Raw genomic sequence first — 115,343 nt, 5'->3', positions numbered from 1 at the left:
TGAATCACTTCAGTGCTACCGGCGTTGGTGCCGGAAATAATCAGCGGTTTTTTCGCCCCGGCCAGCGCCTGAACGATCACGTCGATTTTGTTTTGCAAATCGCTGCTGATGCCGTCAACGGCTGGTGCCGTGTTGTCCAGCGCGTGGGCGATAGCGAAACCTAAGCGCGCCTGATCTTCAACCGGCGCACGGTAGGTCCAGGCCGCAATATCATCCAGACGCGTGTTGTCCACGTTGGTCACGAACAGCGGATGCTTCGCACGTTGGCCGATGTTGAGGATCGCCGCAATCTGCCAGTCAGCCACTTTCTGGGCTGCCGCCATTTCGCGTGCTTTGCCTTTTACCGCCTGACGCACGGCCAGCGCAACGCGAGCTCCGGTCTGAGTGATGTCTTCGCCCAGCACCAGCACCGCATCGTAAGATTCGATATCACGCAGCGCAGGAGTATGCACTCCGCCCTCACGCAGCACTTTCAGTGCCAGTTGCAGACGTTCCTGCTCGGAATGTGCAATCCCGGTGTAGAAGTTTTCCGCTCCAACCAGTTCACGCAGCGCGAAGTTGCTCTCGACGCTGGCGCGCGGAGAACCGATGCCAATCACTTTCTTCGACTGACGCAGAATGTCTGCCGCGCCCTGCATCGCCTGCTCGGCGTTGAGGGTGATCAGGTCATCGCCACGACGCTGTACCGGCTGACGCGGACGGTCTTTCAGGTTCACGTAACCATAGCCAAAACGACCGCGGTCGCAGAGGAAGTAATGGTTAACGGTCCCGTTGTAGCGGTTTTCGATACGACGCAGTTCGCCGTAGCGCTCGCCCGGGCTGGTGTTACAGCCGATGGAACACTGCTGGCAGATGCTCGGTGCAAACTGCATGTCCCATTTACGGTTATAACGCTCGGAGTGCGTTTTATCAGTGAAGACGCCGGTCGGGCAGATTTCTACCAGGTTGCCGGAGAACTCGCTTTCCAGCGTGCCATCTTCCGGGCGACCAAAGTAGACGTTATCGTGCGCGCCATACACGCCAAGATCGGTGCCGTCTGCATAATCTTTGTAGTAACGCACACAGCGATAGCAGGCGATACAGCGGTTCATTTCGTGAGAGATGAACGGTCCGAGGTCCTGATTGCGGTGAGTACGCTTGGTGAAACGATAACGACGGAAACTGTGGCCGGTCATCACGGTCATATCCTGAAGATGACAGTTACCGCCCTCTTCACAGACCGGACAATCGTGCGGGTGGTTGGTCATTAACCACTCCACCACGCTTTCGCGGAACTGTTTCGCTTCTTCGTCGTCAATCGAAATAAACGTGCCTTCGGTGGCCGGTGTCATACAAGACATCACCAGGCGACCACGCGTGTCTTCCGCGTTTTGGTATTGCTTCACCGCACACTGGCGGCAAGCACCAACGCTTCCCAGCGCCGGATGCCAGCAAAAGTACGGAATATCAAGGCCGAGAGACAGACAAGCTTCCAGCAGGTTGTCCGCTCCGTTGACCTCATATTCTTTGCCGTCTACATGAATCGTAGCCATAGTCAGCATGCTTCCAGTTGGCTCAGTCAGAGACTGAGCGTTAATCGAAATTCTTTTCCGCTTTATCCTTCAAGCTACCTTGGCGTTGGCTTCCTTCGTTCACCCCAGTCACTTACATCAGTAAGCTCAGGGGATTCTCTCAGTCGCCGCCTTGACGTAGCTTGAATGCTTTCGCGTAAAACGTTTACCAGCGCTCTTTCAGCAGGTTCGGCTGAATACCACCAATCGCATGGGTATTACTGAACGACTGCTTGATGCCAGCTTCGAATTCTTCGCGGAAATATTTAATGGCGCTCTGTAGCGGCTCAACCGCACCCGGTGCGTGTGCACAGAAGGTTTTACCCGGACCGAGGAAACGACACAGTTGCTCAAGCGTCTCAATATCCCCCGGTTGACCTTCACCACGCTCCAGCGCACGCAGAATTTTTACGCTCCACGGCAGGCCGTCACGACATGGCGTACACCAGCCGCATGATTCACGGGCGAAGAATTCTTCCAGGTTTCGCACCAGCCCCACCATGCCAATCTCGTGGTCAACCGCCATCGCCAGCGCCGTACCCAGACGGCTTCCGGCCTTACCAATGCTCTCAAATTCCATTGGCAAATCGAGGTGCGCTTCCGTCAGGAAATCAGTCCCCGCGCCGCCGGGCTGCCAGGCTTTGAACTTCAGTCCATCGCGCATGCCGCCCGCGTAATCTTCGAGGATCTCACGCGCTGTGGTGCCGAACGGCAGTTCCCACAGTCCCGGATTCTTCACGCGACCAGAGAAGCCCATCAGCTTGGTACCGGCATCTTTGCTCTTCGAAATGTTCTGATACCACTCCACGCCGTTATCGAGGATCGCCGGAACGTTACACAGCGTTTCCACGTTGTTGACGCAGGTCGGTTTACCCCATGCGCCGGAGGTTGCCGGGAACGGCGGCTTCGAGCGCGGGTTAGCGCGACGGCCTTCGAGGGAGTTGATAAGCGCGGTCTCTTCGCCGCAGATGTAACGCCCTGCCCCGGTATGGACAAACAGTTCGAAGTCAAAACCGGTGCCCATAATGTTTTTGCCAAGCAGACCGGCTTCGGTCGCTTCCGCAATCGCACGGCGCAGATTCACGGCGGCTTCAATGTATTCACCGCGCAGGAAGATGTAACCCCGGTACGCTTTCAGCGCAAACGCGGAGATCAACATGCCTTCTACCAACAGGTGCGGCAGTTGTTCCATCAGCAAACGGTCTTTATAGGTGCCCGGCTCCATTTCATCGGCGTTACACAGCAGGTAACGGATGTTCATGGATTCGTCTTTTGGCATCAGGCTCCACTTAAGCCCCGTGGAAAAGCCCGCGCCGCCGCGCCCTTTCAGGCCAGCGTCTTTTACCTGGTTGACAATCTCGTCCGGCGACAGACCAGTCAGCGCCTTACGCGCACCTTCGTAGCCGTTCTTGCTACGGTATTCGTCCAGCCAGACGGGCTGTTTGTCATCACGCAGCCGCCAGGTCAGCGGATGCGTTTCGGGAGTACGGATAATGTCTTTCATTTATACCGCTCCAGCAGTTCAGGAATGCCTTCCGGGGTCAGGTGAGCGTGAGTATCCTCATCGATCATCATGTTCGGCCCTTTATCGCAGTTCCCCAGGCAGCAGGTCGGCAGCAGCGTAAAGCGACCGTCGAAGGTCGTCTGCCCCGGCTTGATGTTGAGCTTTTTCTCCAGCGCAGCCTGAATCCCCTGGTAACCGTTGATATGGCATACCACGCTATCGCAATAGCGGATCACATGGCGCCCCACCGGCTGGCGGAAGATTTGGCTGTAGAACGTCGCAACACCTTCGACATCGCTGGCCGGGATCCCCAGCACATCGGCGATCGCGTGGATAGCACCGTCCGGCACCCAGCCGCGCTGCTTCTGAACGATCTTCAGCGCTTCAATGGACGCCGCACGCGGGTCTTCGTAGTGGTGCTTCTCGTGCTCAATGGCTTCACGCTCTGCCGCACTCAGCTCAAAAGCCTCGGTTTGTGGTTGTTGATTCTCGTGCATAATTAGCGGTCCACATCTGACATAACAAAATCGATACTACCCAGATGGACGATCAGGTCGGACACCAGGCTGCCACGTACTGCCACCGGGATCTGCTGCAGATGCGCATAGCTCGGGGTACGAATACGGGTACGATAACTCATGGTGCTGCCATCACTGGTCAGGTAGTAACTGTTGATACCCTTGGTCGCTTCCACCATCTGGAAGGACTCGTTCGCCGGCATGACCGGGCCCCACGACACTTGCAGGAAGTGGGTGATCAGGGTTTCGATATGTTGCAGCGTGCGCTCTTTCGGCGGCGGCGTCGTCAGCGGGTGATCCGCTTTGAACGGGCCTTCCGGCATGTTGTTGAGGCACTGCTCAAGGATGCGCAGACTCTGACGCAACTCTTCAACTTTCAGCATTACGCGGGTGTAGCAGTCGGAAACCCCGCCGCCAACCGGCACTTCAAAGTCAAAGTTTTCATAGCCAGAGTAAGGGCGCGCTTTACGCACGTCGAAATCAATACCGGTCGCACGCAGCGCCGCGCCGGTGCAGCCCCAGTCCAGCGCTTCTTTCTTACCGTAAGCGGCAACGCCCTGCGAACGCCCTTTCAGAATGGTGTTTTGCAGTGCGGCTTTCTCGTAAGAAGCCAGACGCTTCGGCATCCAGTCGAGGAACTCACGCAGCAGTTTGTCCCAACCGCGCGGCAGGTCATGCGCCACGCCGCCGATACGGAACCAGGCCGGGTGCATACGGTAGCCGGTGACCGCTTCCACGATGTCGTAGATTTTCTGGCGATCGGTAAAGGCAAAGAAGACCGGCGTCATGGCGCCGACGTCCTGAATAAACGTCGAGATATACAGCAGGTGACTGTTAATGCGGAACAGTTCGGAGAGCATCACCCGGATAACGTTAACGCGTTCCGGTACGGTAATGCCCGCCAGCTTTTCCACTGCCAGCACGTACGGCATCTCGTTAACGCAGCCGCCGAGGTATTCGATACGGTCGGTATACGGAATATAGCTGTGCCAGGACTGACGTTCACCCATCTTTTCAGCACCACGGTGGTGGTAGCCGATGTCAGGCACGCAGTCGACAATTTCTTCGCCATCAAGCTGAAGCACAATACGGAATGCACCGTGTGAGGACGGGTGGTTCGGGCCGAGGTTGAGGAACATGAAGTCCTCGTTTTCGGTTCCGCGCTGCATACCCCAGTCTTCCGGTTTGAAAGTCAGCGCTTCCATTTCCAGATCCTGTTTCGCTTTAGTCAGCTCAAACGGATCGAATTCGGTGGCACGCGCCGGGTAGTCTTTACGTAGCGGGTGGCCCTGCCAGGTATGTGGCATCAGCAGGCGCGTCAGGTGCGGGTGACCTTCAATATCAATGCCAAACATTTCCCAGGTTTCACGCTCATACCAGTTGGCGTTCGGGAACAGTTTGGTGAAGGTCGGCACGCGCAGATCGTTTTCTGACAATGCCACCTTGAGCATGATATCGCGATTGCGCTCAATGGAAATCAGGTGGTAGAAAACGGAAAAATCCGCGGCGGGTAACCCTTCGCGGTGTGTGCGCAGACGTTCGTCCATGCCGTGTAAGTCAAACAGCATGACGTAAGGTTTCGGCAATCTCTTTAAGAAATCGCCCACTTCCAGTAATTGTTCACGCTTGACCCAAACAACAGGTACCCCGGTGCGAGTCGCCTGAACGGTAAAGGCATCCGGCCCAAAACGGTTGCGCAGTTCGCCGATGACCGGGTCATCAAGGTGATCCCGGGTTTGCCATACGGCATCTTGCGCGGTTAAGTCGGTCATATTGTTCACCATTGCAAATGGTCCGTGGTGACTGTCGACAGAGCTTCGCTGAATTTATGTAGTGATGGGCGAAGAAAATGCTGCTGCCGACAGGCGCAAATTAAATCTCGTCTGGTGTACGCAGATTCGTTACTGCAATGCGTTCGCCGCGTTTACGCTCGCGCTCTGACTGCATGTTGGCGCGATAAACGCCCTGATCGCCAACCACCCAGGAGAGCGGACGACGTTCTTTGCCAATGGAATCCTGCAACAGCATTAACGCCTGCATGTACGCTTCCGGACGCGGCGGGCAACCCGGGATGTAAACATCCACAGGGATAAACTTATCAACGCCCTGCACTACCGAATAAATATCGTACATACCGCCGGAGTTGGCACACGCGCCCATGGAAATCACCCATTTCGGCTCCAGCATCTGGTCGTAGAGACGCTGAATGACCGGCGCCATTTTGGTAAAGCAGGTCCCCGCCACCACCATCAGGTCGGCCTGACGCGGTGAAGCACGCAGAACTTCCGCACCAAAGCGCGCCACGTCATGCACGGCGGTGAACGAGGTCACCATCTCAACGTAGCAGCAGGAAAGGCCGAAGTTATAAGGCCAGATTGAGTTTTTGCGACCCCAGTTAACCATGTCATGTAGTTTGCCCATGAACACGTTTTTGTTAACTTCCTGTTCCAGGGGGTCGGTTACGATCTCCTGCTTTTGCAGGGGGTAACGGTCGTTCTCACCGTTAGGATCTATGCGGGTGAGCGTATAATCCATCTTAATGCCTCGCGGTTAGCGTTGACGATTAGCGATACTGTTCGTTTCCGGGTTCATACGCTCGCGGCGTGAACGCGCGGGCGTCCAGTCCAGCGCGCCAATACGCACCAGATAAACCAGACCTGCCAGTAACACAAAAATAAAAATTGCAGCTTCCACAAAGCCAACCCAGCCGCTTTCACGGATAGAGGTCGACCATGCGAACAGATACAGCGCTTCAACGTCGAAGATAACGAAGAACATGGCTACCAGATAAAACTTGGCAGACAGGCGTAAGCGGGCGGTGCCGACCGAGTCGATACCTGATTCAAACGGGGTGTTTTTTGACCTCGCGCGTGCGCGACCGCCTAAAAACCAACCGCCGATAAGCATCAGGCAGCACAGGCCAATGGCAACAATAAGAAAGATAGCGAATGCCCAGTGATGAGCGATGACTTCAGTGGATGTTGACATACTCATTGCTTACTCATCAAAAGTAGCGCCAAATTCTCTGCTCTTTTCGGCAGATGAACGCCACATCGATTCATGGGGAGGAATAAAAAAAACCTTACAATCGCTGCAAAAAAAGTTTTAGACAGCCAATTGATGGGGTTTTTTACTCCTTTCTATAACCTTTTGTCAACTTTGACAAAAGTTTCCTCACATTAATTTACATGATAACAACACCCTTAACATTTAATGCGTTTTAGCACCGTGTTGATCGATTCACAGGCTAAAAAGGGATGTTGTTGAATCGTGTCCGTTGTGAAGTAAGTAGGAAAAATCGCGCCTATTTTGACAGGAATTGATCCAAAAGCCTTCCCCTAAAAAGGAGTATTTTCTTGATCTGTGACACGCTTTTGTTAATCCACCCCAAAAAACAGCAACAATTTCTCTCGTTTTTTAACATGAGAGCGTTGAGTTGCGAATTTTGCTTATTTTTTACGCGTTTTTTTATCGCAACGTCTACTCGCTGATTTATGAGGATTTTTACCTTTTCCCACCCGTCCGTTAAGGATATTAGTACAAAAAAAGAACCACTGGATGTTTTTTAATCACCAGTGGCTCTTTTTTACACTTACATTTTTTAATGACTTTTTTGTGATCCGTTACTCATAGTCTCCTTCGACCAGCACGGAATCATCTCCCCCTTCCGGGGTAATCGGACTGTACTGCCACGGATTCTGCCAGGTATCCATCGCCTGATAGATGACCTGCGCCAGATCGTTCTTCGACGCCGGGTCACGGCAGAGCAGGTATTCGGTGTCCGGCAACGGGGGTAATCCGTCAACTGCCCCCAGCACGCGCAGGTCCGGGCTCATCATTTCTACCGGGCGCGCCGTCACGCCGAGACCGGCCTTCACCGCCGCGCGTACCGCCGGCAGTGTCGACGCGACATAAGCCAGTCGCCAGGGGATATTCGCCGCATTCAGGGTGGCAAGGACCACATCACGGAACGGGCTGGGATCGTCCAATAACACCAGCGGAACCGGTTCGCCCTTTTGCAGCACATACTCTGCGGCACAGTACCAGTGCGTCGGCGAGGTACGCAGCGTCAGGCTTTCAAACGATCCTGGACGATTGGTGGTGACGATCAGATCCACCTCTTGCGATTTCAGCATGTCGAGCATGAAGGCATTTCGCTTCACCCTGACATCCAGCGCAAGTTTCGGATAAACCGAACTAATGCGATTCAGAAGAAAGGGCAGTATCGTATCGGCGGATTCATCAGAAGCCCCGATAGTTAATACTCCCTGAAGATTGCTGAACATCAATGATGAGCAAGCCTCATCATTGAAACGTAAAATTTTTCTGGCGTAACCCAGAAGCTGAATGCCGTGTTCAGTCAACAGTTTGTTACGACCGTGACGAGCGAAGAGTTCTTTTCCCACGAGCTGCTCGAGGCGCTGCATCTGTTGGCTCACCGCAGACTGAGTACGACACACCGCTGCAGCCGCTGCTGCAAATGTGTTCAGATCGGCAACAGCAACAAATGTTCTCAGCAGATCGAGGTCGAGGTTAATTATCGGACGATTTGCATTTATCATAATTTTTCACTTACTGGCGGCTCATACTGAGCTTGTTAATGCTGTGCATACAAAATCAAGCAATTCCCTTTGTAATGCGCTTCCTTAGCAGAGTCACCCGCTGACAGCAGGTGAAAGTAAATAGGTATATCATGAGACTGGCGAAATGCTACTCCCTTTCTTACGTAATAATACCTTACGCGATCACTCAGGTTATTTCGTTAAGAACGGGCTGACCTATTAAAGTGTATGCAGATTTCTGCCATTGTCTGGATGTAAAAGTGTAAATGTAAAGAATGGAACTGAGCATACATCAACGAGAAATAAGCATACATGGCAGTAAGTTAGCCGCAAAACCCCATTCGGGATATTAACAAATCACGCGACCACATGTCATTTCCTCATGCGTATCTTAACCTAAAACCTTTTTATTTATAAGCCTTAATACGAATAATCTGATGCAAAGTTTTGTTATGTTTCTCAAACCAGGCTGCTATTATTCCCGACTTACGTAAAGCCTTTTTAATTATTAAATAATAATTAATGAGTTCCAAGGTCATTCATAAATCCTGCTTAACATTAGATTTACACCATCAGGGTTCCCGTACATCCCGATAACACAGCCGACAGTTAATCTTTCAGTATTTACGAATTATTAAATGACGTAAGAGTCACCCCGAAATTTCACGAGCGCAGAACCTTTTCCCGGCAAGAGAATACGCCACCCATAAGCAAAAACTCTGAAATATCATGCTGAAAAATACAACAAAAACTATTTTTGACTCTGAAAAACCGCTGAAAACCAGTCGATAACAGCACAGTAGCGCTTAACCATTCAGCAAAATCTTCTTCTGCAAAGCCTTCAAAACGCCCCGCCGTGGGAGTACATTGTTTCAAACTGACTTCCACGGCAGGAAGTGGTGATAACAGCATAAAGGTCAAGATTCATGTCCCCCATTGAGAAATCCAGCAAATTAGATAACGTCTGTTATGACATCCGCGGTCCTGTTCTGAAGGAAGCGAAACGCCTTGAAGAAGAAGGCAATAAAGTCCTGAAACTGAACATTGGTAACCCCGCCCCCTTTGGCTTTGATGCCCCCGATGAGATTCTGGTGGACGTCATTCGTAATTTGCCTACCGCGCAGGGTTATTCCGATTCGAAAGGCCTCTATTCCGCACGTAAAGCCATCATGCAGCATTATCAGGCTCGTGGTATGCGTGACGTCACCGTCGAAGATATCTATATCGGCAATGGCGTTTCGGAACTGATTGTGCAGGCGATGCAGGCATTGCTGAACAGTGGGGACGAAATGCTGGTGCCCGCACCGGATTACCCGCTGTGGACGGCGGCCGTCGCGCTCTCTGGTGGGAATGCAGTGCATTATCTGTGTGATGAGTCGTCCGACTGGTTCCCGGACCTTGACGACATCCGCGCAAAAATCACGCCGCGTACCCGTGGGATAGTCATTATTAACCCAAACAACCCGACCGGTGCGGTCTATTCCAAAGAACTGTTGATGGAGATAGTCGAGATCGCGCGGCAGAATAACCTCATCATCTTTGCCGATGAGATCTACGATAAAATCCTGTATGACGACGCCGAGCACCATTCCATTGCCGCGATGGCGCCAGACCTGCTGACCATCACGTTTAACGGCCTGTCCAAAACCTATCGCGTGGCCGGATTCCGTCAGGGCTGGATGGTTCTCAACGGTCCGAAGAAGCATGCGAAAGGTTATATCGAAGGGCTGGAGATGCTGGCATCGATGCGTCTTTGTGCCAACGTGCCGGCGCAGCACGCGATTCAGACGGCGCTGGGCGGTTACCAAAGCATCAGTGAATTTATCATGCCCGGTGGACGTCTGTATGAGCAGCGCAACCGCGCCTGGGAATTGATCAACGATATTCCGGGCGTCTCCTGCGTGAAGCCGCGCGGTGCACTGTATATGTTCCCGAAAATTGACGCCAAACGTTTCAATATTCACGACGACCAGAAAATGGTGCTCGATTTCTTGTTACAGGAAAAAGTCCTGCTGGTTCAGGGCACGGCGTTTAACTGGCCGTGGCCAGACCATGTGCGTATCGTCACCCTGCCCCGCATTGACGATATCGAAATGTCGCTGAGCAAATTTAGTCGTTTCCTGTCGGGATATCGGCAGTTGTAATCTGAAACGGGCTGCCGGTATTTGCATCCGGCGGCCTTCTCTGCGCACAATGACCTCCAGGTTGTTATCATGAAAAGGTCACTATGAAGCAGAGTCATTTTTTTGCCCATCTCTCCCGCCTCAAACTCATTAACCGCTGGCCTTTAATGCGCAATGTGCGCACAGAAAACGTCTCTGAGCATAGCCTCCAGGTCGCAATGGTGGCCCATGCGCTGGCGGCAATCAAAAACCGGAAATTTGCCGGTCAGGTTAATGCCGAGCGCATTGCGTTACTGGCGATGTATCACGACGCGTCAGAAGTGCTGACTGGCGATCTGCCCACGCCGGTGAAATATTTCAATTCGCAAATCGCCCAGGAATATAAGGCTATTGAGAAAATCGCTCAGCAGAAACTGGTCGATATGGTGCCCGATGAATTGCGGGATATTTTTGCGCCGCTGATTGATGAGCATGCATATAGCGAAGAAGAAAAATCAATTGTGAAACAGGCCGACGCGCTGTGTGCGTATCTGAAGTGTCTGGAAGAGTTGTCGGCAGGAAATAATGAATTCCTGCTGGCGAAGACGCGGCTGGAAAAAACGCTGGAATCACGCCGGAGCCCGGAGATGGACTATTTCATGGAGGTCTTTGTCCCCAGCTTCCACCTTTCTCTTGATGAAATTAGCCAGGATTCTCCGCTGTAATCGTTTGCCGGATGTGCGTTTGCACCATCCGGCAATGCGGCACAATATTAAAACGGAAATAACATTGGGATCATCACCACGCATACCGCCATCACGATGAGGGTGAACGGAACGCCCAGCTTCAAAAAATCGCTAAAGCTGTAATTCCCCGGCCCTAACACCAGCGTGTTGACCGGTGATGAAACCGGCGTCATAAAGGCCGCTGACGCCGCCATCGCGATCACCATCGCAAATGGATAAGGGGAAACGCCCATCGATTTCGCCGCCGCCAGGGCAATCGGCGCCATTAATACCGCCGTCGCGGTATTTGAGATAAACAGGCCAATGGTCGCACACAGCACAAACAAACAACCCAACATCATGTACGGCCCATAGCCGCCGCCGACGTCCATCAACCCTTTCACCGCCAGATCCACACCGCCGGTCTTTTGCAACGCCAGCGCAAAAGGCATCATGCCGACGATCAAAATGATACTTGGCCAGTGAATCGCTTTGTACGCGCTTTCGGCGTCAATGCAGCGAAATTTCCCCATCAGCAGACAGGCAACAATTGCCGCAACGGTATTAGGAATTTCGTCGGTCAGCATCAGCGCGACCATCAGAACCAGACAGAAAATAGCGTGCGGGGCCTGGCTGTGCGCAGGTGAAGCCTCGCTCACCTCTTCCGGCAGGTTAAGCGCGACAAAATCTCGCCCCTGCTTCGCCAGCATACCGATCAGCTTCCAGTTACCGACGACCAGGATGATATCACCCATCAGCAGCGGCTCATCGGCAAGCGAGCCCTCGATCGCCACGCCGTCGCGTTTCAGACCGACCACGTTCAGCCCGTAACGGGTACGAAAACCAATTTCCCGCACCGACTTGCCAATCAGCTCCGATTCCGGGATCAACGAAATTTCCGCCATTCCCACATCCAGCGCCTGATCAGAGAAATATTCCCCGCGCAGCACCATCGGCTCCAGCAATTGCTCGCTACAGAATTCACGGAGATCGACATCGGCGGCAGACATATCAATCAACAATACGTCGCGGGCGCGAAACTCCGAAACCCCGTTCACATTCACAATCACCCGCCGAAAACGCCGCCAGCGTTCAACACCGATCACGTTGGCGCCATAGCGCTCGCGCAGTTTGAGATCGTCAAGGCGCTGACCGATCATCGGCGACCCCGGACGAATCGCCAGTCGACGCGCACGCCCGGTCAGGCGATATTCTTTGATCAAATCGCGGAAGGTACGACGCTTCCAGCCATCCCGTTGCTGTTGCGGATTGTCGCCTTTGAGCATAAAACGCATCAGCAGCATATAGATAATGCCCAGCACCAGCACGACCAGACCGATAGGTGTAACGCTGAAGAAACTGAAACCAGCATGGCCTTCACGCAGCAATTCACTGTTAACCACCAGGTTTGGCGGGGTGGCCACCAGCGTCATCATGCCGCTGATAAGCCCTGCGAAACTCAGTGGCATCATCAGGCGCGATGGCGAGGTTTGCATACGCATCGAGACGCTGAGTACCACGGGGATAAAGATAGCGACAACGCCAGTTGAACTCATAAACGCGCCCAGTCCGGCAACGGTCAGCATCAGCAGGACCAGCATCTTAACTTCGCTACTGCCCGCCATTTTCACCAGCCAGGTGCCCATGACGGTCGCCACGCCGGTACGCACCAGTCCGTCGCCGATGATAAACAGCGCGGCAATCAACACCACGTTAGGGTCGCTGAAGCCAGAGAAGGCTTCGGTAAGACTCAATGTTCCGCTCAGAACAAAGGCTACGATGACCAACAGAGCTACCGCGTCCATACGCACTCTGCCCGTCGCAAACAAAATAACGGCAATCGCCAACAGCGAGAGAACCCAGATCAATTCACCGTTCACAACCTATCCTTGTCAGATGAGAAGATGGAGTGATTCTGCCATAAAAAAGCCCCGACAAATCGGGGCTAAATCATGATCAGGTATTTCTTAATACGACCACATCACCGTTCGGTTGTTTGGTCACCGAAAGCTGCTCCAGACTGGTCAGCGCGAAATCGACCTCATCCAGACGCGGCGTGTCCGCCGGGGCATTTACCGCGATAACATGGCAACCTGCAGCCAATCCCGAGAGCACACCTGCAGGAGCATCTTCCACCACCACGCATTCGTGCGGCGCTAACCCCAGCAACTGCGCCCCCAACAGGTAGGCATCCGGTTCAGGCTTACCGCGTTTGACCCGCTCAGCGGTCACGAAAACCTCCGGTGCCGGCAGATTGGCCACCTGATGACGCGCACGAGCAACCGGCATTGACCCGGAGGTCACAATCGCCCACGGAATCCCGGCCTTGTTCAGATGGTTGAGCAGTGCAACCGCACCGGGCAGCGCAGTGATGCCCGCCGTTTCTGTCGCTTCAATTCGCTCCAGACGCGTAAATTCAGCGGCGATCTCCGCCTCAGGTTTGCCCGCCATAAAGTGACGCAAAGAGGTGATCGCCTGCTTGCCATGAACAAAACTCAATACGTCGTCATGCGTCAACCCAAAACGATCGGCCCAGTTACACCATGCGCGTTCCACTGCGGGTAAAGAGTCAACCAGAGTTCCATCCAGGTCAAACAGAAAGCCTTTGCACTGCACGTTCACCTCCTCAGGCATTGATGATTTGGTTGATTTCGTTGGCGCTCAAATGGTACTGACGCGGGCAGGCATGCCATGCGCTTAACATCCGCTGATATTTTTCCCACATAGGGGTCTGGGCGTTGAAACCGTGTGTGCCGGCATCAAAATGGGTGTAACGGCCTTCCACATTCACCATAAAGCGAACGTAGCCGAGGTAGCGCGCTTCCGTTGCGGCATCAAAACCCAGGAAAGTCACCCGACGCTCATCAATACTTTGCGCATCTTTCAGATTGGCCCATGAGACGTGCAGGGCATGATACATCTCCATGATGTCGATAACCGTACGACAGGTTTCCTCTTTCAGCTCGCCAAATTCCCGATCCAGTTCGCGCATTTGCAGACCGTAACCGCGTTCAATAATCGTCTGCAGACGACGATAGCGCTCGGCGTTAGTCGGATCGAGCATAGTCATCATTTTGTATTGATTAGACAAAATAAGACGTTGAGCGTTGGTCATTTCCATTTGGGACTCCTGTATCACTCTACTACGGTGAAAAAAGTGAAAAAAAAGAAGGCATCAATATGCCTTCTTTTATATGCGTAATCCGGGGTCAATTACAAATCATCAAGGAAAGTTTTGTCCAGTTGTTTGAAGGCACGCTTAAGCGTGTCAGCTAACGCCTGGTAATCCGGCTTTCCTTCAACCGGGGAGAGCGCTTGCCCTGCTTCCTGTAATTTGCCTCTGACTTCATAAAACCAGTTCAGAATAGAGGGCGGCAGTGGCGTGACGGAACGTTTTCCTAACCACCACAGCCCCTGCATCGGCAGGCTGAGCGCGAACAACGCGGTGGCGACGGCAGGCCCTAACTGGCCGCCCAGTGCTATCTGCCAGCACAGGGTAAAGATGGCGATCGGCGGCATAAAGCGGATCGCGTAACGCGTCATCCGTATCACGCGATTCTCAACAAAGACGGGTGCAAGGCGCTTTTCCATTGGCCACGTCTTTGAGTAATGTTGCCCCCGACGAAAAAGGCTAAAAAAATTTACGGAGCGATGATCCGGCGTCGACATGGCTTACCTCAACTTCACATATAAAAATTCAAATATTTGTGCAAAACAACAACTATGCGGGACAACGTTCAAAACATTTTGTCATTGATACCCACTATCGGGTATCCTGTAGCGGCCTGTAAATGGCCTGTAGTCCAAAATCATTGAGTCGTCAAATTTACATATAGTATGCCATTGGCTGAAAAATACGCAAAATGGCATAGACTCAAAGGTATTTCTTCCATCATGCCAAAAAAGACAACTGGCATGATGTTAATCATAAATGTCAGCGTCACACTGCGCTACGCTCTATGGCTCCCTGACGTTTTTTTAGCCACGTATCAATAATAGGTACTTCCATGTCGAGTAAGTTAGTACTGGTTCTGAACTGCGGTAGCTCCTCACTGAAATTTGCAATCATCGATGCAGTTAACGGTGAAGAGTACCTTTCTGGTTTAGCCGAATGTTTCCATCTCCCAGAAGCACGTATCAAATGGAAAATGGACGGCGGTAAACAAGAAGCGGCTTTAGGTGCAGGCGCCGCTCACAGTGAAGCGCTGAACTTTATCGTTAATACTATTCTGGCACAAAAACCAGAACTGTCTGCGCAGTTGACTGCAATCGGTCACCGTATCGTACACGGCGGCGAGAAGTATACCAGCTCCGTGGTTATCGATGACTCTGTTATTCAGGGCATCAAAGATTCTGCCTCTTTCGCACCGCTGCACAACCCGGCTCACCTGATCGGGATCGCAGAAGCGCTGAAATCCTTCCCGCAGTTAAAAGACAAAAACGTAGCTGTGTTTGACACCGCGTTCCATCAGACTATGCCGGAAGAGTCTTACCTCTATGCCCTGCCGTACAGCCTGTACAAAGAACACGGCGTTCGTCGTTATGGCGCGCACGGTACCAGCCACTTCTTCGTCACTCAGGAAGCGGCAAAAATGCTGAACAAACCGGTAGACGAACTGAACATCATCACTTGCCACCTGGGCAACGGTGGTTCTGTTTCGGCTATCCGCAACGGTAAATGTGTTGATACCTCTATGGGTCTGACCCCGCTGGAAGGTCTGGTGATGGGTACCCGTTCTGGTGATATCGACCCGGCAATCATTTTCCACCTGCACGACACGCTGGGCATGAGCGTTGATCAGATCAACAAAATGCTGACCAAAGAGTCTGGCCTGCTGGGTCTGACCGAAGTCACCAGCGACTGCCGTTACGTTGAAGACAACTACACCACCAAAGAAGACGCGAAACGTGCAATGGACGTTTACTGCCACCGTCTGGCGAAGTACATCGGTTCCTACACGGCGCTGATGGACGGTCGTCTGGACGCGGTTGTCTTCACCGGCGGTATTGGTGAGAACGCGGCCATGGTTCGCGAGCTGTCTCTGGGTAAACTGGGCGTGCTGGGCTTTGAAGTTGATCATGAACGTAACCTGGCTGCGCGTTTCGGCAAGTCTGGTTTCATCAACAAGGAAGGTACCCGTCCTGCAGTGGTGATCCCAACCAACGAAGAACTGGTTATCGCGCAAGACGCGTGCCGTCTGACTGCCTGATTTCACACCGCCAGCTAAGCTGGCGGTGCTGTTTTGTAACCCGCCCAACGGGCGGTAACGAAAGAGGATAAACCGTGTCCCGTATTATTATGCTGATCCCTACCGGAACCAGCGTCGGCCTGACCAGCGTCAGCCTCGGCGTCATCCGCGCTATGGAACGCAAAGGCGTTCGTCTGAGTGTCTTTAAGCCAATCGCCCAGCCACGCGCCGGTGGCGATGCGCCAGACCAGACCACCGCTATCGTTCGTGCAAACTCCTCTGTCACAGCGGCTGAACCGCTGAAGATGAGCCACGTTGAGTCTCTGCTGTCCAGCAATCAGAAAGATGTGCTGATGGAAGAGATCATCGCGAACTACCACGCGAACACCAAAGACGCAGAAGTGGTACTGGTTGAAGGCCTGGTCCCAACCCGTAAACACCAGTTTGCGCAGTCTCTGAACTACGAAATCGCTAAAACGCTGAATGCAGAAATCGTCTTCGTGATGTCTCAGGGCACCGATACGCCAGAACAGCTGAACGAGCGTATTGAACTGACTCGCAGCAGCTTCGGCGGCACAAAAAATACCAACATCACCGGCGTTATCGTTAACAAACTGAACGCCCCGGTTGATGAACAGGGTCGTACTCGCCCGGATCTGTCCGAGATTTTCGACGACTCTTCCAAAGCGCAGGTCGTGAAAGTTGATCCGGCGCAGCTCACCGCAAGCAGCCCGATGCCGGTTCTCGGCGCAGTGCCGTGGAGCTTTGATCTGATCGCTACCCGTGCTATCGACATGGCGCGTCACCTGAATGCCACCATCGTTAACGAAGGCGACATCAACACGCGTCGCGTGAAGTCTGTCACCTTCTGTGCGCGTAGCATTCCGCACATGCTGGAACACTTCCGTGCCGGTTCCCTGCTGGTCACCTCCGCTGACCGTCCGGACGTGCTGGTTGCCGCTTGCCTGGCCGCGATGAACGGCGTAGAAATCGGCGCCCTGCTGCTGACCGGTGGTTACGAAATGGACGCGCGCATCTCTAAACTGTGCGAACGCGCTTTCGCGACCGGCCTGCCGGTATTCATGGTGAACACCAATACCTGGCAGACCTCTCTGAGCCTGCAGAGCTTCAACCTGGAAGTGCCGGTTGACGATCACGCACGTATCGAGAAAGTTCAGGAGTACGTGGCGAACTACATCAACGCTGACTGGATCGAGTCTCTGACCGCGACCTCTGAGCGTAGCCGTCGTCTGTCTCCGCCAGCTTTCCGCTATCAGTTGACCGAACTGGCGCGTAAAGCCGGTAAACGTGTTGTGCTGCCGGAAGGCGACGAACCGCGTACCGTGAAAGCGGCAGCCATTTGTGCTGAACGTGGTATCGCAACCTGCGTGCTGCTGGGTAATCCGGAAGAGATCAACCGCGTTGCGGCGTCTCAGGGTGTTGAACTCGGCGCTGGCATCGAAATCGTTGACCCGGAAGTGGTCCGCGAAAGCTATGTCGCACGTCTGGTTGAACTGCGTAAGAGCAAAGGCATGACCGAAACCGTTGCCCGCGAACAGCTGGAAGACAACGTGGTTCTTGGTACGCTGATGCTGGAACAAGACGAAGTTGACGGTCTGGTGTCCGGTGCCGTTCACACCACGGCTAACACCATTCGTCCGCCGCTGCAGCTGATCAAAACGGCGCCGGGCAGTTCACTGGTTTCCTCCGTATTCTTCATGCTGCTGCCGGAACAGGTTTACGTTTACGGCGACTGCGCGATCAACCCGGATCCGACCGCTGAACAGCTGGCTGAGATCGCAATCCAGTCCGCCGATTCCGCAATTGCCTTTGGTATCGAACCGCGCGTCGCAATGCTCTCCTACTCCACCGGCACCTCTGGCGCGGGTAGCGACGTAGAAAAAGTGCGTGAAGCGACTCGTCTGGCGCAGGAAAAACGTCCTGACCTGATGATCGACGGTCCGCTGCAGTACGATGCCGCCGTGATGGCTGATGTCGCGAAATCCAAAGCGCCGAACTCTCCGGTTGCCGGTCGCGCTACCGTGTTCATCTTCCCGGATCTGAACACCGGTAACACCACCTACAAAGCGGTACAGCGTTCAGCCGACCTGATCTCCATCGGGCCGATGCTGCAAGGTATGCGCAAGCCGGTGAACGACCTGTCCCGTGGCGCGCTGGTTGACGATATCGTCTACACCATCGCTCTGACCGCGATTCAGTCTTCACAGCAGCAGTAAACTGCCTCCCCTGGGCTCTCACGAGCCCAGTCAACATCCGGAAATTTCAACGATTTCCGGATTTTTTATTTCCGTCCTTTCAGCGTTGCAAAATCTGATTTTTTTGGCTTAACTGCGCTGTATCAATGAATAACCATTCGCCTGTTTGCATACTTAGCCTCTTTGCTTTGCAACAGGGATAGTCTGTCATGTCTGCAGTAACCGAAACACAGCCAACCAGAAGAAAATGGGCCATGCCCGATACGTTGGTGATTATTTTCTTTGTCGCCATTTTAACCAGTCTTGCAACCTGGGTTGTCCCCGTCGGGATGTTTGACAGCCAGGAGGTGCAATACCAGGTCGATGGTCAGACAAAAACCCGTAAAGTGGTCGACCCGCACTCCTTTCGCATTCTGACCAACGAGGCAGGTGAAGCGCAGTATCACCCGGTGAAGTTCTTTACCACCGGTGACGAAAGTCCGGGCCTGATGAACTTCCCGTTTGAAGGGCTGACTTCTGGCTCTAAATTCGGCACCGCCGTTGGCATCATCATGTTTATGCTGGTGATTGGTGGCGCGTTTGGCATCGTCATGCGTACAGGAACGATTGATAATGGCATTCTGGCGCTGATCCGCCATACCAAAGGCAACGAGGTTCTGTTTATCCCGGTGCTGTTTATTCTCTTCTCGCTGGGCGGCGCGGTATTCGGTATGGGGGAAGAGGCGGTCGCCTTTGCGATCATCATCGCGCCGCTGATGGTGAGGCTGGGCTATGACAGTATCACCACCGTGCTGGTGACCTATATTGCAACACAAATTGGCTTTGCCAGTTCGTGGATGAATCCCTTCTGCGTGGTGGTTGCTCAGGGTATCGCCGGCGTTCCCGTCCTCTCCGGTTCCGGTCTGCGCATCGTGGTATGGGTCATTTCAACGCTGATTGGCCTGACGTTTACCCTGGCCTACGCCTCGCGGGTGAAAAAGAACCCGCTTCTGTCGCGCGTACATGAATCTGACCGTTTCTTCCGCGAGCAGCAGGATGATGTTGTCGAGCGACGCTTCACGATCGGCGACTGGCTGGTACTACTGGTTCTGACCGGCGTGATGGTATGGGTTGTCTGGGGCGTCATCGTCAACGCGTGGTTTATTCCTGAAATCGCCAGCCAGTTCTTCACCATGGGCCTGGTGATTGGCATTATCGCCGTTATTTTTCGCCTTAACGGCATGACGGTCAACATTATGGCGTCCTCTTTCACCGAAGGCGCGCGCATGATGATTGCCCCTGCCCTGCTGGTAGGCTTTGCCAAAGGCATATTGCTGCTGGTAGGCAACGGCGAAGCAGGTGACGCGAGCGTGCTGAATACGCTGTTGCACAGCATTGCCAACGGCATCAGCGGGCTGGATAACGCCGTTGCCGCGTGGTTTATGCTGCTCTTCCAGGCCGTGTTCAATTTCTTTGTTACCTCGGGATCCGGTCAGGCGGCGTTGACCATGCCGCTGTTAGCGCCGCTCGGCGATCTGGTAGGTGTTAACCGTCAGGTAACCGTGCTGGCGTTCCAGTTTGGCGATGGCTTTAGCCATATCATCTATCCGACCTCAGCGTCACTGATGGCGACGTTAGGCGTCTGTCGGGTGGATTTTCGTAACTGGCTGAAAGTGGGTGCGACGCTGTTGGGACTGCTGTTTATTATGTCCAGCGTGGTGGTGATTGGCGCACAGATTATGGGATACCATTGATCCAACATGCCGGATGGCGACGCTAACGCGTCTTATCCGGCCTACAATATTTCTTATCCTCGTAGGCCGGATAAGCGTTAGCGCTCATCCGGCTTCTCCTTTCTAAAGCAGTGATTTTGCCGCAGTCACAATCGCCGCCGCGGTGAGTCCATACTCTTCCTGCAAGAAGTCCTGGGTGCCGACCTGTCCATAGCGTTCCCTGACGCCAACCCGCCGCATCGGAACCGGGCAGGTTTCTACCAGCACTTCCGCTACCGCCGATCCCAGCCCGTTATGGATACTGTGATTTTCACAGGTCACAATCCGCCCCGTTTTTTCGGCATAGTTCTTCACCAGCATGCGATCGACAGGCTTGAGGGTGAACATGTCGATGACGGCCGTACTGACCCCCATCCGCTCCAGTTGTCGTGCCGCTTCCAGCGCTTCAGCCACCATAATCCCATTGGCAATCAGGGTGACATCATTGCCTTCCCGCAACACATTTCCTTTCCCCAGCGTAAAGGTCGATCCCGGGGCGTAAATACTCGGTGCCTGTTTACGGATGGTGCGCACCCAGTAGAACCCGTCGAGGTCAATCAGTTGGCGTAAGATATCGTCAAACATGACGGCATCAGTAACCTCCAGCACCACCGAATGCGCCAGCCCGCGAACGATGCCCATATCTTCGAAAGACATGTGCGTCCCGCCGTTATGACAGGCGGTCACACCGGCATCGGAGGCGATGACTTTGACGTTACTCCGCTGATAATCGAGCGACATAAACAGCTGATCGAAACAGCGGCGACTGGCGAACGCCGTAAAGGTATGCACAAACGGCTTGCGTCCGGTCAGTGCCAGCCCTGCCGCAGTACCAATAACGTTCGCCTCCATGATGCCGCAATTAATAACATTCTGCGGATACTCGCGCGCCACGCCGTCCATCGCCATGGAGCTCATCAAATCCGCTTCCAGCGCAATGATCGGGCTTCCCGCCGCCACTTCTTTCGCGACAAAAGTGGCATAAACCTTGCGCATCTCCACACTGTCTTTTTGTCCTGCGGGCGCGAGCTTAATCATGCGTAGCCTCCAGTTGGCGAAGATTATCGTTCAGCGCATGTCTGGTCTCATCCGTCAGGCGCAGGTGATGTGAGTGGGTTAATTGCTCCAGATACGGCACTCCCTGCCCTTTGACGCTGTCAAGAATCACAACGCGTGGACGTGCCTGGTTATCCAGAACCGGTTGGACCACCGCCAGCAGACCGGGGATATCATCCCCTTTCACCGTGAACGCCTCAAAACCAAACGCACGAAATTTATCTTCAAGACAAAACGGGTGGATGATGTCATCCAGTTCGCCATCCAGCTGCTGCTTATTCCAGTCAACGAAGACCGTCAGGTTGTTCAGCCGATGGTGGGCAATAAACTGGAACGCTTCCCAGCACTGCCCTTCATTGAGCTCGCCATCACCCACAATGCAGAATACCCGGTTAGTTCGCTGCGCCAGTTTGTGCGACAGCGCCATCCCCCCGGCGATAGAAATGCCCTGCCCCAGCGATCCTGTCGTCGCATCAACGCCACGCGTCTTAAGCCTGTCCGGGTGACTGGGCAGACGCGTGCCGTTCTGGTTCAGCGTGCTCAACTCTGCGACCGGGAAGTAGCCTTTCAGCGCCAGCGTGCTATACAGTGCCGGCCCGGCATGGCCTTTTGATAACACGAAATAGTCCCGCTCTGGCCAGTCCGGATCGGCAGGGTCAATGTTCATCACCTCGCCATACAAAACCGCCAGCGTTTCCACCACCGACATACAGCCGCCAAAATGGCCAAAGCCGAGATCAATAAGCGACTTCAGGGTGGCGATGCGAATCTCGCGCGCCAGTTGCGTTACCGCCTTCACACTCATGATTTGGCTCCATTATTTTCCTTAGTCTGACCCGTTACAGTCCGGTTTTTCGCGAACAGGTTCCAGACCACCAACAGCGCAAACAACGCCACAACCAGTCCCGTGATGGCAAAAGGCGACAGATAACGCGCCAGGTTGCCGAGCACAATGCCAACGACGCCAAAATCGGCATCCGAGAAAGTGGTATTGGCAAAACCAATCGCGCCCAGCACGGGCAGGAGGAGAACCGGCAGGAAGGTGATTAACAGGCCATTGGCAAACGCGCCAATCATGGCCCCGCGACGCCCACCGGTGGCGTTACCAAACACCCCGGCCGTTGCGCCAGTGAAAAAGTGTGGGACAACGCCAGGCAGGATCAGCACCAGTTTCATCTGTCCCAACAGAAACAGCCCCACCAGCCCGCCGAGAAAACTGAACAGAAAGCCAATCAGTACCGCATTCGGGGCATAGGGATAGACCACCGGGCAGTCCAGCGCCGGTCGCGCGTTAGGCACCAGTTTTTCAGAAAAACCGGTAAACGCCGGGACGATTTCCGCCAGAATCAAACGGACACCTTGCAGAATAATGAACACCCCGGCGGCAAAGGTGATCGCCATGATGATGGCGTAAACCAGATAGTTCTGCCCGCCGCTGAAGGTACTTTCGACATATTCCCGACCGGCGCTGATCGCCATAATCAGATAGATTATCATCATGGTCAGGGAGATAGAGATTGAACTGTCACGCAGGAAGCTCAGGTTCTTCGGTAAGTTCATCTCTTCGGTCGAACGGGAACCTTTGCCGCAGACGCTGCCGATCCAGCCTGACAGCACGTATCCCAGAGTGCCAAAGTGACCAAAGGCAATCTCATCATTTCCGGTGATCCGCCGCATATACCGCTGCGCCAGCGCGGGGAAAAAAGCCATCACCAGCCCCAGAATCAGCGAGCCCGTAAAGACGAGTCCGATCCCGTCGAATCCGGCGACGGTCAGAATAACGCCGATCATGCAGGCCATATAAAACGTATGATGCCCGGTCAGGAAGATATACTTCAGGCGCGTGAAGCGGGCGACAATAATATTCGCCACCATCCCGAACGCCATAATAAGCGCGGTTGAGGCGCCATATTTCTCGAGAGCAATAGAGACAATGGCTTCGTTATTAGGAATGATGCCCTGAATATTAAATGCGTGCTCAAACATCCCGCCTAGCGGATTTAACGATCCCACCAGCACCGTTGCGCCGCCGCCAAGAACAATAAAACCCAGAATCGTTTTAATTGTCCCTTTTATCACATCGGAAAAAGCTTTCTTTTGCGCGACCAGGCCAATTAATGCAATTAACCCCACCAGCACGGAAGGGACTTTAAGAATATCAACAACAAAATTCAGCGTTTCAAGGATAAACATATCCACCTCGCTTTATGCACATCAGTGCGCAACCGCCATCGGGCTGTTTGCATGATGGTGTGCATTTACAGTTATTGTTTGTCGAACCATTCGCGCAGTTGCGCTTCCAGTTCATTGATATCGATAATATTATTAATCACCACCAGTTGAGTTTCCGGTACGCTGGCACTGGCGGCAATATCTTTTGCCATCACAAACAGATCGGCAGCGCCAGGCGTGGCGGAGGAGAGATCGGAATGTTCAACATCTGCCTGAATATTAAGTTTCTTGAGCACTTTTTTAATATTCATTTCGACCATAAAACTGCTGCCCAGGCCAGAACCACAAATTGCCAGAATTTTCATTGTTATCCCCTTTTTTTAAGTAGAGTACGTCCGCATCACGCTTTCGCGTCATGTTTTAGAAGATGCCAATATGACTTACATCAGAAACGTGAAATGATTTTTTTAATATCCTCCAGGGTTGTTGCCTGATGTAATCGCACCAGATCCTCGTCGCTTGAAAATAATTCAGCCAGTGCGGATATCATGGCAATATGGCTATGTTTATCCGGCGCCGCGAGCATGATAATAATGTCGACAGGATCAAATTCGCCTGCGCCAAATGAAACACCGTGCTCCAGTTTTAACAATGAGAGCCCTAATGCTGTTGCGCCTTCTTCCGGTCTGGCATGCGGCATTGCCAGACCCGGCGCCAGGACGTAGTAAGGTCCCAGTTGATGATGCTGCGCGACGATGGCGGTAAGGTACTCCGGTGTAATAACCCCGGCAGCAAGCAAAGGTCTGGCACACCACGCAAGAGCCTGCTGCCAGTCCTCAACGCTCTCGCGCAGCATGATGGTTGACTCCGTTAACCATTTATTCAGCACGTCCTCTCCTCATTTCTTGCTCAATGTGAGCAAACTTTATTCAACCCATGAAACCTTATCTGCGATCATTCTCACAAAGATAGCGCTATCAGGGGATATCGTTCAGATATGTGATAGCGCTATCAAAATACAATTGCCGGGTAAAATCACAGCAATGAAAGTCATTAAAGGCGTATACTTGCCCTGCATACGAAGCAAAAAATGACGATAAAAAGCGGCTCAACCGGTTGTAATTGCGCAGGAATGTGTATGTCTCTGACCCGAAAACGACGTAGTACAGGCAAGGTGACCATTGCGGATGTCGCTCACCTTGCCGGTGTCGGCACCATGACCGTCTCTCGTGCACTGCGCACGCCTGAACAGGTTTCCGATAAACTCCGGGAAAAAATAGACGCTGCAGTGCATGAACTGGGCTACATGCCCAATCTGGCTGCAAGTGCGCTGGCGTCTGCGTCATCACGAACCATTGCGATGGTCGTACCGAATCTTTCAGAGGCTGGCTGCTCGGAAATGTTCGCTGGATTGCAGGAAGTCCTGCAGCCCGCCGGATACCAGATCATGCTGGCAGAGTCCCGTCATCGCCTGGAACAGGAAGAAACGCTGCTTGAGACGCTGCTGGCCTCCAATATTGCCGCCGCCATTTTGCTCAGCGTCGAGCACAGCGACACCGTGCGGAACTGGCTGAAAAACGCCAGGATCCCGGTCATGGAGATGGGCGCGATTCGTAGCGATCCCATTGATATGAACATTGGTATTGATAACGTCGCAGCAATGTTTGAACTCACCGAAATGTTGATTCAACGCGGCTATCAAAACATTGGACTGCTCTGCGCCAATCAGGAACAGTGGATTTTTCAGCAGCACTTGCAAGGCTGGTATAAGGCGATGCTGCGCCACCACATGTCGCCGAATCGAGTGATTAACGCGGCGCTCCCCCCCAACTTTTCCACCGGCGCGTCGCAGTTGCCCGAGTTTATTCTCGCCTGGCCCGAACTCGACGCGCTGGTTTGCGTGTCGGATGAACTGGCCTGTGGCGTGCTGTATGAGTGCCAGCGACGACGCATCAAAGTGCCTGACGATCTGGCGGTAGTCGGATTTGGCGATAGTGATGTGAGCAGGGTTTGCCAGCCGCCGTTAACCACGATGGCTGTGCCCCATCGCAAGATTGGTATTGAGGCTGGACGCGCGTTACTGGCACGGTTTGAGGATGGCAACTGGCGCGATCAAAAACCGATCGCCTCCAGTTTGTGCGTAAGGGACAGTTGCTGAGCGGTTACTCCGCCTCTTCCTGCTTCTCCTGTTGCGACTCTGACCTGGCCGCTTCGTTTTTGGCGTTACGGGTCATCCATAGCGCCAGCGCTTTCAGAGAGTCGGGCGTGAACTCATCGCAGCGAGCGGTAATTTCTTCTGGCGTCAGCCAGCACACTTCGCTGACCTCTTCTTCCTGTAAGGCGAACGGGCCGTGCGACACACAACTGAACAACGCCCCCCAGACGCGACAGTTCTTATCTTCAAAGTAGAACTGACCGTGTTCGGCAAATGGCACGCCGGCAATGCCTAACTCTTCTTCCGCTTCACGACGGGCAGAATCCAGCAGTTGTTCGTCGGCCTGCACAACACCACCGGCAGTGGCATCTAACATTCCAGGTAAAAAGTCTTTTGTCTCGGTACGACGCTGCACCAATATTTTGCCCATCCCGTCGTGTACGACAATATAGGTCGCACGATGACGCAGGCCCTGCGCTCGCATCTGTTCCCGGCTGGATTGTGCAATGACTTCGTTGTCTTCATTCACAATATCCACCCATTCCGTACTTGCCAAACGACGCTGTTCCACCATCAGGAAACCTTCTTTTTCTGGCGCTCTTACGGCGCATTTACATATGTGGGGGTAAATTACGAATTAATCGCAACCTGTGCAATGATACTTTGATCATTGAGTGCGATAACGCTTAAAACATTATCGTCCAGCAGGCCATAACTTGCCTGAAAGCCCCCCTTAGGAATGCTTACTGAACCCGGGTTGAAGTGATAAATATCGCCTTTTTTTTCTGCCACCGGCAGATGCGTATGCCCATATACCAGGACATCGCTGGCGCGTAAAGCGGGCAGGCTATCCGGCCCAAAGAGATGGCCGTGAGTCAGAAACAGCCGCTGATTATCCAACAGCACCTGCTGCCAGGGCGCGGTCATTGGAAACTTCAGCAGCATTTGATCCACTTCGCTATCACAGTTTCCCCGTACCGCAATAATCTGCGCCGCCTGTTCGTTCAGTCGCTCAGCCACCTGAGCGGGCGCGTAGCCTTCGGGTAAGGCATTTCGCGGCCCGTGGTTGAGTACATCTCCCAGTATCACCAGCCACTGTGCGCCACTCTGGGAAAACAACGTCAGCACGCGTTCTGTGGCAGGCAAGGACCCGTGAATGTCGGATGCAAACATCAGTTTCATCACATACTCCGTGTCATCAAAAACCACATTATGATACTGGATTGTAGACGCTTTATCAGCCTGAACGCTTCGCGGAAAGCGCAATATAACGCTGGACAGATGCGCGTTGCCACTGAAATGCTGCATATTCCGCCAGTCGTTCAGGGACCTCATCGCCATTGAGGACCAGACGGTTGAGCATCAGGGCTAAATCGGTATCGGCCAGACACCATTCTCCGAAAAGATTTGGCATGTCGTGTGCCAGCAGATTCCCCGCCGTGGCGAACAGTTTTTCCGCGCTGACTTTCCCCGCGTCGCTCAGCGGCCCTTTTTTTACCCCCCCGAAAACGACATCCGTCGGACGCTCTTCTCGAATGGACATTAAATCACTGCGCAACCATGCCTGAATCTGCCTCGCGCGCGCGCGCTTTTGCAGGTCGTGGGGATAGATCCGTTCCCAGGTGGGTGGCGCAAAACTGTCTTCCAGATATTCAGCTATCGCGGAGGACTCGCTCAGCTCAAAGCCATCGATTTCCAGCAACGGCACACGGCGAGTCAATGCAAAACCCTGCCAGCCAGGTTGTAGATGTTCGCCGCTGTTCAGGTCAATGGTTTTCAGGCTAAACGGCAGCCCCTTTTCCTGCAACGCAACATAGGCAGATAGCACGTAGGGAGAGAAAAAATTCGCGTCTGACCACAGCGTGATGTTGGGTTTACTCATAGCATCCTCGTCGTTATTAGGCTTTTCTCACAACATAGAGGGTCTTTCGCTTGCTGTCACCTGATGAAAACTCACACAGCGCAACAGGCTTTCTATACTTGTGGTTGTCTAATTCCACTCAATGCTTTCTGGAGCTGAAATGATCGACCTCTATTATGCCCCGACACCCAATGGGCACAAGATTACGATCTTCCTTGAAGAGGCTGCACTGGACTACCGACTCATTAAGGTGGATATCAGTAAGGGAAATCAGTTTCGCCCTGATTTCCTGGCCATTTCACCCAACAATAAAATCCCCGCCATCGTCGATCATGCCCCGATCGATGGCGGCACACCGCTCAGCCTGTTTGAGTCCGGCGCCATTTTAGTCTATCTGGCGGAAAAGAGCGGCCTGTTGCTTAGCGGCGAATTGCGCGAGCGCCATACCACGTTGCAATGGCTATTCTGGCAGGTGGGCGGACTGGGACCAATGCTCGGTCAGAATCACCATTTCAACCATTTCGCCCCGCAGGCCATCCCCTACGCCATCGAACGCTATCAGGTGGAAACACAGCGGCTGTATAACGTCCTCAATAAACGGCTGGAAACGTCGCCGTGGCTGGGCGGTGAACATTACAGCATCGCCGACATTGCCTGTTGGCCGTGGGTGAACGCCTGGCAGCGTCAGCGCGTCGACCTTGACATGTTTCCCGCCGTGAAGAATTGGTTTGACCGTATTCGCAGTCGACCCGCCACGGAACGCGCGATGATGCGGGCGCACCAGGATCCTGCGAGTGCAAAAGAATAACGTGGCCGGGTTCTCGTGTATCATGCGAGAGTTCATACATGGAGGAGACCTGCAATGTCACATCATGACGCTATTATTCGTATAAAAAACCTTCGTTTACGCACTTTCATCGGTATCAAAGAGGAAGAGATCAATAACCGACAGGACATTGTCATCAACGTTGCGATTCACTATCCGGCAGACAAAGCCCGCGTCAGCGAAGATATCAATGATGCGCTGAACTACCGCACGATCACCAAAAATATCATCCTGCACGTTGAGAACAACCGCTTCTCATTGTTAGAAAAATTAACCCAGGATGTGCTCGATATCGCACGCGAACACCACTGGGTCACTTATGCTGAAGTGGAAGTCGACAAACTACACGCGTTGCGTTATGCCGATTCTGTCTCCATGACGTTGAGCTGGCAGCGCTAACCGCTTTCACGGGAGGCTGCATGAAGATACTGGTAACTGGAGGGACTGGCCTTATCGGAGGACACCTGGTCCCGCGCCTGCAGGAACTGGGCCATCAGGTGACGGTACTGACCCGCCGCCCCGATGACGCCCGCAAAAAACTCAATGATCGGGTCACCCTGTGGAACTCGCTGGACGATAAGCACAACCTCGACGACATCGATGCGGTGATTAACCTGGCCGGTGAACCCATTGCTGACAAGCGCTGGACGACAGAGCAAAAAGATCGCCTGTGCCAGAGCCGCTGGCGCATCACCCAGAAACTGGCGGACCTCATTAACGCCAGTGAAACGCCGCCGTCGGTCCTGATTTCAGGTTCTGCCGCCGGTTATTACGGTGATCTGGGTGAAGTGGTTGTCACCGAGGAAGAGCCGCCGCATAACGAATTCACCCATAAGCTTTGCGCGCGCTGGGAGCAAATTGCCTGTGAGGCGCAAAGCGACAGAACGCGCGTGTGCCTGCTGCGTACCGGCGTGGTGCTGGCGCCAAAAGGCGGGATCCTCGCCAAAATGATACCGCCCTTTCGCCTGGGCCTCGGTGGCCCAATCGGCAGCGGTCGCCAGTATCTGGCCTGGATCCACATTGATGACATGGTCAATGCGATCCTCTGGCTGCTGGATAACGATCTGCGTGGACCGTTCAACATGGTCTCACCCTACCCGGTACGCAATGAACAGTTTGCTCATGCGCTAGGACATGCCCTGCAGCGGCCTGCGATTCTTCGCGTACCGGCCACGGTGATTCGCCTGCTGATGGGCGAGTCGTCCGTTCTGGTGCTGGGTGGGCAGCGCGCCCTGCCAAAACGACTGGAAGCCGCCGGATTTCCCTTCCGTTGGTACGATCTTGAAGAAGCGCTGGCGGATGTTGTTCGTTAACGTCTTCCCTGTTCACCCTCGCTATTCCGGTGGTAAGGTAGTCTCACTGGCTCCCGGAATGGCGATTTTATGGCACGACTCACCACTGAACGACTGACGCTTTCCCCGTTTCAACCCACAGACTGGCCCTTTTTCCTCGCGCTTCGTGAAAATCTGGACGTCATGCGTTTTATGGGCAACCTCTGCCCCGAACGCGAAACACGCTTATTGTTTGCACGTCGCCTTACCTCAAAACACACCTTTGTGATCCGCCAGCATCACGATGCCACACCGCTGGGCGACATTGGCTTACAGGTAAGCCATCATTTTCCGCAGGAAGCAGATATCGGTTATTGCGTCATCCCCGCAGCCCAGGGACGCGGTATCGCCAGCGAGGCCGTTCGCGCCGTCTGCAACTATGCCTTTTGCAATGCCGGTGTGAAAGCCATCAACGCCTGGGTGCTCGCCGAGAATCGGGGTTCAGTTCGTCTGCTGGAAAAGCTCGGATTTGTGCGTACGCAGGTACTGGAGAAAGCGTTTGAGGTCAACGGTATCCACTATGATGACTGGGGATACCGTCTGGAGGCAGAGGCGTTTGTTGATCTGTCGGCCGGATAAGGCGTTTACGCCCCCATCCGGCATTGAATGCTAGCCTGAGGCGCTGCGCTTATCAGGCCTACTCGCTGAAAACACCACGCCAACAGAGAAATGTTACTTCAGCGATCCTTTCAGGAACTGTTGCAGACGTGGACTTTGCGGATTGCCAAAGAGTTGCTCCGGATTGCCCTCTTCTTCGATTTTCCCCTGATGCAGGAAAATAACGTGGCTGGAGACATGGCGGGCAAAGCCCATTTCGTGCGTCACCACCACCATCGTTTTTCCCTCTTCTGCCAGTTGCTGCATGATACGCAGCACTTCGCCCACCAGTTCAGGATCCAGCGCCGAGGTCGGTTCATCAAAGAGCAGCACCTCCGGCTCCATCGCCAACGCGCGCGCAATCGACACACGCTGCTGCTGACCGCCGGAAAGATGCACCGGATATTTCCCCTGGGCGCGCTCATCAATACCAACTTTCGCCAGATATTTGATCGCCCGCTCGCGGGACTCCTGTTTGCTCAGGCCCAGTACCTGAATCGGCGCTTCCATGACGTTTTCCAGCACCGTCATGTGGCTCCACAGGTTAAAGTGCTGAAACACCATTGTCAGGCGCGTACGCAGTAAACGAAGCTGATTTTTATCCGCCACTTTTAGCTGACCGTCCTTGTCACGCACCAGGTTGATATTCTGGCCATTGACCACAATCGACCCTTCACTCGGTTTTTCGAGGAAGTTTATGCAGCGCAAAAACGTACTTTTTCCCGAGCCAGAAGAACCAATAATACTGATCACATCTCCAGCGTTGGCCTGCAGCGAAACCCCTTTCAGCACTTCGTGTTCGCCGTAGCGTTTGTGCAAATCGATAACGTTTAATTTATTCTCAGACATCGTGTTACTCGAATTATTTAGAGGAAACATGCTGCAACCAGCGCCTTTCCGCGCGGCGGAAGAGGCTTATCAGGACATACGATATGATTAAGTACAGCACGGCGGCAATACCGAAGGCGGTAAAGGGCTGATAGGTCGCCGAGTTTATATCACGGGCGATTTTCAGCAGATCCGGAACCGTCGCGGTGAAGGCCAGCGCCGTGGAGTGCAACATCAAAATGACCTCGTTGCTGTACGCGGGCAACGCGATACGCAGCGCCGAAGGCAGAATAATGCAGCGATACATTTTAAACGAGGAGAAGCCATACGCGCGCGCTGCTTCAATTTCACCGTGTGGAACCGAACGGATCGCCCCAGCGAAAATCTCCGTGGTATACGCGCAGGTGTTCAGCGTCAGCGCCAGAACGGTACAGTTCAGACCGCTGCGAAAGAAGGCGTTAAGAAAATCCGTGCCTTTGACAATCTCCAGCGTGTACATCCCTGAATAGAACACCAGTAGCTGAACGTACAGTGGCGTCCCGCGAAAAATATAGGTGAATAGCCAAATGGGAAACTGGATGAATTTGTTACTGGAAACGCGGCCAATCGCCAGGATTACCGCCAGAATGCCGCCCATCACCACGGAGGAGATCAGCAGCCACAGCGTTATCGCCACGCCCGTAAAGCGGTAGCCGTCCGTCCACAACAGGGATTTCCAGTACTCCTGAATAATCTCGATCACAGGTCAGCCCTCTTCACACCGACGGAGTAGCGGCGCTCAAGGAACAGCAGCACACCATTAGAAACCGTAGTAAATACCAGATAAATAAGTCCGCAGACGATGGCGAAATAGAAGGGCTCCCAGGTGCTCTTCCCGGCCAACTGCGTGGCTTTTACCACATCTTCCAGACCGAGCAGCGAAACCAGCGCCGTCGCTTTGAGGATCACCTGCCAGTTGTTACCAATCCCCGGCAGCGCATAACGCATCATCGCCGGGAACATAATGCGGCGAAAAATTTGGGAAGAGGTGAAACCGAAGGCCGTTGCCGCTTCAATATGCCCTTTGGGGACCGCCATAAAGGCGCCACGGAAGGTTTCCGTAAAATACGCACCGTAGATGAAGCCGAGCGTAATAATACCCGCGACCATCGGGTCGATATCAATCTGACCGATGCCTATCGCATCGGTTAACGCGTTGAGTGCTATCTGCAAGCCATAAAAAATCAGCAGCATCAGCACCAGATCCGGCACCCCGCGAATGAGGGTGGTATAACCTTCGAAAATAAGCCCCGTCACCCGGTTTTGCGAGAGTTTGGCCCCCGCCCCGACGAGGCCGATCAGAACGGCCAGCACCACGGAACTGAGAGCCAGTTCCAGCGTGACAATTGCGCCCTGTAAAATAACACCTGAAAACCCGTACAACATGCTGCCTGTCCTGTCGTGAGTGGCGAGTTAGAAGCCTCTTTTGACGTGATGACACACTTCATTGATGCCGGATGGCGCTACGCTTATCCGGCCTACAGGAACATCGTCGTAGGCCGGATAAGGCGAAGCCGTCATCTGGCATAAAGTCTGTCAAACATCTTCGGGCTTTATCTACACCTGCGGTGATTAACCGCCGTAAACATCAAAATCAAAGTACTTCTTCGCCAGCTTCTCGTAAGTTCCGTCAGCGCGCATTTCTGCAAACGCTTTGTTCAGGGCTTCACGCAATTCGTTATCCTCTTTGCGCAGACCCATACCGGTCCCTACACCAAACAGTTTCTCGTCTTTCACAGACGGGCCGCCGAATTTGTAATCTTTGCCAACGGGTTGTTTCAGGAAGCCTTCGCTCGCGGCGACTTCGTCCTGGAATGCGGCATCAATACGCCCGGCGGTCAGGTCGGAGTAAATATTGTCCTGGCCCTGATACGAAACGATCTCGATGCCTTTTGGCGCCCAGTGTTCGTTACCAAACGTCTCCTGAGTCGTGCCCTGCAGCACACCGACGCGCTTGCCTTTCAGCGACTCAACGGTAGGTTGAATGTCAGACGCATTAGCCACCACCAGACGAGAGTCGGCTGCATAAAGTTTGTCGGTGAAGGCGATTTCCTGCTGACGTTTTTCAGTAATCGAAAGCGAGGACATGATAGCGTCGATTTTCTTCGCTTTTAACGAAGGGATCAGCGCATCCAGCGGGTTCTCAACGAAGGTACATTGTGTATTAATACGTTTGCACAGCTCTTTCGCCAGATCGATATCAAAACCGACTAATTCACCCTTGGCATTCTTTGACTCAAACGGGGCATAGGTCGGATCGGTACCGATACGAACTTTTTGCGGAATAGCGGCAAATGCTGCGGTAGCACTGGAGAAAGCCAGGACCAGAGAAAGAGATAACACCAGTTTTTTCATAACTATCCTCAACAGACTGTCTTTTATAGGGGATGTTTACAGGACCAGGTGCAGTTATCGTGCCACTAATCGGGTCGACAAGGCAAAACATTCTACCCTGTCGCCCGGTTTATTTTGCATGAAAAGCGCTTAAATATGCACTTCCACCCTGTTCACCCGCACTAATTGCACCATAACGGTGCAATTCACCTGTCACGCACCGTAATGGTTAACCCGACCGGTGCAATCCGTTCCCCATATTGAGGTTTCAGTCACCGTAGACGTTAAAGTCAAAGTACTTTTTCGCCATCTTGTCGTAAGTGCCATCCTGACGCAGATCGGCAAGTGCCTTATCGAAGGCGGCCTTCAGTTCAGCATCATCTTTACGTAAACCGACGCCCGTACCGTCGCCGAAGTACTTTTTATCCTTCACGGAAGGACCAGCAAAAGCATAGTCTTTGCCCGCAGGCTGTTTGAGGAAACCTTCGCTGGCGGCAACTTCGTCCTGCAGTGCCGCATCAAGACGGCCCGCTGTCAGGTCGGAATAAATCAGATCCTGGTTTGCATAGGCCACCACATCCACGCCCTTGCTGCGCCAGATATCATTGGCATACGCTTCCTGAGTTGAGCCTTGTAACACGCCAACGTGCTTACCTTTCAGCGCGTCAAGCGTCGGCTGAATCGGTGAGCCTTTCGCCGCAATCAACCGCGAGTCCGCCGCGTACAGCTTGTCAGAGAACGCGATTTCCTGCTGACGCTTATCGGTAATCGAGAGCGAAGAGATAATGGCATCAATTTTCTTCGCTTTGAGTGATGGGATCAGCGCATCAAAATCACTGGCGACCCAGGTACATTTGACCTGCATACGCTTACACATCTCATTGCCCAGATCGATATCAAAGCCGATGAAGTCGCCTTTGGCATCTTTCGAAGAGAACGGGGCGTAGGTTGTGTCTGTGCCAATGCGCACCGTTTGCGGCAGCGCCGCATAGCTGGATGCAGTAGCAGAAAGACCAATCAGCAATGACAGAGCGAGAATTGACTTCTTCATACATAACCCTCAAGTGGAATGACTTTATTATGTTTTACGTTGTGTTGTGTGTTTGCAGGCTTTTTCATGCAGGTCTTATGCCATTTTCGCGCCGCCCGGGATATTCGACGTTAAATATGTTAATAAAACGTTGCAATATTGTCCTGATGTTGAAGATAGCAGGTCTGACGGATGAACCGCAGCGTTTCGAATGGATTTAGCGAATTAAATGTTGAGGATATGATCGCGGTTACAAAATTGCCCTGAAACAGGGCAACTGATGCAAAAAGGCACGCTGACAGCGCAATGTTATGCCCCCTGCCAGCGGGTAAAAAGGTCCTGCGGCAGGGCGATATCAAACTGATCGAGAACGCGATTAACCGTTTGATTTATCACATCATCCAGAGTCACAGGACGATGATAAAACGCCGGAACCGGCGGCATAATCACCGCACCAATTTCCGCCGCCTGAGTCATTAAGCGCAGATGCCCAAGATGGAGCGGCGTTTCCCGAACGCACAGCACCAGCGGACGGCGCTCTTTCAACACCACGTCTGCCGCACGGGTCAACAGGCCGTCGGTATAGCTGTGCACAATACCGGAAAGGGTTTTGATGGAGCATGGCAGAATCACCATGCCGGCAGTCGAAAATGAGCCTGAGGAAATGCTGGCGGCAATGTCGCGCGCATCGTGCGTCACGTTGGCAAGCGCCTGGACATCGCGCAGCGATAAATCAGTCTCCAGCGACAGCGTCTGGCGGGCGGCCTGGCTCATGATGAGATGCGTTTCAACGTCCGGTACATCGCGCAAAACCTGCAGCAGCCGCACGCCGTAAATGGCGCCGCTGGCACCGCTGATCCCTACTATGAGTCGTTTCATGATATATCGCCCTGTCTGACTTCTGGGCTGACTTTGCAGGATTTTATGGGGAGTTGCAAGTCAGGGGGCGGGATTCGCCCCCTGGCAGGTCAGGATTACCCTTCGTTGTGCATCTCGAGGTTTTCGACTTCGTTCTGCAACTGGACCGCTTTGGCATCGTCATTACGCAGGGAATCGAGGAAATCGAGATACTGCTGATCGACATCCTTCGTGACGTAGACGCCGTTAAACACGGAACATTCAAACTGCTGAATATCCGGGTTCTCGGCACGCACGGCGTCGATCAGATCGTCAAGATCCTGGAAGATAAGACCGTCTGCACCGATGATCTGGCGAATCTCATCTACTTCGCGACCATGTGCAATCAGCTCGTTTGCGGTAGGCATGTCGATACCGTACACGTTCGGGAAGCGAATCTCCGGTGCGGCAGAGGCCAGATAAACCTTTTTCGCCCCGGCTTCACGCGCCATCTCAATAATCTGTTCTGAGGTGGTGCCGCGCACAATGGAGTCATCCACCAGCAGGACATTTTTATCACGGAACTCAGCGCGGTTAGCGTTCAGTTTGCGACGTACGGACTTACGACGCAGCTGTTGTCCCGGCATGATAAAGGTACGGCCGACATAGCGGTTTTTCACAAACCCCTGGCGGTACGGCTTACCGAGAATACGCGCAATTTCCAGTGCAATGTCGCAGGAGGTTTCCGGAATCGGAATGACCACGTCGATATCCAGATCTTCCCATTCGCGGGCAATTTTTTCGCCAAGTTTGGTCCCCATATTCACACGGGCACTGTAGACGGAAATCTTGTCGATGAAGGAATCCGGACGCGCGAAGTAAACATACTCAAACAGGCACGGGTTGCTGACCGGGTTTTCAGCACACTGACGGGTGAACAACTGTCCTTTTTCAGTGATATAGACCGCTTCGCCCGACGCAACGTCACGCAGAAACTCAAAGCCCAGCGTATCCAGCGCGACGCTCTCAGACGCCACCATATACTCAGTGCGGCCGTCACCGATATCACGTTTACCCAACACCAGCGGACGAATACCGTTCGGGTCGCGGAAGGCGACCATACCGTGACCAATAATCATCGCCACGCAGGCATACGCGCCGCGGATCTGGCGGTTGGTCGCGGCAATTGCCGCAAAAATGTTGTCTGCTTCCAGCGGATAGTGGCGGAACTTATCCAGTTCGCTGGCGAAGATATTGAGCAGGATCTCAGAATCTGAGGTGGTATTGATATGGCGGCGCTTCTCTTCAAACAGCTTTTTACGCAGTTCGTGGGCATTAGTCAGGTTGCCATTGTGGGCAAGCGTGATGCCATACGGGGAGTTGACGTAGAAAGGTTGAGCTTCAGAGGCGCTGGAGCTACCAGCCGTTGGGTAACGCACATGACCGATGCCCATATTGCCCTGCATACGCTGCATGTGACGCGCTTCGAATACATCGCTCACCAGGCCGTTTGCCTTACGCAAACGGAAGCAGTTATTTGCATCGATGGTGATAATGCCAGCGGCATCCTGACCACGATGCTGGAGCACTGTTAAGGCGTCATAAATCGACTGGTTAACCGGCATAACACCGGCGATACCGACAATACCGCACATACGTCTTTTTCCTCGTTAAGCTACAACCCAACGCTTATGCTCTGGGCAAGAAACTTGACGAGCTTTGCAGATAGTCAAAGAACCATCTGATGATGAAACTGAACTCCGGGATCAGCTGTGACTTACTCCAGTCTTCACCTTTCGACAGGCCCGTAAAGGTGTCGAGAAAGAACAGAATGGCAGCAACAATCAACACACCACGCAGCGCGCCGAAACAGACCCCCAGAACCCGGTCGGTACCTGACAGACCGGTTTTCTCAACCAGTTGCCCTACCACGTAGTTCACAATGGCGCCGACGATAAGCGTCGCGATAAACAGCACCGCGATGGCAATCCCGTTTCGAACCAGTTCGTCTTCAAAGCCCGAAAACCAGACAGACAGGTAAGTGTAGTAATGGCTGGCAACAAAGAAAGCACAACCCCATGTCACCAACGATAACGCTTCACGAACAAAGCCACGGATCAGGCTAACCAGACAGGAAAAACCAATCACCGCAATAATGGCGTAATCAATCCAGACCATATGTGTCCCACGATTTTACGCCCTGTCGTCCTGTTCGGGGCGCATTCTAACAGAAAAAGAAAACGTTTGCGTAGGGATTTCCTTCCCGCGCGTAAATAAAAATGGCGCTGAAAAAATATTCAACGCCATACCGTTTTATGCCTCTTCGGGCACTGCCGGATGGCGATGTAAACACCTCATCCGGCCAACAAACCACACGGTGGTAAGCCTGATAAGACGCCGAGCGCCGCCATCAGGCAACCCTAACTTAGTTCGGGCTGTACCCCATCACCACTCCGCTTAATCCGGAGATTTGCTGTAACTCGCCGAGCGAACCTTTCAGCTTGTCGCGTGATGCATCCGGCCCCACGAGAATACGGGTTATTTTACCCTGTACTGGCGTTGACGGAGAAGTATATACCCGGAAACCTGCGCCACGAAGTTTACCCACGATCTCATTGACCTTATCGGCATTTTTCAGCGCACCCAACTGCACAACATAGGCTTTACCCGTCGGTGCCGGTTTCTCTTCCACCGCCGGTTTTGGCGCAGGAGTGGGAACCGGAGCGGGCGTTGCGTCCACAGTCGGCTGTGGCTTCGGTTGCGGCTTCGGTTTTTCAACCGGTTTTGGTTTGGGTTGTTCTACGGGCGCTGGCGTCGTATCAAGCTCAGGACTGTTCGCTGACGCATAGCGTGACGGATCCAGCGACGGAGCCGCCGCATCGCCTGCCCGCACCTCTTCTGCCGCCCCTTCCGGTGGTTGAGTCGGTAATGCCTGCGTTGCCGCAGGCATCATATCCGGCTCGTCGCGATCGCCGGGTTTCGGCACCAGCGGGATCGCCGCGAATTCATCCTGATAATGTTTTTTCTGCCCGTCGAGCAGCCCGGGCAGCACAATCACGCCCAGCGCGACCAGCACAATCGTGCCGACTAAACGATTCTGAAACTTACTCGCCACCGATTCTCCCCGCGTCCATCACTTCCATGACATGTGCAACCGTGTGGAATGAACCACACACCAGTACGGTATCTTCTGGTCTCGCGTCTGCCAGAGCGGCGTGCCATGCCAGCGCGACACTGTCATAGACACTGCCTTTACCGAGATGTTCCAGCAGTTGCTCTGCCGTCGCCCCCCGGGGGCCTTCCAGCGGAGCACAATACCAGTCGTCGACCACGCTTTTCAACCAGGCCAACGTTCCCGCAATATCCTTATCATGTAGCATACCGATAACGGCAAGAACGCGCCCCTTTTTCGGCAACATTTTCAGCCGTCCGGTCAGATATTCCGCCGCATGGGGATTATGCGCGACATCGAGGATGACGCGCGGCGACTCGCTCACAATCTGGAAACGTCCCGGTAGAATCGCCTGAGCAATCCCGTCGCGGATCGCCTGTTCACTGACGTTCAGGCCACTGGCGCGCAGTGCCGCCAGTGCGGTCGCCGCATTGGGTTGCGGTACCTGTGGCAGCGGTAAATCGGTCAATGTACCGTGGCAGTCGCTGAAGGACCACCCCGTCTCCGTTACCGTAAATTGCCAGTCTTCGCCACGGCGCTGTAGGCGTGCGCCTTTCTCCAGCGCCACATCGGCGATGGTATAGGGCATTTCGGGTTCGCCGACAATCGCTGGTTTATCCGCACGGAAAATGCCGGCCTTTTCGCGGCCAATACTTTCACGATCTGGCCCCAGCCAGTCGGTATGATCCAGCGCAATGCTGGTAACCACGGCGACATCGGCATCAACGATGTTTGTCGCGTCCAGTCGTCCGCCCAACCCGACCTCCAGAATCACCACATCCAGTCGCGCCTGCTTAAACAGCCACAACGCAGACAGCGTGCCGTATTCAAAATAGGTCAGCGAGATATCCCCACGCGCCGCTTCAATCTCCGCAAAGGATTCTGTGTGGGCCGATTCTGGCAGTTCATTGCCCTGCACACGCACACGTTCGGTATAGCGCACCAGATGCGGCGAACTGTATACCCCGACTTTGTATCCCGCTGTCGTCAATATGGACTCCAGCGTCCGGCAGGTGGTGCCCTTGCCATTGGTACCCGCCACGGTGAAGACAAACGGCGCAGGCTTCAGCACGCCCAGCCGCGCAGCCACCTGGCTTACGCGTTCAAGGCCCAGATCGATAGTCTTCGCGTGGAGGTTTTCCAGATAAGAAAGCCACGAGGCCAGGGGCGACGCGGCTTTAGGAATACGTTTGTTATTCATGATGCCCGTAAATTCGTTACGTTGAGAAAAGCAAAAGGGCAGCGCCTGTGGCCCTGCCCTTTTCAGTTATCAGGCCTCTGGTTCCTGATCCGGCACCGGTGGCACCACCACGCCTTCACGCGGGGTATCCGGATTTGGCGCCGGCAGATTCATCAGCTTCGCCAGAATGCTTGCCAGTTTCAGGCGCATCTCCGGACGGCGGACGATCATATCGATAGCGCCTTTTTCGATCAGAAACTCACTGCGCTGGAATCCCGGCGGCAGTTTCTCACGTACGGTTTGTTCGATAACGCGCGGACCCGCGAAGCCGATCAGCGCTTTCGGTTCAGCAATGTTGAGATCGCCCAGCATCGCGAAGCTTGCAGAGACACCGCCCATCGTTGGGTCAGTCAGCACGGAGATATACGGCAGACCGCGTTCCTGCATTTTTGCCAGCGCCGCAGAGGTTTTCGCCATCTGCATCAGCGACATCAGCGCTTCCTGCATACGCGCGCCGCCGGAGGCAGAGAAGCACACCAGCGGACAGTTATCTTCCAGCGCCTGTTCAACAGCACGCACAAAACGTGCGCCGACCACAGAACCCATCGAGCCGCCCATGAAAGCGAACTCAAATGCCGCCGCGACGACCGGCATGCCGTGAAGCGTGCCTTTCATCACCACCAGCGCATCTTTCTCGCCGGTTTCCTTTTGCGCGGAAGCCAGACGGTCTTTGTATTTCTTGGAGTCACGGAACTTCAGTACGTCTTTCGGCTCAAGTTCGCTACCCAGCTCCACCAGCGTTCCTTCATCTAACAGGCTATGCAGGCGATTACGCGCCGACATACGCATGTGATGGTCACACTTCGGGCAGACCTCGAGATTACGTTCCAGCTCAGCACGGTATAAAACCTGACCGCAGCTATCACACTTAGTCCACACCCCTTCAGGAATACTTGCCTTGCGGGTGGGCGTAATGTTGCTTTTAATTCGTTCAATCCAGCTCATTTATGACCTTTCTGCCTGAACCTGGTGTGTTCCAGTTTTGCCGTGGGGGCGCATAATGCCATTTTTGCCCCCAACAGACCATGAATGTTGCACATTAAAACATAACAGCCCGAAACTTTGGACAAAAAAGTGGTCGAACCGCCGAGTTAGTTTCTATTTTGTTACACGTGACGCCGCGCGTTTATGGCGAATAATTTCCACCACGCCCGGCAGGATAGACACCACAATAATCCCAACAATCAGCAACTTAAGGTTGTTCTGAATCATCGGAATGGTACCAAAGAAGTAACCTGCGTAGGTGAAGAGCAGAACCCACAGCAGCGCGCCTATCACGTTATAAGCCGCAAAATGACGATACGACATATGTCCCATTCCCGCCACAAACGGCGCAAATGTTCTGACGATCGGTACAAAACGGGCGAGAATGATGGTTTTTCCGCCATGTTTTTCGTAAAACTGATGCGTCTTGTCCAGATAGCTGCGGCGGAAAATCTTCGAGTTCGGGTTACTGAATAACTTCTCACCGAACAATCGGCCAATAGTGTAATTCACCGCATCGCCAACAATCGCGGCAATCAGCATCAACACCACCATCAGGTGCACGTTGAGATCGTTGGTGCCCAGCGACGCCAGCGCCCCCGCCACAAACAGCAGGGAATCGCCTGGCAGGAACGGCGTCACCACCAGTCCGGTTTCACAAAACAGGATCAGGAACAAAATCGCGTAAACCCAGACGCCGTACTGTGCGACCAGTTCCGCCAGGTGCACATCAATATGCAGGATAAAATCGATAAGGAAGTAAATCAGGTCCATAGTTGTGCCTTTATACGACTTGAATTAGTCCGCCAGAAAGAGCGGGCCCATGGGCGGTTTAGGAAGGTCAAACCGGTCAGGGTAGTCCACCGCAACCAGATACAGTCCTTCGGCCTTCGCCGTTGCCGCTGCGAGCGTTCTGTCCTTTGCCGCTAACAACTCTGCTATCCAGCTCTCCGGCTGGTTGTGGGCACCTACTTCCATCAGGCTGCCAACAATGTTCCTGACCATATGATGTACAAAGGCATTCGCTTTGATATCGACCACCACATACGCGCCATGGCGCGAGACCGTAATGTGCATCACGTTGCGCCACGGCGTGCGCGACTGGCACTGGACGGCGCGAAACGACGTAAAGTCATTCTCGCCAATCAGACACTGCGCCGCACGATGCATGCGCTCAGCGTCCAGCGGTTCATAATAATGCGTCACACCTTTACCTAACACCGCCGGACGTAACCGATGATTGTAGATGATGTAACGATATCGGCGAGCCGTGGCGCTGAAACGCGCGTGAAAATCTTCCGGTACAGCTTTCACCCATCGCACCGCGATGTCACCAGGTAAATTCGCATTTACACCCAATGTCCATGCCGCATCTTTGCGCAAAGCGGTGGTTTCAAAATGCACAACCTGACCGGTGCCGTGCACACCGGCATCGGTGCGTCCGGCGCAAAAGACGTTAATCGGCTCATTGGCAACCTGTGAGAGTGCCTTTTCCAGCTTTTCCTGCACACTGCGGACTTCATTCTGACGCTGCCAGCCATAATATTTGCTTCCGTCATATTCGATGCCCAGCGCAATTTTATACACCGGCGAGCGTTGCTGGTCAGACATCAGTACAGGTACTCCTGCACCAGTTTTTCCGCAATTTTCACCGCCATCAGCGCGCCGCCAAAGCGAACGTTATCCGCCACGGACCAGAACTGAACCTGCTCCGGCATGCCGTAATCGTTACGCACGCAGCCCACGGACAGGTGCGCGCTGCCGGTGGCATCGCCAACCTGAGTCGGGAAATCACTCTCTTGCGACAGCACAATGTCTTCGCCACGGGCAAAGGCATCGCGAGCCTCTTCGGCAGCCAGTGGACGCAGCGCTTCAAATGCCACCATCTGCGCGTGACCATAAAACACCGGTGACTGTACGCAGCTTGCCGAAATCATCAACCCGTCATCCTGCATGATTTTGCGCACTTCATCGACGATCCGCCGCTCTTCACGCACGCTGCCTTCGCGATCCGGCAACAGCGGCAGCATATTGAACGCCAGCTGGCGGCCAAAGAAATCATCGTCATCAATGGGGATCCCGTTCAGCAGTTTCGCACTCTGTCCGGCCAGGGCATCGACGGCTTTCTTACCGTGCGCAGATGCAGAAAGCAGACTGGTTACGGTGATGCGAGAGAGTCCCCCCTCATCGATAAGCGGCTTCAGCGCGGCCAGCAACTGGCTGGTCAGGCTGTTCGGCACAGCGATCACGTTACGATTGCGGTAGTCTGCCAGCACGAACGGGTTCACGTCTGGCACCACCAGCGGGACGTCCGGCTCAAGCGCGAACAGACCGCTGGTATCAATGACCAGACAGCCCGCATTTGTCGCCTCGTCCACCCAGGCTGCCGTGGCGTCGACACCGGCAACGAAAAAGGCCAGCTGTGCCTGCGTCCAGTCGAATTCAGCCGCATCCTGCACCATCACTGACTTACCACCAAAGCGCAGATGTTCGCCTGCACTTTCATTACGTGCCAGCGCAAAAATTTCCCCAACCGGGAACTGACGTTCAGCCAGGGTTTCAAGCAACGCTTCGCCGACGGCGCCCGTCGCGCCGAGGACGGCAATATTCCAGCCTTCAGACATGGTGGTTTACTCCAGAAAAGCATAAGCCTCCCTGCCGATTATTCGTCAGGGAGCATTAAGAAGACATTAACGTGTCGGGTGATGAACCGCGTTAAAACCCAGTTTACACAGTAACGCCGCCGCATTCGCGTCGTCGCACATCACGTACAGTGAGGACCATTCACGGCGCTCGAGATAATTTTTGCGCAGTTTATCAAATTCACCCGGTATTCCGGCAACGTTGCGCAGTAGCGCATCGTCGCGGCGCACATCATACACCAAATGCACCAGTCTTTTCAGCGTCGGCTGATCCAACGGGCCATGCAGCGTAATGCGGCCAAATTCCGGCGCTGGCAGCAGGGTATCCAGCGCGACATGCTGCTCTCGACCAATAAATTTGCTCCAGGCTTCAAAAACCTGCGTGGTGCCGCGCGCTTTGCCTTCCAGCGTGTAGCCCGCAATGTGCGCCGTGCCAATATCTATCTTACGCAACAGGTCGACATTCAGATCCGGTTCACCTTCCCAGACATCCAGGACCACGCTCAGCGCCTGCCCGGCGTTAAGGTGCGCCAGCAGCGCGGCGTTATCAACCACCGCGCCGCGACAGGCATTAATCAGAATGCTGCCCGGTTTCAGGCGACCAATCAGCGCCTCATCGACCAGATGGTGCGTTTTGAATGGCCCTTCTTTAAACAGCGGCGTGTGGAAGGTCAGGACATCGGCTTCCTGTACCAGCTCATCAAGCGAGCGAAAATCGCCCTCGTCTCCACGATCCGCGCGCGGTGGATCGCATAACAGCGTACGGATCCCCAGCGCTTCCAGCCGAGCCTGCAGGCGCCCCCCGACGTTACCCACGCCAACAATCCCGACGGTACGATCGCGCAATGCGAATCCGTCACGCTCCGCCAGCATCAGCAGCGAAGAGAAAACATACTCCACCACCGCAATGGCGTTACAGCCAGGCGCTGCTGAAAATCCGATTCCCGCCTGCTTAAGCCAGTCCTCATCCACATGATCGGTGCCGGCAGTTGCGGTACCAACGAACTTGATGGCCTTTCCCTCCAGCAATGACGCGTTCACTTTGGTGACAGAACGCACCATTAACGCGTCAGCATCATCCAGTTCAGCGACAGGGATGGGGCGCCCAGGAACCGCTTTGACCTCGCCCAGACGGCTAAACAATTCGCGGGCATAAGGCATATTTTCATCAACGAGAATTTTCACGTCTGTCGTACCTGTTTGAGAACGAGAGTTAACCGGGCAAGTGTGCCATAATCTGGCCGCCAGGCATACTTTGCTAAGATTGATGGTTTAAGGATAAGTGATGATGCAACCTATTTCCGGTACTCCCGCGCACCCTCCCGGTGAAGGGCAACCTGCGGTTTCCACGGCGGGCGAACAACCGCTCTCCACGCAACAGCGGACCGTACTGGAACGACTGATAACCCGCCTGATTTCACTGACGCAACAGCAAAGTGCGGAAGTGTGGGCCGGCATGAAGCACGATCTTGGAGTGAAAAGCGACACTCCGCTACTGTCACGTCATTTCCCTGCGGCGGAGCAAAATCTCAGCCAGCGTCTTGGCGTAGCCCAACAGAATCATGCCAACCGTCAGGTACTTTCACAGTTGACGGAATTGCTGAGTCAGGGGAATAACCGCCAGGCGGTGAGCGATTTCATTCGCCAGCAGTACGGACAAACGGCGCTCAGTCAACTCAAACCGGAACAGCTTAAGAACGTACTGACGCTTTTACAGCAAGGGCAGCTGTCGATCCCGCAGCCGCAACAGCGTCCGGCAACCGATCGCCCGCTGATGCCAGCCGAACACAATACGTTAAATCAGTTGGTGACTAAACTGGCCGCCGCCACGGGGGAATCCGGCAAGCTTATCTGGCAATCGATGCTGGAACTCTCTGGCGTGAAAAGCGGTGAGCTGATCCCGGCAAAACATTTCACCCATCTGGCGACCTGGCTACAGGCGCGTCAGACCCTGAGTCTGCAACATGCCCCCACTCTGCAATCGCTACAGGCGGCGCTTAAGCAACCGCTGGAAGCCGACGAGCTGGCCAGTTTGAAAGATTACGCCCAGCAGAACGGGCAGATCCAACCGCAAACCGTGCTCACCGCCGCCCAGGTACAGGATCTCCTGAATCAGATCTTCCTCAAGCGCGTTGAGCGCGATCGGGAATTCACCGATCCACGCCACATTCAGCCGATTTACAGTCCGTTTGCACCGTTTATTGAGACGCTGCGATCGTTCACCGCGCGTCCCGGACTGTTGTTTATCGCCCTGCTGATCGCGTTACTGGTGTTCTGGCTGGTCATCTAGCCCCGGCGAAACGACAACAGCGTCACCACAATCCCCAGTACCGCCGAAATCGCTCCGGCAAGAAATACAGATTGATAGCCACAGGACGTGGCAAGCAACCCCGCCAGCGGGCCGGTGACCGCGTAAGAGATATCCTGAAATGCGGCGTATCCCCCCAGGGCAGTTCCGCGAACCTGCGACGGTACGCGTTTCACCACTTCAACGCCGAGCGCCGGGAAGATTAGCGAACACCCGGCCCCGGTTAATGCCGCCCCGAGCAGCGCAAACCACGCCGTCGGTGCCAGCCAGAGCAGTATCAGTCCAACGGTCTCTATCAGCAGGGAAGCGATAGCCACCTTGACCCCACCAAAGCGGTCCGGCATCCAGCCAAACAGCACGCGCATAATGACAAAGGCCCCGCCAAACGCGGTCAGCGTAAAGCCGGCCATAGCCCAACCGTGACTGGCAAAATAGAGAGAGATAAAAGTGCCGATAACGGCAAATCCGACACCTTGCAACGCGAGGCCCAGACCCGGTTTCCAGATAAGCCCCACCACGCTCCACAGCGAGGGGCGCTCGCCCGCATGAGCAGGTACTTTACGCACCGTTCCGTTAAACGCCCATGCCAGCAGCGGTAACGCCATTGTCGTGCCCGCAAGACCCGCAAAACCAAAATGGCTGTGGATGAGCAGCCCCAGTGGCGCGCCTGCAGCCAGCGCACCGTAAATCGCCATCCCGTTCCACGACATCACCTTACCGGAACGTGCAGGCCCCACCAGGCCCAGTCCCCAGGTCAGCGTGCCGGTGAGCAACTGGCTTTCACCAAAGCCGAGGATCAGACGTCCGACTATCAATAATGCGAATTTGATCGGTTCAGAAACGGGTAACAGCGCCGCCAGTAGCCACGCGCCGCCTGCCAGCGCGCAGGCGAACATCCCCTGAAGCGCAGAACGTTTGGCACCGTACTGATCGGCAAGTCGCCCGGCATAACCGCGTGTTAAGACGGTAGCCAGAAACTGAATTCCCACGGCAATACCGACCATCGTATTGCCATAGCCCAGCTCATGGTGGACAAAAAGTGGAATAACGGGTAGCGGCAAGCCGACCGTCATGTAGGTCAAAAAGACCGCAAAAGCGATGCGAAAAAGCGATGTGTTCGCTACAGATGTTTTTTCTTTATGGGTTACTGCTGTCATGCGTTACTCCAGAATGCAGAGTAAGGCGAGGAATTGCCACGCCCCCTCCACCTGACCGTCAGGATTAAGGTGCGTTGGATAACGTCAAACGCTTACACATTATCCGGAAGATAATGATGGGCCTGAAGTCTGCCTGCTACGCATGCATTTTGTCAACGAAACAAAAAAGGGGAGCAACCGGGCTCCCCTTCTTATTAAGAAAGTCACTTACGCTTTCAGTTTACGCATCACCAGCGTGGCGTTGGTACCGCCGAAACCGAAGCTGTTGGACATAACGGTGGTCAGTTCACGATCGAGAGTTTCGGTCACAATGTTCAGACCGGCAGCCTGCTCGTCCATCTCTTCGATGTTGATGCTTGGTGCGACAAAGCCGTGTTCCAGCATCAGCAGAGAGTAAATCGCTTCCTGTACGCCAGCAGCGCCCAGAGAGTGACCGGTCATCGCTTTGGTCGCGGAGATAGCCGGGCTGTTATCGCCAAACACTTCGCGAATCGCACCCAGTTCTTTCACGTCACCCACTGGCGTAGAGGTACCGTGGGAGTTCAGGTAGTCGATTGGAGTATCAACGCCGTGCATCGCCATCTGCATGCAGCGCACCGCGCCTTCACCAGACGGTGCCACCATGTCAGCGCCATCAGACGTCGCGCCGTAGCCCACGATTTCCGCGTAGATATGGGCTCCACGCGCCAGCGCGTGTTCCAGTTCTTCAACCACCACCATACCGCCGCCGCCTGCGATAACAAAACCGTCACGGTGCGCGTCATAGGTACGAGAAGCTTTAGAAGGCTGGTCGTTATATTTGGTGGACAGTGCGCCCATCGCGTCGAACTCACAGGCCATTTCCCAGCCCAGTTCTTCGCCGCCGCCCGCAAATACGATGTCCTGTTTGCCCAGTTGGATCTGCTCGACCGCATTACCGATGCAGTGTGCGGAGGTCGCACAGGCGGAGCTGATTGAGTAGTTTACGCCGTGAATTTTGAACGGTGTTGCGAGGCAGGCAGAAACTGCGGAGCCCATCGCTTTGGTGACCACATACGGGCCAACCGCTTTCAGGCCACGCGGACTACGCATTGCGTCAGCACCGAATACCTGCGCTTTGGAAGAGCCGCCGGAACCGGCAATCAGACCAACGCGCGGGTTGTTCTGATACGCGTCTTCACTCAGGCCGGCATCTGCAATCGCTTCACGCATGGAGAGATAGGCATAAATAGAGGCATCGTTCATGAAACGAACCACCTTACGGTCGATCAAACCAGTGGTGTCCAGTTTGACGTTGCCCCATACGTGGCTACGCATTCCTGCATCTTTAAACTCGTCAGAAAAAGTGATCCCTGAACGTCCTTCACGCAGAGATGCCAGGACTTCCTGCTGGTTATTACCGATGCTGGAAACGATGCCCAAGCCAGTAATCACTGCACGTTTCATTCAATACCTCTGTAATCGCACTATAGTAAGTTTCGATTGGCACAATAGCGTACACTTGTACGCCGAACAAGTCCGATCAGCCAATTTGTACTGAAATTTGCGCCGCCTGGCACACATCGCTAAGATCGTGACACTGCCTGTCAGACGAGTAACTTACGTGAAACAATACGCTATACAACCCGCCAACCTCGAATTCAACGCTGAGGGTACACCTGTTTCCCGAGATTTTGACGACGTCTACTTTTCCAACGACAACGGTCTGGAAGAGACGCGCTATGTCTTCCTCGGCGGCAACCGAATCACAGAACGTTTTGCAAAACATTCTCACCCGCTGTTTGTGGTGGCGGAGAGCGGTTTCGGCACCGGTCTGAACTTTCTCACGCTCTGGCAGGCGTTTGCTGAATTTCGCGCCACTCAGCCCGAGGCTACGCTACAAAGATTACATTTCATCAGTTTTGAAAAATTTCCGCTGACCCGCGACGATCTCACGGCGGCACATCAGCACTGGCCGGAGTTGGCTGAATTTGCCGGACAGCTTCAGGCCCAGTGGCCGTTACCGCTGGCGGGTTGCCACCGTCTGCTGCTGGATGAAGGACGCGTCACGCTCGATCTCTGGTTTGGCGATATCAATGAACTCACCGATCAACTCGATGACAGCCTGAATCAAAAAGTCGACGCCTGGTTTCTTGATGGCTTCGCCCCGGCCAAAAACCCGGACATGTGGACGCCAACGCTGTTTAACGCGATGGCGAGACTGGCTCGGCCGGGCGGTACGCTGGCGACCTTTACGTCTGCCGGATTTGTCCGTCGCGGTTTACAGGAAGCCGGTTTTACCATGCAGAAATGCAAAGGCTTTGGGCGCAAGCGCGAGATGCTGCGCGGCGTGATGGAACACGCTCCCGCGCTGCCAGCATCAATGCCGTGGTTTTCCCGTCAGGGCAGTGAAAAACGCGAGGTTGCCCTCATTGGCGGCGGGATTGCCAGCGCGCTGCTTTCGCTGGCGCTGTTGCGCCGCGGTTGGCAGGTCACGCTCTATTGCGCGGATGATAAACCCGCTCAGGGCGCGTCCGGCAACCGTCAGGGGGCGCTCTACCCTCTTCTCAGCAAACACGATGCGGCAATAAACCTCTTTTTCCCCGCCGCGTTTACGTTTGCCCGTCGTCTCTATGACGCCCTGCCCGTCAGGTTCGATCACGACTGGTGTGGCGTCACGCAACTGGGCTGGGACGACAAGAGTCAGCAGAAAATCACGCAGATGCTGTCGCTGGATTTACCGTCAGCGCTGGCGAACGCCGTTGATGCTGAACAGGCGCGACGTCTTACCGGTGTCGATACCAATTGTGGCGGCGTGATGTATCCTCTGGGCGGCTGGCTGTGCCCGGCGCAATTAACCGCCGCCGTGCTTCTGCTTGCTGAAAAACAGGGATTACGCTGTCACTATCAGCATTCGCTGGCGGCACTTAATCAGTCTGCATCCGGCTGGAATTTGCAGTTTACGCACGGTAATTGCGCTGAACATGCCGTGGTAGTACTGGCTAACGGTCATCGGATTAACCATTTTACGCAGACACAACCGTTGCCCGTCTACGCTGTCGCCGGCCAGGTCAGCCATATTCCGACCACGCCAGCACTTTGTAATATTCGTCAGGTGCTGTGCTATGACGGTTATCTCACGCCGCAGAACCCGGCTAATCAGCAGCACTGTATCGGTGCCAGCTACCATCGCGGCAGCGAAGAGACGCAGTATCGGGAAGACGATCAGCAGCAAAATCGACAGCGCTTGATTGACTGCTTCCCGGCGGCGGAATGGGTCAAAGAGGTCGATGTCAGCGACAACGCGGCGCGCTGCGGCGTGCGCTGCGCCACCCGCGATCATTTGCCGATGGTGGGAAACGTTCCCGACTACGCTGCCACACTGGTGCAGTACGCTGATTTGGCCGACAACAAAGCGGGCGCGGCAAATGCGCCGGTGTATGACGATTTATTTATGCTGGGTGCGCTGGGTTCCCGCGGGCTGTGCTCTGCGCCCCTGTGCGCAGAAATACTGGCTTCACAAATGAGTAATGAACCCGTGCCGATGGATGCCGCCACGCTGGCAGCATTAAATCCAAATCGTTTATGGGTGCGGAAATTGTTGAAAGGGAAAGCGGTTAAAACACCGATGGGATAAACAAACGCGCCATCCGGCAAGGTAACCAGGCCGGATGGCGGTATCGTGATTATTGCGTTGCTTTCTGGAACAGCGTGTCCCACATCTCTTTCACTAACGCCTGATCGCGCGGCGACAACTCACCGGCACCGATTGCGTTTTCCAGGCTGCGGGTGACGTTGGCATAGACGGCCTGAGCAGAATGGTCATCAGTCCCTTCCAGTTCTGCGACGGCTAACGTCAGGTGGCCACGCAAATACCCACTGGCAAACAGCTCATCATCGCTTGCATGCTCTACCATGTCATCGATTAATGCCAGAATGCGTGATTCAAACTCCGCGATCATCTTCTTTCCTCATTGTAACGTGGCGCTGGCTTCAGTTGAGCGCTTCTGGCCACGGGAACTGTTCCGCCGTAAATTCAGGCGTGTGATAATAATTCTGTAATGCCTTAATGAAGCGCGCCGGACGTTCGGGAATGCCGTTCTCCAGATACGCCATCACCTGCGCATGAACCCGACGCTGGAACACCACGCGGTCCGGTTCAAAATCGCCTTCCAGGTTGTCGCAACTGACGTTAAACGGATACCCCGCCGCCACGCAGAACAACCAGTCAAACGCCTGCGGTTTCACTTCTACATCTTCAAACTGACCCTGCGTCGCCGCATCTCGACCGTCCGGACAATACCAGTAGCCGAAATCCACCAGCTCGCGGCGCGCCTTTCCGGCAATGCACCAGTGCGAAATCTCATGCAATGCGCTGGCGTAAAAGCCGTGCGCAAAGACAATCCGGTGATACGGGATCTCTGCATCAGCAGGAAGATAGATCGGTTCGTCGTCGCCTTTAATCAGACGGGTATTAAAATCATCGGCAAAGCAGCCGTTAAAAATGTCAATCAACTGTTCGTAGCGGTGCGTACTGTTCATTAATTCATCCCCAGCCAGTGGAGAATCTCCTGTCCATGGTTATCATAAAGAAGTTTCATGCTCATCACCGCCGAGACAATGACGATCATCGGGCGAATCAGCTTTTGTCCTTTGCTCAGTACCAGTCGGGAACCCATTCGCGCCCCGAGAAACTGTCCGATCAGCATGACAAAACCGGTGGCCCAAATCACTTTCCCGCCGATGACAAACAGCAGCAGGCCGCCAATATTGGAGGTGGCATTCAGCACCTTGGCGTGGGCCGTCGATTTAGAGAGGTTATAGCCACACAGCATGACAAATGACAACGCGTAAAATGAACCTGCCGCCGGGCCAAAAAAGCCATCGTAAAAGCCTACGCAACCCCCGGCGACCAGGGCAAACGGCAGACCGTACAGACGACGCTGTCGGTCTTCCTCACCCACTTTCGGCATCAGCAAAAAGTAGAGACCAATGCAGATCACCAGAACAGGCAGGACCTGACGTAACACGTCAGACTTCACATGCTGCACCAACAGCGCGCCGCTCATCGAGCCAATAAACGTCATCGCGATATTGAGTTTCTGGTCAGCGAGGTTCACCACTTTACGGCGAATAAAATAAATCGAAGAAGAAATCGAGCCGCCGCAGGCCTGCAGTTTGTTGGTCGCCAGCGCCTGCGCGGGAGACATCCCTGCCGCCATCAGCGCGGGGATGGTCAACAGACCGCCGCCGCCCGCCAGTGAGTCGATAAATCCAGCCAGCATTGCCACAAAAAACAACACCATCAACAGCAGCGGGGAGACCATAAACAGGTCCGCAAAATTATCCATTAGAGTACATGCTCATCCAGTAGCGCCTGGCAGGAAGGCGGCAACGGAGGTGGTGTCTTCTTCTCAGGCTTTGTTGTTCCAGGTTTTGGTGGTTCAAACCAACTTTGCAGCTCGGCACCACAGCCATCGCCTGGAGGAGGCAACGGTTGGTCTTCGCACTCAAGGCTGTCGGCAGGACAACGCAATCGTACATGCATATGCGCACGATGCTGGAACCAGGGTCGCACTTTACGTAACCAGTCGCGATCGGTACCGGCATCGAGGCAAAGTTGCTGTTTTATGGCAGGGTTCACAAAAATACGGGTGACGTCGTTATCTTCCGCCGCCAGCTTAATCAGGCTGGCGATTTCCGGTTTCCACAGGGTCGGCACCACATGTTTACCGTCACGGGCGACCAAATCCAGCGCCTGGGGACGCAGCAGTTGCGCCTGAGTCCAGCGCGTTTTTGGCAACTGCAGGAAAATATCCACATCCAGGCCGGTCTGATGGCTGGCATGTCCACCATTAAATCGACCACCGGCGGGCATTCCCATGTCGCCAATCAGCACCGTTCCCAGTCCAAGATTGTTCACCTGCGTACTCAGGCGCTGAATAAACATCACCAGGTCGGGATGGCCGAAATAGCGACGCTGATCGGTGCGCATCACCTGATAATGCTCGGACTGCACGGGAAGCGTGTCCGCCCCCACAATGCAGCCGTTCGAGAAGCCACCAATTGACTGCGCGCTGCCCGGCACGGGTTGGGCAATTTTTTGCCACGGCGTCGCCGCCAGACTGGTCGTACTGGCAAGCAGGGCCAGCAGTGCTATCGCGGTTTTTTTCATCTCTTACCAGCGTGGAATATCCGTTTTGACATCCGCATTTTGCGCCCGTTGACGTAACAGGTGATCCATCAGCACGATCGCCAGCATCGCTTCCGCGATCGGTACGGCGCGGATCCCCACGCACGGATCGTGGCGTCCTTTGGTGATCATCTCCACCTCCTCGCCAAAGCGATTAATGGTACGCCCTGGAACGGTAATACTGGACGTCGGTTTCAGCGCCATGTGGGCCACGATCTGCTGACCGCTGCTGATCCCGCCCAGAATACCGCCAGCATGATTGCTCTGGAACCCCTCTTTGGTGATTTCGTCACGGTTCTGGCTACCGCGAAGCGCCACGACGTCAAACCCGTCGCCAATTTCGACGCCTTTCACCGCGTTGATGCTCATCAGCGCGTGGGCGATGTCGGCATCGAGACGATCAAAGACCGGCTCGCCCAGCCCTGCCGGTACGCCGCTGGCGACCACGGTTACCTTCGCGCCGATGGAATCGCCCTCTTTTTTCAGCGCACGCATCAGTTCATCCAGCGCCTCAATCTTATCCGGGTCCGGACAGAAGAAAGGGTTAAGCTCTACCTGCGACCAGTCTTTGATCGCCAGCGGAATGTCGCCCATCTGGGTCAGACAGCCCTGAATGATAATGCCAAATTTTTCGGTGAGATATTTTTTAGCAATCGCCCCTGCCGCCACGCGCATCGCGGTTTCTCGTGCGGAGGAACGTCCGCCGCCACGATAATCGCGCAGACCATATTTCTGCTCGTAGGTGTAATCCGCGTGTCCGGGACGAAACACGTCCTTGATGGCGCTGTAGTCCTGTGAACGCTGATCGGTGTTTTCAATCAGCAGCCCAATGCTGGTGCCTGTCGTTACGCCTTCAAACACGCCGGAAAGGATTTTGACCTGATCCGGTTCACGACGCTGCGTTGTGTAACGTGACGTGCCAGGGCGACGTCTGTCGAGATCGTGTTGCAGGTCAGCTTCCGTCAGCGGAATGCCCGGCGGCACACCGTCGACGATACAACCGAGCGCCAGCCCGTGCGATTCGCCGAAGGTGGTTACACGAAAGAGTTGTCCAATTGTATTTCCTGCCATTGCGGTCTCGTTGTTGTCGTTGTGGTTTAATCTTTATAGAGGCTGAAGTGCTCGCGGGCAGCGATCAATTCGGCTTTGGTCAGCATAAAGACGCCATCGCCGCCATTGTCAAATTCCAGCCAGGTGAACGGCACATCCGGGTATTGTTCCATCAGATGTACCATGCTGTTACCGACTTCACAAATCAGAATACCGTCATCAGACAGGTAATCCGGCGCGTTGCCCAGAATGCGACGGGTGAGTTTCAGGCCGTCAGTACCGGACGCCAGCCCCAGTTCCGGCTCATGACGATATTCATTAGGCAGATCGGACATATCTTCCGCGTCAACGTACGGTGGGTTGGTCACGATCAGGTCGTACTGGACCTTAGGCAGGTCGCGGAACAGATCGGAGCGAATGGGCGTGACGTGATGGATCAGACCGTGCTCTTCAATGTTGCGTTCCGTCACGGCCAGCGCGTCTACCGAGATATCTACCGCGTCCACTTCCGCTTCTGGGAAGGCGTAGGCGCAGGCAATAGCGATACAACCGCTACCCGTACACATATCCAGTATGTGGTGAGGTTGTTGTGCAATCAGACCCGCAAAGCGGTTGTTGATCAGCTCGCCAATCGGAGAGCGCGGCACCAGCACGCGTTCATCGACATAGAACTCATGGCCGCAGAACCAGGCTTTATTGGTCAGATAGGCCACCGGGATACGTTCGTTCACGCGACGGATCACGCGCTCAACAATACGGTGGCGTTCGCTGGAGGTCAGGCGCGCGGTGCGCATATCTTCGGGAATATCCAGCGGCAGATACAACGAGGGCAGTACCAGTTGTACGGCTTCATCCCACGGGTTATCCGTACCATGACCGTACCAGATATTCGCCGCACTAAAACGGCTAACCGCCCAGCGCAACATGTCCTGAATGGTATGCAGATCACTCACTGCTTCATCAACGAAAATTTTATCCATCTGTTCCTCCAGGGCATGCTCGCATTAATTTCGGCGGCTAGTTTGCCATGAAGACGGCGATAAATCAGCAATCACGCAGGGGTAGCGGGTGAAAATTGCGTTTTGAGCATTCGCATCCGCATCGAGTCGGGTAAACTAACGGATAATAAAAAAAGATGAGACCGCAGAATGAAAAAGAAAACATCGCTCAGCGAGGAGGACCAGGCGCTGTTCCGACAGTTGATGACCGGCACCCGTCAGATTAAACAGGACACGATTGTTCATCGCCCGCTACGTAAAAAGGTCACCGAAGTTCCGGTTAAGCGACTGCTTTCAGAGCAGGCCGATGCCAGCCACTATTTCTCTGATGAGTTTCAGCCGCTGCTGAATACGGAAGGCCCGGTGAAATATGTTCGTCCTGACGTCAGCCATTTCGAACTGAAGAAAATGCGTCGTGGCGATTACTCTCCGGAATTGTTTCTCGATTTACACGGTCTGACGCAGCTTCAGGCCAAGCAGGAACTGGGCGCGCTGATTGCCGCCTGTCGACGGGAGCATGTGTTTTGCGCCTGTGTGATGCACGGTCACGGCAAACATGTGCTGAAGCAACAGACGCCCCTGTGGCTGGCGCAACATCCGCATGTCATGGCTTTCCATCAGGCACCAAAAGAGTACGGCGGCGATGCCGCGCTGCTGGTGCTGATCGAGGTGGAAGAGTGGGCACCGCCGGAACTGCCCTGAGCGCAAAAACAACAAGAGCCGCATCAGCGGCTCTTTGAGAGTATGACAAACCTCATCCCGATACAGGATAAGACGACAGGTTAAATCGCTTTCGCCATTTTGAGGTTACACGGACTCATCTGCCAGTTGAATACCCCTTTTCCGCTGTCATCCAGCGTTACACTGGCAATCGCTGAGGTGGTAAACATCGGCGGCGTTTCGCCTGGGCACAGCTCGGACACCAGGTAACCCACTAACGGGAGGTGGGAAATCACCAGTGCGGTGGCGACACCTTCATTGGCCAGAGCTTGTAAATAAGCGCTGACCAGACCGACATCACCGCAGGGAGTCAACTCCGGCAAAACATCCACGTCGCCTGGCAGGTTCATGCATCCCCCTACCACATCCAACGTTTGTTCGGCTCGCAGGAACGGGCTCACCAGAACTCGTTCGATATCCACTTTTTGACCTTTCAGCCAGTTCGCCATAAGGCGGGATTCATCACAACCACAGGTGGTTAAGGGACGAACCGAATCACTGGCGGCATCGAGGGCCGCGTCGCCGTGACGCATGATAAAAACTTGCATATTGCACCGCTTTTGTTAACCAGAATCACACGCACCCCAGCTAAAACCTCTCAGGGTTGCTGTAATGCAGTGGCCGGCATTGTGCCTTATCCGTTCACTGAATGAAACGCTGTGTTTTACCTCAATGGCGTAAGTATAGTCAATCTGTGTTTACAATTTAACCAACCCACAACCATTCAGTACGGATTTACCTTACATTTGACCTTGTTAATTCAGGTCAGTTGCATCTGCTTTCCAGAAACTTTCACCCCGCTCCGCCATCTGTAACAACGTATCGCACGGCGTAAACCGTGGACCATACAGCGAAGCCAGACGTTGCAATACCGCAACCACTTCACCCGCGCCGAGAGAATCCATATAACGGAACGGGCCACCGAGAAACGGAGGAAAACCAATACCAAACACCGCGCCGATGTCACCATCGCGCGCGCTACGGATCACCTGCTCGTCGAAGCAGCGCGCCGCCTCATTGAGCATTAACATGACGCAACGTTCCGCAATCTGCTGGGTGGAGAGCCGACTTTGCCCCTGCGCGCCTATAAGCCTATAAATTGCAGGGTCGACCTGTTTTTTGCTTTTACGCCCTTTCGCCCCATAAAGATAGAAACCCCGACCATTTTTTCTACCTTTGCGATCGTCATTCAATATTGATGAAACAACATTTGCAGGGGCGCTAAAACGCTCGCCATAAGCGGCTTCCAGTATCGGTATAATTTTAGTGCCTGTGTCGATTCCGACCTCATCCAAAAGTTGGATTGGCCCAACCGGAAAACCAAACTTTACCAGTGCGCTGTCGATCTGTTCGACCCGCTCGCCTTCGGTTAGCAGGCGAATCGCTTCATTGATATACGGTGCAAGAATACGGTTTACGTAGAATCCAGCCTTATCACGCACCACAATCGGTGTTTTGCCCTGTTTTTTCGCCAACTTAACCGTGGTGGCGATGGTTTGCCCCGACGTCGTGGCATGCGGGATCACCTCCACCAGCGGCATTTTCTCAACCGGGCTAAAGAAGTGCAGACCTATCACCTGCTCGGGTCTGGCCGCTTTTGCCGCAATGTCGCCAATGGGTAAAGATGAGGTATTGGAGGCAAAAATCGTGTGTGAGGCGCAATTTTGCTCAACTTCCGCCACCATCTGTTGTTTTAACGACAAATCTTCAAACACCGCTTCAATAACCACATCGCGATGGGAAAAGCCGCGATAATCCACCGAACCTGAAATCAGCGCCAGCTGTTTGTCACGCTCGCTGGCTTTGATATGCCGGCGACGCACCTTCGTTTCAAGCTGATCCCAGCTGTATTTCAGTGCGTGATTGATTCCTTTGGGATTAATGTCTTTGATGCGAACTGGCAAGCCACCTTTACAGGCAGTAACGTATGCAATGCCCCCGCCCATCAGTCCACCGCCTAATACGCCGACGCTGCGTAACGGTCCTGGCGAAACCTCACTGCCCGGATCCTTTTTCACGTCCGTACTGGCAAAAAAGATATTACGTAACGCCTGGGACTGCGGCGTCATCGCCAGCTCGCCAAATGCGCGCGCTTCCGCGTCATAGCCGCTGCTGCTGCCCTGCGCCAGTCCCGTTTCAATCACCTGCAAAATGCGTTCTGTCGCCGGGTAGTTACCCTGAGTTTTCTGTTCTGTTTTCTTACCGACCATGCGGAACAGCAACGCTCGCCCAAGTGGGCCCGCCAGAATACGTTCACGAACCGGAAGGGATCGATGACCGGGGCGATCTTTTTTCGCCCATTCCACGGCGGCGTCCAGCAGGATCGTCTGCGGAACCACCTCGTCCACCAGCCCCGCTTTCAACGCCTGCTTCGCGCGAAGTTGCTTACCGGTGAGGATCATATCCAGTGCCGTACTGACGCCCACCAGGCGCGGAAGCCGTTGGGTGCCGCCTGAACCCGGTAGCAGTCCCAGTTGAACTTCCGGTAAACCGAGTACCGTTTTCGCATCATCCGTACAGACACGCGCATGACAGGCCAGCGCCAGTTCAAGCCCGCCGCCCAGACAGGCTCCGTGAATGGCGGCAACCACCGGGATCGGCAGCGCGTTGATCTCCGCCATCAGTTGCTGCCCCTGTCGCGCCAGCGTTTCCGCTTCTTGCGCGCTTTTGCAGCGACTAATCATATTGATATCCGCCCCGGCAATGAAATTGTCCGCTTTCGCGGAAACGATCACGACGCCGCGAATCGCCTTGTTTTCACGGATCTGTTTAAGTATGACCCGAACCTCGGAGGCGAATTCCGCCTTGAGGGTGTTCATCTTTTCTCCTGGGACATCAACGGAAATGACGGCGACGTTGTCCAGACGAACGTTAAGCGTAAAAGCCGATGTCGTTTCCATTATTCCGCCTCCAGAACCATTGCCGCACCCAGTCCACCCGCCGCACAGGCGGTGACCAGACCAAAGCCGCCACCGCGCCGGCGTAATTCGTGCAGGGTTTGCGTAATCATCCTCGCGCCCGTCGCGGCAAACGGATGTCCAAAGGCAATCGAGCCACCGAGTACGTTAAATTTGCTGTCATCGACTTCACCGGTGGCATGGGACCGACCGAGCACCTCACGGGCAAAGCGCTCACTACCGAGTAACTGGAGATTCGCCAGCGTCTGCGCGGCAAAGGCTTCGTGCATATCGAAAAGCGTCAGATCGGCCATCGTGATCCCCGCACGTTCCAGCGCCAGCGGCGTGGACCAGGCCGGTCCCAGCAACATATCCTGCCAGACATCGATAGCGGTAAACGCGTAGCTGCGCAGATAGCCGAGCGGAACCAGCCCCAACTCTTTGGCACGAGATTCCGTCATCAGGATGACCGCCGCCGCGCCATCCGTCAGCGGCGTACTGTTTGCCGCCGTTACGCTGCCATGTTTCCGGTCAAATGCCGGACGCAGTCTGGCATAGTCTGCCAGCGTGGAGTTGCCGCGAATGTTGTTATCTTCAGACAGGGGATCTTTAAAAGGCGGCGTGTAGGTGGTCATCACCTCATCGGCCAGCTTTCCTTCTGCCCACGCCTGGGCGGCTCGCTGATGAGAGCGATGCGCCAGAGCGTCCTGTTGTTCACGGGTAATGCCGTAGGTTTTCGCCATCTGTTCGGCGGTATCGCCCATTCGCAGGCCGGTAGAGTACTCCGCCACGGCAGGCGGGACGGGCATCAGATCGCGCAAGCGCAGACGGGAAAAGAGTTGCAGACGCTGCCCCATCGTGCGGGCTTTGTTGACATCAACCAGCACCCGCGCCAGTTTTTTGCTGACGCCAATGGGCAGTACCGAAGAAGAGTCCGCCCCGCCAGCGATACCTGCACGAATAGTACCGGCCATCAGGCTTTCCGCAACGTTAGCGACGGCCTGAAAACTGGTCGCACAGGCACGACTGACGCTGTAGGCATCGGTATGCACATTCATCCCGGTCCCGAGCACAATTTCACGGGCAATGTTCGGCGCTTCCGGCATCTGGACGACCTGCCCAAAAACCAGTTGCTCAATAACATCGGCAGGGATTTCACTGCGCGCAAGCAGTTCGCCAACCACCATTTTGCCGAGATCGACGGCGGGAATGCCATGATAGGCGGTCGCCTGACGGGCAAAAGGCGTACGTAATCCGCTCACAATGGCGATGCGATCGCCCTGACGGGTGACCAGCGGTAAAACCTGACGCATAACACTCCCCTGTAAAAATAAAATAAGTGGTCTGACCTGACCATAGTCTTAACCAATTTTTTACATTTAGCCAAGCGGAGCGCAAAGAAAGTGAGAGCTATGGCACAGTGAATAATCACTGCCTGAAATGAAAATGCCCCGGGAAAAATCACCGGGGCATCAAAAACAACGAGGCGGGATTAACGCAGACCCAGCTGGAAGATCAGGGTTTCGGCTTCACAGGCGAAGACAAAATCGATATCCAGACGCACACCGTCAGACTCTTCGGTGAAGGTTGAGGTGATTTTGCACGGTTCAGATTCCACGCTGCGCGCTTTTTCGGTCAGCGCCGCCAGCGTCTCTTCTGCATCTGCGCGGTTAGCGAACACGCGGCTGTATGATGCGGTGCAATCGGAGTTGTCCATGATGGTACCAACATCCATACAGCAGCAAACCGGGGTTTCATCAGCACTGCATTTACTCATTGTAGATTTCCTCTGTATTTTGCACCCAGGGTGCCAGATAAACGATGGGGATATTTTACGCTCCCCACATTCGCCTCTCCAGTTGTTAATTGTGCGAAATGCGATAAGTGACCGAAATCACACTTAAAAATGATCCAGAACAAATTTCACCCAAAAGAATGAGTGCGCAAACCGTCAATTTTGCCAGCTGGATCGCGTTTTTAAGATCACAATTGAAAAAACTTATAAACATACTTGCAACATTTCATCTGGTCAGACCTATACTCACGCCACTGGTCTGATTTCTAAGTCGTACCACAGACCCTACACTTCGCGCTCCTGTTACACCATGTAACATAGTTTGTATAAAAATAAATCAATTGAGGTTATGGTCATGAGCCAGAAAACCCTGTTAACAAAGTCTGCTCTCGCAGTCGCAGTGGCAATTATCTCCACCCAGGCCTGGTCTGCAGGCTTTCAGTTAAACGAATTTTCTTCCTCTGGCCTCGGCCGGGCCTATTCGGGTGAAGGCGCTATCGCAGACGATGCAGGTAACGTCAGCCGTAACCCAGCGCTGATCACGATGTTCGATCGCCCAACGTTTTCTGCAGGTGCGGTCTATATCGATCCGGACGTCAACATCAGCGGACGCTCGCCGTCTGGCCGTAGCCTTGATGCGGATAACATCGCACCAACGGCATGGGTGCCAAACGCGCACTTTGTTGCGCCAATTAACGATCGGTTCGGTTGGGGGGCGTCAATTACCTCTAACTACGGTCTGGCGACAGAGTTTAACGATACCTACGCGGGCGGTTCTGTCGGCGGTACCACCGACCTTGAAACCATGAACCTCAACTTGAGCGGTGCTTATCGCCTGGATGACGCCTGGAGCTTTGGTCTCGGTCTGAACGCCGTTTATGCACGGGCGAAAATCGAACGCTTCGCCGGTGACCTGGGTCAACTGGTCGCCGGTCAGGTAATGCAATCGCCTGCCGGACAAACGCCGCAGGGTCAGCAACTGGCTGCCACCGCAAACGGCATCCCGAGCGATACTAAAATTGCCCACCTGAACGGTAACCAATGGGGCTTCGGCTGGAACGCTGGGATCCTGTATGAACTGGATAAGAACAACCGCTACGCCTTGACCTACCGTTCTGAAGTCAAAATTGATTTTAAAGGCAACTACAGCAGCGATCTGCCGCCAGCGATCAACAACTACAACCTGGGCATCCCGACCGCTACCGGCGGCGCAACCCAGTCGGGTTATCTGACCCTGAACCTGCCAGAAATGTGGGAAGTGTCGGGTTATAACCGCGTGGCGCCGCAGTGGGCTATTCACTACAGCCTGGCCTATACCAGCTGGAGTCAGTTCCAGGAGCTGAAAGCGAAATCCACCAGTGGTCAGACGCTGTTCCAGAAAGATGAAGGCTTTAAAGACGCCTACCGCATCGCACTGGGTACCACTTACTACTACGATGACAACTGGACGTTCCGTACCGGTATCGCCTTCGATGATAGCCCGGTTCCATCTCAAAACCGTTCTATCTCAATTCCGGATCAGGACCGCTTCTGGCTGAGCGCCGGTACCACCTACGCCTTCAATAAAGATGCTTCAGTGGACGTTGGCGTCTCTTACATGCACGGTCAGAGCGTTAAAATTAGCGAAGGTCCATACCAGTTCGAGTCCGAAGGTAAAGCCTGGCTCTTTGGTACCAACTTCAACTACGCATTCTGATTTGTTGCAGATGTAAAAGTTGCAGATGTAAAAAAGGTGAGCTTTTTGCTCACCTTTTTATTTGCCCAATCGACTCACTCGGAATCGATCTCTTTCAGTTCGTCCTGAATCGCCTGCGCGTTCGGGTTTTCCTGCGGCTTGAGCTTCCCGCCATCCGCGATAAAGTCATGACGCTGGAAGTAAGCTTCACGAACCATAATGTAGGGATCGGAGGACTGGCGCAGCAAACCATCGGAATCCAGCAACTGCGCGCGGGTTTCAATCCCTTCAATCGTCCACTTACCGATAGACATCGGCCAGGTCAGCCAGGAAAGAACCGGATAGAACGTATCCGCCATATCACCGCCGTCATCACGAATAGTCCAACTGCCGTAGAACGGTAATTGCACGTAAGGACCGTAACCGACGCCATAGTGGCCGAGGGTACTGCCGAAGCGATGTGGCTCAACGCGCTGCAGTTTCTGGTTAGCCATACCGGCGACGTCAATAAAGCCGCCCATCCCCAGAATCGTGTTGAGGAAGAAACGGGTGAAATGCACCATCCCCTGATAGGGATCACCCTGCAGGAAATAGTTCACCATGACCGCCGGTTCTTCCAGGTTTCCGGTAAAGTTGCTCAGACCATTACGGGCAGGCTGCGGAACATAATCACGCCAGGCGACAGCCACCGGTCGAACGATATACGGATCCAACACATTAAAGTTGAAGTTGTACATGGTGCGGTTGAACCCTTCAAACGGGTCTGAACGCCCCTGCTGTTCTGTGCCAGAACTTGCACACCCCACCAGCAGTGTGGTTCCCAGCGCAAGCGCCGACAGGCGAAGCTTCATAAATGTCTCCCTGTTAATTATGGCTATCGCTGATTGCCATCCATGACGGAACGCTACCGTATCCGCCTGTAAAGGTGTGAGCGATTGTAACAGTACGTCAAACGATGTCTATATCACCGAACTCGTTGATGTGATCATAGCCTGGTCACACCAGAATCGCCGCGCTTCTATTCTAGCGAGATGGCGAAAAACAAACGTTACCATTTTTGCGTTTTCAGAGTATGCCCTGACGGGGTTCAGGCGAAAAACCGCTACGCTTTATTTTGTCTGTGCTCATACCGGGGATGAATGATGGTTGATCATGAAAACGACAAGATAGATACACATAGCGACGAGCTAGCCGTCGAAAGTGAAGAGAAACAGAGCGGGAAGAAGATAGAAGTGGATGAGGACCGCCTCCCCTCGCGGGCGATGGCGATTCACGAGCATATCCGTCAGGACGGGGAGAAAGAGCTGGAGCGGGATGCGATGGCGCTGTTGTGGTCAGCCATTGCCGCCGGGCTTTCGATGGGAGCCTCACTGCTGGCAAAAGGCATCTTCCACGTCGAGCTGGAGGGCGTACCGGGCAGTTTCTTGCTGGAGAATCTCGGCTATACCTTTGGTTTTATCATCGTCATTATGGCTCGTCAGCAGCTATTTACCGAAAACACCGTCACCGCCGTGTTGCCCGTGATGCAAAATCCGACGTTCGGTAACGCGGGCCTGTTAATGCGACTGTGGGGCATCGTGCTGTTGGGGAATGTACTGGGCACTGCGATTGCGGCGTGGGCTTTTGAATACATGCCTATCTTCAACGAAGAGACCCGCGATGCGTTCGTTAAGATAGGCATGGAGGTGATGAAAAACAGCCCCACGGAAATGTTTGCCAACGCCATTATTTCCGGCTGGCTGATTGCCACTATGGTCTGGATGTTCCCGGCAGCGGGCGCAGCGAAGATCGTGGTGATTATCCTGATGACGTGGCTGATTGCGCTGGGCGATACCACTCACATCGTGGTGGGTTCGGTTGAAATTCTCTATCTGGTATTTAACGGTACGCTGCACTGGAGCAACTTCCTCTGGCCATTTGCCTTACCGACGCTTGCTGGAAACATTTGCGGCGGTACCTTTATCTTTGCCCTGATGAGCCACGCGCAGATCCGCAATGATATGAGCAACAAGCGTAAAGAAGAAGCCAGGATAGCGGCGCAAAAAAGAGACAACGCGCAGAAAAAGATGGAAAAACAGTCCTGAATGGCGACGGTTTGAACAGTCAGGCGGCCCCTCACTTACCGAGACAAACAAAAACCGGTATACTCGGTGCCGCTTCGTCCCCTTAGTTAAATGGATATAACGAGCCCCTCCTAAGGGCTAGTTGCAGGTTCGATTCCTGCAGGGGACACCATGACCGACATTAAGAATCCCCCCTGCCCACCCTATTAGCGATTTTATCCATTCAAACGCCAACATCTCTCGACATGCTATTACAGAGTGCTGATGTATTCGTCAGCAAACCTGCGAGCCTGTATAAACCAATATGACGTGTCAAAAACCCATTTTTGCCCACGCATCCTTCCAGGCAGTAATACGCTTTACCGGAATGGCATGATGGGTTGATTTATCATTTAACGCACGATGACCATCATGTTTGCGCAAATAGTCATGGTGAGCATTAAAAATATCATTTTTAACCCAAGAAATCGGAGCAACATAGAAGACGTTCGGTTCTTGACCAAGATCAATAAAAACCCAAAATTCATTATCGTTTTCATTGAATTGGCACGAGGCTGCATAGTTCGTGGACGTCTGCCATGTACCTGCGGTTTTCGCTCGGGTTGTAACTTTGTAATGCCCTCCGTCGGGTGCATCAAACGTGATAAATGCATGATTACCCTCTTTATGATTCTGAATATTTTTAGCCCCAAGACTTACGAGCTTTTGTAATACCTTCGCCTGCCCTGATTCTGCTGTCTTCATGCTACCTCCCTGAAATTTTAGGAAATGGTTGGCCAGCAAGGTTAACCAGATCGGTTCTTCCCGTAAAAGAGGGGAGCAAAACATCCCCCCGAAAGGTCAGTTTCAATACGTTATCGCAACCGGGCATCGCGTCAGTCCTTCTTACACAAGACGCTCTGAATCCCAACGCGGGAAGTAATTTTTCAACTTTTCTACTGTATGACGCCATTTCGGCGTGGTGGGCTTACACACTGTGTTTTGATTGCCGAAGAATCCGACCTCATTCACCGCGTCTTGCTCACTACGGGTTTCCAGCCATTTCACGGGAACAAAAAACTCGGACTTATCGGGGTCATCTGCGTTCCGGTGATAGAGGTCGCTGTACTTAAGCACATCCATCGCCCGCTTTTCGCCGTCGTCAGTGTTGATGGTGAAGCTACTGACAGGCTCAACGGCGCTCTGTACAATCCCTACGCCGACGTAACCTGTTGCCGGAATTTTCACCCAGACGCGGTTGCCCGGCTGAAGCTGTTTTAATGTCTGACTATACCAGCTCCCGCCACCCGCGCTGATAAACCCGTAGCGGCGCGCCTCTTCCCAGACGCGACTGTTTGAATCGCCAAACGAGACATAAAACTCACCGTTCCAGGGTTCTTTCGCACTGGCGCTGGTGGCAGTGGCCTGTGCGGCATTGGTTTGCGTTTCGCTCGGATCGATAAGCCAGGCGCGGCTTAAGAACTGTTCATCACCATGCTGGAATACTTTAAAGAACAGAACGTTAATTGAGATGCCGTTCTTACTCAGATAGTCGACGATGCGTTCGGTGGAAGGATCCAGCTCCGCTGCAACAATAATAATTTGATGTGACTTGTTGATGGAATCGTCTTCCAGCTCGGCGTTGAAGCGTTGTCTAAATGCGTCGCCCAAATTTCCACCACCGGAGAATCTATCGTAAATCTGCGACAGACGCTCGGCACTTAAATCATCCACCCAGGAGGCGTAATCCAGCGCCTGAGCAACCACTTCACGCGGCGTGCGGTCGCGTTTCAGTTCAATCAGGATCAGCGAGGCATCCGGCGCAATCGCCAGCAGATCGATACGCCCTTTATCGAGCGTATTTTCCTGATGGCCGATGATCATCCACTGGTCAGAGAGGATGGTTGGGTCGTTTAAAATCATCTTCTCCAGCAGTTGCTCGCTGGCGAGTTTGCTGATTGTCAGTGGCTGTGGATTCTTCCCCACCCGCCAGATAGCATGATGAACCGGCATCGTCTGTTCCTTAGTTTAATGCTGCGTCGGTAAGCGCATCCGCCAGGTGGAGCTGGGTTTGCTGGGCGAGCTGGAGGCGGGATTTAATTAAATCGCAAGTAACAAGAAGTTGCTTAACTTTATTTATAATACGAACCATTTCTTTTTCAGGCGGCAAAGATATTAATAACATTTCCCATCGACCTCTGTTAATGATAGGCGTTGCAGAACCCGTAGCCTCAGAAATCAATTTTTCGAGAAACGCCCCTGTATTAAAAGAATAAAAAACATAATCGGATCTAACAATAATAGGAGAGATGCAATTAATTTGTTGATTAAATACAACTAATTCTTTGACAATGCCACACTTACCTATTGACCCTCCTATACAGACAGTCAAAATATCGTTTTTATATGCAATAGTGCTTTTCTCTGCGCCATCAACACTTACAAATTTCTCCCCAATAGAAATACAGCCATCTGGTGTAATATCACCCGGACCTAAAAAAGGGATGTTCCCAGAGTAGTAGGAGCTATTACTTGTACTAGGCGTTTTTCCTGTTGAGCATATTCCCAATTCAGCAATGCGACACCATTCCCACCCCTTCGGCAACTCAAAAGGTTTTTCTTTATCACTTACTGGCGGCAACGGCTTTTGTTTTTTGATTTTACCTTCTTTCACCAGTTGCACTTTTTCCTGTTCAATACGTTTAAGCAGCTCAGAAGCCGGTTCGTCGTTAGGATCTTGCGGCACCAGCTTACCCATCACCGCCAGTTGCAGAATGGTTTGCTTAAGTGCATCGATACTCGCTTCCGTGGTAAACAGTGTGTCGAAATGCTGGCTAATTCGCGCCCAGTTTTCGGCGAGTTCTTCAGCATTTTGGCTATCAGTCAGCGTTGCCAAAAGCGTTTCAACCAGTTGCTGATGGGCTTCCAGACTGCTCACGGATTGCTGGGAAAGTTGATCGCACAGAGACATTAATATGTCAACTTTTGAAAGTATTCGCTGCTGTTCTTTTTCAGGGGCTAATCCAAGCAAAATAGTATTCATTTTTGCCTGATTCATTTTCGGCTGAGCGGTACCTGTAATATATTGTTCAAGATTGATCGAATTAATACACAGGCCAACATACTTCAGAAAGCCCTCCGACACTCCGTCTAAAACATGGGCATGGTTATTCACCCAGTATCTTCCATCAGCAATAAAGGCAATCGGTGTCGTTCTGTTTATTAAGTTGGCACCATCTTCACCAATAAGTAGCAGTGGCTTATCAAACAGAAAGTCATCAATTTTATCAATAATTCCTGATGCTCCATAATAGTCGTATTGTCCTTGCCGACTCGAACGTTCCTCAGATGAAAGAGGAACTCTCTCAGCATCACGATTAATAGTTGCATCACCTAAGCGACAAAACTCCCACCCCACCGGCAACTCAAACGGCTTCTCATCCTCACCAATTTCCGGCAGCGGCTTCTGCTTTTTAATTTTCCCCAGCTTCACCAGTTCCGCTTTCTCTGCGGTAATACGCTTTAACAGCTCAGACGCCGGTTCATCATTCGGGTCCTGCGGCACCAGTTTGCCGCGCACCGCCAGTTCCAGAATCAGCTCACGCAGTTTCTTGATACCGTAGAGGTCGATTTTGCCATTGCTACCGCGCCCGGCGGTGGAGCGGGTTTGCAGGGCAGAAGACCAGATATCAATATGGTCGGTGATCAGCTTCTCAAAGGTCATCAGTTCGCCCCCTTGTTGCCTGCCAGCGCGGCACCAAGGATGTCGCGCAGCTGGTTACGCAGCTCGCTGATTTCCGCCTGCTGCGTCTGGAACTGCGCCAGCAGCTCGTCCGGGTCGTGGCTGATGCTTTCACCCTGGTACGGGTTTTTGATGTCGAGATTGAAGTTGCGGGCGATGATGTCATCAATGCTAACTTTCCACGCCTGATTGTTCTCTTCACGGCTGGCAAAGCCATCGGCTTCACTCCCCCACCAGTCGATTTCAGCCTGGAACTCTTCAAACTTCATTGGTTTGGTTTTGCTGTAGTTCTTCACGCCGTCCGGGTATGGATGCTCATAGAACCAGATTTCTTTAGTTGGCTGGCCTTTAGTGAAGAACAGAATATTGGTTTTGATACCGGTGTACGGGTTAAACACGCCGTTCGGCAAACGAACGATAGTGTGCAGGTTGCACTCTTCGGTGAGCAGCTTTTTGATTTTGGTTTTCACGCCTTCGCCAAACAGCGTGCCGTCCGGCAATACCACCGCCGCGCGGCCTTTGTCTGCCAGCACTTCGATAATCAGTTGCAGGAACAGATCGGCGGTTTCACGAGTCTGCATCTCTGCCGGGAAGTTTTTCTCAATGCCGTCTTCTTCGGTGCCGCCAAACGGTGGGTTTGTGATAATCACGTCTAACTGTTCATTCCATGAGGAGAGCGGTTTGTTGAGCGTGTTGTCGTGACGAATTTGCACCGGCACTTCAATGCCGTGCAGCAGCATATTGGTGGTACACAGCAAATGCGGAAGCTGCTTTTTCTCTACACCATAGATCTGCTTTTGCAGCGTTTTATGGTCTTCGGTGGTGTTAACATAATGCTCTTTCACATGGTCGAACGCGCAGGCAAGAAAGCCGCCGGTACCACATGCCGGGTCCATAATCGACTCGCCAAGCTTCGGATCAATACGGTTGACCATAAAACGCGTCACTGCACGCGGGGTATAGAACTCACCGGCGTTACCGGCGCTTTGCAGGTCGCGCAGGATCTGTTCGTAAATATCACCAAACAGATGGCGCTCCTGACTGCTGCTGAAGTCGATTTCATTGAGCTTGTTGATCACCTGGCGCAGCAGCGTACCGTTTTTCATGTAGTTGTAGGCATCGCTGAACGCCTGTTTCACCACAAAGCCACGAGGGTTCTTATCGATCGGTGCCGTGAGGTTTTTCAACGTCGGGAACAGATCGTCATTCACAAAATCCAGCAACGCATCACCGGTGATGCCCTCACTGTTCGCCGCCCAGCTACGCCATAGGTAGCGCTGCGGAATAGGGAACTGATAGTCATCCTGCTCCAGTTCCAGCTCTTCTTCCTGGGTATCAAAAATCTTCAAAAACAGCAGCCATGAAAGCTGCCCCAGACGCTGGGCATCGCCGTCCACACCTGCGTCTTTACGCATAATGTCCTGAAGGGATTTAATGACTGAGCTAATCGACATGTTTTCTTTCCATACTTAAAAAAGGATGCCACCGGTCGCAGACGCGGCCAGTGGCAATATATTTATAGGTTGTCAGGCTGAGCGTGGCGGTAACTGGTAGATTTCGTTTTCCAGTTCATTGACGGCTTGCTCATACGCCTTTTTGTCACCAAAGCGTGTTTTGATGATTTCGATCGGACGTCCCAGCGTATCGAATGGCTTCAGTTTAAGTACCTGAACATCCTCAATTTCCTGCACGCCTTCATCGGCGTATTTATCCAACAACGTGTTAAGCACCTGCTGTGCTGGCTCGGCGTATTTAGTGAAGTAATTGCGCTTACGCACATTGGCCACGCGTTCCTGACGGGTTAACGGCGGCTGACCGTACACCACATGACAGAGCAAATCAAACGGGTCGAGATCTTTACCCACCTCTTCGGCCAGCACGTCCCACAGAATCCCCAGTTGCTCCAGTTCTTCGATGATCACCTGTTTGCGTGGTGCATCCTGCCATTTGCGCACGAAGCTATCCAGTGAGGCGTATTCGCTATCTTTGAGCATCGTTTTACGGGTGTAATCCTGGAAAGATTCAGTCACCAGTTTGCCGTCAGAATCGTAATACTGAACGCGCTTAGCCAGCACTTTTACATCCACGCCATTCACATAGAACTTGCGGACTTTGTTTTCATCGTCGTCATGGAACTCACCGTTTCCCGCTTGCTTATCACGATTGACCTGATAGTCAGCAACGTCTTCCCACGCTTCACTGGCATCATTATCGCCTGCATCTGCGTCATTTTCCGCATCCAGTTGTTCATTGAAGTCTGAATCTTTGTCGGAAATATCACTGGGTTTTACCACCAGCACTTTTTCTGGCAGGCCATCAAAGCGTGGGTCGGCAAACAGCTCGGTCGCTTTTTTGAAATCGAGAATAGTGAACCACAGCTTGCCGTGTTTTTCATTAATGCGCGTGCCGCGCCCAATGATCTGTTTAAACTTGGTCATCGACTGAATGTTTTGATCCAGCACCACCAGCTTACAGGTCTGCGCATCCACGCCGGTGGTCATCAACTCTGACGTTGTCGCAATAACAGGGTAAGCTTTTTTAGGGTTAATAAAGTTATCCAATTGCGCCTTGCCGATATCATCGTCGCCGGTGATTTTCATCACGTATTTTTCATTCTTCAACACCTGCTCAGGATTGAGCACTACCAGCGCATGGCGCATTCGGTCGGCGTGATCGATGTCGTTGCAAAAAACGATGGTTTTATCCATCGGGTTGGTTCGTTTCAGATAATCGGTGATGGTCTGCGCCACCAGCATGGTGCGCTCATCAATGACCAGCGTGCGGTCAAAATCTTTCAGGTTGTAGATCCGGTCTTCAATTTCTTCGCCGTATTTATCCAGTTGACCTTTGACAGGTCGCCAGCCCTGGACATCAACGTCTATATCAACGCGCACGACTTTGTAAGGGGCGAGGAAACCGTCTTCAATACCCTCTTTCAGCGAATAGGTGTAAACCGGCTCACCGAAGTAGTCGATGTTCGAGACATCTTCCGTTTCTTTTGGCGTTGCCGTCAGACCGACCTGAGTGGCGCTGCCGAAATACTCCAAAATCTCTCGCCAGGCTGAATCTTCAGACGCGCTGCCACGGTGGCATTCGTCAATGACAATCAGGTCGAAGAAATCCGGTGCCACCTGTTTATAAGCTTTCTGGTGTTCTTCCGGCCCGGTAATGGCCTGGTACAGCGCCAGATGCACCTCATAGGCGGGATCGATAGTGCGTCCGGTGACTTTGGTCATTGCATTACCGAACGGCTGAAAGTCGTTACGTTTAGTTTGATCGACCAGAATATTGCGGTCGGCGAGGAAGAGGATGCGTTGTTTGTTTTTGGCTTTCCACAGCCGCCAGATAATCTGGAATGCGGTATACGTTTTACCCGTACCGGTTGCCATGACCAGCAGAATGCGATTCTTTCCAGCCGATACGGCATCTACCGTTCGGTTGATCGCCTGCATCTGATAATAACGGGGTGATTTTCCGCTGCCATCGTCGAAATAGTCCTGACTGATAACCGGCAACTGCTCCTGAGTGAACCCTTTCCAGACACAGTATTTTTGCCAGAGCTGTTCAGGTGTTGGGAAGTCGCTGAGGGCAATTTCGGATTCGAGCTGATGCGGATTGGTTTTATCGTGGAAGATGAACCCATCACCGTTCGAGGCAAATACAAAGGGAACATCGAGCAGACTGGCGTAGTCCAGTCCCTGCTGCATCCCTTTACTGATAGCGTGCTTGTTAGCCTTGGCTTCGATAACTGCCAATGGCAAGTTAGGCTTGTGATACAGCACGATATCGGCAGATTTCACTTTAATCCGTGAGGCCAGTTTGCCACGGACGACAATCTTGCCATCTCGCAGTTTCACTTCCTGACGAATCTGCGCCAAATCATCCCAGCCAGCATCCTTAACCGCAGGAAGGATAAATTTGCTGATGATATCCGTTTCAGTCAGGTGCGTTTTGTTCACGCCAGCCATAGCAGAGCACTCCACGATATTGGGTTAGCTCTGATTTTACACAGAATAGCGCCTGACGTAATGACCTGAAATGAGGTTTTGGGTAGCTACTGGTAAGATAAGTTTTTGGCAGAACAAGTTCTGTTGCTTCCCTGCCATAGATTTTTTCATCTTTTGTAATTCCTGAAATTCGCTTCAGAAACGAAATAAATGTTTCCCCGAGCCCGAGAGCAAGCTACATAAAGCTTATTGCGCGACGAAGGTGGAAGTGTCTGTAGATTCGATCTATTTAGAAGACGCCAGTGCGTAGCTCCCATCACAATGCATATGTCACTGAAAGTGATCCAGTCCTTTACTGGCTCCCCAATTTAGAGAGTAACAACCATAACGATAGTGCTCACTATAGAAAAGCTTAATGACGCTATCGTCTGCATGTAAGGTGGCCACACGCTCAGTATCGGTTACGATGTCAATAGATGTTTCACGAAAGTCATGTGCATCGATGCGGATATCCAGTCTCTCAGTAATAAATTCACATATTGTGCTTGAGCAACGCCACGTTCTACTGAGCGTCTCACGATCCACCACCAATCCAGCAGCAGTGAAGCGGGCTTCATATCGGGTAATATCGTCGCGAAGTGTGGAGTTAACATTGCCATCTCTGCTCGTATCATAGGTATACTGATAGAAATCACCGGCAAAAAGGACTGATATTTCTGCCTCGCAAAGAGATAATAAAAAATTAAAATCGTTTCCGACAAAATCCTGCACTTCATCGACTAATGGTTCGTCGTAATATCGTTCAAGACGATTGCATATATCCGGCAATATACCTCTAGCCATTAATAATTGAGCAAGTCGCCGATGATATATGCGGCCGCTATTATCCTGATAATGCAGTCGATTAGTACGTGGGATTCTCTGTGGCGGTTGGGAAAAACTCAGGCCAAACTATAGGGCAGGTTCGTCTACCGGGGTGGGGTCAGTCCAACCCGCGAGCTGCGCGACGGACATCGCTGAACGGTGTGAGAGTTCACCCCTTTTGATTTTGAACTCAACGGGATATTCAGGTTTTTTTACGCACTGCAATGAATGATTTCATGGATAGTGTCCACTCCCCTTTCAGGCGTTTCAGATTCTGTCAGACGGGGCTGGAATGACGCTTACTCCTCAGCCGTGCGTAAAGTTATCCTGAAGCCATTATTGTCGGGGACGATGTTTAGCATGGTCAAGGTTGCGCAGGCAAACGCGTCCTGAGCACCGTTAGCATCGGGGACGACGGCAATCACGCGCGCACCGCTTGCATTCCCGGCCCGTATTCCGGCCACCGCATCCTCAAAAACAAGACAGTGACGGGCGTGATAACCAAGAATCGATGCTGCTTTCAGATAGCCTTCAGGCGAGGGTTTTCCTTCTGCGACATCCTCTGCGCAGACCATCACGGCCGGAAGCGGTAATCCGGCTGCCCGCATCCTGTTAATAGCCAACTCTCTGCTTGCGGAGGTAACGAGTGCCCAGCGTTCCTGCGGCAGGTGCTTCAACAAATCGGCCGCCCCGGCCATGGCGACAATCCCGTCAAGGATCACCAGTTCACGTGCATCCAGCTCCTCTGCTGCCGTCACGGCCTCTTCGCCAGCGCCTAAAAAATGAATAACCGTATCAATCGTTTGTCGTCCATGAGCAAAGGCGATAACCTCTTCTGCATCCAGATCAAAGCGGGCACTGAACCTACGCCATTCATTTTCTACCACCTCCGTTGAGTCTACCAGGGTGCCGTCCATATCAAACAGAAACGCTTGAGCATGTAACATGTCCTTCTCCTTTCTAAGCTGTATTTCCGTCGCATCGCGTTGCCACCTTCATGGACGATCCGGATACTGGTATGGAACGCTTCTGGTTCGATCCGGGTCAGCGACAGCTCGAATCAACACGCAGGAACGACGAAACGGATATCTACATTGTCATTCTTATAGTGGTTTTTCTGATGTTCAATATTAAACGCCATCATGCCGCAAGCGACTTGCGACAGACGTTGTCATTGGGCAAGAATAAGTAAAAACAGGAGCCGGTTTCCCGACTCCTGTTTTACTTCAGCTACATTTCCCTGGCTGTCAGTTACCAGCTGTATTTCACCCCCAGCATGCCCTGGGTGTCGCTGTAGCCTTTATCCCCCATCTGTACGCCCACGTTGCCCCAGACGCTCAGACGGTCATTCAGTTTACCTTCCACCCCGGTGCGGATTTCGCCCAGGTTGCGTGCACCGTCACGACTGACTTTCGTGCCGTCCATCTTCACGCCAAAGGTTTCAGTGTTGTGGATCCAGTTCACTTCCACGAACGGCTGGAACTCACGCTGTTTACCGTCATCCATTTTGTGGTGACTGTTCAGGTACGTTCTCACGCCCAGACGCGTCTGAATGTTGCCGTCACCCTGCGTTTCGATTCGGGTGCCGTCGTCGCGGGTGTGTGCGCTGTCCTTCACGCCCATCCAGGTGACCTGCGCCTGTGGCTGTACATACCAGGTGTTCAGCGTGCCCTGGCTGCCGGCAAACTCCCCGGCCTTCAGGGTGTAACCCGCTTCCAGCGAGGCGGTCAGCCCTTTCGAGTTGTAGCTGTCGCTGTCGCGGTTGTCCGCCTCCACGCTGCTGTCGAACCAGTTGTACAGCATCCAGCTGTCAACATATGCCCCGGTTTTGTCCGCCTCGTTCTGGTACCAGGTGCCGTACAGACCGGCGCTGTAGCCGCTGATGCGCCCGTCTGAACCGTAACCGGCACGGTCGCTGCGGGTATTGCTGTGCGCATTCGCATAGCCGCCCATCACGCCCAGATGCCAGCGGTCGGCGCCGTCGGTACTCCACTGCGCGATGTCGCCGCCCAGTTGCAGCACATAACGGTTGCTCTGTGTTTTCAGCTGGCCGTCACCGGCAGAAGACCGCTCATGCCCGCCGACGTGGCGCATCCACATGCTGGAGGCCAGTCCATCCTCTTTCAGCGCGTCGGTGTACTGTGGTTCACCGAGACGGTCGTGCAGACGGGTGTTGAACAGCGTGTTGGCGGCCGCAATATTGCCGATATAGCTGCCCGCTTCCGGACGCAGCGCATCCGGTGCTGTCGGGTCAACCACCGGTGAGGTCCCTGGCTTATCCGGCGTGGCCGGGGAGACCGGGTCTGTCGGGGTGGTGCTGTTTTTCCATTTACTGGTCAGGTACCAGTTTTTCGCCGCGCTGCCGGTGCCTTTCGCCAGCGCATAGACATAAGCGCCGGCCTCCACGGTGCCGGTGGTCAGGGCGAAGTTGCCGGCAGAGCTGCCGTTCACCTGAATCACCTCAATACCGTTCACCGTCTGCGCCCCGGTGCCGCCGGTGTTGGTGACACTGACCCGGGTGTTACCCGCCGTGTTGCCGTTCACCGTCAGTTTGTCGGTCGGAGAGCTGTCGCCACCCAGTTCGGTGTTGAACGCCAGCAGGCCGTTGCTGCCGGCGTAGTTGCCGTTGACGGTCAGGGTGTTGCCCGGCTGACCGTCCGCACGGGTCAGCAGAACGGAACCGCGGTTGTTCAGGTTGCCGCCGACCAGGAAGTCCGTCATCTGCATCGTCCCGCCCTGCATGACATCCACATTCCCGGCAGAGCTGCCGTAACCGGTGAAGGTGGCGCCGTTGTGCACATTCACCTGTTGGCTCGCCATTTCCAACGCAGAGTCAGCGTCACTGCCGAGCGTCAGTTCGCCGGCGGTGATGTCGGTAGTACCGGTATACGCAGCAGAGTCCGTTGTCAGGGTCAGGGTACCTGCGCCCTGTTTGTCCAGGCCGCCGCTACCGCTGATGCTGTTCACCAGCGTCCAGTCACTGGCGGTGTCGACGGTCAGCAGACCGTTATCGTTCACTGTCGCCGTACCGAGATGGTTCTGTTCACTGACGGTCAGGTTGCTGCCGCTGTCGATGTTAAACAGACCACTGAAGCTGCTGTTGTCACCGGAGAGGGCGGCGTCCGTGGTGTTTATAGCGTCCACATTACCGGTACCGCTGATGTTGTTTGCCAGCATCCCGGTGACATTGTTCAGCGTCAGGGTGCCTTCGTCAGTGATATCACCGCTACCTGCGCCCTGTGCATCACTGAGGACCACTTCCGCACCGCTGCTGATGTTAGTGGTCACACTCAGACTGCTGTTGGCACCGTCAATGGTCAGCACGCCGCCTTCAACGTTCAGTTTCCCACCGCCGTTCAGGATGCCGTTACTGTCCCCGCCCCCCGTCAGCGTCAGCGTACCAGCGTTGAAGTCAAGCTGTGAGCCGCCCTCACCAGCCAGGATGCCAGCAGTCTGCTGTGTGCCGTTGAGGTCAGCTTTCGCTCCGCTGTTAATCGCCAGTCTGGCGGTATCCCCCAGCGCGCCGTCGACGTCGGTACGCAGAGTCCCGCTCAGGACCGTGGTATCACCGGTGTAATCGTTGCTGCTGTTGGACAGGGACAGTACGTCACTGCCTGTGGTACTGACCGCCAGGCTGCCGCTGCCGGTGATGCGGGCGGACTGGTCCGCCGCCGCACCGGTGGCACCCGGTGTGCCGTCGAGCGTCAGGGTCTGGTTTGCCAGCAGCTCCAGTTCTGTCAGGCCGTAGTTGACATACAAACCGTCCTGGCTGCCGGACGTCCCTGCGGTGGTCAGGCGGTAATCGTAAGTGCCTTTCGCCACGGTGTTACCACCCTGAGCGATATCCACCTGCGTGTCGTCCGTGATGACATTGCCGCTCTGGTCCTGCAGCACCAGGTTGCCACCGGCACCGTTAACCAGTGCGGCGCCAACCAGCTCCAGGCCAATGTTGGCATCGTCCTGAGTCATCAGTGAGGCGGTAGTGCTGGTTTCATGGCCCGGGACATAGGGCGCCGGAACGTTAATTTGTACCGTACCGTTACCGGATGCATCCAGTCTGTTGACCGTCATATGGCTGGTCGCCACTTTCTGTGCTGGCGCGGTGGCGTTAAACGCCACTTTACCGCTGGCGAAAGCCAGACCGCCGATAACCTGTTCCCCGTCCGCCACGGTGGTGACGCTGCCGGTATCGGCCTTCAGGGTGGCATTCGTCAGGGCGGTGGTGTTCACCCCGCCCAGCGCCAGGGTCGCATTGCTCAGGTCCACGGTTCCGGCAAACGCGCTGCCGGTAGTGGTGGCGAAGTTAAACGCCTGTCCGGCGTTCTCTACCGCCACGGTACCAGTGCCGGTCAGGGCATTGGTCAGCGTCCGGTCGACCGTGCTGTTCACCGCAAGAACCGAGGCGGCATCAATATTGAACCCGGCACCGCCGGCCGGTTTACCGCCGAGGGCATAGTTGTTATCCAGACTGAACAACGAGCCGTTACGCAGATTCACCTGGTTGTAGTTGTTGATTTGTGCGCCGGTGCCGTCCACATGGAAGCCCGCCGTCACGCCGTCAAACACCGCCGTGGCCGTACCGCTGCCGCCGTTGAGCGCCGTAAAGGTGTTGCCGTTACCCAGAACGGTGACCGTATCGCTACCCGCCGAACCACTGACGGTGCGTACGTCAGCGGCATTTTTCAGCAGGACGGTATTGGTGCCGCTGCCGTTCAGGGCGATGTTGCCGCCAACGGTTCCGCTGTCTACCGTGACCGCGTTATTGCCACTGGTGGTGGTGATATTGTTACTGACCGTACCGCTGTTGTTCACCGTACCGCTGGCACCGTTCATCACCACATCGCCGTTGATGGTCCCGGCGTTAGTCACTGTGGCATTCGCCGCGTTCATCGCCAGCGCCGGGTTACCGGACGCTGACGCGGTGATAACCCCGGTAGCCGTGTTGGTAAAGGCGGTGGCATTCGCCGTATCCACCGTCGCCGTCGTGGTGCTGGCTGAGGTCAGCGTACCGCGGTTAGTGGCGGAGGTGACGCCGTTACCGAGTTTCAGCGCCGCGCCGCCCGCGGCGTTGCTGACGTTCACGCTCACTGCGGTGTCAGTGGTGCCGGTGGTGTTCGCATAAATCCCCGTACCGCCGGTGCCGCTGACATTAATGGTCAGGCCGGACGAGCCGGAGAGGTCCAGGTTGCCGCTGGTCGCACTGCCATCGGCGTTTGCAAAGGCAATCCCGGTACCCGCGCCGCCCACATTAATAGTGCCGCTGTTGGTGTCGTCGATGGTCACCGAGGTACGGACCCCGGCACCATTCGCCACATCAATGGTGGTGCCCGTCAGTTGCAGGTCGGTCAGATTACCGGCGTTTTCGATGCCGTTACCAGACGCGCCCGCCGCACTGACAATGATATGGGCATTCGTCACGTCGAGTCCGCTGGCGCCGCTGCTGACCAGCACACCGTCTGCCGTGCCGCGGGCTTCAACGGTGCCCACGCCGCTGCCGACGAGGTTCAGGCTGCCGGCCGCCAGTTCGATGGCGGCATTCCCGTTGGTCGCCAGCACCGTGCCGCTGTTGGTGACGGTAGAGGCCTGTCCCTGGTCACCGGCCCCGATATACAGGGCAGTCCCGTTCGCTTCGATGCTGCCGGTGTTGTTAACTTTCCCGCCCATTACCTTAATGGCGGTGGAATTCGTGCCGGTCAGCAGGACATTACCGCTGTTGGTCAGTGTCCCGCTGTTTTGCGCCGTAAAGGCGGTGGCACCGGAAACCGTGGAGCTGATGGTTGCGGCGTTAATCAGTTCCGCGCCGGTATTTTGCTGCAAGAGCGCGCCGTCAGACGCATAGGTGTTACCGTCAACCAGCCCGGCGGTGGCACCGCTACCGGTCAGCGCCAGCGTCGCACCGCTCTCGATGGTGGCGGTCGCACTCCCCGAAGAGATCACCCCGGTGGCGCCGTTACCACTGATATCCAATTGACTGCCGCTGCCGATAACCGCCGTCGTATTTTCACCGGTGGCGTACAGCGCAGTTGCATCCTTCCCGCTGGCCGCCACCTGAATGTCGCCGTCCATCGCCGCCCCATCTTCCAGACGGAACAGAGTGGAACGCTCACCGGAGGCGTCCAGCACCGTCCCGGTCGGGACACTGGTGTTGATGGTGGAGCCCGCGCCGGAGATGGCAAACAGGATCTGGTCCGTCGCGGAGGAAGAAAACGCAGGCGTCGCAGTACCGGAGAGGTTCACGGTCGCGCCGTCAGAGGCGCGCACGCCGGTGGCACCGTTGCCGTTCAGGGTCACCGTTCCGGCGGTCATGTTGACCGTGGTACTGGCACCGCTGGCAACGATCCCGGTGGTGCGGTTGGCGGTATTGCCACCGTTCAGCACCAGGTTACCCGAGGTGTTGACCACCGTGGTGTGAGTACCGGTTGCATCCTGTGCCACAATCCCGGTACCGCCAGCACCGACGGTGATACTGCCGGTGTTATTGCCGCGGGCACCTGCTTCAACCAGCAGGCCGGTGGTGTTGCTTCCGGTAAAGACGATGTTCCCGGCGTTGCTGACTTCCGCCCCGTTGCGGGCAATGAAGCCAGTGACGGCATCCAGCGCGGAATTCAGCGCCGCCTCAGTGACCAGCAGGGTGCCGGACCCAAAACCTGCCGCGCCCGCGGCCAGTGCTGCGTTCGACAGCACGCCCGCAATCGGGCTGCCCAGTGCATTACCGTTGATGTCATAGCCCTGACCGTCGGCAATCCCCGCGACTGCGCCGGTGGCGGTCATGTTGATGGTGGCGTTAGACGAGATTTTACCCTGCGCACCGCCCTGGATAACCACGCCGGTGGCGTCCTGGCCGGAGAGATTAAGGGTCATACCACCGGAGTTAAAGGCGGAGACATTGCCGCTGGTAGCGTCTTTACCGTTGGCGACCACGGCGGTTGACCCCTGACCAGACGCTGTGAGGACGGACGCCGCACCGGCGCCGCCGGTAAAGTCAGCCCCGTCATCGACGCGGAACAGCACGGAGTCTTCGGTGCTGACATTCTGCGCGCCGGTGCCGTTGTTGGTGATGGAAGCCGTCTGCCCGTAGACGTAGTAGCCAATCTGGTTGCTGCCGTCAGTAAAGTTCACTTCACCGGTACCGGAGATGGTGACATTGCCGCCATAGCGGGCGTGAACGCCTATCGCCCCGTCTCCGTCCAGATTGATCTGACCGGAAATATCGACCTGCGAGCCCGTGCCTTCAGACCAGACACCGTAGTTACGCAGTCCGGTTGACAGCTCTGCGCCGCCGGTAATATTGATGTCGCCGGATAATGACGCTTTGCCGCCGGAAACCGCTTTGATCCCGGTGTTATTCACGCCATTAAGGTTGATGACACCGGAGCTGCCGACAGTCCCCGCCGTCTGGCTGAACGAATAAATCCCGATACTTTCAGAGGGAACAAATGTGCCGTCGTCCCCGTTGCTGTTGACATTGATAGTACCGCTGTTTACCAGGGACGCAGTGCCATCAAGGGCATGCAGACCATAGACACCGTTGGCCATCGAACTCAGCGTAATGGTCCCCTGGTTATCACCGCGGCCACCGGTTTCCGTGTGAATCGCGGCACTTTCGGTATTCAGATAGGCTTCGTCACTGCCATCCTGGGTGTAGCCTAAATTGATATGACCCGTCGGCGTGTTAACGAAAGTAGACGCGTTATACACCTTGGCAATCCAGACGCTGCCTGTCTGAAACTTATCGACAGCGTTGCTCCAGTAACCGGTATTAATGGTCCCGGCATTTTCAGCAGTGGTTCCGATATGTGTCTGAACCCCTTCAACAATCCCATTCTGGTTTTTATTGGTGTAATTGTAACGGGGCGAAATGGTGTAGGTCCCCTGGGCGCTATTTATAAAACGACTGTTGTTGCCATCAACGAGAATTGCGATATTTTGATAAGCGCTATCCGGGATATTCCCCCCAAGACTCAGGAACCCATTATTGATAAAGGATGAGCCACTGTTAATGTGGGCGATCCTGTTAGTGGTCATTGCCGTACCGTTATTAATAAACGTGGCATTATTATTCAATTTGACAAGCAGAAATGATGCGCTGCTGCTTGCTCTCAAATCAATTGAACCACCCGGAGCAATGTTGATAGTGGCATTTTGCCCATTTGCCTGAAGAACAGCGACATCACGCTCACCATAAACAGAAACGTCAAACCCATCCGGGGAGTGAGAGACCTGATAAGTCTGCGAGGTTGAGGTATACGCTTTTTTCAGTTCAGACTGATAGCTGGTGTAAGCTAAATCGCCGGAAGACAATTTACTGATAAGCCAGTTATTCCAGGTTTTAAAATCGGCCAGGGAACTGACGGTATGCGATGAACCGTCAAACGCGGTAAAGTTCCCCACATAACTGTCAGTCTTAATGCTCCGGTTAATGGGTGAACCCAGCGTATCCAGGTCACTCGGAATATTTGCATAAATGAGTTGTTGTGACGTCCAGTTAGCCGTGGCGTCATTTGCCGTGGTGCCATCCACATAAACCAGGGCGCTTTCTCTTAATTCCCCAAGGTTATACTGGCTTTTATTCAGCGATATATTAGCAACACCATTGGTTACCGTTGCCAGTCGGGTATCAATATAAGGTTCAGCATCCGCTAAGACAAAGGATTCAGCAGGGTTGAAATAGTAGGCATCAAGCTCGGTAAACGCGCCAGAGCTATAGACCATAACCGTTTTGTTACTCGAGGTGATCGGATCAAATACGGTTACCGCCGTGGTCAGGCCAGGGAAAATAATCGTGTTCCCGGCCGCAGGCAAAGACGTCACAGCACTCCCGCCTTGCATTACGGTGTAGCCTGCGTCAATGACTTGCTGGAGATGAGTATAATACTTATAGGTCATATCTCCTGCCCGCCATGTGTCCAGCCCCGACACCGACCAGGTATTGCCGTCAGTAATGACCGCAGCGCCGGTCTCATTGCTGTTTGTTGCCGCGCTCCAGGTGGCATCAAGCTGGCAATTCAGAGTGGCAAGATCGCAGGTGGCGGCATACGCCCCGGCGGTCATTACCGCCATCAGGCCGGTCGCCTTCACCGCATTGCTGACGGCTCTTTTGATTCTGGCGCGACCAAATTCCGAAGTGACAACCCATTGCATCAGGGTGCTGTTCCAGATAACGCGATAGATTTTGTTCATATTGCACACTCGTTAAATATTTAAATTCACCTGTCTGGTTCATTGTTTTCATTAAAATAAAAATAATGTGGCAGGTTTATTTTATTGAAATTCAGGCAACACCCATCCCTTCAGAAAGAAATATCTGAAAAGCTTCTTTAACAGAATGTTAATTCCTGTTAAATTAAGTGTTTCATTTTATCCCTCCATGTATTTCCACCATGGAGGGATTGTTGTGTAGATGTTATTTCTCTGAAAACAACACAAGGGAAATAATGATATCGGGAAGTTATTCCGGCTTACGCAAAAATACACTTACCCTGGTAATATTTCACATTGCTTGATAATTCCTTGTTTTAAATACTCTAACAGAACAGAGGACAGAATATGTCTGGGTGATATTTCTATGTGATTACCAAGGTTTATCTGCATCCCTGCACTGATTCCGTGCTATTCGATTAGCACCCTTATGTATCCTGAGTGCAGTTTTACATTGCGCAAAAAACGAGTCAATAGAGGGGAAATGGGCAGATCGGGTATCAACGGCGGTTCTTAACTGCTTATATGAGCACAATCTCAGTCGCACCTGATCTTTCTTCCTGTTTTATCGTGACTTACATTATTCATCGGCTCTCAGTTTAAGAAGTTCTTCCCGATATTTAAGAACATTATAAATTATTAAACTGTCTTATCATGTAGTTATCGAACGCACATTTGCCGTATAGAGCGTGACAGGAACAGGCATCGGTTTCCTGGCACTTGTGTAGTGATACAGTAAATTTGGCCATCTGATTAGAAGTGATATTCTCACCTCAACACAAAACAGGTGGTTTCATGAACAAGAAAACTAAGCGTACTTTTCCCACTGAGATCGGGCTGGAATGTGCAAAGTTGATGGTTAATAAGAGCGACTCATATAGACAAGCCAGTGAAGCGATGAATATCGGTTCTACCACGCTTGAGAGTTGGGTACACCAGCTCAGATGAGAGCGTCGGGGGATTACGCCCTCTGCAAACCCACATTACTGCGTCTGGATACACGGCACATGTGCAAGCTCCTGAATGAAGATTCCACAGACCGGCTGGTCAAAAATATAGACCGGAGACTTCGTTTCTCGCGAAATTACGCTAATCTGCGTCCTTATACGCCTTTTTGCGAAGAATTCCTCTCAATTGAAGATTGATATTTCAGGAGGAGATATTCCGCGAACTAAAAAGACGTTATAACGGTAACAGAAAGCGGTAAACAGGGAGGAGTAAAGTGGATATTACCATCGTTCAGGCCAAACCCGTCGACGCAGAAAATATTTTATTGCTTCAGCAAATGGCTTACCAGAGTGAAGCATTACTTTATCAGGATGATTCCATTCCTGCATTGCAGCAAACGCTGGAATCATTACGGGCGCAATTTACGAACACACTCCTGCTTAAAGCGTCTCTGGCGGAGGGGCGAATTGTCGGCTCGGTGCGCGGTCATGTTGTCGGGAATACCTGCCATGTGGGGCGTTTGATTGTCCACCCGAACTTTCAGCGCAGAGGTATCGGCTCAGACTTACTGAATGCATTGGAAAGACAATTCCCTGATATCACACGTTTTGAACTCTTTACCGGACATAAAAGTGTAGGCAATTTACGCCTGTATTGCCGTCACGGTTATCAGGAATACCGTCGCGACCCCATTCACGCGGGTCTGACGATGATTTACCTTGAAAAGCACCAGACAAGAACCTGATTCGGCGTTGCGTTTTCCACCGATGTCGACGCCCGCCTTGTAGGCCGGGCGTCGTCTGGCTTAGCGTTTCACTCCTATGCGCATTTTCCGGGTTGCGTAAAACGCGTCCGGGCTCATCCAGAGATCATAAGCCGTTTCATGACGTTTACGATTTTTGAGCTCACGCAGCGTGATACCGCGAATCTTACCTTCGGCAACCCATCGCGCGACCTCCCCCGTACTGAGTCGCAACTGTTTTTTCACCACCGCCAACAGGCTGACCTGAAAGGCGATCGTTAACCTGATACTCACCTTCAGTTGCTGATGTCGGGCAAGCGTCATCCGCCACTGCTCGCGAACCGCAAAGTCCGGGATCCCGGAAAGCTCAGCATTATTTCGCTTCAGGATTTGGCGATCGTGAGCGAAAAATTGAATTGTGCTTGCGTCATTAGCAACGATCCGCATATAGAGCGCGTGGTTGATACGACTGACAGGGAGTCGCGAGAACAGGCTGATATTCCAGGTGTAATCGCAATGAAGACACTTATAGATGCTCCAGACATCCAGCAGCTTCTTTTGTGAATTCATTCTGAAAGCCCCGGAAGGGATGAAATCGCGTTTGATATTGCAGGCAGGACAGCGCTTCGCGATGCGCTGATAGCCCACGGGACTGACGGTCCATGTGACGTGCATATTGACCCTTTTTTAACCCATACAAAAACGGATTCGTTCTGAACGAACCATAAATTTTGCTATGTGAAAAATATTTGAAGATATTTTTCAGTGGGTTAAGAAAAGATTTCCAGCACAACAATCCCTTGAGTCATCGATGAGACAGTAAGACTAACAGACCCTCATTTTCTCAATACATAAACCAAATCAATATTTGTTACACATCCATAAGGGTTATTTGATCTGGCATCGGATTCAGCCCGCCAAATAACCGTATATTTATTAGGCGATCATAAAACAAGGAGGATGCAATGTCAGAAACAGAACAATATTGCCACGCCTGTGGAATGCCATTATCGATACCCAACGCTAAAGGGGTGAGCGATACGTACTGTGCGTATTGCAGCGATGCCGAAGGCAATCTGAAACCCTGGGAAGATGCCGTTTCTGGCCTGGCGGGGTTTCTTGATTCCTGGCAAAAAGTCGGTCCCGAGGAGTCACGTAAGCGCGCGATTCGCTTCCTGACATCCATGCCCGCCTGGGCTCACAAAGCAGACGACTAAACGGCAGATGCCCAGTCCACGGTCGGATGCCGTCGTCATTCTGCATGAAATCTACGGCATCAATGCGCATATCCGGCGTACCAGCGAGATGTGGCGAGCGCGTGGGTTCGAGGTCTATACTCCCGCGCTTTTCCCGCATGAGATTCCCTACAGCTACGCGCAACAGGACGAGGCTTATCGCTATTTTTCGCACCACGTGGGTTTTGATCCGCAACCCGTCTTAACGCTGCTTGCCACACTCCGCGCGCAACATCGCAAACTGATTGTCATTGGCTACAGCACCGGCGCAACGCTTGCATGGCGAGTCGCGGGAAGCGGCTTGTGTGACGGGGTTATCTGTCATTACGGTTCGCGAATCCGCCAGTACAGCGACGAGGTGCCCCACTGCCCTGCGCTGATGATCATGGCTCGCCACGAGCCGTCATTCGATCCTACGGTACTACAACAGAAGCTGGAAACACTGCCCCTGGTACAATGTCATATGTTCGACGCCCGGCACGGTTTCTGCGACGCCGACAGCCCCGGACACCTTGCGTGGCAGGCGCGTCATGCCATTGCCGATGCCATCGCCTTTGTTGACGCAATCTGCGGATAGTCAGCGTGATGGCCTTTATAGCCAGCGACGAACCTGCTTAGCGTAGCGCTCCCACTCTGCCCCAAAGCGCTTATGTAACTGAAACTCTTCAAAATCGATATGCAACCGTGCCACCGCCAGCATGAAGAGTGGTACAGCAATCACGCCAGGCAGACTGCCCATCCAGAGCGCAACGGCAAGTTGCCCTCCGCTCAGTCCAAGATAAATGGGGTTTCGGCTCCAGGCATAACATCCACGCGTGACCAGCGTTGTCGTTTTATCCGCCTGAAGCGGATTGAGCGTGGTGCGATTCACATGCATTTGCCATGCGGTTGTCAGGATGACGCCAAGGCTTACTGCGGCTATCGCCAGGCTCAGAACCTGGGTGACCAGACCAAAGGTAAAACGCGGATTTGCGGTAAGACAATCTCCCACCACAAAGATTAACAGAATGACCGGTGGCGGAAATCGGCTCCTGAGCTTTTCGAGACGCACGTTGACGTGTTTCATTTCCCTCCTTTTGCACCGCAATTATTTGAGACTTTTCAGATCCCTTCGAATATTGCCTGATAAATTATTATTAAACTATGCTCAATACGGTGCGGTAATTCCTCTCTTTTCAAAAAGGTGATAATTATGGCCGGTTGGTTTGAATTAAGTAAGAGTACAAACGATCAGTTTCGCTTTGTACTGAAAGCAGGTAATGGCGAGGTGATCCTCACGAGCGAACTGTATACCACGAAAGCGGCGGCAGAAAATGGCATTGCCTCCGTTCAGTCGAACAGTCCGCTGGACGAGCGCTACGAAACGAAAACGGCGTCGAACGGTAAGTTCTTCTTTAATTTAAAAGCAGGCAATCATCAGATCATTGGCACCAGCCAGATGTATGCCTCCACGCAGTCGCGTGACGTGGGTATCGCGTCGGTAAAAACAAACGGCAGCAGCAAAACAATAAAAGAGCAGATCTGATTTTTTGACGTAAATGGCCAGATCGGGAAATACCGATCTGGCACCTTATATCAGAGAACCTTACTTAAGAATTCAGCCGTTCGCGGATTTGCTGGCGACGTAAAAAGCACCTCAGGCGTTCCCTCTTCCTGGATAATACCGTGATCGATAAAAATGACCCGGTCGGCCACTTCACGGGCAAACCCCATTTCGTGGGTGACGATCGCCATGGTCATGCCTTCGTTAGCCAGGTTCTTCATCACCTCCAGCACATCGCCGACTAACTCCGGGTCCAGCGCCGAGGTTGGCTCGTCGAACAGCATGATCGAGGGATTCATTGCCAGCGCGCGTGCAATCGCCACGCGTTGCTGCTGACCACCCGACAGGCGCGAAGGCCAGGCATCGCGTTTATCGCTTAACCCGACCTTTTCCAACAGCATTTCAGCCCGGCTGACCGCTTCACTGCGGGAGATCCCCAACAGCATTTGCGGCGCCATCATCAGGTTGTCCAGCACCGTCATGTGCGGAAACAGATTAAAACGCTGGAATACCATTCCCACGCTTTCACGCATTTTATTGAGATCGGTCTTGCGATCGTGAACGGCAAAACCGTTCACCACGACTTCGCCTTCGGTGACCGTCTCGAGCGCATTCATGCAGCGTAAGAAGGTGCTTTTCCCCGACCCTGACGGACCAATGATACACACCACCTCCTGGGGTTTGATATCACAGTCAATACCGCGCAGAACGTGGTTGTCACCAAAGTGTTTATGTAAATTTTTAATGTGGATCACTTTTACCAAACCTTTTTTCCAGACGGTTAACCAGCTGCGCCAGCAGGAAGGTGAGTACCCAGTACACCAGCGAAATAGTCAGGTAGGGTTCCCAGTAGGTCGCGTAAGCTCCTGAAACCGTTCGCGCCGCGTAGGCCAGATCGGCAAGCCCGATCGCCGAGGCGAGTGAGGAATCTTTGACAATTGCAATGGCATTATTGCCCAGCGGCGGAAGAATACGGCGAAAAGCCTGAGGCAGGATAACCTTGCGCATGGTTTTCCACCACGGCATTCCCAGCGCCCGCGACGCTTCCATCTGACCGGGGTCAATCGACTGGATCCCCGCACGGAAGATCTCGGAAACGTAGGCCCCGGCATTCAGCGTAATGGCCACAATACAGGATAAGAAGGCACCGTAGCCCGAGCGCAATTCGCGGGCAACATCGGCGCTCATCAGTCCACTGGTAACCAGCATCCCATCCCGGGGATTGATGAACAGCGGCACCAGCGCAAAATGGACGACCATGATCTGAACAAACAGCGGCGTTCCGCGAAAGGCGCTGACGTAGAAACGAACGGGATACTGAACACAATAGCGGAGCGCGTATTTCCAGAAGCCGTGCTCGGCTTTTGCCATGCGGCCCAGCCCCAGCGTCAGCCCCCAGAGTGTGCCAAGACAGACACAGATGATGGTGCATTTTATGGTCATCCATGCGCCTTCCATAAACAATGGCGCATACTCCTGGATGATTTCCCAACGAAATCCCGTCATGGTTTTCCCCTGCAAAAAAGCTGGCACAGACAGCGTGCCAGCCTAAAAAAAATTAATACCGCAAATTACTCTGACGGAAGCGTCGGGACTTCGCTGTCAAACCAGGTTTTATAAATTTTATCGTAGGTGCCATCAGCGATGATTTTTTTCAATCCCGCGTTAATTTTCTGCTGTAATTCGGTATTCCCTTTGGCGACCGCAATACCAAAATACTGGCGCTCGAACTTGGCATCCGGGACAAGCTTGAACTGTTTTTCCGGATGCTGCTTGATGTAGTATTTCACCACGCCAACATCGCCGACCGCCGCGCTGACGCCATCCTCAAACAGTTCCTGCAACATTAACGGCGTATTATCGAACCGTTTGATCGCGGTGCTGTTTTTCCCCAGAACGCCAGAAACCACAATGTCGCCGGTGCTGGAGTTAACGACGCCAACCTTTTCCGTTTTCAGCGAGTCCAGAGAACTCACTTTTGAATCAGCCGGAACGACAATTGACTGCTCCGCCGGGAAATAAGGAAGAGAAAAATCCACCATCTGCTTACGTTTATCCGTGATGGTGATCCCCGAGATAATGATGTCGCGATCCCCGGAACCCAGCGTCGCGAAGATACCTTCCCACGGCGTGTTGACCAGTTTGACATCAAAATTTTCCGCTTTCGCGATGGCTTTAATAATATCGATATCAAAGCCTTCCAGCTGTTTCTGGCTGTTTTCAAACTCAAACGGGCGATAGGTGCCACCCGCGCCGACCACGTAAGTTTCTTGTGCTGCGAAAGCGGCCCCGGTCAACGCCATCATCAAACATCCTGCTTTTATCCACTGACTGAACATTCCCTTCTCCTGTTATTTTTATGCACATTTACTGCATAAAAATACCCAAACTGATTTCCTTATGCAATCACTATCTGATCCGCAGTTTGCCTTGCCGGATCCCCGCTTAGCTCGCCGTTGATACTGCCTTCGCGCCTTCCTGCGCCATCGCGACAAACGCCCTGGCGGCAGCGGTTCGCCAGGCACCTTTTCGCTGCATTAATACGGCCGTACGTTCGAGGAGTTGTGGGGTCAGTGAAATCGCCTGTAGAGAGTGACTCTGTGCGGCGATGGGCGCCGGCAGCAGCGTGGATAATCCGGTGCGCCGCACCAGTTCCAGCACCGCGCTGATGGAGTTGACCTCCATGAGAATCTGCGGTCGCAGTCCTGCCTGACGGCAGTAACGGTCAATCTGTTCCCGGGTAGCAAACTCTGCGCTCAATAAAATCAACTTTTCGTCATTGAGCACGCTCAAATCTACCGACGTTTGCGCCGCCAGCGGATGGTGATTCGCCACGACCAGAGCCAGGTTTTCGGTCAGCAACGGCTGCGCGTCAATATCCGGAGAGTGAACCTCGTCGAAGGCAATACCGACATCCAGTTCATCATTGACCAGCCGCTCTTCGATTCTGTCCTGCGATATTTCCTGTAGCTGTAAGGTTATATTGGGATAGCGGGTATAGAATTCAGCCAGTAACGGGCCGATAAACCAGGCGGTAAAGGTCGGCGTAACCGCAACGCGCAGGGAACCCCGGCTCAGATCCTCCACATCATGAATGGCGCGTTTGCCCTCTTCCAGCGCCTGTAGCGCGCTGCGCGCATAGCGCAGATAGACCTCTCCCGCGTCGGTCAATCGGGTCGTACGCCCGCTGCGATCGAACAACTGCACGCCCAACATCTCCTCCAACTGTCTGATTTGCTGCGAAAGCGCCGGTTGCGAAACGTGCAGCGCCGCCGCTGCACGGGTGAATCCGTGATGCTCCGCCACGGCAAGAAAATAGTGGGTGTGTCGATCCAGCATCGCCTTTACCTATAAGTTTTTCCAATAGACTCCATTATAAATGAGTCTTTTATCTTATGATACGAAGCGCGTAGCCTGTGTTCATCGCATAGCGAGACAGAGGATTATTCGTGAAAGAGATTATTGATGGTTTCCTGAAATTTCAGCGCAATGTATTTCCTGAACGCGCGGAATTATTCAGACGCCTTGCCACCCAACAAAACCCCCGTGCGTTATTCATCTCCTGTTCGGACAGCCGTCTGGTCCCCGAACTGGTCACGCAGCGCGAGCCAGGCGATCTGTTCGTGATCCGCAACGCCGGCAATATTGTGCCGTCATATGGACCGGAACCCGGCGGGGTGACAGCCTCAGTGGAATACGCCGTCTCTGCGCTTCGTGTCACCGACATTGTTATCTGTGGGCACTCCGACTGCGGCGCGATGACCGCGATAGCCGGATGTCACTGCCTGGACCACATGCCAGCCGTCGATCACTGGTTGCGCTATGCGGACTCCGCTCGCGTGGTCAACGAGTCACGCGAGCACGCCTCTTTGGCCGAGAAAACGGCCTCGATGGTGCGTGAAAACGTCATCGCACAACTCGCCAACATTCAGACCCATCCCTCAGTGCGTCTCGCGCTTGAAGAGGGGCGCGTTGCGCTCCACGGCTGGGTCTACGACATCGAAAGCGCAGAGATTGCTGCTTACGACGGCGCCAGCAGACGGTTCGTCTCACTGGCAAAAAACCCGAACACCTGCGCGATGCCTTATCGCCAGTCATCCGCAGCCTGAGCTATTTATTAATCTATCAAAGAGGTTCCATTATGATTCAGTCGCAAATTAACCGCGATATTCGCCTGGCCCTGGCCGATCAGATCCTGCTGAGCAAAGCCAGAAAAGATCTCACGTTTGCCCAACTTGCGGACGGCACCGGTTTATCAGAAGCGTTTGTCACTGCCGCACTGCTCGGTCAACACGCCCTCCCGGCCGATGCTGCGCGTCTCGTTGGCGAGAAACTGGCCCTCGACAACGATGCGGTACTGTTGTTACAGACCATTCCACTGCGCGGCAGTATTGACGATCGCGTACCGACAGACCCGACGATGTACCGTTTCTATGAGATGTTGCAGGTTTACGGCACCACGCTGAAAGCGCTGGTTCACGAAAAATTTGGCGACGGCATTATTAGCGCCATTAATTTCAAGCTGGATGTAAAAAAAGTGGCAGACCCGGAAGGCGGCGAGCGCGCCGTGATTACCCTGGATGGCAAATATTTACCGACGAAGCCTTTCTAATCCATCAGAACGGTACGCGCAGGCGTATCGTTCTTCTTTTCTCTGCTCACAGGAGTAAAGCATGTCTGCACATGATAACTATCTGCAACAGGCGCTGGCCCTGGCAGCCCGCAACGTTGAACAGGGTGGACGCCCGTTTGGCGCGATCATCGTCCGCAACGGCGAAGCGATCGCCGAAGCCGTCAACACCCTGCACCTGGATGATGATCCCACCGGGCATGCTGAGCTCAACGCCATTCGGGCGATTGCGGCCCATTCAGGCAGCGCGGCGCTTCGTGAATGCGTGGTTTACGCCAGCGGCCAGCCGTGCCCGATGTGCCTTAGCGCCATGTATCTCACCGGCGTAAAAGAAGTCTGGTTCGCCAACAGCAATGGCGATGGCGAAACATTCCGTCTCTCCACTGCGGCAATTTATCAGCAATTACAGCAGCCCCTCGCTCAACAAACCCTGCCTGTTCATCATCTTCCACAGCCCAATGGGCTGGCGGTTTACCAACGCTTCGCTGAAAAACAGTCATGAACAAAACCCCGCGCGTTGGCCTGGTCCTGCTGGTTCTGGTACTGATTGGCCTGAATATGCGTCCGCTGCTGACCTCTGTCGGCCCGCTTCTGCCGCAACTGCGTGCCGCCAGCGGTATGAGCTTTGCCGTGGCGTCGCTGCTCACGGCATTACCAATGATCGCCATGGGCACGCTGGCGCTGGCCGGTGGGTGGATCAATCGCCATATCAGCGAGCGTCTCAGCGTCGCCTTAAGTTTGTTGATGATTATGGCTGGCGCATTGCTTCGCGAGCTGGCGCCGCACAGCGTTGTGCTGCTCAGCAGCGCTCTGCTGGGCGGTATCGGTATTGGGATCGTTCAGGTCGTAATGCCAACGGTGATTAAGCGTCTTTTTCACCGTCGCATGCCACAGGTCATGGGGCTCTGGTCAGTTGCACTGATGGGTGGAGGGGGACTCGGCGCGGCGATGACGCCGTGGATCGCACAGCACAGTGAACTCTGGCACCGCTCGCTGGCATGGTGGGCCCTGCCCGCGCTGGTTGCCCTGGTCGGCTGGCTGGCGCAACGTCGCTCAACAGAGATGCCTTCATCTCACCCGAAAAGTGCTGCCGTGCGCGTCGTACTCAACCCCCGCGCCTGGACGCTGGGACTCTATTTTGGCGTGATCAATGGTGGTTACGGTAGCCTGATCGCCCGGCTACCACCGTACTATATTCAGTTGGGCGAAAGCGCGCAGTTCAGCGGCACGCTGCTGGCTCTGATGACCGTCGGTCAGACGGCGGGGGCGCTGGTATTACCGATGCTCGCGCGTCATCAGGATCGCCGTAAACTGCTGCTCTTCACGCTGGCCCTACAGATGCTTGGCTTTTGCGGTTTTATTCTCTGGCCTGCGCAACTGCCAATCCTCTGGGCCGTGGTTTGTGGTATCGGCCTTGGCGGCGCATTTCCTTTATGCCTCGTGCTGGCGCTCGACCATGCCCAACATCCGGTAATATCTGGCAAATTAGTCGCTTTTATGCAGGGGATTGGCTTTATTATCGCCGGCCTCTCTCCCTGGTTCTCCGGTATCTTGCGTAGCCTGAGCGGCAATTACTGGCTTGACTGGACGTTCCACGCCCTCTGTGTGGCCGGGTTGATGGCGCTCACGCTGCGTTTCGTGCCCGCACGCTATCCGCAGGAGTGGTCAGTCGCCGATTAAGGCGCGAAGGGAGTAAGAAGGGAATTAACCGGGTCGGTTTTGTTGATCCTGACAACGAAAGTGCCAGTTAACTGGCACTTTCTCATACGACGTGATCACCCGATATAAAAAATGGCAATCATCAATATTAATGCTTTATTGCCGGGCCAATTAACGCTTACCGTACCCCACCATAAAACGAATGATCAGGCCGCAGGCAGGTGAAAGAAAAAGAAACAATCCTGTGACCATTTCATCACCCGCAGTCAACCACATCGTGGTGTAGTATATCAGCACCGCCAGAATGACCATGCCAACAAACGCGCTAATGGCTGATACCCAACCTAAAACCTGCGCGATATAGCCGCTGACGCCCAGCATACTCACGAGCAGAAAGGCTAAAAAAAAGATCATCGCTGTACCTCCTTTTTGCGTGAACTCAAAACGTAAATACTTACTCTCCTTATATTTTCAATCATAAGCTAAAGCAGCCCCTCCGGCAAATCTCATAACCCATTTATAACAATTGTAATTATACGAATATTCCGCATTGTGCTTTTCTAACCTTATTAAAAACAACCCATTAAAAACAACGTCATTATTTTTTATACGCAATGCAAATATTTACGCTTCTTGATTAATTATTTGTGGCTTACATTAATCCCCGGATGGTACATTATACGTCCAGCATTCATGCCCCTCGTGGTTTTATCCTGACGCAGTTTTACACTCTTTGCAGGAACCATTGTCGTACATGATGGCCTAAAACATTGAGTGTACCGCGTTGGAGAATACGTCTTCTGCGATACAAAAATGGGTATCAATAGAAGGTATTTATGTTCCCAACATGCAAATTTTCCCGCGCGTTTCTGCATCCGCGTTACTGGCTCACCTGGTTTGGTCTCGGTGTGCTTTGGTTATTGGTGCAACTTCCCTACCCTGTTTTGTGCTTTCTCGGCACCCGGACGGGGTCACTGGCACGCCCTTTTCTGAAACGTCGCGAATCCATCGCCCGTAAAAACCTTGAACTCTGCTTCCCGTCTTATTCTCAGGAACAGAGAGAAAAGATGATCGAAGAGAATTTCCGTTCTCTTGGTATGGCGCTGCTGGAAACCGGCATGGCCTGGTTCTGGCCGGACCGTCGTGTGCGTAAATGGTTTGATGTTGAGGGACTGGACAACCTGCAACGCGCACAAGCGCAAAATCGCGGCGTGATGGTTGTTGGCGTTCACTTTATGTCACTGGAACTCGGTGGCCGGGTGATGGGTCTTTGCCAACCGATGATGGCGACCTATCGTCCGCACAACAATCCGCTGATGGAGTGGGTACAGACCCGCGGACGGATGCGTTCGAATAAAGCCATGATCGGCAGAAACAATCTGCGCGGCATCGTCGGTGCCCTGAAGAAAGGTGAAGCCGTCTGGTTTGCACCGGACCAGGATTACGGCCCGAAAGGCAGTTCATTCGCCCCGTTCTTCGCCGTTAAAGACGTGGCGACCACTAATGGTACCTATGTGCTGTCGCGCTTGTCAGGTTCGGCCATGCTCACCGTGACGATGGTCAGAAAAGCCGGTAACGCCGGCTACCGTCTGTATATCTCCCCTGAGATGAAGGGCTACCCGGCAGATGAAAACCTGGCAGCCGCCTATATGAACAAGATTATCGAGAAAGAGATCATGCGCGCCCCTGAGCAATATCTCTGGATCCACCGCCGCTTTAAAACCCGTCCATTGGGTGAAGCCTCACTCTACATTTAAAGAAGGCCGCAAGGCCTTTTTTATTGTCTGCCACCCACCAACAACCTTGATTACGCTATGGTTTTCATCCTCGTTTTTTGCGCTATAAATCGCGTCGCTCAATGGTGATTTATTACCCTCTGCAATTATACTGTCGCCGAATCCCGACAGTTGTAAGTTACTAAAAGTAAATAAGAAAATGTCTATTGTCTTGCCCCTTTTTTAGGCGTACATTAGCGCCGTCTGGAGCAATCAACGCACAGAATTCTGAGGTGATACCGCAGACGAAACGGGGAACATTCCGGGTTTCGTTTTTACCGGTATCAGCTCTCTATAATCAGATGAGATAAAATTCATTCAGGCGTATCAGTCATTACGCGGAGAGATGAAAGTGAAATATTTCTTTATGGGCATTTCTTTTATGGTCATCGTTTGGGCCGGTACGTTTGCTCTGATGATCTAAAGACAACAATGCAGCAAAAAAACAGGAGCCGATGGCTCCTGTTTGCGTTTGGATGGACAGAACGTTTTACTCGAGGGTTTCAGAGGCCGATTTCGTTCCGGCAGGCAGCAAGCCATCGGCGCGGAACATCGATTTAATCCCTCTGATCGCCTGACGGATACGATCGCGGTTCTCAATCAGCGCGAAACGCACATGGGTATCACCGTAATCACCAAAGCCAATTCCGGGCGACACGCACACTTTAGCGTCATTCAGTAGTTTTTTCGCGAAGTCCAGCGACCCCATCCCGGCATACTGTTCCGGGATCTTCGCCCACACGTACATCGAGGCCTTCGGCATTTCGACCATCCACCCGGCCTCATGCAGCCCTTTCACCAGCACGTCACGGCGACGCTTATACTGCTCGGCGATATCACGCACGCACTGCTGATCGCCTTCCAGCGCCGCAATGGCAGCAACCTGCAGCGGGGTAAACGTACCGTAGTCGTGATAGCTCTTAATCCGCGCCAGGGCATTGACCAGCGTTTTGTTGCCAACCATAAAACCAATGCGCCAGCCGGCCATGTTGTAACTTTTCGACAGCGTGAAAAACTCTACCGCCACGTCGCGCGCCCCTGGCACCTGCATGATGGACGGCGCTTTCCAACCATCGTAAACGATGTCGGCGTAAGCCAAATCGTGCACCACCAGTACATCGTAACGCTTCGCCAGCGCGACCACTTTCTCAAAAAATTCTAACTCAACGCACTGCGCCGTCGGGTTAGACGGGAAACCGAGGATCATCATCTTTGGTTTCGGATAACTTTCGCGAATCGCGCGTTCCAGTTCGTTGAAGAAATCGATACCTTCCACCAGCGGAACAGAACGCACCTGAGCGCCGGCAATCACCGCGCCGTAGATATGGATGGGATAGCTGGGGTTCGGCACCAGCACCGTATCGCCATGATCGAGCGTCGCCAGCATCAGGTGCGCCAGCCCCTCTTTTGAGCCAATGGTGACGATCGCTTCAGATTCCGGATCGATATCAACTTCATAGCGTTCCTGATACCAGCGGGAGATGGCCCGACGCAGGCGTGGGATACCGCGAGAAGTGGAATAACCGTGCGTATCGGGGCGCTGCGCCACGGTACACAGTTTTTCGACGATGTGAGGCGGCGTCGCGCCGTCCGGGTTCCCCATGCTGAAGTCGATAATATCTTCGCCGCGCCGACGCGCAGCCATCTTCAGTTCAGCCGTGATGTTAAAAACGTAGGGGGGGAGACGATCAATACGCGTAAAGCGACGTTCAGGGCGAGAGTCAGCCATAATTTCCTCAGATTCACGTTAGCGCCCGGACCGTCCGAGCGACGCTGCCACGATGGTGGCATGTTTAGAAAATAGCCTGATTAAAATCCCTCTGTCGAGAGGGAAAGGAAAATATTTTTTTGTTTCTCAAAAGAGGAATATCAATTTTAAAAGAGGAAGTGATTCGTTTTCGTTGCCGTTAAATGTTACGTTTTTATAACACTCTGTTGTTATGGTAGTAACCATGAAAGCCCGCGTTTTATGAGATGTATTGTAAATACACCAATCATTCATCAATCCCCTTTTAAAATTGAGGTTTTTCCTCATTAGCCACCCGATCTCAGCAGGCTGGTCATCCGCCCTGCGGTTACCTATCATAGTCCTTTAACCCTTTGGCAAGAGTCCCCCCGTGCACGAAATATTTACCATGCTGCTGGCCGTCTTTGACCGGGCTGCGCTGATGCTATTTTGTCTGTTCTTTCTCATCCGCATCCGCCTGTTTCGCGAGCTGCTGCATAAGTCTGCCCATACGCCAAAAGAACTGCTCGCCGTCACCGCCATTTTTTCGATGTTCGCGTTGTTCAGTACCTGGTCCGGCGTGCCGGTAGAAGGTTCACTGGTGTACGTGCGTATTATTGCCGTAATGTCAGGCGGGATCCTGTTTGGTCCGTGGGTAGGCATTATTACGGGGGTGATTGCCGGGACGCACCGCTATCTGATCGACATTGGCGGCGTGACGGCGATCCCCTGCTTTATCACCAGTATTCTGGCGGGGTGTCTTGCCGGCTGGATTAACCGTAAGATCCCCAAAGCCCAACACTGGCGCGCCGGGATTTTAGGCGGCATGCTTTGTGAAACACTGACAATGATCCTGATTGTCCTCTGGGCGCCAACCACCGAACTGGGGCTGGATATCGTCTCGAAAATCGGTATTCCGATGATCCTCGGCAGCGTCTGTATCGGGTTTATCGTGCTGCTGGTACAGAGCGTTGAGGGTGAGAAGGAAGCGAGCGCCGCGCGGCAGGCCAAGCTGGCACTGGATATCGCCAATAAAACCCTGCCCTTGTTTCGCCAGGTCAACAGCGAATCGCTGCGCCAGATCTGCGAAATTATTCGTCACGATATCCACGCCGATGCGGTGGCAATTACCAATACCCAGCACGTGCTGGCCTACGTCGGTGTCGGAGAAGCCAACTACCGCAACCACGATGACTTCGTCAGCCCGACCACCCAGCAGGCGATCAATCACGGTGAAATCATTATTAAAAACAATGATGAAGCACACCGCACGCCAGAAATTCACTCCATGCTGGTCATTCCATTATGGGAAAAAGGCGTCGTGACCGGCACGCTGAAAATTTATTACTGCCACGCCCATCAGATCACCTCGTCATTGCAGGAGATGGCAATAGGTCTGTCGCAAATTATCTCGACCCAGCTCGAGGTGTCCCGCACCGAGCAATTGCGGGAGATGGCAAATAAGGCAGAGCTACGCGCGCTGCAAAGTAAAATTAATCCTCATTTCCTGTTTAACGCCCTGAACGCGATTTCGTCATCGATTCGGCTTAATCCGGACACGGCCCGTCAGCTCATTTTTAATTTGTCGCGTTACCTGCGCTATAACATTGAGTTAAAGGATGACGAGCAAATCGACATCAAAAAAGAGCTGTACCAAATCAAGGATTACATTGCCATTGAACAGGCCCGTTTTGGTGACAAGCTGACCGTGATTTATGATATTGATGAAGAGGTCAACTGCTCCATCCCCAGCCTGCTGATACAACCGTTAGTCGAGAACGCCATTGTCCATGGCATTCAGCCCTGTAAAGGGAAAGGCGTGGTGACGATTAGCGTCGCCGAGTGTGGTAACCGGGTGCGCATTGCCGTAAGAGACACCGGCCACGGTATCGATCCAAAAGTGATTGAGCGTGTGGAATCCAACGAAATGCCGGGCAATAAAATTGGTCTGCTTAATGTCCATCATCGCGTTAAGCTGTTATACGGTGAAGGCCTGCATATTCGCCGCCTGGAGCCAGGTACCGAAATCGCCTTTTATGTGCCAAACCAGCACACGGCGACCGCGACGCCCGCCACGTTATTGCTTTAAGCCGGAGTAACACTGTGAAAGTCATCATCGTTGAAGATGAATTCCTTGCCCAACAGGAACTCAGTTGGCTGATTAAAGAACACAGCCAGATGGAGATTGTCGGCACGTTTGACGACGGTCTGGATGTGCTGAAGTTTTTGCAGCATCACCGCGTCGACGCCATTTTTCTTGATATCAATATTCCGTCTCTGGACGGCGTTCTGCTGGCGCAAAATATCAGTCAGTTCGCCCATAAGCCGTTTATTGTGTTTATTACCGCGTGGAAAGAACACGCGGTTGAAGCGTTTGAGCTGGAAGCGTTTGACTATATTCTCAAGCCGTATCAGGAATCACGGATCGTCGGGATGCTGCAAAAGCTGGAGGCAGCCTGGCAACAGCAACAGTCCGGCGCCACAGCGGTTGGGCCGGTTACGCGTGAAAACGACACCATCAACCTGATCAAAGATGAGCGGATTATCGTCACGCCGATCAACGATATTTATTACGCCGAAGCACATGAGAAAATGACGTTTGTCTATACGCGGCGGGAGTCGTACGTGATGCCCATCAATATCACCGAGTTCTGCAACAAACTACCACCCTCGCATTTTTTCCGCTGCCACCGCTCGTTCTGCGTCAACCTGAACAAGATCCGCGAGATTGAGCCGTGGTTTAACAATACTTATATTCTGCGGCTCAAGGATCTGGAATTTGAGATTCCCGTAAGCCGCAGCAAGGTAAAAGAGTTCCGCCAGCTAATGCATTTATAGTGGACTGCGCTGTGCTCTCGACAGGCAGCGCAGAAATCAGACTTTGAGCATTTTGACCGTGGACTCGATATCAATCTCATCTTCCGAGAAGATCAGCGTCGTGCCCTGGAAGGTGGTGATCGCCAGTTTTTTCACCGTGCGCATTTCACCCGCTTTTTCCGCGGTTTTCGGTCTGATGCTGCTCATCAGCAGTCCAACAGAGAGCACCGCATTTTCTTTATCAATCGGCGTATCGGCCGGGACTTCTTCGCTGAACACCACGAATGACTTAATCGAGGTGAGCTTTAGCCGCTCGCCCGCGATATAGATATATTTGCTGTCCGGCACGACCTTCACCGCATACGCGGAAAGACCTTTGTTATTGGTCGTTGGCTCAAAGGTTACCGCCGCATCTTTCTTAATCAGCTCAGGGTTGGCAACCTTAATCACATGAAAATAGCGGTTATCGCCGTTCTCATCTTTGATAAATCCAAAACCTTTATCTTTAAACCACGTTGTGATTGTTCCGTTCATCGCCATTACCGTCTGGTTAATCTACTCAATTTTTTGCAGCGCGCAGTGTAAAGCACAATGCCTGCGCAGACCACGTCTTTGGGTTAAGTCTGGATGATAAATTTCAGGGATGCGAGGGAAAGTGAAGTCGCCGTCATTCGCCGGTCAGCAGAAAATGGGTTATCATCCGCACCCACTTTCCCGCCTGGCAGCCTGATGTCTACGATTATTGATACCTTTATTGCCCCACCGTGCGACGACGAGATAGAGACGCTCTATCAGGACGATCACCTGGTGTTGATCAACAAACCCGCCGGGCTGCTCAGTCTTTCAGGAAAGCATCCGCAAAATCTCGATTCGGTACACTATCGGCTGGTTCAGCAATTTCCTGGCTGCACGCTGGTTCACCGCCTGGATTTCGGTACGTCCGGACTGATGGTGGTGGCGCGTAATAAGGCGATCAATGCCGCCCTCTGCCACCAGTTCAGCCAGCGCACCGTCAGTAAAGTCTACAGCGCGCTGCTCTGCGGACATCTGGACACTGACGAGGGGACGATCGACGCACCGATTGCCAAAGATCCAGCCCTGTTCCCGCGGATGACGATTTGCCCGCTCAAGGGCAAACCCGCGCGGTCTCGCTATCAGGTCGTTGAGCGCGTTTTCCGGCAACTGGCCGATGGGACCATGATGCCGTTGACGCGGGTTCAACTCACGCCGGAGACCGGACGCACGCATCAGCTACGCATTCACTGCCAGCGAGTGGGGCACCCCATTCTGGGCTGCGACCTGTATGGCGGCCGCCTGCTGCCCGGTACAGAACAGGCTTCGCGTCTAATGCTTCACGCCAGCGAACTGCGCTTTGTTCACCCCCTCAGCGGGGAGCACATCAATGCTCATCACCCCGCGCCGTTCTGAATGCGTCTTACCACATCAAATCATCAGGCACTTTAAAATCAGCATACGGATCGTCTTCATCCTGCTCTTCCTGACTCAGCGCGCTGTGTAATACGATGCTGTTTGCATCGCGCTGCGCAATTTTATCGGCGACGCTGGCCGGGATAATCGCGTATTCGCTCTCGTCGCTGTTATCGGTCGCCAGACGCGCAATGGCCAGACGTCCGTTGATCAACTGCGCCTGGGTTAGCTTATCCACTTCGATTTTTTTGATGAGATTGTTATCGGTGAAGTTAAAGCCAATGTCGCCTTTTGCGACAGTGATCCGGTTCATTTCAATCAGTTGCTTCACCTGGGCTTTAAACTCTTTCGCCAGCGTCGCCTGTTTTTGCTGCTCGCTGAGCTGTTTGTCACGCTCAAGCTGCGCCTTTTTATTTTCTTCGACCGCCTCTCTTGCCTCACGAGCCTGCACGCGTGATTTTTTAGCCGTTCTCTGGACTTTCGCCATCTTTTTGCTGGTTACTAAACCCGCTTTGAGCATCTGCTCTTGTAAGGTAAGTTTCGTCATTTTTGCTTCTGAGTCTGGTGAATGATAGGTGGAATTATACCTGCAATATTTGAGGCGATACCAGTTGGCAGACACGTTTCACCGGTATCGTCATGATCGGACCAGGACTACGAATGCTGTTCAGCCATAACCCCTGAATCAGAGTGCGAACACTGTCTCAATTTCGATTCTGAGATCGGGTGAAAAAAGACGGCTGACTTCAACGAGGGAACTGGCAGGCAGATATTCACCGTAGTGCCGGTAAAGGACCTCACGCAACGTGTTAATTTCATCAAATGAGGTAATGAAAATAGTCACTTTTATCAGCGCGGAAAAATCGATGCCTTCTGCGGCGGTCACTTTCTTTATCTGAGCAAATATCTCTTCCGCCTGTTCTGCGATACCACCGCGCTGAGCCGGCGTGCCAAAGGCGGTCAGCCCCGAAATATAGAGCGTCCCATTGTATTTCACCGCATGAACGTAAGGCGCGTTAACATCACCTAATTCAGGGTAGTTTTTGCGTTCTACCGTTTTCATTCTGTCGATTCCTTAATCAAATGGGTGAAAAAAACCGCGTGAGCTACGCGGTTTGTCTGTTTAACGTGGCTTACAGGATCTGGCCTAACGTCTGGCGCAAATGCGCGCCAGAGCCAAGCAGGCCAGGATTATCGTGAACGATCAGATACACAGGAATATCCTGCACGTAGGCCTTAAAGCGCCCTTTATCTTCAAAACCACCACGGAAGCCCGACGCTTTGAAGAATTCCAGGAAACGCGGCACGATGCCACCGGCGATGTAGACGCCGCCAAAGGTGCCTAGCGTTAGCGCCAGATCGCCGCCGAAACGTCCCATGATCACACAAAACAGCGACAGCGCGCGGCGACAGTCAGTGCAACTGTCGGCCAGGGCGCGTTCGGTAATATCTTTTGGCTGCAAATTTTCCGGCAGACGTCCGTCGGATTTGACGATGGCGCGGTACAAGTTCACCAGCCCTGGACCAGACAGTACGCGTTCCGCAGAAACGTGACCAATCTCGGCACGCAGGACTTCCAGGATGATCGCCTCTTCTTCACTGTTCGGCGCGAAATCTACGTGACCGCCCTCGCCCGGCAGGCTGACCCAACGCTTATCGACATGGACCAGATGCGATACTCCCAGACCGGTGCCCGCACCATAAACCGCAATAGGTTTACCCTCCACCGGTTCCGCGCCGCCAAACTGGATCAGATGCTCTTTTTTCAGCATCGGGATCGCCATCGACACCGCGGTGAAATCATTAATGATTTCCAGATGGCTAAAACCAAGATTCTTTTTCATCTCCGCAATAGAAAATGCCCAGGTATGGTTGGTCATCGCGACCCAGTCCCCCGTAATCGGGCAGGCAATCGCGATACAGCCAGCGTTCACGTTAACCTTGTGCTCATCGAGGTAAACTCGCACGACAGCTTCCAGGCTGGGATAGTCCAGACCGGAATAGGTTTTGGCCTGCGAGATCTCACCGCTGTCGATATCACACAGAGCAAGACGGGCGTTGGTGCCGCCGACATCACCTACTAAAGCATACTTTGTCATTCTTCTACTGCTCCGCTAAAGTCAAAATAAGTCGTTGCCACACTGTAAATATACGGGGGCATAACAACAATGTCAGAAAAGCGAGTCCCCTGAAAATATCGATCCAGGTCACACAATAACTTTATCGTTTCAGCACCATTTGCAGCGATGCCATCCGGCTGACGCGGCAAACTGAGCGCAAGACACGGCATTAAGGAAAAAAACATGCTCCATCCGCGAGCCAGAACCATGTTGTTATTGTCGCTTCCCGCGTTGATCCTGGGGGTCGCATCCAGTTTAGTCCTGATTGTGGTCATGAAGTTTGCGTCCATCTTGCAGAGCATACTCTGGCAACGTCTGCCGGGCAGTCTGGGGATCGCTGCCGATTCTCCCCTCTGGATCATGCTCACCCTGACGCTAACCGGGGTTATGGTCGGTCTGGTGATTCGCTACAGCACCGGACATGCCGGTCCGGATCCGGCCACTGAACCGCTTATTGGCGCGCCGATTTCTCCTGCCGCGTTGCCAGGCTTGATCATCGCGCTGGTGTTGGGTCTGGCGGGTGGAGTCAGCCTCGGTCCCGAGCATCCGATTATGGCTGTTAACATCGCGTTAGCCGTTGCCCTGGGTCGTCGGCTATTCCCGCGGATTGGCGCACTCGACTGGACCATTCTGGCCTCTGCTGGCACCATCGGCGCCCTGTTTGGCACACCGGTCGCCGCCGCATTGATTTTCTCGCAAACCCTGAGCGGCTCTAATGACACCCCTTTATGGGATCGGCTCTTTGCGCCGTTAATGGCGGCGGCGGCAGGTTCGCTGACCACCAGCCTGTTCTTTCATCCGCATTTCTCGCTCCCTATCGCCCACTACACCCAGATGCGCATTGTGGACATTTTCTCCGGAGCCGTGGTGGCGGCGATTGCTATTGCGGCGGGGATGGTGGCGGTCTGGTGCTTACCCCGGTTGCACGCTTTACTGCATCGCCTGAAGAACCCGGTGGTGCTCCTTGGCGTCGGCGGCCTCCTTTTAGGGATACTCGGCGTGGTGGGAGGACCGCTAACGTTGTTTAAAGGTCTGGATGAAATGCAGCAAATGGCGTTCAGCCAGACGCTCGGCACAACGGATTTCTTCATGTTAGCGGTGATTAAACTCGCCGCGCTGGTCATTGCGGCGGCCAGCGGTTTTCGCGGAGGGCGAATCTTCCCGGCGGTATTTATTGGCGTAGCGTTAGGGCTGATGTTGCATGCCCACGTTGAAGCCGTTCCGGCGGCCATTACCGTCTCCTGCGCGATTCTGGGACTGGTGCTGGTCGTCACCCGTGACGGCTGGCTCAGCCTGTTTATGGCCGCAGTGGTGGTGCCGGACACCACCCTGCTGCCGCTACTGTGTATTGTCATGCTTCCGGCCTGGCTGTTACTGGCGGGCAAGCCGATGATGGTCGCCAACCGGGAAGATAAATAGTCATCCGCTGTTACGCGATTCCAGCGCCTGGGTGACCTTGCGTAGCAGCGTGGGTAAGTCGGCTTTCGGTAGCACAACTTCAATTAGCGAGAGCCGCTGTGGATGCTCCAGCCGGGCCAGTACCTCCTCGAGTTGGATGGCCTGAGTCACCCGCCAGCATTCAGCCTGATCCGCAAGGCTGAATGCCCGTGGGATCTGCGTCCAGTTCCAGGAAGCAATATCGTTGTACCGCTGTTTCTCCCCGTGGATCGCTCGCTCAACGGTATACCCGTCGTTATTGAGCACCAGAATCACCGGCGTGTGCCCGTCACGCAGCATGGAGCCTATTTCCTGGATCGTCAGTTGCGCTGCGCCGTCGCCGGTTATCAGAATAACCCGACGTCCAGGTGCCGCCGTTTGTGCGCCAAACGCTGCGGGCAGCGAGTAGCCTATCGAACCCCAGAGCGGTTGTACTATCAGTTCCGCCCCCGTAGGCAGCGACAAAGACGCGGCCCCAAACGCCGCCGTTCCCTGATCGGCGAGGATCAGATCGCCGGGTACCAGCGCCTGCTGCACGGTATGCCAGAAATTCTCCTGGGTCAGCGCCCCTCTTTCGATGTGCGGCTGCACGGCCGCAGATTTAGCGGGCGGCGGCGCAAAAGAGAGCTCCAGACACAGCTCACGCAACGTGGTGACCGCCTGTTCCATAGACAGACCACTGAACCAGGTCCCTCCCACCCGCGATGCCTGCGGCTGAACCTCAATGGTACGTTCCAGCGCCAGTTGCTGGGTAAAACCGGCAGTCAGCGTATCGACGAATCGGGTTCCCACACAAATCGTGGTATCCGCCTGTTCTATCGCCTGGCGGACATCGTCACTGCTGGCCCCCGCGCTGTAAGTGCCGACAAACCCCGGTTGCTGTTCGTCGAAAAGCCCCTTCCCCATCAACAGCGTGGCGTGGGCCATGGGCGTCTCAACCATCCAGCGTTGCAGGACCGGTTGTAGACCAAAGCGATGGGCGAGAAAATCTGCCAGCAGCGCAACGCGTGGACTGTTGATCAGCATTTGTCGTGCATGGTAGCGAAATGCCGTCACCACGTTCTCCTGCCATTCCGGCCCAGAGAGAGCCAGCTCCGCCGAGGGAGGCAATGCGGGGCGTTTTGCTACATCAGCAGGCAGCATCAGGTAACCCGGGCGATGGGCGGTCAACATCGCGCACAGGACGCGGTCAATCTCGTAACAGGCGTTTTGCTCATCCAGCAACGCACTGGCAGCACAGAGGGACTGGCTCATACGGTAGAAGTGCTGGAAGTCGCCGTCGCCCAGCGTGTGGTGCATCAGTTCGCCCCGACGCTGCGCGCCGCTACACGGGGCGCCAACAATATGCAAAACGGGGACATATTCCGCATAGCTGCCCGCCAGGCCATTCATCGCACTGAGTTCACCCACGCCGAACGTGGTCAGCAACGCGCCTGCTCCAGCGACCCGTGCGTAACCGTCTGCCGCATAGGCGGCATTAAGCTCGTTTGCGCACCCGACCCAGCGCACGTGCCGATGATCGATCACATGGTCAAGAAACTGCAAATTGTAATCGCCCGGTACGCCAAACAGATGCCCGATGCCGCACCCGGCAATTCTGTCGAGCAGGTAATCCGCAACGGTATAAGGGGTTTGCATGACAGCTTTCCTTCTGACGGTAACCTCATGTTGAGTATTGAAGAAGCGTCGGGGCTGTCCAGAAAGCGGCGGCGATGAGGGTGGAAAGCAGAATTTACAGTGGCAGGGGTGAAAATGTCATTGAAAAATGATGAGTGTAAACGTATACACTTGAGAGCTGAATTCACTGCGAGGGAAGAAAATGGTTTACCAGCCTGATGAAAATCGCTATCAGAGGATGGCATTTCGCCGCTGCGGTCAGAGCGGTCTGAAGCTACCCGCTATCTCGCTTGGCCTGTGGCATAACTTCGGCGATACCACCCAGGTGGAAAACAGCCGGGCCCTGCTTCAGCGCGCGTTTGATCTGGGGATCACCCACTTCGACCTCGCAAATAACTACGGCCCCCCGCCGGGTTCAGCGGAACGTAACTTTGGTCGAATCCTTCAGGAAGATTTTTTGCCGTGGCGCGATGAGCTGATAATCTCCACCAAAGCGGGTTATACCATGTGGGAAGGCCCTTACGGCGACTGGGGATCCCGCAAATATCTGATTGCCAGCCTTGACCAAAGTCTGAAGCGGATGGGGCTCGAATATGTGGATATTTTCTACCACCACCGTCCCGACCCTGAAACGCCCCTGCAAGAGACGATGAAAGCACTGGACCACATCGTGCGCCAGGGAAAAGCGCTGTATGTGGGACTCTCCAATTATCCTGCCGACCGCGCCCGTGAAGCTATCGATATCCTCAATGATTTGGGCACACCGTGTCTGATTCATCAGCCTAAATATTCGATGTTTGAACGCTGGGTAGAGGACGAACTGCTGGAGATGTTGCAGGAAAAAGGGGTGGGAAGTATCGCGTTTTCACCGCTGGCAGGAGGACAACTCACCGATCGCTACCTGAATGGGATCCCGGCTGACTCCAGAGCCGCGAGCGGAAGCCGTTTTCTGAATCCGGATCAGCTCACCGCCGGGAAACTGGAAACCGTACGCCAGCTCAATATGCTGGCCGAAAAACGCGGGCAAAAACTGTCGCAGATGGCGCTCGCGTGGGTACTGCGTAACGATAACGTCACCTCGGTGCTGATTGGCGCCAGTAAAACCACGCAGATTGAAGATGCGGTCGGCATGCTGGCCAATCGTCATTTCACCGACCAGGAGTGCGCCGATATCGACAACATTCTGAACAGCACGCGTTAACTGCATTTTTAGCAATTCGTGCTCTCATTCATGATTTAAGAGTTAAGGCGATGAAATGGGGCTTTACGGCCCCGTAATATTACGTTAACAGGCCGACTACGGCTTCGATCGTGAAGGAGATAAAGAATGTTCAGGTCACTGATTCTGGCGGCAGCCTTACTGGCTTTTACACCGCTTGCCGCAAACGCGGGCGAAATCACCCTGTTGCCATCGATAAAATTACAAATTGGCGATCGCGATAATTACGGTAACTACTGGGACGGCGGACACTGGCGTGACCGTGACTACTGGCATCGCAATTATGAATGGCGTAAAAATCGCTGGTGGCGACATGACAATGGCTATCACCGTGGCTGGGATAAGCGTAATGCTTATGAGCGCGGATACCGGGAAGGCTGGCGCGATCGCGACGACCACCGGGGTCGCGGCAAAGGTCACGGACACCGTCATTAATTCCATTTTTATTGAAAGCCCGATGCGCTGGCCTCGGGCTTTTTCATTACCGGTTACAAACCCAGCGCCGTGCCAACCAGTAGCCACAGATTCAGCGCCACCACCAGCACCACAATCATCCAGCCAATCTGTTTAACCCAGCGAGTGTTCACCAGATCGCCCATCAATTTACTGTCGCTGGTAAAAATCAGCAGCGGCACCAGCGCCAATGCGATACCGAAGCTTAACAGCACCTGGCTCATCACCAGAATACGCGTCGGGTCAAGACCTATCAGAATAACGATAAATGACGGCATCATGGTGATGGTACGACGCACCCACAAGGGGATATGAAAGCGGACAAATCCCTGCATCACAACCTGCCCCGCCAGCGTTCCCACCACCGTTGACGACAGTCCCGCCGCCACCAGGCTCAGCCCGAATACTGTTGCCGCCGCGTGGCTTAATAACGGCTCCAGCGTCAGATAGGCCTGATCCAGATCGGCAATACCCGTATGACCACTAAAGTGAAACGCTGCGGCAGCCGTCGCCATCATCGCCAGATTGACGAACCCCGCAATGGTCATGGCGATAGCCACATCCCATTTTGTCGCCGCATAGCGCTGCTGACGAGTACCGCCGTGCAGATGTTGCGTTAACGAAGAGTGTAGGTAGATAACGTGCGGCATGATGGTTGCGCCCAGCACCCCGGCAGCCAGAAACACCGCTTCAGAGTCAGGCAAGCTGGGGATCACCATGCCTTTACTCAACTGCGCAAAGTTGGGTTGGGAAAATATCAGTTCAACAATATAGGCCATGGCGACGAACAGCAGCAGGCCGCCGATCACTTTTTCCAGCGGCTTTTGCCCGCGCCGCTGGAGCATCAGGATCAGGAAGGTGGCGATCCCGGTCAATACCGCTCCCTGCAATAGCGAAACGCCGAGGATCAGTTTGAATCCTATTGCCGCACCGATAAATTCAGCAAGATCGGTCGCCATCGCGATGATCTCCGCCTGTACCCAATAGAACCAGACCACCGGACGCGGGTAGCGATCGCGAATTTGTTCAGCCAGATTCTTACCCGTGGCAATGCCCAGTTTGGCTGACAAGACCTGGATAAGCATCGCCATCAGGTTTGCCCAGACCACTACCCACAGCAGTTGATAACCAAAGCTGGCACCGGCCTGAATATTCGTCGCGAAGTTGCCCGGGTCGATATACCCGATAGCCGCAACGAACGCCGGCCCCATTAATGTGAGCCTTAACTTGCGCGCTGCTTTTCCACTGCTACTCTCAACGCGATCGTTTGTCATTTTCTGCCTCTGAAACATAGCCTGTGCTATGTTTTATGTTATGCCTGATGAGAATGGTTATCAAGTGCATGTAATAAAGGTAACCTTGATTTCTCTGACAGGCGGGAACGATAACGAGTGCGGGTACAGGAAATGCGCGCAGCATGTTTAATAATTGTTATTATATTAGCACAACAACTTAACTATTTACTTTCGAATTAGACATAACAGAAGTGTATGCCGGATCACTATTTTTGAATCTCGTCACAGGTCCTGATTATAGTGTGTGTTAGATCTCGTTTTCTTTGCACACGTTGCATAGAATGTGCACGGAAATTTAACCTGCCTCATATTTGGAGCAAATATGGACCGCGTCCTTCATTTTGTCCTGGCACTTGCCGTTGTTGCGATCCTCGCATTGCTGGTAAGCAGTGACCGTAAAAAAATTCGCATTCGTTATGTCGTTCAACTGCTTGTTATCGAAGTGTTACTGGCGTGGTTCTTCCTGAACTCTGACGTCGGCCTCGGCTTCGTTAGAGGCTTTTCCGAAATGTTTGAAAAACTGCTCGGATTCGCCAATGAAGGGACGAACTTCGTCTTTGGCAGCATGAACGACAAAGGCCTGGCCTTCTTCTTCCTGAAAGTCCTGTGCCCTATCGTCTTCATTTCAGCGTTGATCGGTATTCTGCAGCATATTCGCGTGCTGCCGATTATCATCCGGTCTATTGGCTTCCTGTTATCCAAAGTCAATGGTATGGGCAAACTAGAATCCTTCAACGCCGTCAGCTCGCTGATCCTTGGCCAGTCTGAGAACTTTATCGCGTATAAAGACATTCTGGGCAAAATGTCCCGCAACCGCATGTACACCATGGCTGCAACGGCAATGTCCACCGTTTCCATGTCTATCGTCGGCGCGTACATGACCATGCTGGAGCCAAAATATGTCGTTGCGGCGCTGGTTCTGAACATGTTCAGCACCTTTATCGTACTGTCGCTGATCAACCCGTACCGCGTTGACGCCAGCGAAGAAAACATCCAGATGTCCAACCTGCACGAAGGCCAGAGCTTCTTCGAAATGCTGGGTGAATACATCCTGGCTGGCTTCAAAGTTGCGATTATCGTTGCAGCCATGCTGATCGGTTTCATCGCCCTGATCGCCGCGCTGAACGCCCTGTTCGCTACCGTGACCGGCTGGTTCGGCTACAGCATCTCCTTCCAGGGCATCCTGGGCTACATCTTCTATCCGATTGCCTGGGTGATGGGTGTGCCGTCCAGCGAAGCGCTGCAGGTGGGCAGCATCATGGCGACCAAACTGGTTTCCAACGAATTCGTTGCGATGATGGACCTGCAGAAAATCGCCTCCACGCTCTCTCCGCGCGCTGAAGGTATCCTCTCAGTGTTCCTGGTTTCCTTCGCCAACTTCTCTTCTATCGGTATCATCGCGGGCGCGATTAAAGGCCTGAACGAAGAGCAAGGTAACGTCGTGTCCCGCTTCGGTCTGAAGCTGGTTTACGGCTCTACGCTGGTGAGCGTCCTGTCGGCGTCTATCGCCGCACTGGTTCTGTAAGACAGCACTGACATAAAAACGGGGAGCGCATCCCCGTTTTTTTATCCCTGTAATTCCCCTAACGGCCTCGGTCGTCCAATCAAATACCCTTGCAGGTAGTTCACCCCCAAGCTTAACAGCAGCTCCCGCTGCGCAGGCGTCTCTACATATTCCGCCACCACGCTTAAGGACTTTGCTTTTGCCAGATCGGTTATCGACTTCACGATCATCGCATCCAGCGAATCGGTCATAATATCTTTTACGAACACGCCATCGATTTTGATGATGTCAGCCTGCAGGCGTTTCAGACGCTCATAATTGGCATAGCCGGTTCCAAAATCATCAATCGCAATCCTGAAGCCAAACCTGTGCAACTGTTCGATGTTTTGCATGCTGGTTTCCGAATTGGAAAACGCCTGCTCTTCCGTTATCTCAATGATCACCGTTTCCGGCGCGATGCCATAACGGGTAAACAGGCGAATGATGCGCGGCGCCGTCTCTTTTTGCAGCAAGGTCAGCGGCATTAAATTGACCGAAAAAAGCGGCCCTGGCTCAGTAGAAGGATGCTCCGATAACCAGTTCAGCAAGGCTTCAACTACCTGCAGATCAAAGCGGGCGCTGAGGTTAAACTGTGCTATTAGCGGGATAAATTGATCCGGGGTCATGATGCCTTCATCGCTTTTCAGCCGCGCGAGAATTTCATCGTACCCTTTGCCCTGAGCGTCGCGGATAGGCTGCGCGTAAAGCAGGAGATCGCCGCCATCGAGTGCTTTACGTATTTTATTGAGCAGCAGCACCCGTTCGGTTGTCTGACCTGTCGCCACTTCCTGGCTGTGAGTCAGTGCCAGCACCCGGTGATTTGCGCAGGACTGTTCCGCCAGCCAGCTCAACTGACCCAACAGCGGTTGCAACGTCTCCTGCTTACCGTCCCATTGTCCCCAGGATGCGCCATAGCCCATGTCCAGCCCGGTGTTGTTCCAGTAAATTTTACGACTGTTCAACAGGTCGAGCATATGTTGCAGGCGGGCGTCCACCTCCGACCCATTAAGCACCAGCAATAATTCACTGCCGGGCAACTGGAAGATTTTTTCATTCTCAAGCATCAACGGTTGCAGCATACGGTGCACCGTGCGTTTGCTATGCACGCGCATCAGCATGCCGTAATGACGACTGAGAAACTCCATATTCTCCAGGCGCAGACAGCAGACGCTCTGCCCGGCCCCTTTTTGCAGGAACTGTTCCAGCGCGCGCAGATTCGGCAAGCGGGTTAAAGGATCGGTAAGCGCCTGCTGATGCCAACGACGATTTAACCATTCGCTACGCTGGTAGATACGCATCATATAGAGCAGACAAATACTGAACGAAACCAATACCGACAGGACGAAGGCCAACGAATACTCCGACCCGACGCCCTGTAAAAAATTGCGGTTGTAGGTCAGCAAGAACAGCGTTGAAACCGCCCAGCTCAGGTTCAAAAAAGGGTAAGTCAGCTTGCCCACGCCGGAGGTGAAAATGATAAAGAAAACAGGAACCAGATACCCGGCGATGTAATCGTTGTCATACGGGGTGCACATCAGGATGAGCAAAACAGCGATGACAGCGAGCCAGCACAAGGTAAATAAGCGAATTTCCTTCTTGAAACAGGGGGCGATATCTCTATGCCAGAATGTTCGGGCATAGTGTGGACTCACGATCATCCGCATCGGGTAATAAAAAAGCATGGTGAAAATTAGCACCGCGGAGATCAGGCTTAGAATATCGACAATCGTGAAAATAGCGGCTGCAGTACCAAAGAACGTCGAGACGGCCACCGGAAAGTCGAGATAATGACCCGCCAGATACATGCTGATTTTGATGCCCACAGGGGTAATAAAACCGAACAAAATGACGCGTCGCCAGATATTGCGATTGGGTAGCCCACAGCGCCAGCGCGAACCCAATTGCCAGCGAGCAATGGCGCAAACGCCCACCACAACAAACATCTGGCAAAACAGAAGTACTGCCCCCTGGGCAAACGGCAGATGAAGATTCCAGAGGTTAGTAATATACAACGCTAACATGACGGGCAGAACACCGCGCCTGCCGAAAAGAAACATCATCGACAGCAGGACGCACAGCGGCAACCACGAGAGATAGATATAACTGGAATCCACAATCGCAAGCGGGGAAATCAAACGCGAAAACTGGATGGCTGCGATGGAGAGCACGATCGCAAGAGCGAATATTCTTATATTATTTATCAGGTTGCGCTTGACTGGCATGGATTGACTGCTCTCACGGAACGAACTATTAATCACATTAATAATAAGTTTATTCGCATCGCGAAGCAAACCTATGCCCACCAGAAACAGATGTCACCATTTGCAGAAAAGATTCTGGCTTATCAGCAACTGTATTACAAAAATGGAAGGTATGCAGAGATAAAAAAACCCCCGCTTTACAGCGAGGGTTCTGAATTTGGTGGAGCTAAGCGGGATCGAACCGCTGACCTCTTGCATGCCATGCAAGCGCTCTCCCAGCTGAGCTATAGCCCCACGATGCGTTTACGTACCAAAATTGTTGGGTTCAATTTTTGGTGGAGCTAAGCGGGATCGAACCGCTGACCTCTTGCATGCCATGCAAGCGCTCTCCCAGCTGAGCTATAGCCCCATTACGTAAAGCTTGTCGAGTTGACGGGCGGCATCATATGAATTCCCTTCGCATGTGTCAACGGCAAATTGAAAACGCCGATTCTAATCGCTGAAAAAGCAGACAACTGAATAGCAATGCGTAACAACTCGCATTCAGTAGTTAAACACGTCACGGTTTCCACTAAAATGGTGCTATAAAATGAACCACTAATTAACCATACGACTATTCAGGGAATCTTTATGTTCAAGGAGCGGATGACGCCAGAAGAACTCGCTAATCTGACGGGTTACAGCCGACAGACCATCAATAAGTGGGTACGAAAAGAGGGTTGGGCGACATCACCAAAACCAGGCGTCCAGGGCGGTAAAGCACGACTGGTGCATGTTAACGAACAGGTTCGTGAATATATCCGCAGCGCAGAACGCTCGGCGGAAGGGCTGTCTGACACCTTCTCGCCCCCAGGCGATGCCTCACTGGAAGCGCTACTGGTCAAACTGGTGAAAGAGATGACACCAGCCGAACAAAAACACTTTACCTCTTTGCTACTGCGGGAAGGGATTACCGGTTTATTACAACGCTTAGGGATCCGCGACAGCAAATAATATGAAAAGATTACGCAGCAAAATGACCACCGAAGAACTGGCGGATTGTCTCGGTGTGGCTAAACAAACCGTGAATCGCTGGATCCGTGAGCAAAAATGGGAAACAGAAAAATTTCCAGGTGTTAAAGGTGGTCGGGCAAGGCTCGTTCATATCGACACGCGCGTGCGAGAATTTATTCTGAACATCCCGGCGTTTCGTCACCATTCTTCATTTTATCAGGCTGAGGAGTCGCTGGCTGAATACAACCCTGCCATACGCAGTCATGCCTATCGCCAGATTATTGATGCCGTGGAAAATATGTCCGAAGAGGAACGGGAAAAGTTAGCGCTGTTTCTTTCACGCGAAGGCATCCGCGGTTTTCTTACGCGCCTGGGTCTGAACGATTCTGAGTGACACAAATAAAAACGGCAGAGTCACCCCTGCCGTTCTGCTAATGCGCCGATCGCTTACTGCTGCGCTTCACGCTCTGCAATAAAAGCCAGTGCTTTATTGATACGCTCAATGCTTCGGGTTTTACCAATCGCATGTACCGTTACGTCTAAGCCAGGAGACTGGCCCGCACCGGTTACCGCAACGCGCAGCGGCATACCAACTTTGCCCATCCCCACTTCAAGCTCATCGGCGGTCGCCTGAATGGCATGGTGCACGTTTTCAGCCGTCCACTCGCTAATCGCTGCCAGTTTGTCGCGCACGACTTCCAGCGGCTGACGCGCAACCGGACGCAGGTGTTTCTTCGCAGCATCAGCATCAAACTCGGCAAAGTCTTCGTAGAAGTAACGGCAGCTCTGCGCCATCTCTTTCAAAGTCTTGCAACGCTCGCCCAGCAGTTTCACCAGATCAGCCAGCTGTGGACCATTGCGCGTGTCGATGTTTTCCTGCTCGATGTGCCACTGCAGATGCGTTGCCACATACTCCGGTGCCAGCGAGTTAATGTAGTGATGGTTCAGCCACTGCAGTTTTTCCGTATTGAACGCACTGGCGGATTTGCTGACCGCACCGAGGGAGAACAGCTTGATCATCTCTTCACGGGTGAAGATTTCCTGATCGCCGCTGGACCAGCCCAGACGCACCAGGTAGTTCAACAGGGCTTCCGGCAGATAACCGTCATCACGATACTGCATAACGCTCACCGCGCCGTGACGTTTGGACAGTTTTTTACCATCGTCGCCGTTGATCATGGAAACGTGGGCATACACCGGCACCGGTGCGTTCAGCGCTTTAAGGATGTTGATCTGGCGCGGAGTATTGTTGATATGGTCTTCACCACGAATCACGTGGGTGATTTCCATATCCCAGTCGTCCACCACAACACAGAAGTTATAGGTCGGGGAACCGTCGGTGCGGCGGATAATCAGATCGTCCAGCTCCTGATTACTGAATTCGATCGGGCCACGGATCTGGTCGTCAAAAATGACAGAACCGTCCTGCGGGTTGGCAAAACGGACAACGCAAGGCTCGTCATCTGCGTGATGTTCATGACCATGACGGCAGCGACCGTCGTAACGCGGCTTTTCGCCCTTCGCCATCTGTTCTTCACGCAGTGCGTCCAGACGCTCTTTGGAGCAGTAGCATTTATAGGCTGTGCCCGCTTCCAGCATCTCATCAATCACGGCGTTATAACGATCGAAACGCTTAGTCTGGAAGTACGGACCTTCGTCCCATTCCAGGCTCAGCCAGTTCATCCCATCCATAATGGCTTCGATCGCTTCCGGCGTGGAACGTTCGAGATCGGTGTCTTCAATACGCAGCACAAACTCACCGCCGTGATTACGTGCAAAAAGCCAGGAATAGAGAGCAGTACGCGCACCACCGACGTGCAGATAACCTGTCGGGCTTGGCGCGAAGCGAGTTTTGATTTTCATGAAATGGCCTTACGTTTATAAAGATGCCGACAACCGGCAAATCCGGGGAAAATGGAATGGCCGATATTCTATCACTGTGAGGTAAATCCTCAATGTTGTTACCGGGTAAACGCCGCGCATAGACGTTTTTGTTTAGAAATCATGCGTCAGAGACCGTTTCGCTATCGTTTTGTTTAAAATTACGACGAACGAACAATTTCTTTAGAAAAGGCGTTGACTCATTTTCAACTCTCCCTATAATGCGACTCCACACAGCGGGGGTGATTAGCTCAGCTGGGAGAGCACCTCCCTTACAAGGAGGGGGTCGGCGGTTCGATCCCGTCATCACCCACCA

The 115,343-nt window shown here is 53.6% G+C and carries 109 protein-coding genes, 4 tRNA genes and 1 pseudogene (1 of these 114 running past the window's edge); 38 read left to right on the top strand and 76 right to left on the bottom strand.

Features of this window, described 5'->3' with window-relative positions; translation table 11 throughout:
* From nuoG to OGY35_RS02470, 9 genes are all read right to left on the bottom strand, one after another.
* On the bottom strand, positions 1–1,532 hold the 5' portion of the coding sequence (gene nuoG, locus OGY35_RS02510) for an NADH-quinone oxidoreductase subunit NuoG (RefSeq protein WP_286631329.1). The gene continues 1,195 nt to the left of window position 1, outside the view; only the first 1,532 of its 2,727 coding nucleotides appear in the window; its start codon is at positions 1,530–1,532; its stop codon lies beyond the left edge, outside the window.
* A 184-nt stretch (positions 1,533–1,716) separates the two neighbouring features.
* A complete protein-coding gene (gene nuoF / locus OGY35_RS02505; protein WP_152403369.1) occupies positions 1,717–3,054 on the bottom strand; it encodes an NADH-quinone oxidoreductase subunit NuoF in 1,338 nt (445 codons plus the stop codon).
* On the bottom strand, positions 3,051–3,551 hold the full coding sequence (gene nuoE, locus OGY35_RS02500) for an NADH-quinone oxidoreductase subunit NuoE (RefSeq protein ID WP_042317807.1): 501 nt from the start codon (positions 3,549–3,551) through the stop codon (positions 3,051–3,053). Before nuoE ends, nuoF begins: the two co-directional genes overlap by 4 nt.
* Before the next feature lie 2 nt (positions 3,552–3,553).
* Positions 3,554–5,356: an NADH-quinone oxidoreductase subunit C/D gene (nuoC, locus tag OGY35_RS02495; RefSeq protein WP_286631328.1), complete on the bottom strand. Its 1,803-nt coding sequence runs from the start codon at positions 5,354–5,356 to the stop codon at positions 3,554–3,556.
* A gap of 88 nt (positions 5,357–5,444) precedes the next feature.
* Complete coding sequence (gene nuoB, locus OGY35_RS02490; RefSeq protein ID WP_003028075.1) at positions 5,445–6,107, bottom strand: NADH-quinone oxidoreductase subunit NuoB; 663 nt, start codon at positions 6,105–6,107, stop codon at positions 5,445–5,447.
* Between the two features lie 15 nt (positions 6,108–6,122).
* Positions 6,123–6,566: an NADH-quinone oxidoreductase subunit NuoA gene (nuoA, locus tag OGY35_RS02485; RefSeq protein WP_042317806.1), complete on the bottom strand. Its 444-nt coding sequence runs from the start codon at positions 6,564–6,566 to the stop codon at positions 6,123–6,125.
* A 629-nt stretch (positions 6,567–7,195) separates the two neighbouring features.
* Positions 7,196–8,134, bottom strand: coding sequence for a transcriptional regulator LrhA (gene lrhA, locus OGY35_RS02480; RefSeq protein ID WP_042317805.1), 939 nt, complete (start codon positions 8,132–8,134; stop codon positions 7,196–7,198).
* A gap of 407 nt (positions 8,135–8,541) precedes the next feature.
* Positions 8,542–8,673, bottom strand: coding sequence for a hypothetical protein (locus OGY35_RS02475; RefSeq protein WP_286631327.1), 132 nt, complete (start codon positions 8,671–8,673; stop codon positions 8,542–8,544).
* 124 nt (positions 8,674–8,797) lie between these two features.
* Positions 8,798–9,046, bottom strand: a complete 249-nt coding sequence (locus tag OGY35_RS02470; protein ID WP_286631326.1) for a hypothetical protein — start codon at positions 9,044–9,046, stop codon at positions 8,798–8,800.
* Positions 9,047–9,060: 14 nt separating this feature from the next.
* On the opposite strand from OGY35_RS02470, the gene alaA reads away from it, so the two are divergent.
* Both alaA and yfbR read left to right on the top strand, forming a co-directional pair.
* Positions 9,061–10,278 carry an alanine transaminase AlaA gene (gene alaA, locus OGY35_RS02465; RefSeq protein WP_152403365.1) on the top strand — a complete coding sequence of 406 codons (1,218 nt, stop codon included), beginning with the start codon at positions 9,061–9,063 and terminating at the stop codon, positions 10,276–10,278.
* Between the two features lie 83 nt (positions 10,279–10,361).
* Positions 10,362–10,961 (top strand): 5'-deoxynucleotidase, encoded by a 600-nt coding sequence (gene yfbR / locus OGY35_RS02460; protein ID WP_042317802.1) that lies wholly within the window; start codon positions 10,362–10,364, stop codon positions 10,959–10,961.
* Positions 10,962–11,008: 47 nt separating this feature from the next.
* Here the strand turns inward: yfbR and OGY35_RS02455 are convergent, their stop codons facing one another.
* From OGY35_RS02455 to yfbV, 4 genes are all read right to left on the bottom strand, one after another.
* Positions 11,009–12,841: an SLC13 family permease gene (locus OGY35_RS02455; protein ID WP_152403363.1), complete on the bottom strand. Its 1,833-nt coding sequence runs from the start codon at positions 12,839–12,841 to the stop codon at positions 11,009–11,011.
* A gap of 76 nt (positions 12,842–12,917) precedes the next feature.
* Positions 12,918–13,595: a sugar phosphatase gene (locus OGY35_RS02450; protein ID WP_152403361.1), complete on the bottom strand. Its 678-nt coding sequence runs from the start codon at positions 13,593–13,595 to the stop codon at positions 12,918–12,920.
* Complete coding sequence (locus OGY35_RS02445) at positions 13,588–14,082, bottom strand: YfbU family protein (protein ID WP_042290698.1); 495 nt, start codon at positions 14,080–14,082, stop codon at positions 13,588–13,590. Before OGY35_RS02445 ends, OGY35_RS02450 begins: the two co-directional genes overlap by 8 nt.
* Positions 14,083–14,174: 92 nt before the next feature.
* Positions 14,175–14,630, bottom strand: a complete 456-nt coding sequence (gene yfbV, locus OGY35_RS02440; protein ID WP_042317796.1) for a terminus macrodomain insulation protein YfbV — start codon at positions 14,628–14,630, stop codon at positions 14,175–14,177.
* Between the two features lie 338 nt (positions 14,631–14,968).
* Between yfbV and ackA the strand changes: the two genes are divergently transcribed.
* From ackA to yfcC, 3 genes are all read left to right on the top strand, one after another.
* Positions 14,969–16,171: an acetate kinase gene (gene ackA / locus OGY35_RS02435; RefSeq protein ID WP_152403359.1), complete on the top strand. Its 1,203-nt coding sequence runs from the start codon at positions 14,969–14,971 to the stop codon at positions 16,169–16,171.
* Between the two features lie 74 nt (positions 16,172–16,245).
* The gene (pta, locus tag OGY35_RS02430; RefSeq protein ID WP_286631325.1) at positions 16,246–18,387 is read left to right on the top strand and encodes a phosphate acetyltransferase; all 2,142 of its coding nucleotides are present in this window, start codon (positions 16,246–16,248) and stop codon (positions 18,385–18,387) included.
* A gap of 188 nt (positions 18,388–18,575) precedes the next feature.
* Entirely contained in the window at positions 18,576–20,099 is a 1,524-nt protein-coding gene (gene yfcC, locus OGY35_RS02425; protein WP_178826071.1) for a putative basic amino acid antiporter YfcC, read from the top strand.
* A gap of 102 nt (positions 20,100–20,201) precedes the next feature.
* Here yfcC and OGY35_RS02420 read toward each other — a convergent pair whose 3' ends face one another.
* The 5 genes from OGY35_RS02420 to OGY35_RS02400 all read right to left on the bottom strand — a co-directional run bounded on the left by OGY35_RS02420 (position 20,202) and on the right by OGY35_RS02400 (position 24,234).
* Positions 20,202–21,155, bottom strand: coding sequence for a transketolase family protein (locus OGY35_RS02420; RefSeq protein ID WP_286631324.1), 954 nt, complete (start codon positions 21,153–21,155; stop codon positions 20,202–20,204).
* The gene (locus OGY35_RS02415) at positions 21,148–21,978 is read right to left on the bottom strand and encodes a transketolase (protein ID WP_286631323.1); all 831 of its coding nucleotides are present in this window, start codon (positions 21,976–21,978) and stop codon (positions 21,148–21,150) included. The genes OGY35_RS02420 and OGY35_RS02415 overlap by 8 nt, the downstream gene beginning before the upstream one ends.
* Complete coding sequence (locus OGY35_RS02410) at positions 21,975–23,366, bottom strand: PTS ascorbate transporter subunit IIC (protein WP_286631322.1); 1,392 nt, start codon at positions 23,364–23,366, stop codon at positions 21,975–21,977. The genes OGY35_RS02415 and OGY35_RS02410 overlap by 4 nt, the downstream gene beginning before the upstream one ends.
* Before the next feature lie 71 nt (positions 23,367–23,437).
* Entirely contained in the window at positions 23,438–23,710 is a 273-nt protein-coding gene (locus tag OGY35_RS02405) for a PTS sugar transporter subunit IIB (RefSeq protein ID WP_152403347.1), read from the bottom strand.
* An 80-nt stretch (positions 23,711–23,790) separates the two neighbouring features.
* On the bottom strand, positions 23,791–24,234 hold the full coding sequence (locus OGY35_RS02400; protein ID WP_286631321.1) for a PTS sugar transporter subunit IIA: 444 nt from the start codon (positions 24,232–24,234) through the stop codon (positions 23,791–23,793).
* Positions 24,235–24,483: 249 nt separating this feature from the next.
* Between OGY35_RS02400 and OGY35_RS02395 the strand changes: the two genes are divergently transcribed.
* The gene (locus OGY35_RS02395; RefSeq protein ID WP_152403343.1) at positions 24,484–25,503 is read left to right on the top strand and encodes a LacI family DNA-binding transcriptional regulator; all 1,020 of its coding nucleotides are present in this window, start codon (positions 24,484–24,486) and stop codon (positions 25,501–25,503) included.
* Between the two features lie 4 nt (positions 25,504–25,507).
* Here the strand turns inward: OGY35_RS02395 and yfcD are convergent, their stop codons facing one another.
* Genes yfcD through yfcF form a run of 3 tightly spaced genes read right to left on the bottom strand, consistent with a single transcriptional unit; the run spans position 25,508 to position 27,382 of the window.
* Entirely contained in the window at positions 25,508–26,074 is a 567-nt protein-coding gene (gene yfcD, locus OGY35_RS02390) for an NUDIX hydrolase YfcD (RefSeq protein ID WP_042317782.1), read from the bottom strand.
* 56 nt (positions 26,075–26,130) lie between these two features.
* Entirely contained in the window at positions 26,131–26,682 is a 552-nt protein-coding gene (gene yfcE, locus OGY35_RS02385) for a phosphodiesterase (protein ID WP_152403341.1), read from the bottom strand.
* A gap of 55 nt (positions 26,683–26,737) precedes the next feature.
* Complete coding sequence (yfcF, locus tag OGY35_RS02380; protein WP_286631320.1) at positions 26,738–27,382, bottom strand: glutathione transferase; 645 nt, start codon at positions 27,380–27,382, stop codon at positions 26,738–26,740.
* A gap of 139 nt (positions 27,383–27,521) precedes the next feature.
* On the opposite strand from yfcF, the gene yfcG reads away from it, so the two are divergent.
* The 4 genes from yfcG (at position 27,522) to OGY35_RS02360 (ending at position 30,097) form a co-directional block, all read left to right on the top strand.
* Complete coding sequence (gene yfcG, locus OGY35_RS02375) at positions 27,522–28,169, top strand: GSH-dependent disulfide bond oxidoreductase (RefSeq protein WP_286631319.1); 648 nt, start codon at positions 27,522–27,524, stop codon at positions 28,167–28,169.
* A gap of 54 nt (positions 28,170–28,223) precedes the next feature.
* Positions 28,224–28,586 (top strand): dihydroneopterin triphosphate 2'-epimerase, encoded by a 363-nt coding sequence (gene folX / locus OGY35_RS02370; protein ID WP_043000007.1) that lies wholly within the window; start codon positions 28,224–28,226, stop codon positions 28,584–28,586.
* Between the two features lie 20 nt (positions 28,587–28,606).
* Positions 28,607–29,500, top strand: coding sequence for a TIGR01777 family oxidoreductase (locus OGY35_RS02365; protein ID WP_152403335.1), 894 nt, complete (start codon positions 28,607–28,609; stop codon positions 29,498–29,500).
* Between the two features lie 69 nt (positions 29,501–29,569).
* Entirely contained in the window at positions 29,570–30,097 is a 528-nt protein-coding gene (locus OGY35_RS02360) for a GNAT family N-acetyltransferase (protein ID WP_286631318.1), read from the top strand.
* Positions 30,098–30,190: 93 nt separating this feature from the next.
* On the opposite strand, the gene hisP is transcribed toward OGY35_RS02360, so the two are convergent.
* The 15 genes from hisP to pdxB all read right to left on the bottom strand — a co-directional run bounded on the left by hisP (position 30,191) and on the right by pdxB (position 44,406).
* Entirely contained in the window at positions 30,191–30,964 is a 774-nt protein-coding gene (gene hisP / locus OGY35_RS02355) for a histidine ABC transporter ATP-binding protein HisP (RefSeq protein ID WP_046483066.1), read from the bottom strand.
* A gap of 13 nt (positions 30,965–30,977) precedes the next feature.
* Entirely contained in the window at positions 30,978–31,685 is a 708-nt protein-coding gene (hisM, locus tag OGY35_RS02350) for a histidine ABC transporter permease HisM (protein WP_061074826.1), read from the bottom strand.
* Positions 31,682–32,368, bottom strand: coding sequence for a histidine ABC transporter permease HisQ (locus OGY35_RS02345; protein ID WP_152403331.1), 687 nt, complete (start codon positions 32,366–32,368; stop codon positions 31,682–31,684). Before OGY35_RS02345 ends, hisM begins: the two co-directional genes overlap by 4 nt.
* A gap of 186 nt (positions 32,369–32,554) precedes the next feature.
* Positions 32,555–33,337 carry a histidine ABC transporter substrate-binding protein HisJ gene (gene hisJ / locus OGY35_RS02340; RefSeq protein WP_152403329.1) on the bottom strand — a complete coding sequence of 261 codons (783 nt, stop codon included), beginning with the start codon at positions 33,335–33,337 and terminating at the stop codon, positions 32,555–32,557.
* Positions 33,338–33,584: 247 nt separating this feature from the next.
* Positions 33,585–34,367: a lysine/arginine/ornithine ABC transporter substrate-binding protein ArgT gene (argT, locus tag OGY35_RS02335; RefSeq protein ID WP_061074829.1), complete on the bottom strand. Its 783-nt coding sequence runs from the start codon at positions 34,365–34,367 to the stop codon at positions 33,585–33,587.
* Between the two features lie 288 nt (positions 34,368–34,655).
* Positions 34,656–35,225: a UbiX family flavin prenyltransferase gene (locus OGY35_RS02330; protein ID WP_152403327.1), complete on the bottom strand. Its 570-nt coding sequence runs from the start codon at positions 35,223–35,225 to the stop codon at positions 34,656–34,658.
* 95 nt (positions 35,226–35,320) lie between these two features.
* Positions 35,321–36,838, bottom strand: a complete 1,518-nt coding sequence (gene purF, locus OGY35_RS02325; RefSeq protein ID WP_152403325.1) for an amidophosphoribosyltransferase — start codon at positions 36,836–36,838, stop codon at positions 35,321–35,323.
* Positions 36,839–36,872: 34 nt separating this feature from the next.
* A complete protein-coding gene (cvpA, locus tag OGY35_RS02320) occupies positions 36,873–37,361 on the bottom strand; it encodes a colicin V production protein (RefSeq protein WP_046483084.1) in 489 nt (162 codons plus the stop codon).
* 247 nt (positions 37,362–37,608) lie between these two features.
* Entirely contained in the window at positions 37,609–38,298 is a 690-nt protein-coding gene (dedD, locus tag OGY35_RS02315; protein ID WP_152403322.1) for a cell division protein DedD, read from the bottom strand.
* The gene (gene folC / locus OGY35_RS02310) at positions 38,288–39,556 is read right to left on the bottom strand and encodes a bifunctional tetrahydrofolate synthase/dihydrofolate synthase (RefSeq protein ID WP_286631317.1); all 1,269 of its coding nucleotides are present in this window, start codon (positions 39,554–39,556) and stop codon (positions 38,288–38,290) included. The genes dedD and folC overlap by 11 nt, the downstream gene beginning before the upstream one ends.
* Before the next feature lie 69 nt (positions 39,557–39,625).
* Positions 39,626–40,540 (bottom strand): acetyl-CoA carboxylase, carboxyltransferase subunit beta, encoded by a 915-nt coding sequence (gene accD, locus OGY35_RS02305; protein WP_042317761.1) that lies wholly within the window; start codon positions 40,538–40,540, stop codon positions 39,626–39,628.
* A 153-nt stretch (positions 40,541–40,693) separates the two neighbouring features.
* Positions 40,694–41,353 carry a DedA family protein gene (locus tag OGY35_RS02300; RefSeq protein ID WP_046483093.1) on the bottom strand — a complete coding sequence of 220 codons (660 nt, stop codon included), beginning with the start codon at positions 41,351–41,353 and terminating at the stop codon, positions 40,694–40,696.
* Positions 41,354–41,377: 24 nt separating this feature from the next.
* Complete coding sequence (gene truA, locus OGY35_RS02295; protein WP_152403318.1) at positions 41,378–42,190, bottom strand: tRNA pseudouridine(38-40) synthase TruA; 813 nt, start codon at positions 42,188–42,190, stop codon at positions 41,378–41,380.
* Positions 42,190–43,203, bottom strand: a complete 1,014-nt coding sequence (locus OGY35_RS02290) for an aspartate-semialdehyde dehydrogenase (RefSeq protein WP_152403316.1) — start codon at positions 43,201–43,203, stop codon at positions 42,190–42,192. Before OGY35_RS02290 ends, truA begins: the two co-directional genes overlap by 1 nt.
* Before the next feature lie 66 nt (positions 43,204–43,269).
* Positions 43,270–44,406 (bottom strand): 4-phosphoerythronate dehydrogenase PdxB, encoded by a 1,137-nt coding sequence (gene pdxB, locus OGY35_RS02285; protein ID WP_286631316.1) that lies wholly within the window; start codon positions 44,404–44,406, stop codon positions 43,270–43,272.
* A 103-nt stretch (positions 44,407–44,509) separates the two neighbouring features.
* On the opposite strand from pdxB, the gene flk reads away from it, so the two are divergent.
* Positions 44,510–45,511: a flagella biosynthesis regulator Flk gene (gene flk / locus OGY35_RS02280; protein ID WP_286631382.1), complete on the top strand. Its 1,002-nt coding sequence runs from the start codon at positions 44,510–44,512 to the stop codon at positions 45,509–45,511.
* Here flk and OGY35_RS02275 read toward each other — a convergent pair.
* Together OGY35_RS02275 and fabB are read right to left on the bottom strand one after the other, a co-directional pair.
* On the bottom strand, positions 45,508–46,686 hold the full coding sequence (locus OGY35_RS02275) for an MFS transporter (protein ID WP_286631315.1): 1,179 nt from the start codon (positions 46,684–46,686) through the stop codon (positions 45,508–45,510). The two genes, flk and OGY35_RS02275, sit on opposite strands and share 4 nt — an antisense overlap.
* Positions 46,687–46,893: 207 nt before the next feature.
* The gene (gene fabB, locus OGY35_RS02270) at positions 46,894–48,111 is read right to left on the bottom strand and encodes a beta-ketoacyl-ACP synthase I (protein ID WP_152403309.1); all 1,218 of its coding nucleotides are present in this window, start codon (positions 48,109–48,111) and stop codon (positions 46,894–46,896) included.
* Positions 48,112–48,268: 157 nt separating this feature from the next.
* Here fabB and mnmC point away from each other — a divergent pair, with 157 nt between their 5' ends.
* Entirely contained in the window at positions 48,269–50,281 is a 2,013-nt protein-coding gene (gene mnmC / locus OGY35_RS02265) for a bifunctional tRNA (5-methylaminomethyl-2-thiouridine)(34)-methyltransferase MnmC2/FAD-dependent 5-carboxymethylaminomethyl-2-thiouridine(34) oxidoreductase MnmC1 (RefSeq protein ID WP_286631314.1), read from the top strand.
* Between the two features lie 49 nt (positions 50,282–50,330).
* Here mnmC and OGY35_RS02260 read toward each other — a convergent pair whose 3' ends face one another.
* From OGY35_RS02260 to prmB, 6 genes are read right to left on the bottom strand one after another with little or no spacing between them, the layout of a single operon-like run.
* Positions 50,331–50,606 carry a YfcL family protein gene (locus OGY35_RS02260; protein ID WP_046483117.1) on the bottom strand — a complete coding sequence of 92 codons (276 nt, stop codon included), beginning with the start codon at positions 50,604–50,606 and terminating at the stop codon, positions 50,331–50,333.
* A 31-nt stretch (positions 50,607–50,637) separates the two neighbouring features.
* Positions 50,638–51,186, bottom strand: a complete 549-nt coding sequence (locus OGY35_RS02255; RefSeq protein ID WP_286631313.1) for an elongation factor P hydroxylase — start codon at positions 51,184–51,186, stop codon at positions 50,638–50,640.
* Positions 51,186–51,995, bottom strand: coding sequence for a sulfite exporter TauE/SafE family protein (locus OGY35_RS02250; RefSeq protein ID WP_286631312.1), 810 nt, complete (start codon positions 51,993–51,995; stop codon positions 51,186–51,188). The genes OGY35_RS02255 and OGY35_RS02250 overlap by 1 nt, the downstream gene beginning before the upstream one ends.
* Positions 51,995–52,819, bottom strand: coding sequence for a penicillin-insensitive murein endopeptidase (gene mepA, locus OGY35_RS02245; protein ID WP_286631311.1), 825 nt, complete (start codon positions 52,817–52,819; stop codon positions 51,995–51,997). The genes OGY35_RS02250 and mepA overlap by 1 nt, the downstream gene beginning before the upstream one ends.
* Before the next feature lie 3 nt (positions 52,820–52,822).
* Complete coding sequence (gene aroC, locus OGY35_RS02240) at positions 52,823–53,908, bottom strand: chorismate synthase (protein WP_286631310.1); 1,086 nt, start codon at positions 53,906–53,908, stop codon at positions 52,823–52,825.
* Positions 53,909–53,934: 26 nt separating this feature from the next.
* A complete protein-coding gene (prmB, locus tag OGY35_RS02235; RefSeq protein ID WP_286631309.1) occupies positions 53,935–54,867 on the bottom strand; it encodes a 50S ribosomal protein L3 N(5)-glutamine methyltransferase in 933 nt (310 codons plus the stop codon).
* A 168-nt stretch (positions 54,868–55,035) separates the two neighbouring features.
* Between prmB and smrB the strand changes: the two genes are divergently transcribed.
* Positions 55,036–55,587 (top strand): endonuclease SmrB, encoded by a 552-nt coding sequence (smrB, locus tag OGY35_RS02230; RefSeq protein WP_046483131.1) that lies wholly within the window; start codon positions 55,036–55,038, stop codon positions 55,585–55,587.
* A gap of 80 nt (positions 55,588–55,667) precedes the next feature.
* Here the strand turns inward: smrB and sixA are convergent, their stop codons facing one another.
* The 4 genes from sixA to OGY35_RS02210 form a co-directional block, all read right to left on the bottom strand.
* Positions 55,668–56,153, bottom strand: a complete 486-nt coding sequence (sixA, locus tag OGY35_RS02225) for a phosphohistidine phosphatase SixA (RefSeq protein WP_152403292.1) — start codon at positions 56,151–56,153, stop codon at positions 55,668–55,670.
* A gap of 207 nt (positions 56,154–56,360) precedes the next feature.
* Positions 56,361–58,505 (bottom strand): fatty acid oxidation complex subunit alpha FadJ, encoded by a 2,145-nt coding sequence (fadJ, locus tag OGY35_RS02220; RefSeq protein WP_286631308.1) that lies wholly within the window; start codon positions 58,503–58,505, stop codon positions 56,361–56,363.
* Positions 58,505–59,815: an acetyl-CoA C-acyltransferase FadI gene (fadI, locus tag OGY35_RS02215; RefSeq protein ID WP_286631307.1), complete on the bottom strand. Its 1,311-nt coding sequence runs from the start codon at positions 59,813–59,815 to the stop codon at positions 58,505–58,507. Before fadI ends, fadJ begins: the two co-directional genes overlap by 1 nt.
* A 179-nt stretch (positions 59,816–59,994) precedes the next feature.
* Positions 59,995–60,279, bottom strand: coding sequence for a YfcZ/YiiS family protein (locus OGY35_RS02210; protein ID WP_046483140.1), 285 nt, complete (start codon positions 60,277–60,279; stop codon positions 59,995–59,997).
* A 373-nt stretch (positions 60,280–60,652) separates the two neighbouring features.
* Here OGY35_RS02210 and fadL point away from each other — a divergent pair, with 373 nt between their 5' ends.
* A complete protein-coding gene (gene fadL, locus OGY35_RS02205; RefSeq protein ID WP_286631306.1) occupies positions 60,653–61,993 on the top strand; it encodes a long-chain fatty acid transporter FadL in 1,341 nt (446 codons plus the stop codon).
* Positions 61,994–62,067: 74 nt separating this feature from the next.
* Here fadL and mlaA read toward each other — a convergent pair whose 3' ends face one another.
* Positions 62,068–62,823 (bottom strand): phospholipid-binding lipoprotein MlaA, encoded by a 756-nt coding sequence (gene mlaA / locus OGY35_RS02200; protein WP_152403284.1) that lies wholly within the window; start codon positions 62,821–62,823, stop codon positions 62,068–62,070.
* 291 nt (positions 62,824–63,114) lie between these two features.
* Here mlaA and OGY35_RS02195 point away from each other — a divergent pair, with 291 nt between their 5' ends.
* Both OGY35_RS02195 and OGY35_RS02190 read left to right on the top strand, forming a co-directional pair.
* Complete coding sequence (locus OGY35_RS02195) at positions 63,115–64,056, top strand: formate/nitrite transporter family protein (RefSeq protein WP_286631381.1); 942 nt, start codon at positions 63,115–63,117, stop codon at positions 64,054–64,056.
* Between the two features lie 76 nt (positions 64,057–64,132).
* A tRNA-Arg gene (locus tag OGY35_RS02190) sits at positions 64,133–64,207 on the top strand.
* A 140-nt stretch (positions 64,208–64,347) separates the two neighbouring features.
* Here the strand turns inward: OGY35_RS02190 and OGY35_RS02185 are convergent.
* The 7 genes from OGY35_RS02185 to OGY35_RS02155 form a co-directional block, all read right to left on the bottom strand.
* Positions 64,348–64,779, bottom strand: a complete 432-nt coding sequence (locus tag OGY35_RS02185; protein WP_286631305.1) for a hypothetical protein — start codon at positions 64,777–64,779, stop codon at positions 64,348–64,350.
* A gap of 141 nt (positions 64,780–64,920) precedes the next feature.
* Positions 64,921–66,027, bottom strand: coding sequence for a DUF8606 domain-containing protein (locus OGY35_RS02180; RefSeq protein WP_286631304.1), 1,107 nt, complete (start codon positions 66,025–66,027; stop codon positions 64,921–64,923).
* Between the two features lie 10 nt (positions 66,028–66,037).
* Complete coding sequence (locus tag OGY35_RS02175; protein WP_286631303.1) at positions 66,038–67,738, bottom strand: restriction endonuclease subunit S; 1,701 nt, start codon at positions 67,736–67,738, stop codon at positions 66,038–66,040.
* Positions 67,738–69,210: an N-6 DNA methylase gene (locus tag OGY35_RS02170; protein ID WP_286631302.1), complete on the bottom strand. Its 1,473-nt coding sequence runs from the start codon at positions 69,208–69,210 to the stop codon at positions 67,738–67,740. Before OGY35_RS02170 ends, OGY35_RS02175 begins: the two co-directional genes overlap by 1 nt.
* 72 nt (positions 69,211–69,282) lie before the next feature.
* Positions 69,283–71,724 carry an EcoAI/FtnUII family type I restriction enzme subunit R gene (gene hsdR / locus OGY35_RS02165; protein ID WP_286631301.1) on the bottom strand — a complete coding sequence of 814 codons (2,442 nt, stop codon included), beginning with the start codon at positions 71,722–71,724 and terminating at the stop codon, positions 69,283–69,285.
* Between the two features lie 309 nt (positions 71,725–72,033).
* On the bottom strand, positions 72,034–72,546 hold the full coding sequence (locus tag OGY35_RS02160; protein ID WP_286631300.1) for a hypothetical protein: 513 nt from the start codon (positions 72,544–72,546) through the stop codon (positions 72,034–72,036).
* A 320-nt stretch (positions 72,547–72,866) separates the two neighbouring features.
* Positions 72,867–73,514, bottom strand: coding sequence for an HAD-IA family hydrolase (locus OGY35_RS02155; protein ID WP_286631299.1), 648 nt, complete (start codon positions 73,512–73,514; stop codon positions 72,867–72,869).
* Between the two features lie 71 nt (positions 73,515–73,585).
* On the opposite strand from OGY35_RS02155, the gene OGY35_RS02150 reads away from it, so the two are divergent.
* Entirely contained in the window at positions 73,586–73,759 is a 174-nt protein-coding gene (locus OGY35_RS02150; protein WP_286631298.1) for a hypothetical protein, read from the top strand.
* Positions 73,760–73,818: 59 nt separating this feature from the next.
* Here OGY35_RS02150 and OGY35_RS02145 read toward each other — a convergent pair whose 3' ends face one another.
* Positions 73,819–81,747: an autotransporter outer membrane beta-barrel domain-containing protein gene (locus tag OGY35_RS02145; protein ID WP_286631297.1), complete on the bottom strand. Its 7,929-nt coding sequence runs from the start codon at positions 81,745–81,747 to the stop codon at positions 73,819–73,821.
* A 777-nt stretch (positions 81,748–82,524) separates the two neighbouring features.
* Here OGY35_RS02145 and OGY35_RS02140 point away from each other — a divergent pair.
* A pseudogene (locus OGY35_RS02140) lies at positions 82,525–82,710 on the top strand (transposase); the annotation flags it as partial.
* A gap of 277 nt (positions 82,711–82,987) precedes the next feature.
* Positions 82,988–83,458: a GNAT family N-acetyltransferase gene (locus tag OGY35_RS02135; RefSeq protein WP_286631296.1), complete on the top strand. Its 471-nt coding sequence runs from the start codon at positions 82,988–82,990 to the stop codon at positions 83,456–83,458.
* 60 nt (positions 83,459–83,518) lie between these two features.
* On the opposite strand, the gene OGY35_RS02130 is transcribed toward OGY35_RS02135, so the two are convergent.
* Entirely contained in the window at positions 83,519–84,130 is a 612-nt protein-coding gene (locus tag OGY35_RS02130; RefSeq protein WP_286631295.1) for a DUF1062 domain-containing protein, read from the bottom strand.
* 290 nt (positions 84,131–84,420) lie between these two features.
* Between OGY35_RS02130 and OGY35_RS02125 the strand changes: the two genes are divergently transcribed.
* Both OGY35_RS02125 and OGY35_RS02120 read left to right on the top strand, forming a co-directional pair.
* Positions 84,421–84,672, top strand: a complete 252-nt coding sequence (locus tag OGY35_RS02125) for a zinc ribbon domain-containing protein (RefSeq protein ID WP_152403178.1) — start codon at positions 84,421–84,423, stop codon at positions 84,670–84,672.
* 7 nt (positions 84,673–84,679) lie between these two features.
* Positions 84,680–85,267 carry a dienelactone hydrolase family protein gene (locus OGY35_RS02120; protein ID WP_286631294.1) on the top strand — a complete coding sequence of 196 codons (588 nt, stop codon included), beginning with the start codon at positions 84,680–84,682 and terminating at the stop codon, positions 85,265–85,267.
* A gap of 15 nt (positions 85,268–85,282) precedes the next feature.
* Here OGY35_RS02120 and OGY35_RS02115 read toward each other — a convergent pair whose 3' ends face one another.
* The gene (locus OGY35_RS02115) at positions 85,283–85,756 is read right to left on the bottom strand and encodes a methyltransferase family protein (RefSeq protein ID WP_152403174.1); all 474 of its coding nucleotides are present in this window, start codon (positions 85,754–85,756) and stop codon (positions 85,283–85,285) included.
* A gap of 126 nt (positions 85,757–85,882) precedes the next feature.
* On the opposite strand from OGY35_RS02115, the gene OGY35_RS02110 reads away from it, so the two are divergent.
* Positions 85,883–86,215 carry a YegP family protein gene (locus OGY35_RS02110; protein ID WP_152403172.1) on the top strand — a complete coding sequence of 111 codons (333 nt, stop codon included), beginning with the start codon at positions 85,883–85,885 and terminating at the stop codon, positions 86,213–86,215.
* 50 nt (positions 86,216–86,265) lie between these two features.
* Here OGY35_RS02110 and OGY35_RS02105 read toward each other — a convergent pair whose 3' ends face one another.
* The 4 genes from OGY35_RS02105 to cynR form a co-directional block, all read right to left on the bottom strand.
* The gene (locus OGY35_RS02105; RefSeq protein ID WP_178823065.1) at positions 86,266–86,988 is read right to left on the bottom strand and encodes an amino acid ABC transporter ATP-binding protein; all 723 of its coding nucleotides are present in this window, start codon (positions 86,986–86,988) and stop codon (positions 86,266–86,268) included.
* Positions 86,975–87,739 carry an amino acid ABC transporter permease gene (locus tag OGY35_RS02100; protein ID WP_042317723.1) on the bottom strand — a complete coding sequence of 255 codons (765 nt, stop codon included), beginning with the start codon at positions 87,737–87,739 and terminating at the stop codon, positions 86,975–86,977. The genes OGY35_RS02105 and OGY35_RS02100 overlap by 14 nt, the downstream gene beginning before the upstream one ends.
* 65 nt (positions 87,740–87,804) lie before the next feature.
* Positions 87,805–88,572: a basic amino acid ABC transporter substrate-binding protein gene (locus OGY35_RS02095; RefSeq protein WP_042317722.1), complete on the bottom strand. Its 768-nt coding sequence runs from the start codon at positions 88,570–88,572 to the stop codon at positions 87,805–87,807.
* 106 nt (positions 88,573–88,678) lie between these two features.
* Positions 88,679–89,572: a transcriptional regulator CynR gene (cynR, locus tag OGY35_RS02090; protein WP_178823064.1), complete on the bottom strand. Its 894-nt coding sequence runs from the start codon at positions 89,570–89,572 to the stop codon at positions 88,679–88,681.
* Positions 89,573–89,682: 110 nt separating this feature from the next.
* Here cynR and OGY35_RS02085 point away from each other — a divergent pair, with 110 nt between their 5' ends.
* From OGY35_RS02085 to OGY35_RS02070, 4 genes are all read left to right on the top strand, one after another.
* On the top strand, positions 89,683–90,342 hold the full coding sequence (locus tag OGY35_RS02085) for a carbonic anhydrase (protein ID WP_286631293.1): 660 nt from the start codon (positions 89,683–89,685) through the stop codon (positions 90,340–90,342).
* 32 nt (positions 90,343–90,374) lie between these two features.
* Positions 90,375–90,845, top strand: a complete 471-nt coding sequence (gene cynS, locus OGY35_RS02080; RefSeq protein WP_046483436.1) for a cyanase — start codon at positions 90,375–90,377, stop codon at positions 90,843–90,845.
* Between the two features lie 61 nt (positions 90,846–90,906).
* On the top strand, positions 90,907–91,365 hold the full coding sequence (locus OGY35_RS02075) for a nucleoside deaminase (RefSeq protein ID WP_152403164.1): 459 nt from the start codon (positions 90,907–90,909) through the stop codon (positions 91,363–91,365).
* Positions 91,362–92,543, top strand: coding sequence for a cyanate transporter (locus OGY35_RS02070; RefSeq protein WP_286631291.1), 1,182 nt, complete (start codon positions 91,362–91,364; stop codon positions 92,541–92,543). Before OGY35_RS02075 ends, OGY35_RS02070 begins: the two co-directional genes overlap by 4 nt.
* A 150-nt stretch (positions 92,544–92,693) precedes the next feature.
* Here OGY35_RS02070 and OGY35_RS02065 read toward each other — a convergent pair whose 3' ends face one another.
* The gene (locus tag OGY35_RS02065) at positions 92,694–92,936 is read right to left on the bottom strand and encodes a DUF2545 family protein (protein WP_152403160.1); all 243 of its coding nucleotides are present in this window, start codon (positions 92,934–92,936) and stop codon (positions 92,694–92,696) included.
* 422 nt (positions 92,937–93,358) lie between these two features.
* Here OGY35_RS02065 and lpxP point away from each other — a divergent pair, with 422 nt between their 5' ends.
* Both lpxP and ypdK read left to right on the top strand, forming a co-directional pair.
* Positions 93,359–94,279 (top strand): kdo(2)-lipid IV(A) palmitoleoyltransferase, encoded by a 921-nt coding sequence (lpxP, locus tag OGY35_RS02060; RefSeq protein ID WP_152403158.1) that lies wholly within the window; start codon positions 93,359–93,361, stop codon positions 94,277–94,279.
* A gap of 370 nt (positions 94,280–94,649) precedes the next feature.
* A complete protein-coding gene (gene ypdK / locus OGY35_RS02055) occupies positions 94,650–94,721 on the top strand; it encodes a membrane protein YpdK (protein ID WP_010723117.1) in 72 nt (23 codons plus the stop codon).
* A 66-nt stretch (positions 94,722–94,787) separates the two neighbouring features.
* Here ypdK and alaC read toward each other — a convergent pair whose 3' ends face one another.
* A complete protein-coding gene (gene alaC, locus OGY35_RS02050; RefSeq protein ID WP_042317712.1) occupies positions 94,788–96,026 on the bottom strand; it encodes an alanine transaminase in 1,239 nt (412 codons plus the stop codon).
* A gap of 388 nt (positions 96,027–96,414) precedes the next feature.
* Here alaC and OGY35_RS02045 point away from each other — a divergent pair, with 388 nt between their 5' ends.
* Together OGY35_RS02045 and ypdB are read left to right on the top strand one after the other, a co-directional pair.
* Positions 96,415–98,112, top strand: a complete 1,698-nt coding sequence (locus OGY35_RS02045) for a sensor histidine kinase (RefSeq protein ID WP_286631290.1) — start codon at positions 96,415–96,417, stop codon at positions 98,110–98,112.
* Between the two features lie 14 nt (positions 98,113–98,126).
* Positions 98,127–98,861: a two-component system response regulator YpdB gene (ypdB, locus tag OGY35_RS02040; RefSeq protein ID WP_286631289.1), complete on the top strand. Its 735-nt coding sequence runs from the start codon at positions 98,127–98,129 to the stop codon at positions 98,859–98,861.
* Between the two features lie 36 nt (positions 98,862–98,897).
* Here ypdB and OGY35_RS02035 read toward each other — a convergent pair whose 3' ends face one another.
* Positions 98,898–99,380 (bottom strand): cold-shock protein, encoded by a 483-nt coding sequence (locus OGY35_RS02035; RefSeq protein WP_152403149.1) that lies wholly within the window; start codon positions 99,378–99,380, stop codon positions 98,898–98,900.
* 189 nt (positions 99,381–99,569) lie between these two features.
* On the opposite strand from OGY35_RS02035, the gene OGY35_RS02030 reads away from it, so the two are divergent.
* Positions 99,570–100,268, top strand: coding sequence for an RluA family pseudouridine synthase (locus OGY35_RS02030; RefSeq protein ID WP_286631288.1), 699 nt, complete (start codon positions 99,570–99,572; stop codon positions 100,266–100,268).
* A 7-nt stretch (positions 100,269–100,275) separates the two neighbouring features.
* On the opposite strand, the gene OGY35_RS02025 is transcribed toward OGY35_RS02030, so the two are convergent.
* The 3 genes from OGY35_RS02025 to glk all read right to left on the bottom strand — a co-directional run bounded on the left by OGY35_RS02025 (position 100,276) and on the right by glk (position 102,367).
* Positions 100,276–100,815, bottom strand: coding sequence for a DUF2058 domain-containing protein (locus tag OGY35_RS02025; protein ID WP_152403144.1), 540 nt, complete (start codon positions 100,813–100,815; stop codon positions 100,276–100,278).
* A gap of 138 nt (positions 100,816–100,953) precedes the next feature.
* Positions 100,954–101,331: a RidA family protein gene (locus tag OGY35_RS02020; protein ID WP_286631287.1), complete on the bottom strand. Its 378-nt coding sequence runs from the start codon at positions 101,329–101,331 to the stop codon at positions 100,954–100,956.
* Positions 101,332–101,401: 70 nt separating this feature from the next.
* On the bottom strand, positions 101,402–102,367 hold the full coding sequence (gene glk, locus OGY35_RS02015; RefSeq protein ID WP_152403129.1) for a glucokinase: 966 nt from the start codon (positions 102,365–102,367) through the stop codon (positions 101,402–101,404).
* 204 nt (positions 102,368–102,571) lie between these two features.
* Here glk and OGY35_RS02010 point away from each other — a divergent pair, with 204 nt between their 5' ends.
* Entirely contained in the window at positions 102,572–103,807 is a 1,236-nt protein-coding gene (locus tag OGY35_RS02010) for an ion channel protein (protein WP_286631286.1), read from the top strand.
* Here the strand turns inward: OGY35_RS02010 and OGY35_RS02005 are convergent, their stop codons facing one another.
* Positions 103,808–105,463: an alpha-keto acid decarboxylase family protein gene (locus OGY35_RS02005; RefSeq protein ID WP_286631284.1), complete on the bottom strand. Its 1,656-nt coding sequence runs from the start codon at positions 105,461–105,463 to the stop codon at positions 103,808–103,810.
* 181 nt (positions 105,464–105,644) lie between these two features.
* On the opposite strand from OGY35_RS02005, the gene mgrA reads away from it, so the two are divergent.
* Both mgrA and ypeC read left to right on the top strand, forming a co-directional pair.
* A complete protein-coding gene (gene mgrA, locus OGY35_RS02000; protein ID WP_286631283.1) occupies positions 105,645–106,643 on the top strand; it encodes an L-glyceraldehyde 3-phosphate reductase in 999 nt (332 codons plus the stop codon).
* 126 nt (positions 106,644–106,769) lie between these two features.
* Positions 106,770–107,096, top strand: a complete 327-nt coding sequence (gene ypeC / locus OGY35_RS01995; protein ID WP_061074882.1) for a DUF2502 domain-containing protein YpeC — start codon at positions 106,770–106,772, stop codon at positions 107,094–107,096.
* Positions 107,097–107,149: 53 nt separating this feature from the next.
* On the opposite strand, the gene OGY35_RS01990 is transcribed toward ypeC, so the two are convergent.
* A complete protein-coding gene (locus OGY35_RS01990; protein ID WP_286631282.1) occupies positions 107,150–108,388 on the bottom strand; it encodes an Nramp family divalent metal transporter in 1,239 nt (412 codons plus the stop codon).
* Positions 108,369–108,458 carry a hypothetical protein gene (locus tag OGY35_RS24515; RefSeq protein ID WP_444861458.1) on the bottom strand — a complete coding sequence of 30 codons (90 nt, stop codon included), beginning with the start codon at positions 108,456–108,458 and terminating at the stop codon, positions 108,369–108,371. Before OGY35_RS24515 ends, OGY35_RS01990 begins: the two co-directional genes overlap by 20 nt.
* Positions 108,459–108,731: 273 nt before the next feature.
* Here OGY35_RS24515 and nupC point away from each other — a divergent pair, with 273 nt between their 5' ends.
* Complete coding sequence (gene nupC / locus OGY35_RS01985; RefSeq protein WP_042317699.1) at positions 108,732–109,934, top strand: nucleoside permease NupC; 1,203 nt, start codon at positions 108,732–108,734, stop codon at positions 109,932–109,934.
* Positions 109,935–109,975: 41 nt separating this feature from the next.
* Here the strand turns inward: nupC and OGY35_RS01980 are convergent, their stop codons facing one another.
* The 3 genes from OGY35_RS01980 to OGY35_RS01970 form a co-directional block, all read right to left on the bottom strand.
* Complete coding sequence (locus OGY35_RS01980) at positions 109,976–112,174, bottom strand: bifunctional diguanylate cyclase/phosphodiesterase (RefSeq protein ID WP_286631281.1); 2,199 nt, start codon at positions 112,172–112,174, stop codon at positions 109,976–109,978.
* A 197-nt stretch (positions 112,175–112,371) separates the two neighbouring features.
* Positions 112,372–112,447: transfer RNA gene (locus OGY35_RS01975), tRNA-Ala, on the bottom strand.
* 39 nt (positions 112,448–112,486) lie between these two features.
* Positions 112,487–112,562, bottom strand: a tRNA-Ala gene (locus OGY35_RS01970).
* 221 nt (positions 112,563–112,783) lie between these two features.
* On the opposite strand from OGY35_RS01970, the gene OGY35_RS01965 reads away from it, so the two are divergent.
* Both OGY35_RS01965 and OGY35_RS01960 read left to right on the top strand, forming a co-directional pair.
* Positions 112,784–113,146, top strand: a complete 363-nt coding sequence (locus OGY35_RS01965) for a MerR family transcriptional regulator (RefSeq protein ID WP_042317698.1) — start codon at positions 112,784–112,786, stop codon at positions 113,144–113,146.
* Between the two features lies 1 nt (position 113,147).
* Complete coding sequence (locus OGY35_RS01960) at positions 113,148–113,540, top strand: MerR family transcriptional regulator (protein WP_178827896.1); 393 nt, start codon at positions 113,148–113,150, stop codon at positions 113,538–113,540.
* A 53-nt stretch (positions 113,541–113,593) separates the two neighbouring features.
* Here OGY35_RS01960 and gltX read toward each other — a convergent pair whose 3' ends face one another.
* A complete protein-coding gene (gltX, locus tag OGY35_RS01955; RefSeq protein WP_178827897.1) occupies positions 113,594–115,009 on the bottom strand; it encodes a glutamate--tRNA ligase in 1,416 nt (471 codons plus the stop codon).
* 258 nt (positions 115,010–115,267) lie between these two features.
* Between gltX and OGY35_RS01950 the strand changes: the two genes are divergently transcribed.
* Positions 115,268–115,343: transfer RNA gene (locus OGY35_RS01950), tRNA-Val, on the top strand.

This window comes from Citrobacter sp. Ct235 (assembly GCF_030332305.1).
GTDB lineage: Bacteria > Pseudomonadota > Gammaproteobacteria > Enterobacterales > Enterobacteriaceae > Citrobacter_A > Citrobacter_A telavivensis.
This window is presented reverse-complemented; position numbering and strand designations above follow the sequence as displayed.

Excerpts from the sequence above, each read along its gene's own strand:
- nuoF (WP_152403369.1), bottom strand. The coding sequence starts at position 3,054 with ATGAAAGACATTATCCGTACTCCCGAAACGCATCCGCTGACCTGGCGG.
- nuoE (WP_042317807.1), bottom strand. The coding sequence starts at position 3,551 with ATGCACGAGAATCAACAACCACAAACCGAGGCTTTTGAGCTGAGTGCG.
- nuoC (WP_286631328.1), bottom strand. The coding sequence starts at position 5,356 with ATGGTGAACAATATGACCGACTTAACCGCGCAAGATGCCGTATGGCAA.
- nuoB (WP_003028075.1), bottom strand. The coding sequence starts at position 6,107 with ATGGATTATACGCTCACCCGCATAGATCCTAACGGTGAGAACGACCGT.
- nuoA (WP_042317806.1), bottom strand. The coding sequence starts at position 6,566 with ATGAGTATGTCAACATCCACTGAAGTCATCGCTCATCACTGGGCATTC.
- lrhA (WP_042317805.1), bottom strand. The coding sequence starts at position 8,134 with ATGATAAATGCAAATCGTCCGATAATTAACCTCGACCTCGATCTGCTG.
- OGY35_RS02475 (WP_286631327.1), bottom strand. The coding sequence starts at position 8,673 with ATGACCTTGGAACTCATTAATTATTATTTAATAATTAAAAAGGCTTTA.
- OGY35_RS02470 (WP_286631326.1), bottom strand. The coding sequence starts at position 9,046 with ATGCTGTTATCACCACTTCCTGCCGTGGAAGTCAGTTTGAAACAATGT.
- alaA (WP_152403365.1), top strand. The coding sequence starts at position 9,061 with ATGTCCCCCATTGAGAAATCCAGCAAATTAGATAACGTCTGTTATGAC.
- yfbR (WP_042317802.1), top strand. The coding sequence starts at position 10,362 with ATGAAGCAGAGTCATTTTTTTGCCCATCTCTCCCGCCTCAAACTCATT.
- OGY35_RS02450 (WP_152403361.1), bottom strand. The coding sequence starts at position 13,595 with ATGCCTGAGGAGGTGAACGTGCAGTGCAAAGGCTTTCTGTTTGACCTG.
- OGY35_RS02445 (WP_042290698.1), bottom strand. The coding sequence starts at position 14,082 with ATGGAAATGACCAACGCTCAACGTCTTATTTTGTCTAATCAATACAAA.
- yfbV (WP_042317796.1), bottom strand. The coding sequence starts at position 14,630 with ATGTCGACGCCGGATCATCGCTCCGTAAATTTTTTTAGCCTTTTTCGT.
- ackA (WP_152403359.1), top strand. The coding sequence starts at position 14,969 with ATGTCGAGTAAGTTAGTACTGGTTCTGAACTGCGGTAGCTCCTCACTG.
- yfcC (WP_178826071.1), top strand. The coding sequence starts at position 18,576 with ATGTCTGCAGTAACCGAAACACAGCCAACCAGAAGAAAATGGGCCATG.
- OGY35_RS02420 (WP_286631324.1), bottom strand. The coding sequence starts at position 21,155 with ATGATTAAGCTCGCGCCCGCAGGACAAAAAGACAGTGTGGAGATGCGC.
- OGY35_RS02415 (WP_286631323.1), bottom strand. The coding sequence starts at position 21,978 with ATGAGTGTGAAGGCGGTAACGCAACTGGCGCGCGAGATTCGCATCGCC.
- OGY35_RS02410 (WP_286631322.1), bottom strand. The coding sequence starts at position 23,366 with ATGTTTATCCTTGAAACGCTGAATTTTGTTGTTGATATTCTTAAAGTC.
- OGY35_RS02405 (WP_152403347.1), bottom strand. The coding sequence starts at position 23,710 with ATGAAAATTCTGGCAATTTGTGGTTCTGGCCTGGGCAGCAGTTTTATG.
- OGY35_RS02395 (WP_152403343.1), top strand. The coding sequence starts at position 24,484 with ATGTCTCTGACCCGAAAACGACGTAGTACAGGCAAGGTGACCATTGCG.
- yfcD (WP_042317782.1), bottom strand. The coding sequence starts at position 26,074 with ATGGTGGAACAGCGTCGTTTGGCAAGTACGGAATGGGTGGATATTGTG.
- yfcE (WP_152403341.1), bottom strand. The coding sequence starts at position 26,682 with ATGAAACTGATGTTTGCATCCGACATTCACGGGTCCTTGCCTGCCACA.
- yfcF (WP_286631320.1), bottom strand. The coding sequence starts at position 27,382 with ATGAGTAAACCCAACATCACGCTGTGGTCAGACGCGAATTTTTTCTCT.
- yfcG (WP_286631319.1), top strand. The coding sequence starts at position 27,522 with ATGATCGACCTCTATTATGCCCCGACACCCAATGGGCACAAGATTACG.
- folX (WP_043000007.1), top strand. The coding sequence starts at position 28,224 with ATGTCACATCATGACGCTATTATTCGTATAAAAAACCTTCGTTTACGC.
- OGY35_RS02365 (WP_152403335.1), top strand. The coding sequence starts at position 28,607 with ATGAAGATACTGGTAACTGGAGGGACTGGCCTTATCGGAGGACACCTG.
- OGY35_RS02360 (WP_286631318.1), top strand. The coding sequence starts at position 29,570 with ATGGCACGACTCACCACTGAACGACTGACGCTTTCCCCGTTTCAACCC.
- hisP (WP_046483066.1), bottom strand. The coding sequence starts at position 30,964 with ATGTCTGAGAATAAATTAAACGTTATCGATTTGCACAAACGCTACGGC.
- OGY35_RS02345 (WP_152403331.1), bottom strand. The coding sequence starts at position 32,368 with ATGTTGTACGGGTTTTCAGGTGTTATTTTACAGGGCGCAATTGTCACG.
- hisJ (WP_152403329.1), bottom strand. The coding sequence starts at position 33,337 with ATGAAAAAACTGGTGTTATCTCTTTCTCTGGTCCTGGCTTTCTCCAGT.
- argT (WP_061074829.1), bottom strand. The coding sequence starts at position 34,367 with ATGAAGAAGTCAATTCTCGCTCTGTCATTGCTGATTGGTCTTTCTGCT.
- OGY35_RS02330 (WP_152403327.1), bottom strand. The coding sequence starts at position 35,225 with ATGAAACGACTCATAGTAGGGATCAGCGGTGCCAGCGGCGCCATTTAC.
- purF (WP_152403325.1), bottom strand. The coding sequence starts at position 36,838 with ATGTGCGGTATTGTCGGTATCGCCGGTGTTATGCCGGTTAACCAGTCG.
- cvpA (WP_046483084.1), bottom strand. The coding sequence starts at position 37,361 with ATGGTCTGGATTGATTACGCCATTATTGCGGTGATTGGTTTTTCCTGT.
- folC (WP_286631317.1), bottom strand. The coding sequence starts at position 39,556 with ATGAATAACAAACGTATTCCTAAAGCCGCGTCGCCCCTGGCCTCGTGG.
- accD (WP_042317761.1), bottom strand. The coding sequence starts at position 40,540 with ATGAGCTGGATTGAACGAATTAAAAGCAACATTACGCCCACCCGCAAG.
- OGY35_RS02300 (WP_046483093.1), bottom strand. The coding sequence starts at position 41,353 with ATGGACCTGATTTACTTCCTTATCGATTTTATCCTGCATATTGATGTG.
- truA (WP_152403318.1), bottom strand. The coding sequence starts at position 42,190 with ATGTCTGACCAGCAACGCTCGCCGGTGTATAAAATTGCGCTGGGCATC.
- OGY35_RS02290 (WP_152403316.1), bottom strand. The coding sequence starts at position 43,203 with ATGTCTGAAGGCTGGAATATTGCCGTCCTCGGCGCGACGGGCGCCGTC.
- flk (WP_286631382.1), top strand. The coding sequence starts at position 44,510 with ATGCAACCTATTTCCGGTACTCCCGCGCACCCTCCCGGTGAAGGGCAA.
- OGY35_RS02275 (WP_286631315.1), bottom strand. The coding sequence starts at position 46,686 with ATGACAGCAGTAACCCATAAAGAAAAAACATCTGTAGCGAACACATCG.
- fabB (WP_152403309.1), bottom strand. The coding sequence starts at position 48,111 with ATGAAACGTGCAGTGATTACTGGCTTGGGCATCGTTTCCAGCATCGGT.
- OGY35_RS02260 (WP_046483117.1), bottom strand. The coding sequence starts at position 50,606 with ATGATCGCGGAGTTTGAATCACGCATTCTGGCATTAATCGATGACATG.
- OGY35_RS02255 (WP_286631313.1), bottom strand. The coding sequence starts at position 51,186 with ATGAACAGTACGCACCGCTACGAACAGTTGATTGACATTTTTAACGGC.
- OGY35_RS02250 (WP_286631312.1), bottom strand. The coding sequence starts at position 51,995 with ATGGATAATTTTGCGGACCTGTTTATGGTCTCCCCGCTGCTGTTGATG.
- mepA (WP_286631311.1), bottom strand. The coding sequence starts at position 52,819 with ATGAAAAAAACCGCGATAGCACTGCTGGCCCTGCTTGCCAGTACGACC.
- aroC (WP_286631310.1), bottom strand. The coding sequence starts at position 53,908 with ATGGCAGGAAATACAATTGGACAACTCTTTCGTGTAACCACCTTCGGC.
- prmB (WP_286631309.1), bottom strand. The coding sequence starts at position 54,867 with ATGGATAAAATTTTCGTTGATGAAGCAGTGAGTGATCTGCATACCATT.
- smrB (WP_046483131.1), top strand. The coding sequence starts at position 55,036 with ATGAAAAAGAAAACATCGCTCAGCGAGGAGGACCAGGCGCTGTTCCGA.
- sixA (WP_152403292.1), bottom strand. The coding sequence starts at position 56,153 with ATGCAAGTTTTTATCATGCGTCACGGCGACGCGGCCCTCGATGCCGCC.
- fadJ (WP_286631308.1), bottom strand. The coding sequence starts at position 58,505 with ATGGAAACGACATCGGCTTTTACGCTTAACGTTCGTCTGGACAACGTC.
- fadI (WP_286631307.1), bottom strand. The coding sequence starts at position 59,815 with ATGCGTCAGGTTTTACCGCTGGTCACCCGTCAGGGCGATCGCATCGCC.
- OGY35_RS02210 (WP_046483140.1), bottom strand. The coding sequence starts at position 60,279 with ATGAGTAAATGCAGTGCTGATGAAACCCCGGTTTGCTGCTGTATGGAT.
- fadL (WP_286631306.1), top strand. The coding sequence starts at position 60,653 with ATGAGCCAGAAAACCCTGTTAACAAAGTCTGCTCTCGCAGTCGCAGTG.
- mlaA (WP_152403284.1), bottom strand. The coding sequence starts at position 62,823 with ATGAAGCTTCGCCTGTCGGCGCTTGCGCTGGGAACCACACTGCTGGTG.
- OGY35_RS02195 (WP_286631381.1), top strand. The coding sequence starts at position 63,115 with ATGGTTGATCATGAAAACGACAAGATAGATACACATAGCGACGAGCTA.
- OGY35_RS02185 (WP_286631305.1), bottom strand. The coding sequence starts at position 64,779 with ATGAAGACAGCAGAATCAGGGCAGGCGAAGGTATTACAAAAGCTCGTA.
- OGY35_RS02180 (WP_286631304.1), bottom strand. The coding sequence starts at position 66,027 with ATGCCGGTTCATCATGCTATCTGGCGGGTGGGGAAGAATCCACAGCCA.
- OGY35_RS02175 (WP_286631303.1), bottom strand. The coding sequence starts at position 67,738 with ATGACCTTTGAGAAGCTGATCACCGACCATATTGATATCTGGTCTTCT.
- OGY35_RS02170 (WP_286631302.1), bottom strand. The coding sequence starts at position 69,210 with ATGTCGATTAGCTCAGTCATTAAATCCCTTCAGGACATTATGCGTAAA.
- hsdR (WP_286631301.1), bottom strand. The coding sequence starts at position 71,724 with ATGGCTGGCGTGAACAAAACGCACCTGACTGAAACGGATATCATCAGC.
- OGY35_RS02160 (WP_286631300.1), bottom strand. The coding sequence starts at position 72,546 with ATGGCTAGAGGTATATTGCCGGATATATGCAATCGTCTTGAACGATAT.
- OGY35_RS02155 (WP_286631299.1), bottom strand. The coding sequence starts at position 73,514 with ATGTTACATGCTCAAGCGTTTCTGTTTGATATGGACGGCACCCTGGTA.
- OGY35_RS02150 (WP_286631298.1), top strand. The coding sequence starts at position 73,586 with ATGGAACGCTTCTGGTTCGATCCGGGTCAGCGACAGCTCGAATCAACA.
- OGY35_RS02145 (WP_286631297.1), bottom strand. The coding sequence starts at position 81,747 with ATGAACAAAATCTATCGCGTTATCTGGAACAGCACCCTGATGCAATGG.
- OGY35_RS02130 (WP_286631295.1), bottom strand. The coding sequence starts at position 84,130 with ATGCACGTCACATGGACCGTCAGTCCCGTGGGCTATCAGCGCATCGCG.
- OGY35_RS02125 (WP_152403178.1), top strand. The coding sequence starts at position 84,421 with ATGTCAGAAACAGAACAATATTGCCACGCCTGTGGAATGCCATTATCG.
- OGY35_RS02120 (WP_286631294.1), top strand. The coding sequence starts at position 84,680 with ATGCCCAGTCCACGGTCGGATGCCGTCGTCATTCTGCATGAAATCTAC.
- OGY35_RS02115 (WP_152403174.1), bottom strand. The coding sequence starts at position 85,756 with ATGAAACACGTCAACGTGCGTCTCGAAAAGCTCAGGAGCCGATTTCCG.
- OGY35_RS02110 (WP_152403172.1), top strand. The coding sequence starts at position 85,883 with ATGGCCGGTTGGTTTGAATTAAGTAAGAGTACAAACGATCAGTTTCGC.
- OGY35_RS02100 (WP_042317723.1), bottom strand. The coding sequence starts at position 87,739 with ATGACGGGATTTCGTTGGGAAATCATCCAGGAGTATGCGCCATTGTTT.
- OGY35_RS02095 (WP_042317722.1), bottom strand. The coding sequence starts at position 88,572 with ATGTTCAGTCAGTGGATAAAAGCAGGATGTTTGATGATGGCGTTGACC.
- cynR (WP_178823064.1), bottom strand. The coding sequence starts at position 89,572 with ATGCTGGATCGACACACCCACTATTTTCTTGCCGTGGCGGAGCATCAC.
- cynS (WP_046483436.1), top strand. The coding sequence starts at position 90,375 with ATGATTCAGTCGCAAATTAACCGCGATATTCGCCTGGCCCTGGCCGAT.
- OGY35_RS02075 (WP_152403164.1), top strand. The coding sequence starts at position 90,907 with ATGTCTGCACATGATAACTATCTGCAACAGGCGCTGGCCCTGGCAGCC.
- OGY35_RS02070 (WP_286631291.1), top strand. The coding sequence starts at position 91,362 with ATGAACAAAACCCCGCGCGTTGGCCTGGTCCTGCTGGTTCTGGTACTG.
- OGY35_RS02065 (WP_152403160.1), bottom strand. The coding sequence starts at position 92,936 with ATGATCTTTTTTTTAGCCTTTCTGCTCGTGAGTATGCTGGGCGTCAGC.
- lpxP (WP_152403158.1), top strand. The coding sequence starts at position 93,359 with ATGTTCCCAACATGCAAATTTTCCCGCGCGTTTCTGCATCCGCGTTAC.
- alaC (WP_042317712.1), bottom strand. The coding sequence starts at position 96,026 with ATGGCTGACTCTCGCCCTGAACGTCGCTTTACGCGTATTGATCGTCTC.
- OGY35_RS02035 (WP_152403149.1), bottom strand. The coding sequence starts at position 99,380 with ATGGCGATGAACGGAACAATCACAACGTGGTTTAAAGATAAAGGTTTT.
- OGY35_RS02030 (WP_286631288.1), top strand. The coding sequence starts at position 99,570 with ATGTCTACGATTATTGATACCTTTATTGCCCCACCGTGCGACGACGAG.
- OGY35_RS02025 (WP_152403144.1), bottom strand. The coding sequence starts at position 100,815 with ATGACGAAACTTACCTTACAAGAGCAGATGCTCAAAGCGGGTTTAGTA.
- OGY35_RS02020 (WP_286631287.1), bottom strand. The coding sequence starts at position 101,331 with ATGAAAACGGTAGAACGCAAAAACTACCCTGAATTAGGTGATGTTAAC.
- glk (WP_152403129.1), bottom strand. The coding sequence starts at position 102,367 with ATGACAAAGTATGCTTTAGTAGGTGATGTCGGCGGCACCAACGCCCGT.
- OGY35_RS02010 (WP_286631286.1), top strand. The coding sequence starts at position 102,572 with ATGCTCCATCCGCGAGCCAGAACCATGTTGTTATTGTCGCTTCCCGCG.
- OGY35_RS02005 (WP_286631284.1), bottom strand. The coding sequence starts at position 105,463 with ATGCAAACCCCTTATACCGTTGCGGATTACCTGCTCGACAGAATTGCC.
- mgrA (WP_286631283.1), top strand. The coding sequence starts at position 105,645 with ATGGTTTACCAGCCTGATGAAAATCGCTATCAGAGGATGGCATTTCGC.
- ypeC (WP_061074882.1), top strand. The coding sequence starts at position 106,770 with ATGTTCAGGTCACTGATTCTGGCGGCAGCCTTACTGGCTTTTACACCG.
- OGY35_RS01990 (WP_286631282.1), bottom strand. The coding sequence starts at position 108,388 with ATGACAAACGATCGCGTTGAGAGTAGCAGTGGAAAAGCAGCGCGCAAG.
- OGY35_RS24515 (WP_444861458.1), bottom strand. The coding sequence starts at position 108,458 with ATGCACTTGATAACCATTCTCATCAGGCATAACATAAAACATAGCACA.
- nupC (WP_042317699.1), top strand. The coding sequence starts at position 108,732 with ATGGACCGCGTCCTTCATTTTGTCCTGGCACTTGCCGTTGTTGCGATC.
- OGY35_RS01980 (WP_286631281.1), bottom strand. The coding sequence starts at position 112,174 with ATGCCAGTCAAGCGCAACCTGATAAATAATATAAGAATATTCGCTCTT.
- OGY35_RS01965 (WP_042317698.1), top strand. The coding sequence starts at position 112,784 with ATGTTCAAGGAGCGGATGACGCCAGAAGAACTCGCTAATCTGACGGGT.
- OGY35_RS01960 (WP_178827896.1), top strand. The coding sequence starts at position 113,148 with ATGAAAAGATTACGCAGCAAAATGACCACCGAAGAACTGGCGGATTGT.
- gltX (WP_178827897.1), bottom strand. The coding sequence starts at position 115,009 with ATGAAAATCAAAACTCGCTTCGCGCCAAGCCCGACAGGTTATCTGCAC.